This window comes from Acinetobacter sp. Ag2, assembly GCF_001005515.1.
Taxonomy (GTDB): Bacteria; Pseudomonadota; Gammaproteobacteria; order Pseudomonadales; family Moraxellaceae; genus Acinetobacter; species Acinetobacter bereziniae.
This window is the reverse complement of sequence record NZ_LBNA01000046.1, coordinates 1-115,143: the sequence shown is the minus strand read 5'-3', so window position 1 is coordinate 115,143 and position 115,143 is coordinate 1. Positions and strand designations below refer to the sequence as shown.

At 39.6% G+C, this 115,143-nt stretch carries 98 protein-coding genes, 4 tRNA genes and 1 riboswitch; of the genes, 49 read left to right on the top strand and 53 right to left on the bottom strand.

Annotation, left to right across the window (positions count from 1 at the left end):
- Positions 1–541 precede the first annotated feature (541 nt).
- On the bottom strand, positions 542–1,960 hold the full coding sequence (locus AAV97_RS09145) for a polyphosphate--AMP phosphotransferase (RefSeq protein ID WP_005034278.1): 1,419 nt from the start codon (positions 1,958–1,960) through the stop codon (positions 542–544).
- 201 nt (positions 1,961–2,161) lie between these two features.
- On the opposite strand from AAV97_RS09145, the gene AAV97_RS09140 reads away from it, so the two are divergent.
- The 6 genes from AAV97_RS09140 to AAV97_RS09115 all read left to right on the top strand — a co-directional run bounded on the left by AAV97_RS09140 (position 2,162) and on the right by AAV97_RS09115 (position 9,275).
- Positions 2,162–2,869, top strand: a complete 708-nt coding sequence (locus tag AAV97_RS09140; RefSeq protein ID WP_046760397.1) for an FFLEELY motif protein — start codon at positions 2,162–2,164, stop codon at positions 2,867–2,869.
- Between the two features lie 152 nt (positions 2,870–3,021).
- Positions 3,022–3,966, top strand: a complete 945-nt coding sequence (gene ubiE, locus AAV97_RS09135) for a bifunctional demethylmenaquinone methyltransferase/2-methoxy-6-polyprenyl-1,4-benzoquinol methylase UbiE (protein WP_005034279.1) — start codon at positions 3,022–3,024, stop codon at positions 3,964–3,966.
- 31 nt (positions 3,967–3,997) lie between these two features.
- Positions 3,998–4,669: a ubiquinone biosynthesis accessory factor UbiJ gene (locus AAV97_RS09130; protein ID WP_005034282.1), complete on the top strand. Its 672-nt coding sequence runs from the start codon at positions 3,998–4,000 to the stop codon at positions 4,667–4,669.
- A 3-nt stretch (positions 4,670–4,672) separates the two neighbouring features.
- Positions 4,673–6,292 carry an ABC1 kinase family protein gene (locus tag AAV97_RS09125; protein ID WP_005034285.1) on the top strand — a complete coding sequence of 540 codons (1,620 nt, stop codon included), beginning with the start codon at positions 4,673–4,675 and terminating at the stop codon, positions 6,290–6,292.
- A 131-nt stretch (positions 6,293–6,423) separates the two neighbouring features.
- Positions 6,424–7,506, top strand: coding sequence for a patatin-like phospholipase family protein (locus AAV97_RS09120; RefSeq protein ID WP_046760396.1), 1,083 nt, complete (start codon positions 6,424–6,426; stop codon positions 7,504–7,506).
- 479 nt (positions 7,507–7,985) lie between these two features.
- Positions 7,986–9,275 (top strand): FAD-dependent oxidoreductase, encoded by a 1,290-nt coding sequence (locus AAV97_RS09115; RefSeq protein ID WP_046760395.1) that lies wholly within the window; start codon positions 7,986–7,988, stop codon positions 9,273–9,275.
- Here AAV97_RS09115 and AAV97_RS09110 read toward each other — a convergent pair.
- Positions 9,236–9,622 carry a hypothetical protein gene (locus AAV97_RS09110; protein ID WP_227567158.1) on the bottom strand — a complete coding sequence of 129 codons (387 nt, stop codon included), beginning with the start codon at positions 9,620–9,622 and terminating at the stop codon, positions 9,236–9,238. The two genes, AAV97_RS09115 and AAV97_RS09110, sit on opposite strands and share 40 nt — an antisense overlap.
- 121 nt (positions 9,623–9,743) lie before the next feature.
- Between AAV97_RS09110 and hisIE the strand changes: the two genes are divergently transcribed.
- On the top strand, positions 9,744–10,529 hold the full coding sequence (hisIE, locus tag AAV97_RS09105) for a bifunctional phosphoribosyl-AMP cyclohydrolase/phosphoribosyl-ATP diphosphatase HisIE (protein WP_046760394.1): 786 nt from the start codon (positions 9,744–9,746) through the stop codon (positions 10,527–10,529).
- Between the two features lie 145 nt (positions 10,530–10,674).
- Here hisIE and AAV97_RS09100 read toward each other — a convergent pair whose 3' ends face one another.
- Complete coding sequence (locus tag AAV97_RS09100; RefSeq protein ID WP_046760393.1) at positions 10,675–12,663, bottom strand: PhoX family protein; 1,989 nt, start codon at positions 12,661–12,663, stop codon at positions 10,675–10,677.
- A gap of 282 nt (positions 12,664–12,945) precedes the next feature.
- Here AAV97_RS09100 and AAV97_RS09095 point away from each other — a divergent pair, with 282 nt between their 5' ends.
- The 9 genes from AAV97_RS09095 (at position 12,946) to AAV97_RS09055 (ending at position 23,430) form a co-directional block, all read left to right on the top strand.
- Positions 12,946–14,439: a UvrD-helicase domain-containing protein gene (locus AAV97_RS09095; RefSeq protein ID WP_004825357.1), complete on the top strand. Its 1,494-nt coding sequence runs from the start codon at positions 12,946–12,948 to the stop codon at positions 14,437–14,439.
- A 92-nt stretch (positions 14,440–14,531) separates the two neighbouring features.
- Positions 14,532–15,905, top strand: a complete 1,374-nt coding sequence (locus AAV97_RS09090) for an AAA family ATPase (protein WP_046760392.1) — start codon at positions 14,532–14,534, stop codon at positions 15,903–15,905.
- Positions 15,906–16,354: 449 nt separating this feature from the next.
- Entirely contained in the window at positions 16,355–19,192 is a 2,838-nt protein-coding gene (locus AAV97_RS09085; RefSeq protein ID WP_046760391.1) for a monovalent cation/H+ antiporter subunit A, read from the top strand.
- Positions 19,193–19,195: 3 nt separating this feature from the next.
- A complete protein-coding gene (locus AAV97_RS09080; protein WP_004825361.1) occupies positions 19,196–19,561 on the top strand; it encodes a Na+/H+ antiporter subunit C in 366 nt (121 codons plus the stop codon).
- Positions 19,561–21,360 (top strand): monovalent cation/H+ antiporter subunit D, encoded by a 1,800-nt coding sequence (locus AAV97_RS09075; protein ID WP_046760390.1) that lies wholly within the window; start codon positions 19,561–19,563, stop codon positions 21,358–21,360. The genes AAV97_RS09080 and AAV97_RS09075 overlap by 1 nt, the downstream gene beginning before the upstream one ends.
- Positions 21,361–21,882, top strand: a complete 522-nt coding sequence (locus tag AAV97_RS09070) for a Na+/H+ antiporter subunit E (RefSeq protein ID WP_005034327.1) — start codon at positions 21,361–21,363, stop codon at positions 21,880–21,882.
- On the top strand, positions 21,879–22,154 hold the full coding sequence (locus AAV97_RS09065) for a monovalent cation/H+ antiporter subunit F (RefSeq protein ID WP_004825367.1): 276 nt from the start codon (positions 21,879–21,881) through the stop codon (positions 22,152–22,154). The genes AAV97_RS09070 and AAV97_RS09065 overlap by 4 nt, the downstream gene beginning before the upstream one ends.
- 23 nt (positions 22,155–22,177) lie before the next feature.
- Positions 22,178–22,558 (top strand): Na+/H+ antiporter subunit G, encoded by a 381-nt coding sequence (locus AAV97_RS09060; protein WP_034707997.1) that lies wholly within the window; start codon positions 22,178–22,180, stop codon positions 22,556–22,558.
- Positions 22,559–22,803: 245 nt separating this feature from the next.
- Positions 22,804–23,430, top strand: a complete 627-nt coding sequence (locus AAV97_RS09055; protein WP_004825370.1) for a riboflavin synthase — start codon at positions 22,804–22,806, stop codon at positions 23,428–23,430.
- A gap of 45 nt (positions 23,431–23,475) precedes the next feature.
- Here AAV97_RS09055 and AAV97_RS09050 read toward each other — a convergent pair whose 3' ends face one another.
- From AAV97_RS09050 to AAV97_RS09000, 11 genes are all read right to left on the bottom strand, one after another.
- Complete coding sequence (locus tag AAV97_RS09050; RefSeq protein WP_004825372.1) at positions 23,476–24,366, bottom strand: metal-dependent hydrolase; 891 nt, start codon at positions 24,364–24,366, stop codon at positions 23,476–23,478.
- Positions 24,367–24,666: 300 nt separating this feature from the next.
- Positions 24,667–26,088 (bottom strand): FAD-dependent oxidoreductase, encoded by a 1,422-nt coding sequence (locus AAV97_RS09045; protein WP_004825375.1) that lies wholly within the window; start codon positions 26,086–26,088, stop codon positions 24,667–24,669.
- Positions 26,089–26,177: 89 nt separating this feature from the next.
- Positions 26,178–30,653 (bottom strand): glutamate synthase large subunit, encoded by a 4,476-nt coding sequence (gene gltB / locus AAV97_RS09040; protein WP_171249361.1) that lies wholly within the window; start codon positions 30,651–30,653, stop codon positions 26,178–26,180.
- A 423-nt stretch (positions 30,654–31,076) separates the two neighbouring features.
- The gene (locus AAV97_RS09035) at positions 31,077–31,946 is read right to left on the bottom strand and encodes a hypothetical protein (RefSeq protein WP_005034336.1); all 870 of its coding nucleotides are present in this window, start codon (positions 31,944–31,946) and stop codon (positions 31,077–31,079) included.
- 18 nt (positions 31,947–31,964) lie between these two features.
- A complete protein-coding gene (gene aroB, locus AAV97_RS09030) occupies positions 31,965–33,044 on the bottom strand; it encodes a 3-dehydroquinate synthase (RefSeq protein WP_005034338.1) in 1,080 nt (359 codons plus the stop codon).
- A gap of 36 nt (positions 33,045–33,080) precedes the next feature.
- A complete protein-coding gene (aroK, locus tag AAV97_RS09025; protein WP_046760388.1) occupies positions 33,081–33,623 on the bottom strand; it encodes a shikimate kinase AroK in 543 nt (180 codons plus the stop codon).
- A 36-nt stretch (positions 33,624–33,659) separates the two neighbouring features.
- On the bottom strand, positions 33,660–35,831 hold the full coding sequence (gene pilQ, locus AAV97_RS09020; protein ID WP_046760387.1) for a type IV pilus secretin PilQ: 2,172 nt from the start codon (positions 35,829–35,831) through the stop codon (positions 33,660–33,662).
- Positions 35,832–35,851: 20 nt separating this feature from the next.
- Positions 35,852–36,382 carry a pilus assembly protein PilP gene (locus AAV97_RS09015; RefSeq protein ID WP_005034344.1) on the bottom strand — a complete coding sequence of 177 codons (531 nt, stop codon included), beginning with the start codon at positions 36,380–36,382 and terminating at the stop codon, positions 35,852–35,854.
- Positions 36,379–37,131, bottom strand: coding sequence for a type 4a pilus biogenesis protein PilO (locus AAV97_RS09010; protein ID WP_004825387.1), 753 nt, complete (start codon positions 37,129–37,131; stop codon positions 36,379–36,381). Before AAV97_RS09010 ends, AAV97_RS09015 begins: the two co-directional genes overlap by 4 nt.
- Positions 37,128–37,769, bottom strand: coding sequence for a PilN domain-containing protein (locus tag AAV97_RS09005; RefSeq protein WP_004825390.1), 642 nt, complete (start codon positions 37,767–37,769; stop codon positions 37,128–37,130). The genes AAV97_RS09010 and AAV97_RS09005 overlap by 4 nt, the downstream gene beginning before the upstream one ends.
- Positions 37,769–38,827: a pilus assembly protein PilM gene (locus AAV97_RS09000; protein WP_009587163.1), complete on the bottom strand. Its 1,059-nt coding sequence runs from the start codon at positions 38,825–38,827 to the stop codon at positions 37,769–37,771. The genes AAV97_RS09005 and AAV97_RS09000 overlap by 1 nt, the downstream gene beginning before the upstream one ends.
- A gap of 163 nt (positions 38,828–38,990) precedes the next feature.
- Between AAV97_RS09000 and ponA the strand changes: the two genes are divergently transcribed.
- A complete protein-coding gene (ponA, locus tag AAV97_RS08995; protein WP_046760386.1) occupies positions 38,991–41,531 on the top strand; it encodes a penicillin-binding protein PBP1a in 2,541 nt (846 codons plus the stop codon).
- Between the two features lie 59 nt (positions 41,532–41,590).
- On the opposite strand, the gene AAV97_RS08990 is transcribed toward ponA, so the two are convergent.
- The 10 genes from AAV97_RS08990 to AAV97_RS08945 form a co-directional block, all read right to left on the bottom strand.
- On the bottom strand, positions 41,591–42,394 hold the full coding sequence (locus AAV97_RS08990; RefSeq protein ID WP_005034349.1) for a putative RNA methyltransferase: 804 nt from the start codon (positions 42,392–42,394) through the stop codon (positions 41,591–41,593).
- Between the two features lie 73 nt (positions 42,395–42,467).
- Complete coding sequence (gene mraY / locus AAV97_RS08985; RefSeq protein ID WP_046760385.1) at positions 42,468–43,586, bottom strand: phospho-N-acetylmuramoyl-pentapeptide-transferase; 1,119 nt, start codon at positions 43,584–43,586, stop codon at positions 42,468–42,470.
- Complete coding sequence (locus AAV97_RS08980) at positions 43,586–44,995, bottom strand: UDP-N-acetylmuramoyl-tripeptide--D-alanyl-D-alanine ligase (RefSeq protein ID WP_042089097.1); 1,410 nt, start codon at positions 44,993–44,995, stop codon at positions 43,586–43,588. Before AAV97_RS08980 ends, mraY begins: the two co-directional genes overlap by 1 nt.
- Before the next feature lie 9 nt (positions 44,996–45,004).
- Positions 45,005–46,513, bottom strand: a complete 1,509-nt coding sequence (locus AAV97_RS08975) for a UDP-N-acetylmuramoyl-L-alanyl-D-glutamate--2,6-diaminopimelate ligase (protein WP_046760384.1) — start codon at positions 46,511–46,513, stop codon at positions 45,005–45,007.
- A gap of 7 nt (positions 46,514–46,520) precedes the next feature.
- Positions 46,521–48,356, bottom strand: coding sequence for a penicillin-binding protein PBP3 (gene ftsI / locus AAV97_RS08970; protein ID WP_005034358.1), 1,836 nt, complete (start codon positions 48,354–48,356; stop codon positions 46,521–46,523).
- A gap of 9 nt (positions 48,357–48,365) precedes the next feature.
- Positions 48,366–48,698 (bottom strand): cell division protein FtsL, encoded by a 333-nt coding sequence (locus tag AAV97_RS08965; RefSeq protein ID WP_004825406.1) that lies wholly within the window; start codon positions 48,696–48,698, stop codon positions 48,366–48,368.
- Entirely contained in the window at positions 48,698–49,621 is a 924-nt protein-coding gene (gene rsmH, locus AAV97_RS08960; protein ID WP_009587168.1) for a 16S rRNA (cytosine(1402)-N(4))-methyltransferase RsmH, read from the bottom strand. The genes AAV97_RS08965 and rsmH overlap by 1 nt, the downstream gene beginning before the upstream one ends.
- Before the next feature lie 170 nt (positions 49,622–49,791).
- A complete protein-coding gene (locus AAV97_RS08955; protein ID WP_046760383.1) occupies positions 49,792–50,229 on the bottom strand; it encodes a GNAT family N-acetyltransferase in 438 nt (145 codons plus the stop codon).
- Positions 50,230–50,326: 97 nt separating this feature from the next.
- Positions 50,327–51,343, bottom strand: coding sequence for a sulfate ABC transporter substrate-binding protein (locus AAV97_RS08950; RefSeq protein ID WP_046760382.1), 1,017 nt, complete (start codon positions 51,341–51,343; stop codon positions 50,327–50,329).
- Positions 51,344–51,710: 367 nt separating this feature from the next.
- Positions 51,711–52,703, bottom strand: coding sequence for a sulfate ABC transporter substrate-binding protein (locus tag AAV97_RS08945; protein WP_046760381.1), 993 nt, complete (start codon positions 52,701–52,703; stop codon positions 51,711–51,713).
- A gap of 376 nt (positions 52,704–53,079) precedes the next feature.
- Between AAV97_RS08945 and AAV97_RS08940 the strand changes: the two genes are divergently transcribed.
- From AAV97_RS08940 to AAV97_RS08925, 4 genes are all read left to right on the top strand, one after another.
- On the top strand, positions 53,080–53,391 hold the full coding sequence (locus AAV97_RS08940; RefSeq protein ID WP_042089106.1) for a hypothetical protein: 312 nt from the start codon (positions 53,080–53,082) through the stop codon (positions 53,389–53,391).
- 138 nt (positions 53,392–53,529) lie between these two features.
- Entirely contained in the window at positions 53,530–55,038 is a 1,509-nt protein-coding gene (gene gltX / locus AAV97_RS08935) for a glutamate--tRNA ligase (protein WP_009587179.1), read from the top strand.
- 58 nt (positions 55,039–55,096) lie between these two features.
- Positions 55,097–55,172, top strand: a tRNA-Ala gene (locus AAV97_RS08930).
- A gap of 26 nt (positions 55,173–55,198) precedes the next feature.
- Positions 55,199–55,274: transfer RNA gene (locus AAV97_RS08925), tRNA-Glu, on the top strand.
- Positions 55,275–55,433: 159 nt separating this feature from the next.
- Here the strand turns inward: AAV97_RS08925 and AAV97_RS08920 are convergent.
- Genes AAV97_RS08920 through AAV97_RS08905 form a run of 4 tightly spaced genes read right to left on the bottom strand, consistent with a single transcriptional unit; the run spans position 55,434 to position 59,019 of the window.
- Positions 55,434–56,516 (bottom strand): type VI immunity family protein, encoded by a 1,083-nt coding sequence (locus AAV97_RS08920; protein WP_046760380.1) that lies wholly within the window; start codon positions 56,514–56,516, stop codon positions 55,434–55,436.
- A 27-nt stretch (positions 56,517–56,543) separates the two neighbouring features.
- Positions 56,544–57,626 carry a type VI immunity family protein gene (locus AAV97_RS08915; RefSeq protein WP_046760379.1) on the bottom strand — a complete coding sequence of 361 codons (1,083 nt, stop codon included), beginning with the start codon at positions 57,624–57,626 and terminating at the stop codon, positions 56,544–56,546.
- Positions 57,627–57,639: 13 nt separating this feature from the next.
- Positions 57,640–58,614 (bottom strand): hypothetical protein, encoded by a 975-nt coding sequence (locus tag AAV97_RS08910; RefSeq protein ID WP_046760378.1) that lies wholly within the window; start codon positions 58,612–58,614, stop codon positions 57,640–57,642.
- Positions 58,615–58,623: 9 nt separating this feature from the next.
- Positions 58,624–59,019, bottom strand: a complete 396-nt coding sequence (locus AAV97_RS08905) for a hypothetical protein (protein ID WP_046760377.1) — start codon at positions 59,017–59,019, stop codon at positions 58,624–58,626.
- Between the two features lie 76 nt (positions 59,020–59,095).
- Between AAV97_RS08905 and AAV97_RS08900 the strand changes: the two genes are divergently transcribed.
- The gene (locus tag AAV97_RS08900; protein ID WP_046760376.1) at positions 59,096–59,791 is read left to right on the top strand and encodes a hypothetical protein; all 696 of its coding nucleotides are present in this window, start codon (positions 59,096–59,098) and stop codon (positions 59,789–59,791) included.
- Between the two features lie 294 nt (positions 59,792–60,085).
- The gene (locus tag AAV97_RS08895) at positions 60,086–60,427 is read left to right on the top strand and encodes a hypothetical protein (RefSeq protein ID WP_004825419.1); all 342 of its coding nucleotides are present in this window, start codon (positions 60,086–60,088) and stop codon (positions 60,425–60,427) included.
- 39 nt (positions 60,428–60,466) lie between these two features.
- Here the strand turns inward: AAV97_RS08895 and AAV97_RS08890 are convergent, their stop codons facing one another.
- Entirely contained in the window at positions 60,467–61,420 is a 954-nt protein-coding gene (locus AAV97_RS08890) for a cation diffusion facilitator family transporter (protein ID WP_042089111.1), read from the bottom strand.
- 149 nt (positions 61,421–61,569) lie between these two features.
- Here AAV97_RS08890 and AAV97_RS08885 point away from each other — a divergent pair, with 149 nt between their 5' ends.
- A complete protein-coding gene (locus tag AAV97_RS08885; RefSeq protein WP_046760375.1) occupies positions 61,570–62,370 on the top strand; it encodes a DUF4198 domain-containing protein in 801 nt (266 codons plus the stop codon).
- A 73-nt stretch (positions 62,371–62,443) separates the two neighbouring features.
- Here AAV97_RS08885 and AAV97_RS08880 read toward each other — a convergent pair whose 3' ends face one another.
- From AAV97_RS08880 to AAV97_RS08865, 4 genes are read right to left on the bottom strand one after another with little or no spacing between them, the layout of a single operon-like run.
- Entirely contained in the window at positions 62,444–65,626 is a 3,183-nt protein-coding gene (locus AAV97_RS08880) for an efflux RND transporter permease subunit (RefSeq protein WP_046760374.1), read from the bottom strand.
- Complete coding sequence (locus tag AAV97_RS08875; protein WP_004825432.1) at positions 65,616–66,893, bottom strand: efflux RND transporter periplasmic adaptor subunit; 1,278 nt, start codon at positions 66,891–66,893, stop codon at positions 65,616–65,618. The genes AAV97_RS08880 and AAV97_RS08875 overlap by 11 nt, the downstream gene beginning before the upstream one ends.
- A 1-nt stretch (position 66,894) precedes the next feature.
- Entirely contained in the window at positions 66,895–68,259 is a 1,365-nt protein-coding gene (locus AAV97_RS08870; protein WP_046760373.1) for a TolC family protein, read from the bottom strand.
- A gap of 57 nt (positions 68,260–68,316) precedes the next feature.
- Positions 68,317–68,745 (bottom strand): cation transporter, encoded by a 429-nt coding sequence (locus AAV97_RS08865; protein ID WP_228136530.1) that lies wholly within the window; start codon positions 68,743–68,745, stop codon positions 68,317–68,319.
- Between the two features lie 307 nt (positions 68,746–69,052).
- On the opposite strand from AAV97_RS08865, the gene AAV97_RS08860 reads away from it, so the two are divergent.
- Together AAV97_RS08860 and AAV97_RS08855 are read left to right on the top strand one after the other, a co-directional pair.
- On the top strand, positions 69,053–69,406 hold the full coding sequence (locus AAV97_RS08860) for an SEL1-like repeat protein (protein WP_004825435.1): 354 nt from the start codon (positions 69,053–69,055) through the stop codon (positions 69,404–69,406).
- Between the two features lie 359 nt (positions 69,407–69,765).
- A complete protein-coding gene (locus AAV97_RS08855) occupies positions 69,766–70,653 on the top strand; it encodes an SDR family NAD(P)-dependent oxidoreductase (RefSeq protein ID WP_004825436.1) in 888 nt (295 codons plus the stop codon).
- Between the two features lie 2 nt (positions 70,654–70,655).
- On the opposite strand, the gene AAV97_RS08850 is transcribed toward AAV97_RS08855, so the two are convergent.
- Positions 70,656–71,552 (bottom strand): LysR family transcriptional regulator, encoded by an 897-nt coding sequence (locus tag AAV97_RS08850; protein ID WP_046760371.1) that lies wholly within the window; start codon positions 71,550–71,552, stop codon positions 70,656–70,658.
- Positions 71,553–71,657: 105 nt separating this feature from the next.
- Here AAV97_RS08850 and AAV97_RS08845 point away from each other — a divergent pair, with 105 nt between their 5' ends.
- Complete coding sequence (locus AAV97_RS08845) at positions 71,658–72,413, top strand: SDR family oxidoreductase (RefSeq protein WP_046760370.1); 756 nt, start codon at positions 71,658–71,660, stop codon at positions 72,411–72,413.
- Positions 72,414–72,459: 46 nt separating this feature from the next.
- On the opposite strand, the gene AAV97_RS08840 is transcribed toward AAV97_RS08845, so the two are convergent.
- Complete coding sequence (locus tag AAV97_RS08840) at positions 72,460–73,551, bottom strand: SDR family oxidoreductase (RefSeq protein ID WP_046760369.1); 1,092 nt, start codon at positions 73,549–73,551, stop codon at positions 72,460–72,462.
- Between the two features lie 98 nt (positions 73,552–73,649).
- Between AAV97_RS08840 and AAV97_RS08835 the strand changes: the two genes are divergently transcribed.
- The gene (locus AAV97_RS08835) at positions 73,650–74,027 is read left to right on the top strand and encodes a MerR family transcriptional regulator (protein ID WP_046760368.1); all 378 of its coding nucleotides are present in this window, start codon (positions 73,650–73,652) and stop codon (positions 74,025–74,027) included.
- A gap of 48 nt (positions 74,028–74,075) precedes the next feature.
- Here the strand turns inward: AAV97_RS08835 and AAV97_RS08830 are convergent, their stop codons facing one another.
- Together AAV97_RS08830 and AAV97_RS08825 are read right to left on the bottom strand one after the other, a co-directional pair.
- Positions 74,076–76,448, bottom strand: a complete 2,373-nt coding sequence (locus AAV97_RS08830) for a Tex family protein (protein WP_046760367.1) — start codon at positions 76,446–76,448, stop codon at positions 74,076–74,078.
- Between the two features lie 108 nt (positions 76,449–76,556).
- Positions 76,557–76,970, bottom strand: coding sequence for a carboxypeptidase-like regulatory domain-containing protein (locus tag AAV97_RS08825; RefSeq protein WP_227562050.1), 414 nt, complete (start codon positions 76,968–76,970; stop codon positions 76,557–76,559).
- A gap of 189 nt (positions 76,971–77,159) precedes the next feature.
- Here AAV97_RS08825 and ompR point away from each other — a divergent pair, with 189 nt between their 5' ends.
- From ompR to AAV97_RS08810, 3 genes are all read left to right on the top strand, one after another.
- Complete coding sequence (ompR, locus tag AAV97_RS08820; RefSeq protein WP_004825449.1) at positions 77,160–77,924, top strand: two-component system response regulator OmpR; 765 nt, start codon at positions 77,160–77,162, stop codon at positions 77,922–77,924.
- A gap of 702 nt (positions 77,925–78,626) precedes the next feature.
- The gene (locus AAV97_RS08815; RefSeq protein ID WP_046760365.1) at positions 78,627–80,087 is read left to right on the top strand and encodes an ATP-binding protein; all 1,461 of its coding nucleotides are present in this window, start codon (positions 78,627–78,629) and stop codon (positions 80,085–80,087) included.
- Positions 80,088–80,292: 205 nt separating this feature from the next.
- Entirely contained in the window at positions 80,293–81,813 is a 1,521-nt protein-coding gene (locus tag AAV97_RS08810) for an acetyl-CoA hydrolase/transferase family protein (RefSeq protein WP_004825459.1), read from the top strand.
- 177 nt (positions 81,814–81,990) lie between these two features.
- On the opposite strand, the gene AAV97_RS08805 is transcribed toward AAV97_RS08810, so the two are convergent.
- Positions 81,991–83,625: a GMC family oxidoreductase gene (locus AAV97_RS08805; RefSeq protein WP_005034394.1), complete on the bottom strand. Its 1,635-nt coding sequence runs from the start codon at positions 83,623–83,625 to the stop codon at positions 81,991–81,993.
- Positions 83,626–83,838: 213 nt separating this feature from the next.
- Here AAV97_RS08805 and AAV97_RS08800 point away from each other — a divergent pair, with 213 nt between their 5' ends.
- Positions 83,839–84,258 carry a GNAT family acetyltransferase gene (locus AAV97_RS08800; RefSeq protein ID WP_004825465.1) on the top strand — a complete coding sequence of 140 codons (420 nt, stop codon included), beginning with the start codon at positions 83,839–83,841 and terminating at the stop codon, positions 84,256–84,258.
- A 134-nt stretch (positions 84,259–84,392) separates the two neighbouring features.
- Here AAV97_RS08800 and AAV97_RS08795 read toward each other — a convergent pair whose 3' ends face one another.
- From AAV97_RS08795 to AAV97_RS08775, 5 genes are all read right to left on the bottom strand, one after another.
- Positions 84,393–85,652, bottom strand: a complete 1,260-nt coding sequence (locus AAV97_RS08795) for an OmpP1/FadL family transporter (protein ID WP_046760364.1) — start codon at positions 85,650–85,652, stop codon at positions 84,393–84,395.
- An 86-nt stretch (positions 85,653–85,738) separates the two neighbouring features.
- On the bottom strand, positions 85,739–86,500 hold the full coding sequence (locus tag AAV97_RS08790) for a class I SAM-dependent methyltransferase (protein ID WP_046760363.1): 762 nt from the start codon (positions 86,498–86,500) through the stop codon (positions 85,739–85,741).
- Between the two features lie 202 nt (positions 86,501–86,702).
- Positions 86,703–86,778: transfer RNA gene (locus AAV97_RS08785), tRNA-Phe, on the bottom strand.
- A gap of 133 nt (positions 86,779–86,911) precedes the next feature.
- Positions 86,912–86,987, bottom strand: a tRNA-Phe gene (locus tag AAV97_RS08780).
- A gap of 318 nt (positions 86,988–87,305) precedes the next feature.
- Positions 87,306–87,683 (bottom strand): GNAT family N-acetyltransferase, encoded by a 378-nt coding sequence (locus tag AAV97_RS08775; RefSeq protein WP_005034402.1) that lies wholly within the window; start codon positions 87,681–87,683, stop codon positions 87,306–87,308.
- Positions 87,684–87,785: 102 nt separating this feature from the next.
- Here AAV97_RS08775 and hisB point away from each other — a divergent pair, with 102 nt between their 5' ends.
- From hisB to AAV97_RS08755, 4 genes are all read left to right on the top strand, one after another.
- Entirely contained in the window at positions 87,786–88,379 is a 594-nt protein-coding gene (gene hisB / locus AAV97_RS08770; protein ID WP_004825477.1) for an imidazoleglycerol-phosphate dehydratase HisB, read from the top strand.
- On the top strand, positions 88,379–88,996 hold the full coding sequence (hisH, locus tag AAV97_RS08765) for an imidazole glycerol phosphate synthase subunit HisH (protein ID WP_046760362.1): 618 nt from the start codon (positions 88,379–88,381) through the stop codon (positions 88,994–88,996). The genes hisB and hisH overlap by 1 nt, the downstream gene beginning before the upstream one ends.
- 435 nt (positions 88,997–89,431) lie before the next feature.
- On the top strand, positions 89,432–89,983 hold the full coding sequence (locus AAV97_RS08760; protein WP_042089133.1) for a DUF805 domain-containing protein: 552 nt from the start codon (positions 89,432–89,434) through the stop codon (positions 89,981–89,983).
- A gap of 152 nt (positions 89,984–90,135) precedes the next feature.
- Complete coding sequence (locus AAV97_RS08755; RefSeq protein ID WP_046760361.1) at positions 90,136–90,669, top strand: DUF805 domain-containing protein; 534 nt, start codon at positions 90,136–90,138, stop codon at positions 90,667–90,669.
- On the opposite strand, the gene AAV97_RS08750 is transcribed toward AAV97_RS08755, so the two are convergent.
- Positions 90,666–91,067, bottom strand: coding sequence for a transcriptional regulator (locus AAV97_RS08750; protein ID WP_004825483.1), 402 nt, complete (start codon positions 91,065–91,067; stop codon positions 90,666–90,668). The genes AAV97_RS08755 and AAV97_RS08750 overlap by 4 nt on opposite strands.
- 167 nt (positions 91,068–91,234) lie before the next feature.
- Between AAV97_RS08750 and AAV97_RS08745 the strand changes: the two genes are divergently transcribed.
- The gene (locus AAV97_RS08745; RefSeq protein ID WP_042089136.1) at positions 91,235–91,897 is read left to right on the top strand and encodes a 3'-5' exonuclease; all 663 of its coding nucleotides are present in this window, start codon (positions 91,235–91,237) and stop codon (positions 91,895–91,897) included.
- Between the two features lie 75 nt (positions 91,898–91,972).
- Positions 91,973–92,704 carry a 1-(5-phosphoribosyl)-5-[(5-phosphoribosylamino)methylideneamino]imidazole-4-carboxamide isomerase gene (gene hisA, locus AAV97_RS08740; RefSeq protein ID WP_005034409.1) on the top strand — a complete coding sequence of 244 codons (732 nt, stop codon included), beginning with the start codon at positions 91,973–91,975 and terminating at the stop codon, positions 92,702–92,704.
- Positions 92,705–92,771: 67 nt separating this feature from the next.
- Here the strand turns inward: hisA and AAV97_RS08735 are convergent, their stop codons facing one another.
- On the bottom strand, positions 92,772–93,065 hold the full coding sequence (locus AAV97_RS08735) for an antibiotic biosynthesis monooxygenase family protein (RefSeq protein WP_004825489.1): 294 nt from the start codon (positions 93,063–93,065) through the stop codon (positions 92,772–92,774).
- A gap of 156 nt (positions 93,066–93,221) precedes the next feature.
- Between AAV97_RS08735 and AAV97_RS08730 the strand changes: the two genes are divergently transcribed.
- A complete protein-coding gene (locus tag AAV97_RS08730) occupies positions 93,222–94,142 on the top strand; it encodes a DMT family transporter (RefSeq protein WP_046760360.1) in 921 nt (306 codons plus the stop codon).
- Positions 94,143–94,207: 65 nt separating this feature from the next.
- On the opposite strand, the gene AAV97_RS08725 is transcribed toward AAV97_RS08730, so the two are convergent.
- The 3 genes from AAV97_RS08725 to AAV97_RS08715 are packed head-to-tail and all read right to left on the bottom strand — an operon-like array spanning position 94,208 to position 96,240.
- Positions 94,208–94,600, bottom strand: coding sequence for a DUF4870 family protein (locus AAV97_RS08725; protein ID WP_035299960.1), 393 nt, complete (start codon positions 94,598–94,600; stop codon positions 94,208–94,210).
- 34 nt (positions 94,601–94,634) lie between these two features.
- Positions 94,635–95,270 (bottom strand): DUF1294 domain-containing protein, encoded by a 636-nt coding sequence (locus AAV97_RS08720; RefSeq protein WP_042089138.1) that lies wholly within the window; start codon positions 95,268–95,270, stop codon positions 94,635–94,637.
- A 19-nt stretch (positions 95,271–95,289) separates the two neighbouring features.
- On the bottom strand, positions 95,290–96,240 hold the full coding sequence (locus AAV97_RS08715) for a homoserine kinase (protein WP_046760359.1): 951 nt from the start codon (positions 96,238–96,240) through the stop codon (positions 95,290–95,292).
- Positions 96,241–96,354: 114 nt separating this feature from the next.
- On the opposite strand from AAV97_RS08715, the gene hisF reads away from it, so the two are divergent.
- Both hisF and AAV97_RS08705 read left to right on the top strand, forming a co-directional pair.
- Positions 96,355–97,113 carry an imidazole glycerol phosphate synthase subunit HisF gene (gene hisF / locus AAV97_RS08710; protein ID WP_004825500.1) on the top strand — a complete coding sequence of 253 codons (759 nt, stop codon included), beginning with the start codon at positions 96,355–96,357 and terminating at the stop codon, positions 97,111–97,113.
- A gap of 567 nt (positions 97,114–97,680) precedes the next feature.
- Positions 97,681–98,040 (top strand): tetratricopeptide repeat protein, encoded by a 360-nt coding sequence (locus AAV97_RS08705; RefSeq protein WP_004825502.1) that lies wholly within the window; start codon positions 97,681–97,683, stop codon positions 98,038–98,040.
- 42 nt (positions 98,041–98,082) lie between these two features.
- Here the strand turns inward: AAV97_RS08705 and ettA are convergent, their stop codons facing one another.
- Together ettA and AAV97_RS08695 are read right to left on the bottom strand one after the other, a co-directional pair.
- Positions 98,083–99,744 carry an energy-dependent translational throttle protein EttA gene (ettA, locus tag AAV97_RS08700; protein WP_004825504.1) on the bottom strand — a complete coding sequence of 554 codons (1,662 nt, stop codon included), beginning with the start codon at positions 99,742–99,744 and terminating at the stop codon, positions 98,083–98,085.
- 589 nt (positions 99,745–100,333) lie between these two features.
- Positions 100,334–101,911 carry an esterase-like activity of phytase family protein gene (locus AAV97_RS08695; RefSeq protein ID WP_046760358.1) on the bottom strand — a complete coding sequence of 526 codons (1,578 nt, stop codon included), beginning with the start codon at positions 101,909–101,911 and terminating at the stop codon, positions 100,334–100,336.
- A gap of 236 nt (positions 101,912–102,147) precedes the next feature.
- Here AAV97_RS08695 and AAV97_RS08690 point away from each other — a divergent pair, with 236 nt between their 5' ends.
- Complete coding sequence (locus tag AAV97_RS08690; RefSeq protein WP_046760357.1) at positions 102,148–103,425, top strand: O-acetylhomoserine aminocarboxypropyltransferase/cysteine synthase family protein; 1,278 nt, start codon at positions 102,148–102,150, stop codon at positions 103,423–103,425.
- 93 nt (positions 103,426–103,518) lie between these two features.
- Here the strand turns inward: AAV97_RS08690 and phoU are convergent, their stop codons facing one another.
- Positions 103,519–104,241 carry a phosphate signaling complex protein PhoU gene (phoU, locus tag AAV97_RS08685; RefSeq protein WP_009584000.1) on the bottom strand — a complete coding sequence of 241 codons (723 nt, stop codon included), beginning with the start codon at positions 104,239–104,241 and terminating at the stop codon, positions 103,519–103,521.
- A gap of 456 nt (positions 104,242–104,697) precedes the next feature.
- Here phoU and AAV97_RS08680 point away from each other — a divergent pair, with 456 nt between their 5' ends.
- The 7 genes from AAV97_RS08680 (at position 104,698) to gluQRS (ending at position 112,222) form a co-directional block, all read left to right on the top strand.
- Positions 104,698–105,708: a hypothetical protein gene (locus AAV97_RS08680; RefSeq protein ID WP_228136529.1), complete on the top strand. Its 1,011-nt coding sequence runs from the start codon at positions 104,698–104,700 to the stop codon at positions 105,706–105,708.
- A gap of 66 nt (positions 105,709–105,774) precedes the next feature.
- Positions 105,775–106,830, top strand: a complete 1,056-nt coding sequence (locus AAV97_RS08675) for a hypothetical protein (protein WP_046760355.1) — start codon at positions 105,775–105,777, stop codon at positions 106,828–106,830.
- A gap of 53 nt (positions 106,831–106,883) precedes the next feature.
- Positions 106,884–107,017: riboswitch (TPP riboswitch) on the top strand.
- A 136-nt stretch (positions 107,018–107,153) separates the two neighbouring features.
- A complete protein-coding gene (thiC, locus tag AAV97_RS08670) occupies positions 107,154–109,049 on the top strand; it encodes a phosphomethylpyrimidine synthase ThiC (RefSeq protein ID WP_004825518.1) in 1,896 nt (631 codons plus the stop codon).
- 74 nt (positions 109,050–109,123) lie between these two features.
- Positions 109,124–109,744 (top strand): NUDIX domain-containing protein, encoded by a 621-nt coding sequence (locus AAV97_RS08665; protein WP_046760354.1) that lies wholly within the window; start codon positions 109,124–109,126, stop codon positions 109,742–109,744.
- A gap of 9 nt (positions 109,745–109,753) precedes the next feature.
- A complete protein-coding gene (gene cpdA, locus AAV97_RS08660) occupies positions 109,754–110,563 on the top strand; it encodes a 3',5'-cyclic-AMP phosphodiesterase (RefSeq protein WP_004825524.1) in 810 nt (269 codons plus the stop codon).
- Positions 110,564–110,771: 208 nt separating this feature from the next.
- The gene (gene dksA, locus AAV97_RS08655; RefSeq protein WP_004825526.1) at positions 110,772–111,299 is read left to right on the top strand and encodes an RNA polymerase-binding protein DksA; all 528 of its coding nucleotides are present in this window, start codon (positions 110,772–110,774) and stop codon (positions 111,297–111,299) included.
- Positions 111,300–111,304: 5 nt separating this feature from the next.
- Positions 111,305–112,222: a tRNA glutamyl-Q(34) synthetase GluQRS gene (gene gluQRS / locus AAV97_RS08650; RefSeq protein ID WP_046760353.1), complete on the top strand. Its 918-nt coding sequence runs from the start codon at positions 111,305–111,307 to the stop codon at positions 112,220–112,222.
- A gap of 107 nt (positions 112,223–112,329) precedes the next feature.
- Here the strand turns inward: gluQRS and ftsW are convergent, their stop codons facing one another.
- Both ftsW and murD read right to left on the bottom strand, forming a co-directional pair.
- Positions 112,330–113,526, bottom strand: a complete 1,197-nt coding sequence (gene ftsW, locus AAV97_RS08645) for a putative lipid II flippase FtsW (RefSeq protein ID WP_004825531.1) — start codon at positions 113,524–113,526, stop codon at positions 112,330–112,332.
- A gap of 23 nt (positions 113,527–113,549) precedes the next feature.
- The gene (gene murD, locus AAV97_RS08640) at positions 113,550–114,896 is read right to left on the bottom strand and encodes a UDP-N-acetylmuramoyl-L-alanine--D-glutamate ligase (protein WP_005034438.1); all 1,347 of its coding nucleotides are present in this window, start codon (positions 114,894–114,896) and stop codon (positions 113,550–113,552) included.
- Between the last annotated feature and the right edge of the window lie 247 nt (positions 114,897–115,143).

Below are 115,143 nucleotides of genomic sequence, written 5' to 3'. Positions count from 1 at the left end.
GATTTGGATGATTCATTTATTTTGTACTTTTCAATCATAGATGGTCTTGCTATCTTTAAGCGACATGGATGTCGCCATGTTGAGCGGGGGGTATGAGGATGTACCCCTCGCTCAACGAAAGATTTTTGTCACTTTTCATCTCTGAAAAGTGAATCATCGCCTACGCAAAACAATTTAAACTTTAGCACTAAAGCGTGGCAGTGCAAGCTTTAGATCATCAAAATATTGAATGACCTCAGGATTTTTCGAGAAACTCAATACAACCCAGACCGCTCTTAAACTGCCGATATCATGATTGCTTAAATCATAGAGCTCATTGCACAGTTGATATTTAGCCTAACAATTGAGCAAAAAATTATCGACCTCATTCGTAGAAAGCAGGTGCAATTTCTGAGCATTTTTACGATCAGGTAAGTATGAATCATTATCTAGTTTTCGAAGCAACTGCTGAATTAATTTTTCACTCGGCAGAGTTAAATGCTGTTTATGATCAAGCAAAATCTTTTGTAATGTTCTCATACCTACCAACGCCTAAGAATTTTCAATCTGCTTTTAGCTGTTTGAGAATGGCTTTCAACACTTGAATACGCGCTGAATATTTGTCGTTGGTTGCCACTATATGCCAAGGCGCGTATTCAGTATTGGTTCGTTCAAACATATCCGCCGCTGCATTTAAATACTCATCCCAATGTCCACGATTACGCCAATCTTCAGGTGTAATTTTAAAGCGTTTATGCGGTGTTTGTTCACGGGCTTTAAAACGGGCTTCTTGCTCTTCTTTACTGATCGCTAACCAGAATTTAACCAATACCGTTTGGTTGTCTACCAAGTCCTTTTCAAAACGATTGATTTCATCATAAGCACGTTGCCACTCAGCAGGTTTGGCAAAGCCTTCTATACGTTCAACCAAGACCCGTCCATACCAAGTTCGATCAAAAATACTGATTTTTTCCTCTGGTTGAATCTTGGTCCAAAAACGCCATAAATAAGGTCGACGCAACTCATATTGTTCAGGTGCTGCGATGGTATAAATTTCGTATTCGCGAGGGTCAAGATTTTTGACAATACGTTTGATTGCTCCACCTTTGCCTGCCGCATCCATACCTTCAAATGTCACCACAACATTTCGAGAATCGTTTCGCAACGCTTCTGAAACTTTTTTAGTGAGCTTTTTTAATTCATCCTTATACTGATCTTTATCTAATTCATCCGTTGCTGGTTGTAATAATGCTTCTGGAACAGCCGTTTGTTTCCATTTAGTTCTGACCGTGGTTTTATGCTTGGGTAACTTTTTCAATGCTTGTAAAATATACTGGGCAAATTGCTGATCTCTTGAAATACAATCATCACAGTCAATCACATACCAATCATCAGTAAAACGTTGTCGCAACTTTTGTACGGTGTCGTATTGTTTCTTATTGCGCCAATCCAGCCCCATGAGCTTATGCCAACGTTGTTCAGATGAATCCATTGAATCTAAACGTTTTTGCAAACTTTTCCATGGTAAGTCAAACCACACTTTAATTACATCGACATGGTTATTTTTAAGGTCTTGTTCAAAAGCACGCATGTTTTCGATATAAGCATCGAACATGGTTTCATCTAAGGGCTTAGAAACATGCATGGCGGTTGACAACAAATCACTGTACCAATTCCCAAAAAAAATCTGAATTTGACCTTCAGATGGGATATGCCGTGCATAAGGCTGCCAAAAACTTTGTTTGTTGCTAAATAAGCTCGGTGGATCTGCTTTAACACGTAAATAACGTGGATCAACCCATTCACGTAACTGTTTAACAGCTTCCCCTTTACCTGCCAGCTCAATTCCACTGACTAAAATGACTAAACTTTTGGCATTGTTTTTGTCTTTGGAATTCTTTAACGCATATTGCGCCTCAATCAAATCAACGGATAATTCTTCTTCATCACGCAACGCAAACGGTAATTGTTCTTCAATCATCTGCTTCTCTACTTATCTGAAGGTTTTATCGAGTATACCCATTCGCAAAAAACAGAGTTATATATTTTCTGTACAAAACATTGCATTTTTGCCGATTTAAAAATCCACTGACCATATTTCTCTATTGTTTTTTCACTTTTGTCATAGTGCTATCCCTAAACTAGCTTTATCCTGTAAATAAACGAAATTTAGAGTTTTTGTATGTCAAAACTTGCTGCGCTTGATCAGCTTTTAGAACAATACCAACAATTCAGCTATCACACTGACCCGGTTTTAAAACAACGTCTGCATGAAGCACAGGATTGGTTAAAAGCCCGTATCCAAAACACTCATCATGATTTGTTTAATCAAAAAGAGAATCAATTGATGGCGAAGTATTTCATCAATCGTTTATACGGTGGACCTGAATTTGATGATTTGGCGATACAGATTGAACGTTTGCTGAAATATGCTCATAAGGCTGAAAAAATCATTCCTGAAAATGCCATCAAAACCGGACTAAAATCTGTTGGTTTGGCTGTACTTGCCATGCAGCTGGATGAGCAAGTCGCAGCACAATTACTCAAAGAGTATCCTGCACATCAAATCATTGATGATGAAATGATGCGACTGACTTTGTTAAAACTCGATCAAGCTGAAGCTCGCCAACAACAGTTGAGCTTACTGGATGATTTAGGGAGTGCACTCGATAAGTATATGCGTTCATTTATTATGCATACCGCTTTTAAAATGTGTAAAGGTGCGGCAACAAAATATAAATTTGAATTGATGTATGACTTTATTGGTGAAGGCTTTGTTGCCATGAAGCCCATGAAATCTGCTGCTCAATTTATCCATGAATTTACGCTCAAAGAACGAGAGATTGTTGAAAAAGTCCATCGTGGCGATCCCAATCCTTTCCAAATCTAATCGGATTTGCGCCATTATCAAACCGATCTTTTAGATCGGTTTTTGTATATTATTCATAACAATTGCATCATGAGGACTGCAAAATTTTGCAGAATCTGTCATTATGCAGTGCAATATAAAATTTCCTATTTTTGTGTTCAGGAGTGACTCAAATGTCGAATGAAAACCAAAAGCCAACAGCATCAGCTGAAACGGCAACAAATACAGACAAAGTGAGTCCATTTCTAAGTGAACCATTACCGCAAGGTGCGCCTCAGGGGCAACAGCAATCATTACAACAGCAGATGACGGATACACCTGTGTCAGGTCAAGTGCCTAAATATAATCTGCCACGTGGTGCAAATACGGGCAATGTCGGTGCAACAACCCACTTCGGTTATTCCACTGTAAACAGTGAAGAAAAGGCACAAAAAGTTGCCGAAGTATTTCATTCTGTGGCAAGCAAATATGACATCATGAACGACCTGATGTCATTTGGTATTCATCGTTTATGGAAACGCTTTGCGATTAACATGTCTGGCGTGCGCCGTGGGCAACATGTACTTGATATTGCAGGTGGAACGGGTGACTTAGCCAAAGTTTTCAGTCGTGAGGTCGGTCCTACGGGTCATGTGGTCTTGTCAGATATTAATGAGTCAATGTTGAATGTTGGTCGTGATCGTTTGATCGATGCTGGCTGTACCAATGTTGACTTTGTTTTGGCAAATGCTGAAACATTGGAACCTTTTGCTGACAACAGTTTTGACTTGCTTACCATCAGCTTTGGCTTACGTAATGTCACCGATAAAGATGCTGCATTACAAGCTATGTATCGTGTTTTAAAACCAGGTGGTCGCTTACTGATCCTTGAGTTTTCTAAACCTGTGTTTGAACCATTTTCAAAACTATACGACCTCTATTCATTTACCGCATTGCCGATCATGGGTAAAATTGTGGCGAATGATTCTGAAAGCTATAAATATTTAGCAGAATCTATCCGTATGCATCCAGATCAACGTACATTAAAAGGTATGATGGAAAATGCAGGCTTCCAAAACTGTGATTATCACAATTTAACGGGTGGTATCGTTGCGGTACACCGTGGTTTCAAACTGTAATTTTCCAAGATAGCACAAGCAAGGTTGGGTTATGTGGTCAATTCTGGCACTCGGTGCAGTTGAACGGTTCATCAATCATGGGATTAATTTGGATGCGATTACTCGCATTCAATTCAATCAGTTACAAGGCAAACTGTTACGTGTCGTGATGGATGCGCCTCAGCTTTCTGTCGATGTTTTTTTTGATGAACATAAAGTTCGTCTTGAACCGACCGTAACGGGCAAAAGTGAAACGCCTTCTGTTTTTGAACAGCGTCCTTTTGATCAAAGCCGTACTATTTCAGAAGCGACGGCAACATTACACGTTAAAAATGTGGTTGAACTGGTCAAGTTATTTATTGCCGATGAGATTGGCAATATTCCTTTACAGGGCGATTATCATCTTTTGCAGGATATTCAAAAGATTATCCAACAGGCTGAACCTGATTTAGCATCACAATTAAGCCCATGGATTGGTCCTGCACTTGCCCATGAAATTGCAAAGATTCAATTTGCGCCTCAACATCTAAAGCGCTCTTTACAAAGCCATTTATTTTTTGCTGAAGATTTTTTAAAAGAAGACAGTGGCATTTTTGCTCCACGTTGGCAAATGGATGATCTGCAACACGATACGCGTCTGCTTAATCAAAATATTGATCGCATTGAAGCAAAAATCCAACAACTCCAAGCTTTACTTAATTCCCACCAAGATCAGGTAATTTAATTTATGATTCCGCACATTGCCCGTTTATTCGAACTTTGGCGTATCGCAGCGCACTATAGACTCGACACACTGGTTCCTGCGGAAGAGTTACCTGAAAAAGCCCGTCATGCATTGTCTTTAATTCGCTTACACCCTGCTGCATGGTCAAGTAAAGAACGTAAAAATCCGCTTAAACTCAAAGAAGCTTTAGAGGAAATGGGACCGCTTGCAATTAAATTGGGACAGTTGTTGTCAACTCGACGGGATTTAATTCCACCTGAAATATTGCAGCAATTGGTTTTATTACAAGACCGGGTAAAACCTTTTGGCTCGGATGTGGCTAAGACACGAATTGAGCAATCGTTGAAAGCCAATATTTCAAGCATTTTTGCACGTTTTGATGAACAGCCTTTAGCTGCGGCTTCAATTGCACAAGTCCATACGGCTGCTTTACATGATGGTCGTGAAGTCGTGGTAAAAGTGACTCGTCCAGATATTCGCAGTCAGATTTTACAAGACTTTGAGATTTTACAATGGCTCGGTGCAAGCTTGGAAAAACGCCTTGAAGCAGCACGGGCAGTACATTTATCTGAAATTATTCAAAATTATCGTCAAGTCATCTTAAACGAGCTCGATCTGACACTCGAAGCAGACAACACTCGCCGTATGCGCCATTACTTCACAGGCTCAAGCATGATGTACGTGCCTGAAGTCTATATGGACAGCAAAGATGTTATGGTGGCTGAACGCATCACTGGTGTTCCGATTTCAGATATAGAAACATTTGAGCGCTTGGGTATGGATCGTAAGGATCTTGCCGAAAAAGGTTTAACCATCTTTTTTACTCAGGTGTTTCGAGATAATTTTTTCCATGCAGATATGCACCCTGGAAATGTCTTTGTTGAGACTTTAAACCCAAGTCATCCTCGCTATATCGCGCTGGATTGTGCAATTATGGGCGAGTTGTCCAAGCAAGACCAAATGACTGTTGCCCGCATGCTATTGGCGGTCATGAACAGCGACTTTATGCAATTAATTCAAATTGTGCATCAAGCGGGTTGGATTCCACCAGGCACGGACCAAGATGCGCTGGCTCGTGAAATGCGTCGTACTGTTGGACCGATGGTGTCTAAACCGATGCATGAATTAGACTTTGCTGGGATTTTAATTCAAGTCATGGATATTGCTCGACGTTTCCATTTAGAAATCCCACCACAATTAATGTTATTGCTAAAGACATTGGTACATGTAGAAGGCTTAGGAACGGACTTATACCCTGAGTTAGATATTTGGAAGTTGGCGAAGCCTATTCTGACTGAATGGGTTAAAGCGCAAATGAATCCGCAGAAAAACTTAAAGGAGTTGGGACAAAAAATTCCTGATTTACTTTTAGGCGCTCAGGATTTTCCAACATTAATGGTTGATAGTTTAAATGGTTTAAAAAACCAATCTGCTTGGCACGCCAAACAACTACATGAATTGCAAATGATGCGCTTAGAAGTCGAGCATCAACAAAAACGAAGTTGGATTTTTGGCAGCCTCATGGCGATTTTGCTATCAATAGCCATCATTGCGCCTTGGTATATTTCGATTATTTTAATTATTTTGACCAGTATCTTAGCCATTTGGCGGATTGCCAAATAATATGAGTAAGCCTATTCAATGAATAGGCTTTTCTATTTGAATGACTGCAAAGTCATCTACTGACACCTCTCGCCATTGCTGAAAATGCCGCTCAACTTAAAATGAAAAAATTCGTTTGAGTGAGTGTCGCAATGATTCAGATTTTACAGAAACGCCCTTCTGCTTTAACCCTTCGTGCAGGCTCACTCGCCAAACAACTCATCGCAAAAGAAGGATTGCAGTCACAACACGTGGATATAATCCCCGGCGCAGCAGGAGGTCCAAAAGGCATTGGGCTGATGGGTCTTGATCAAGCGATTTTTGGTGATTTTCTACAACGTGCCAAGCAACGCCGCTTTCTCATCGGTTCATCCGTTGGTGCATGGCGTTTTGCAGGAATTTTGGCACAAGGAGAACAACTCGGACCTGAGCGCTTGGCTGAGTTATATATCCATTTACCTTTTCATAAAAAGATGAAGATCGCAGAGATTGAAAAAATATCTCGGGAGATGTTGTACAGTATTTTAGACCACCAAACCCAAAAACTGGTCGAGCATCCTGATTATCACCTCACCATTATTTCAGCCAAAGCAGAACATTTATTTCAAAGTGATCAGAAGCTTGCACTTTATGGTTCTTTATTGGGCATTATCGGCAGTAATGCTGTTTCTAGACAACATCTCAGTAAGTTTATGCAACGCGTAATTTGTCAGCCAGCACAATTTCCACAATTTAAAATTCAAGATGATGCTTTTAAAACACATTATCTAAATTTTGACCAAGACAATGTTGCCGATTGGCTCATGGCTTCAGGTTCAATTCCGGCAGTTACGCCAGCAGTCAAAAATATCACCAATGCACCTCAAGGTGCATATCGTGATGGTGGTTTGATTGACTATCACATCGACTTGCCTTTTGAAAGTAACGGCATTGTTTTATACCCACATTTTACCGACCGAATTATTCCAGGTTGGTTCGATAAAATGTTTAAATCTCGAACTGCAAATCCTCAAAACCAAGCGAGAACATTACTGATCTCGCCCTCTCAAGCCTATTTAGAATCATTAGCTCTAGGGCGTTTACCTGACCGTAAAGATTTTGTGATGAAAGGTTTAGATGATCAAAAACGGATCACACTATGGAAACAATCCGTCGCAGAAAGCCAGCGACTGGGAGATGAGTTTTTAGAATTGATCGAAAAGCAGAACTGGGCTGAACATATACAGGACTTATAGCCACTGATTTTTATTTAATGCTATTCAAGAGAACTCGCATAGTATAGCCAATTTGTTAAAAACGCATACAGTAAATAAAATCAAGGCGATAGATATATTATTGGATGATATAAAGCTTGCAATGCCACACTTTTCCTCTAAAGTTTAAATAGATTTGCGTAAGCGATACCTTACTTTTCAGAGATGAAAAAATAACAAAAATCTTGCGTTTAACAGGGATCTTGCGCTGCAAAAAAAAAAGCAGTGCTTTGTTTTTGCTCATATCGCCCTTGACCGACGGCGGCATCCATGCCGTCAACTGTGATAGCGACATTAGGTAAAATTCGCTGATGAAAAAAGCAAAGACTATTTCATTTTTATTCAGTTAATAATATTGATTGATATAAAGTCAAAACAACAAGGATGTTGCACAAAATAAAGTGTGTTGATCACTGATTTTTTTTGCTAAATTTAAACCATTCAAAATACTTATGCCAATAATGAATCAAAATAACACCCCAAAATTTGCCATCGTTGGGGCAGGAACAGCTGGGCTTGCCGCTGCAATTTTACTTGCACAACAACATATTCATGTCACCATTTTTGAAAAAGCGCATGCACTTGAACCTGTTGGTGCGGGTTTATTACTACAACCCTCTGGTTTGGCTGTTTTTGAGCATCTAGGAGTTTTAGAAGAGGCATTGAAACTGGGTGCATTGGTGACAGGTTTAGAAGGTCAACTCGCCAATGGATTTAAGTTGGTCGACAGTCATTACGTACAAGCCCACCCAGATTTTTATGGTCTAGGAATCCATCGAGCGACCTTATGCTATGTATTAGAAAAAAAATGTCATGAATATGCTGAATTGATCACATGGCACATGAATACTGATATTGAAAGACTTGATGAATCCTCACATGAAATCCGAGTCATCGGTACACAACATCATGAATATTTTGAAGACGTATTTGATCATGTGATTATTGCCAATGGTGCACGAAGTCAGCTGAGACCCCGTCAATGGGTTAAAGTTGATCAAGCATATCCTTGGGGAGCCAAATGGACCATAGTGCCTGAATGCTTAACACTGGATACGCAGATCCTGCATCAATTTTATGACCGCGCTAAAATAATGATGGGCATTCTACCCACAGGTGCTATCCCAAACCAACCACAGCAACGACTTTCTAGTATTTTTTGGAGCCTTCCCAGTAACCAACTAGAAAGTTTCTTGCCCGATCAGCACGCACGTTCCGAATGGCTCAAAGAAATTTCCCAACGCTGGAAGCCTGCAGCAGATTGGTTAGAGCAGGTCATCGCCAATCCAGAGGAAAAACAACAATGGCTTTCAGCCAATTATCGTGATGTGGTGCTCTCCAAATTTGGTGAAGGGCGTATTGGAATTATAGGTGATGCTGCACATGCAATGAGCCCGCAACTGGGTCAAGGCGCAAATATGGCGTTGTTAGATGCGTGGGCTTTAGGTCAAGCTATTCGGCATGCAAGAGACAATCAAACTATTGATCATGTAAAGCTTTGGCAAAATTACCATCAGCATCGGAAAAGCTCGACTGATTTTTATCAATTTTTAAGTCGCTTGCTTACCCCTCTTTATCAATCTGATCTATGGTGGGCAGGTACTTTGCGAGATTTTAGCTTTTCTTGGATGTATCGAATACCCTATTTTAGAAAGGAGATGGCAATCACCGTGACAGGTTTAAAATCAGGTATGTTCAGCCAAATGAAGTATCAGGACATTGCACACTCGTCACTGAACCGAAAAAAATGATGCTCACTGTAATACAAAACAGTGCGATAGTGCTGTAACTCATCTTGTTTGATAAAATTGTGCTCGATGAAATTATGCTCATTAAAACCACGCTCGTTAAAACTATGCCCTTTAAAATCGTGCATTATGGTCTGATAACTTTCTTCGACGCCCAATCGTTCTTCTGCTCGCCAAAAGCTAAAATTGAGAGTCTTTGTTTTTGCTTCGCTTAATGGCAATCGTTGATTCATCTGCACAAAATAAATGAGCCCCAATAAACCCACACCCTGCTGTTTTAATTTAAATACTTGCTGAATCAATGCCTTCATCTTCGGCTTTAAATGTGCGAGCAAGATTTTTGATCTCAACGAAATCCATGATCAATATTTTCCTAAAATGTTGGAAATAACGTACACTATACAAGCACTACGCTATCTATCACGTGCGTTTAAAGTAATTATCTTATATTGATTAATCTGGTGAAATCCTATGAACAATCTGCAATGGCTCGATGAAGTAAAATTTAACGAACAAGGACTTATTCCTGCTATTGCACAACATCATCAAACTGGGCGTATTTTGATGGTGGCATGGATGAACCGTGAAGCACTGCAACTGACCGCTGAAAAAATGCGTGGTGTGTACTTCTCACGCTCACGCAATAAATTGTGGTTCAAAGGCGAGGAATCAGGGCATTTCCAAACTGTTTATGAAATTCGTTTAGACTGTGATGCTGACGTCATTGTTTTACAAATCGAACAGCATGGTGGTATTGCCTGCCATACAGGTCGTGAGTCTTGTTTTTATCGCAAATTGACAGCACATGGCTGGGAAATTGTTGACGCACAACTCAAAGATCCACAAGCAATTTATGGTGAAAATACTTCAGCGAATGCACATACAATTGCGATGAATGCATCGAATGCCCAAGCTGAACAAGTTGAAGTCTTAGATTATCTAGGCAAAATGATGGCTGAGCGTAAAGCGACTGATCCTGAATCATCTTATGTTGCCAAGCTTTATCATAAAGGTTTAAATAAAATCTTAGAAAAAATCGGTGAAGAAAGCATTGAAACCATCATTGCGGCAAAAGACTTTAAAGCCGAAGCCAATGAAAATCATAAAAATGATTTAATCTATGAAGTTGCAGACCTATGGTTCCATACCATTGTGATGCTGGGTTATTTTGATTTGGATGTACAACTGGTCTTAAACGAGCTTGCACGTCGTCAAGGGCTTTCGGGTTTAGTTGAAAAAGCCAACCGTGAGCATTAATTGGCAGATGTAATATTGGCATTTTAACTCAGAAAAACGCGCAATTTTAAGCGCGTTTTTGATGTCTGTGTTTCAATCTTGCTGCAATAAAATTGAGTCATAAAAAAGCAGCGAGTATTCGCTGCTTTTTTATTCAAATCTTAAATTAAGAAGATTTCTTCTCAACAGAAGGCGCGATTGGATCAGCAGTCAAATAACCCACCGCAGCCGCGTAACGATCTTTATAGTTACTACGAATCAATGGATCTAAAGTTGCTTGAACTTTACTGTGCAAAGAGCCCCAGTCTCCAGCATGCTGGAAGTTGCTCATGATGTAGGTCCAGCCATTAATTGAGTCTACGGCATGCAAACCTGTGGACTCTGCGCCTGCTGGGCATGAAAGAATGCGGTCTAATTTCTTTGTATCCACATTATATGCCCATAAGTAGTTATTCACATGGTTACCACTGTCTTCACCGATGAATAATGTACGTAACGCTTCAGAGAATTTTAAGTTATCCGCACTTGCAATCGTATTTGGATCAGAAGTATTGCCGATATTTAACGGATCAGCAGAAGCATCAATATCTTTTCCAATTAAAAGCATGTGTGATTGGTAAGGTACCCAGTCACTTTGAATAGCTTTTCCAGATTTATCGCTCTTAGAGCCTGCCATATCATGTGCAACAATACCACCAGCAGAAATCTTTTTCGCAAATGCTACATTATGTGACTCTAACCAAGCAGCATTGCCTTTAATCATTGAATCTTGAATATTGGCAAGGGCTGAATAAGCGACTTTGTCTTTAGCATTGACTGTTGTTCCTTCCATTTTGGTAAACGCCATACTACCGCCCATCAACGCTGCGTAGCGATGCGTTTCCAAGAATGCAGCTGCTTTTTCCATACCTGGTTTAACTTTTACCCAAACTGTTTTCTTTTGCAGAATGATCTTGGTATAGCTTGCATCTTGTGGATCTTTATCTAAGCTTTCCATGATTTGACTTGGTTGAATATTTTGAACATTCACCAAATCTTCAATTTCTTGACTGGTTGCATGACCCAAGTTAATCCACTGGATTTGTGCAGTTGAGGTTTCATTCAACTCATTTAAATACTTCGCCACATATAATGTTCCAGCAGATAAATCTTTCTCTTTATCCGCAACGAACATAAACAAACCGCCATTGGTATAATCATCACCCATCAATGCAGTGCGATTATCAGGCATCACTTGAATCAACTCATGTGAGATACGACCCAAGCAATAGTGTTTTTTCACTGTGCCTGTACCATCTTTATTTACAGTGACTTCAGGTAAGTGACCGTAGTTATAAGGTTTTGCAGAGGTTTCATCACCATAGACATTTTTACTATAAGCTTTCATGGTGGTCATATCTGTACCTAAGCCTTGACCAAATGCATCTGGCTCATACTCTTCACTTGAAAGATGTGTTCCCCATGGTGACAAACTTGCACCACAAGTAATCCATAAGCCATGCGCTTTTGACATATCTACATTGTGATATTTCACAAAAGACAAATGACCCGTTTTCGGATCTTGGTCAAGTGAAATCACCCCAATTGGCGATGGCAACTTGCCATACATGTCATTACCCGCCAAATCACGTGTGGTATATTCAAATTGCACAACTGCAAATACAGGATTGCCTTTTACACCATCAATCTTGGCATCTTTAACAGTCAACAAAGATGTTCCATCTGGACAATCTGAGAAGAATTGACGTGGTGAACCAGTAGAGTTGTCCATGATTGGCTTATTGTTAATATCGTAATAGCCACCCGCCAAGATTTTGCCACCCTTTCCATCACTGACCAAATCACCTGTTTGGAAGAAGGTTTTATAAGCAAGTTTGTAGTCAGTTTTAGTATTGTCATCCCATGTTACGGCTAGGCTAGAAGCAACTGTTGTTGTCGCCATCGCTGCTGGGTTTGCCAACGTTGGTGCATCCATTGGTGTAAATGTTGCAGTTTTTAATTTAGCTGGGTTGATGGGTTGAACTGTATCTTTGTCATCATCATTACAACCTGCAAGAGTAGCAGAAGTTGCCATTGCCCCAAGTGGAAGAAACGGAATGCTGGCTAACCATGTAAGCACTTCACGACGTGTGTGTTGGTTGGCTGAATTTGTCATAACTTTATCCGAATATGTTATAGAATTTTCCCGAGCCCAGTTTAAGAATCAGTTATGACAATCTAGTTTCACTTTTAAGTCATTTTAAAGACAAACATATATAAAAATTCGTATGATGATAAAAATGATCAGGTTTGTTGTTTTGAGTTTTTTTATATCTATCTTCATTCTTCTGTTCATCCTCATTGAACAACAAGACAATAGATTTCACCCTAGCCCGGATTATTCTTTGCTATACTCAATGCATACTGAATTTCAACCCAATAAGATTTCATAACGACTGTGCCTTATTCTTTTAGCCCAACCTCCGAGCAAAGTTTTGCAATTGCAGAAGCAAGAAAAGGACAATCCTTTAAAGTGATTGCCTATGCTGGCACAGGTAAAACCACCACTTTACAGTTAATCAGCGATGCGATGACTGATCGACGCGGGATGTATTTGGCGTTTAATAAAGCCATCGCAACTGAAGCACAAAATAAATTTCATCAAAATGTAGACTGCCGAACCTTCCATTCACTTGCATTTCGTAGTGTACCTCGTGGAGTAACCGATAAATTACGTCTACCTCGCCTAAGTCCAAGTTTTATTGCAAAAGAATATCGACTTGAGCCGATTACATTGAGACGCTTGATGGGTGGTCGTTATGAAAAATATGTGTTGATGCCGAGCCGTTTAGCCAGTCTGGTTGCCAACGCAGTCAGTTATTTCTGCTCAACAAGTTCTCAATATCCTGCACCACGTCATATACAAGCACCCAGCTGGTTACATCCCGATGATGTTGAATCTTTACAAACCCACCTCTATAAAGCCGTAGAGCGTCGTTGGTTAGAGTCTATTGATCCAAACCATCAAGCAGGGATTGGTCATGATATTTATCTCAAACTCTGGGCACTGTCAGATCCATTTATTCCCGCAGATTATGTGCTATTTGATGAGGCACAAGATGCTGACCCCTTGATGCTGGGCATCCTGTTGCGCCAACGCAACACCCAAGTTATATATGTGGGTGATGCACATCAACAAATTTACGCTTGGCGTGGTGCCGTTAATGCCATGCAACAAATGCCACTTCCTGAATCACGTTTAACCACTTCGTTTCGTTTTGGTGATGCAATAGCAGATGTCGCAAATCATCTGCTTGGTGCCTTGGACGAAACGGTCCCTCTCTTGGGAAATTCAGAAATGAAATCCGCTGTGGTCAATAAGCCACATACCAAAATGCGTGATGCAATTTTATGCCGTACCAACGCGCGTGCAATGGAATTACTTCTTTCAGGCTTGGTTCAGGGAGATAAAGTCAGCTTACAAGCCGATCATGCCAAACTAAACCGTTTTGTCGATGCCGCAAGTCTATTAAAACAAGGCAAACGAGTGATCGATGTTCCTGAATTGGCATGGTTTAATTCTTGGCATGATGTACATGAATATTGTGAAACCAATGATGGCAGCGATATCAAGCCTTTAGTTAAATTGGTTGATGATCATGGTACAGACCCACTCAAAAAAGCACTTGCTAAAATTACCCCAATAGAGCAAGCTGATTATGTGATTTCTACCGCACATAAAGCCAAGGGGCTTGAGTGGAATCGCGTTCATATCGAAGATGATTACCAATTTAAAATAAACGGTTTGGAACATAAAATCAGTGATGAAGAACTGAGACTTTTATATGTCGCTTGTACCCGAGCAAAAGTCAGTTTAAATATTCATCACATTTATGATCTGGTTCAACAACTGAAAGTAAAAACTCCATTTAAAAATAAGGCGACAGCATAAGGTTTTGGTCCTTTCATCAAGATGTAAAATCATATAGTCAAAAGATGAATCGCCATAGATTTTCACGCTGCCCGTTAAATGTCAGGTATCTTATGAAACTAGAATCAATTCATTTTCGGCATACATACCATTTTGCTGATTTAAAAATAAATTTTAATGATAAAAATAATAAATCGACTACGCTCATTGTAGGCGATCAAGCCAGCGGTAAAACCGCCATTATTAAGAATATTTATCAAGCGCTGAGCTGGTTTCCCGCTCGCCTGAAAGATTTAAGAACACCTGGGATCGTGATGCTTGATCAGGATATTATGCAAGATCGTGTTCAATCTAAAATCGATGTGAATATCCACTTTCCAGCCGAAATGGGACAATTGGCAGAAAGTAGTGCAACGACTGAAAATGATCCTCAAAGCTGTCGTTGGCAACTTTATAAAACTATAAATAGCGCAGGGATAGGCATCAGCAAAGTTGATTTACAGCAACTCGAACAGTTGGTCGAACGTTATAACCAAGTCATTAAAAATGATCCCGTACAAGGATTACCCATGCTTGCGTATTACCCTGCTGAACGTTTTGTCAATGAAGTTAATATTCTCAATAAAAACAATCCAATCGTTTTACAGCCACATAACGCCTATGAACTGGTGCCAATTCCTTACACCACATTTGCACGTTTTTTCGAATGGTTCAGAGAAATGAGCGATATTGAAAATGCTCAACTCGCACAATTATTTCAAAATATTTTAGAAAAAAAACAGCCTGCTGATCACTCTGATCAAGACTTTCAACATCTTTTATTTCAAGCGCATTCACAGTTACACGCGCCTAGCTTACAGGCATTAAAAAAGAGCTTAAATACGATTATTCCGGAGATCACCGATATCTATCTTGAGTACCAACCAAAACTACAACTTATGGTCACCTATAAAGACCAGAATTTTAGTTATCAGCAATTATCCAATACCGTTAAAAATTGGCTGGCGTTGGTGGGTGATATTGTACGTCGACTGTGTTTACTTAACCCACTGAGCCTTTATCCATGTGAAGAAGGCGAAGGAATCTTGCTGATCGATCAAATTGATGTTGACTTAGATCAACTCGGATTACAGTTCATTCTGGATCGCTTAAATATGGCATTTCCACGCCTCCAAATTATTGCAACCGCAAGTCATGAAGCCTTGTTAGAGCAAGCGGATGAATATCAGTGCTTTAAGCTTGAAAACAAACAACTTCATGAAATTAAAAGCAATGATGTATGGGATGAATATCAACACATCTATGAAAATTTATTAAAAGAAATTCCCAAAGATACCGAACAACCTTTACTTGAACCCAGTATGCAGAGCCTAAATGCTCAACAATTGTTTCAACAATTTCAACAACTCAATGAACAACAACAAGCTGAATTGAAACGTTTAATCCAATCAGGTGATGATCAATCTTCACATAAATCATTGCTCTAAACTGGGTTTGATCTGAGCGTTAACTTACAGATATGAATGAATGTTGAGAAATTTTCAATCTCTATTTTTTTCATCATTCTCAAATCATGACGTTCTTTACTTTTAACTGATTTTTTAGCAAGGACGATAAAACCTATAGATTGTGACGCATGGCTTAAAGATTAGACAGCCAAATGCAATCATAAGCGTATAATTACAAATGTTTGCGCAAAAACTGACAAAATAAATTGATGTTATTCTGCGCATGTAATACTATGAAAAAATCAATTCAAATTAGATTTTTCAATCTTAATTGATTTTCTAATCGTTTTCTCATGTTGCGCAACACAACTGATTTTTACTCATTAATTTAACTCGGCTTTCAAGATTTAAGTTATTGGACTGTTCCTTGCATTCCTCAAATCCTTGAAAGATAAGATTCACATAGGTTTCACGACCTATTCACGATAATGGATACGCGTGTGCTTCCGATTATTATTCTATTACCGTTAATACTTGGCACGACCCTTGTCCTGTGGCTGAAGCAATTCTCTCGAGGGGTAACAGCTTTAGGGGCAATCGGGGTCAGTTTAAGCAGTTTCGTACTGCTACTGACTCAGGCAAAAACAGTATTGAGTGGCAATGCCATTTTAGAACAATGGCAATGGTTACCCCAAATTGGGATTGATTTTAGCTTTCGTTTAGATGCATTAAGTTTAATTTTTTCATTGCTGATCACGGGTATTGGCACCCTGATTTATATCTATGCTTACTATTATTTAAATCCTAAAAACTCTCTCAGCAAACTTTATTCATTATTGATGCTATTCATGGCAGCGATGCTGGGTATTTCTCTATCAAACAACCTCATCATATTATTGGTGTTCTGGGAGCTGACCAGTATTTCATCATTCTTGCTTGTGGGTTATTGGAGTAATTACGAAGCAGCGCAACGTGGCGCACGTATGGCAATGACCATCACGGGGATGGGTGGCTTAGCCATGCTGGGTGGTTTTATTTTAATTGGTCATATTACAGGAACCTATCAAATTGACCAACTCACCACAATGACAACAACAATTCAAAATAGTGGTTTATTTGTTCCTGCCTTATTATTGATTTTATTGGGTGCATTTACCAAAAGTGCACAATTTCCGTTTCACTTTTGGCTTCCAAATGCAATGGCAGCCCCAACGCCTGTATCGGCGTATTTACATTCAGCAACTATGGTCAAAGCAGGGATTTTCCTTGTTGCTCGCTTGCTTCCAATTTTTGTGGGTTCAGCGTTGTTTCATAATCTCGTGACCACTATTGGATTATTTACCTTATGTATGGCAGCATTTTTTGCCATTTTTAAAGAAGATTTAAAAGGGTTACTGGCCTACTCAACGATTAGTCATTTAGGTCTGATCATGTGCCTATTGGGCATTGGCTCACCATTAGCTGTTGCAGCTGCAATTTTCCATATTATTAACCATGCAACGTTTAAAGCTGCTTTGTTCATGATTGCAGGCATCATTGATCATGAATCAGGTACACGTGACTTAAGAAAGCTCAGTGGACTGTGGCAACTGCTTCCTTTTACTGCAACATTGACCATGATTACTGCTGCTAGTATGGCAGGTGTACCACTCACCAATGGTTTTATTTCTAAAGAAATGTTCTTTACAGAATTATTGGCGAACTTATCTGGTGGCTATGTTGTTTTAGCTGCAATCGTTGCAACATTGGCAGGTCTCTTTGCAGTAGCCTATTCGGTACGTCTTGTACATGGTGTATTTTTTGATGGTGATGTAGGACGTGATGTGCCCAACAAAAATGCGCATGAACCTCCGCTTGGCATGCGCTTACCGGCAATTATCTTGGCAACGTTATGTATTCTTGTCGGTATTCTTCCTGCACTTTTGGTGGAAAATATCGTCAATGCAGGAACACGTGCCTCTACACAGCTGTCAAACTTTGAAGGTGTTCATTTAGCCATTTGGCATGGTTTTAATCTGCCTTTACTGATGAGTGCGATCGCCCTCATCGGTGGTGTGATTTTCTACTTTGCTTTAGCCAAAGGTGGGCGAATTCGTGAAATTGACCTTGACCCAAGTTTAGGGCGTTTACAAGGGAAATTATTATTTGAAGACTTCCTGAAAAATCTGTTATCGCTATCCCGCAAAGTAAAGAAAAATACTGAAACAGGTTCATTACAAAATTATTTGTTGCTGATTCTAGCCTTAAGTATTGCTTTAGTTGCTGCCCCGCTACTCAACCAAAACCTCACTACAGGAACACGGGAACTGACGCATGCACCATTCACAGCAATCGTCCTTTGGTTGTTGCTGTTCTCTGCATGTTGGATGATGTTGTGGTTCCATCATGAACGGATCAAGGCAGTTTTAATTAGTGGTGCAATTGGTCTGGTCGTCACCATGATTTTTGTGACGCTCTCAGCACCTGATCTTGCACTGACACAAATTACTGTAGATGTGGTCACCACCGTACTGTTGTTGATGAGTTTGTCCCTTCTTCCTCAATTGACACCTTATGAATCAAGCCGTACACGACGTTGGCGTGATGCTGTGCTTGCCATTGGTGGAGGTATTGGAATCGGTTGGATCGCATGGTTGATCATGACACGTGATCACAATTCAATTTCATGGTTCTTTGTACAACAGTCGCTTCCATTGGGTGGTGGCTCAAATATCGTCAATGTCATTTTGGTCGATTTCCGTGGTTTCGATACCTTTGGAGAAATTGCCGTATTAGGTATCGCAGCGATTGGCGCACTCTGCATGATGGATGGGATGCGTACACACGGTACAACCATGACAAAAGGATTAAGCTATCGTTTTAATCCTTCGCCTTTAATGTTCCGTATGACCGCTTCATGGGTACTTCCTGTTGCATTGGTGGTCAGTTTGTATATTTTTCTACGTGGACATAATTATCCAGGGGGTGGCTTTATTGCGGGGTTAATTACCTCAATGGCACTGGTGATTCAATACATTGCACTCGGACAAGACCAAGCGGAGAAAATGCTGCGAGCAAAATCTGGTCGACTTTATGAAGTCTGGATTGGATTAGGATTATTGATTGCAGGGCTGTCAGGCATTGCTTCATGGTTATGGGCTCGTCCTTTCCTCACCAGCGCACATGTCTATGTTGAATCAAGCCTATTTGGTACATTCCACCTTGCTTCTGCAGCCGCATTCGATCTTGGTGTATATGGTACTGTGGTTGGTGCAACAATGTTACTCATTTCTGTTTTAGGCGACTCTAGACATTCCAGTATGTCTGGTCCAGTACCCAAGGAGTAATGCATGATCAGTTTAGAATTTTTAATTGCATCTGCGATTGGATTATTGGTTGCCTCTGGTATTTACCTTATTCTTCGAGCTCGTACCTTTCCTGTTGTACTTGGATTGGCAATGATTGGCTATGCCGTGAATATTTTTCTATTCGCAATGGGAAGAATACAAATCAGCTCACCTGCCATTCTCATTCAGGCAACAAAAGTCACTGATCCTTTACCACAAGCATTGGTACTCACAGCAATTGTGATTGGCTTTGCGACCACAGCTTTTATTGTGCAATTGGCATTGCGTAGCCGATATGAATCGGGTACTGACCATGTCGATGCAAAAGAGGAACCAAGTAGTTTTGACCCACGCGAGGATGAGCCGTAATGAGCAGCTTTTTAGATTTTTGGTATGCTCACTCTCCGATTATGAGTGTGTTGATTCCAGCATTTACTGGTTTCTTACTCATTTTACTGGGCAATCCTGGTTCTGGGGCTTTAAAACATGATTGGCGGCAGCCTTGGCGTCGTGGTCTGAGTTTAGTTTCTATTGTTCTCGGACTTGCGACTGCTATTGCTTATCTGCTTCAAGCCAATACTGGAAAAATATTTGTTTATCAATTGGCTGAATGGTCCGCACCATTTGGTATTGTCTTGGTGCTTGATCGTTTATCCGCATTAATGTTGGTGCTTACCTACGCGCTTGCAACCCCAATTTTATGGTTTGCCAGTAAGGAATGGGATGAGCGTGGTCGCTACTTCCATGCGATGTTCCATCTATTGCTGATGGGATTAAGTGGTGCATTTTTAACAGGCGATTTATTCAACCTCTTCGTGTTCTTTGAAATATTGTTAATGGCGTCTTATGTATTGCTATTACATGGTCAAGGCAAAGCACGTTTTCAACTTGGTATACATTACGTCACGATTAACTTACTTGCTTCTGCCCTGTTCTTGATTGGATTAGGGATGATTTATGGCAGTGTGGGCAGTTTAAATATGGCAGATGTAGGACGATTGTTACCGACTTTAGACAACGATCAACATCGACTTGCCGTAGCGGGTGGTTTACTGCTGTTCGTGGTCTTTGGAATTAAGGCAGCCATGTTACCTGTCGGTTTTTGGCTACCAAAAACTTATGCTGTCGCAACAACACCTGTTGCTGCCATTTTTACGATTATGACCAAAGTCGGTGTGTATGCGATTTTACGCGTTAATGGCACAGTATTTAATGATGCTTTAGCTGCGCATTTTCTTCAAACATGGTTACTGCCGATTGGTTTGTTGACTTCACTTTATGGGGTCATTGGAGCGCTGGCTGCAGAGCGTTTGCGTCGTTTCGTCGGCTTTATGATACTGTCTTCGATTGGCACAATCTTAGTTGCTATTGCAATGCTGAATACACAAGCATGGTCGGCAGGTTTATATTATCTTGTACATAGTACTGTGATTGCAGCATCGTTCTACTTAGTGTGTGGCTGGATTACTTCACAACGTGGTGCAATGAAAGATCATCTCAAAGTTGCGCCTAAAATGAAGCAAGACAAAGTATTGGCAATGACATTCTTTGTGATTGCATTGATGATGGCTGGCTTACCACCATTTAGTGGCTTTTTAGGCAAGGTTTTGATTTTGCAAGCCACTGCAAATATGGCAGCGCAAGGCTGGATTATTGCGGTGATTTTAATCGTTAGCCTATTGAGTATTATTGCTTTTACCCGCGTCGGATTCATTCTGTTTTGGCGTGCAACTGCACCTGAAAATAATCCTAAAGAAGAGGCTTATGCTGCTTATCAAGCTTTGCCAAATCAAGCACCGCCACGCAACGATAAAACGATTTATCTGCTATTGGCAGGTTTAATTGCCTATGTCGTCTGTGTCGCACCGATTTTAAATTATGTTGAAAAAACAGCAGCACAAATTACTGATGCCTCTTTGTATCAACATGGTATTTTAAAAACTGATGAACAAGGACAAACCATTAGTGTCCAACCGTTCGATCCAAACTATGTTCCTGAAACCAAATACAATGGTGAAATGGTCGATCCAAACGCGCATTATATTCCTTATATTATTAGCCCAGATACGCTACAAGGTGAACATATCTCCGAGTATAAGCAACGTCAAATCAAAGGACAGGAACAGCAGCATACGGAAAATAATCAACTGAAGCCAATGGAGCAATAAATGCAAAATCAATCATTATTGACCCGTATAGTGCCACATCCCTTTGTATCGGTGATTGTGGCAATGAGTTGGCTGATGCTGAATCATAGCGCTGAAAGTTTTGACATTGTGGTTGCAATCGCTCTAGGCTTGATTATTCCCAAATTGATCCAACCCTTTATTGTTTGCACCCCGAATATTCATTGGAAAAGTGCAATTCAATTATTCTTTGTAGTGCTATGGGACATTATCATCAGTAATATTAAAGTCGCAAAACAGGTTTTGGGACCCACAAAAAATCTCCAACCGAAGTGGTTTCGGATTCCTTTAGACACTGATCATGAACACGTCAATACCCTGTTGGCAATGATTATTACCACCACCCCCGGAACTGTCAGTGCGGGGATAGATCAAGAGCGTGGTGACATTTTGGTTCATGCCTTAAGTTGTGATGATGTGGATGCTGAAATCCAAGCGATTAAAGCACGCTATGAAGTCCCGTTAATCGAGATATTTGACCTTCAACAAGGAGAACGCTCATGAGTATCCTGCCTTATGCGTTAGGCATCTGCCTCGTTGCTGTCACGCTCTCTATGTTGCTGTGTTTAATCCGTTTGGTGATGGGACCTTCGATTGTAGATCGCTTATTGGCACTAGATACCTTGTTTTTAAATGCGACCTGCTTAATCGTTATTTTGGGGATTTACTGGGCCAGCACCTCGATGTTTGAAGGTGCACTTTTGGTCGCCATGCTTGGCTTTGTTTCAACTGCAGCGCTGGCTCGCTATTTTACAACGGGTCATGTTATTGATTAAAGAGGACGATCATGGAAAATAATATGCAACTCATCATGGAAATTATCGTTTCATTCTTCCTCATCATTGGTGCATTTTTTACTTTGGTGGGTGGTATCGGGATGGTCAAACTGCCTGACTTATTTATGCGACTTCATGCGCCCACAAAATCCAGTACTTTAGGTTTAGGTAGCTTTTTACTTGCAGGTATGATTTACGCTGCATTTAATAGTCGCTTAGGTTTTGCAGAACTGCTCATTACCTTGTTGGCTTTTATTACTGCACCTGTATCTGCAAACTTAATTGCGCAAGCCGCAATCCATTTACGACTCCGTTCTACCTCTGGCGATGTTCCTGAAGCAATCAATCGCCCTTTACCTTGGCAACGTCAGAAAATCATCAAACAATTTAAGGATGATATTTAATCCACCTTGAGCTTAAAAGCAGTGTTAAAGATTCAGTTTTAACACTGCCTCATACCGCGCCTTAACACAAGAACTCTCAGTAAATGAAGTCACATTTCAAGATAATTGACTTAATATTAATAAGGCAATACTAAGCCTTCTAAAATAAGAAATTAGAACACCATTCCACATAAATTTAAAATTCAACGCTATGCCAATGCAGTGAAACATGTACAATAAAATCAGCTTAATAAATGAGATTGAGTATGTATACTGGCATTGTTCAAGGCTTAGAAAAAGTGGTCAATATCCGACATAGCGATCACTTTACAACCCTTTATATTTCTAATGAAAATCACTTTTTCGACGATATATTTATTGGTGCAAGTGTTGCAATTGATGGAACATGCTTAACCGCAACAGGTTATGATACCGTGTTACATACGGTGTCATTTGATGTCTCAGCACTCACCACATCGCTGACCACACTACAATTTTTAAACATTGGCGATCAAGTCAATATCGAAAGGTCGATTAAAGCTGGAATGGAAAATGGTGGACACAATCTTTATGGACATATTGAAGGTATGGCAACCATTAAAGATGTTATCCATACAGGTGAGACTGTACATATTGATCTTGTCATCCCTGATGAAAATATCAAATACTTCTTTAAAAAAGGTTTTATTGGGCTGCAAGGTTGTAGCCTAACCGTCAATCGAGTTGATCGACAAAGCAATGAAATATCCGTGGATTTAATTCCAGAAACCTTAAGATTGACCACCTTTAAACATGTCCAAATCGGTGGAAAACTCAATTATGAAATCGACCAAATGACCCGTACTATGGTGGATACTTTAGAAAGTATCCATCAACGTCTCAATGAAAAATAAAAAAAGCCAATATAAATCATTGGCTTTTCAAGTGCGATTCAATCTTTAACTATACAATGGTGGATGAACTTCTTCTTGGAAACTTTCCATTCCATAATCATCCGCCAACTTTTCCTTCCAATAAGCAACAATCTTTGAATAATCAATTTCATCTGGATGAAAATCAGCTTTGTAATAAGACAAATATTCTGGAATCAATGAAATCAGCATCTTAGAAATCATATAAATTCCAAAAATATTTTGTGGTACTTTCGGCAAACTTTTTTTCCAGTCTTGCATAAACAAACGTGTTGCAGAATAGAACGTTAAACTTGCAAAACCCGTGGTTACATTGCGCATGACTGTGCGACGAGTACGGTCATCCTTATAAATCGCCTGATATACATCAAAAGCCACTGAACGATGCTCGATTTCCTCAATGGCATGCCATACCCAAAGTTTGACCGCATCATCATCCAATGTACTTAAAACTTCAGGATGCCGCAAAATATAGCCTCCCAACAAGGCAGTAAAGTGTTCAAAAGCAGCGGTGACTGCAAGCTGTAATTTTGGATGTACACTTTTTATAAATGCATCGCGGCGAGCTAACCATGCTTGAAAACTATCGAGGTTATAATCATCACGACGCCATGCATCATTGAATTCTGTATGTGCTTTGGAATGCATCGCTTCTTGCCCAATGAATGCAGCGATTTGTGCCTGTAATTTTTCATCTGTAATTTTGTCACGCACATTGCGGACACTATGCACAAAGAATTGCTCACCGATTGGAAAAGTCGAAGATAATGCCGTGAGTAAGTGAGACATCACGGGTGAATTCGCAAAAAAATGTCTACGAATGGCTTTAGGGTTAAAGCTTGGTTTACGGACTTTAATACCAATAGCTTTAGGACGATTTAAATATGATTTTTCTGCCGTCACTTGAACTGTTGACATCGGTCTAATCCTACATTTGTCTGAATTTAACCTATATTGGCACAATCTCAATATTTGTATATTGCAGAATCATTCATCAAGTAGCAAAAATGCTCACTATGTCAAAAAAGCCAGATAAACATTGATAAAAACCTTTTTAAAATATGGGATAAAAATTTAAAAATCAATAAATTAGGATAAAAATAAAGCTTTTATAATGATTTATATTTTGTCACTAAAACCTACAAAGTTCCGACAAAAACAAAGCCTGCGATGACGCAGGCTTTGGAAATGGGTCTTTGAATGTTAAGCGTTTAAACATCAAACATCAAGGTAATCCAAAATACCTTCCGCTGCTTCACGACCTTCCCAGATTGCGGTCACAACCAAGTCAGAACCACGAACCATATCACCGCCTGCAAAGATTTTTGGGTTAGAGGTTTGGAATTTAAATTCTTGCTTTTCAGCAGCAAGTACTCGACCAGAACCATCTAAATCTATGTTTGCGCCTGCAAACCAATCCGCTGGAGAAGTACGGAAACCAAAAGCAAGCAATACAGCATCTGCTGGTAAAACTTCTTCAGAACCCGGAATCGGTTCAGGGCTACGACGACCACGGCTATCTGGCTGGCTGAGTTGAGTCGTTACAAATTTAACACCTGTCACTTTACCATTTTCGCCTACGATTTCAATCGGTTGACGATTGAATTGGAATTCCACACCTTCCTCACGCGCATTCTTCACTTCACGGCGAGAACCTGGCATGTTTTCTTCATCACGACGGTAAGCACAAGTGACCGTTTCAGCACCTTGACGGATTGAAGTACGGTTACAGTCCATCGCAGTATCACCACCGCCAAGAACGATAACTTTTTTGCCCTGAACGCTGATGTATTCAGATGGATCTTTTTCCCAGCCTTGTGTACGATTTACATTGGCGATCAAGAAATCCAGCGCATCATAAACGCCATCAAAATCTTCACCTGCAAAGCCGCCTTTCATGTAGGTATATGTTCCCATACCCATGAATACAGCGTCATAGTCTGCAAGTAATTGGTCAATGGTGATGTCTGTACCAATTTCAGTATTCAAGCGGAATTCAACGCCCATACCGGTGAAGATCTCACGGCGGCGTTTCATTACATCCTTTTCCATTTTGAATTCTGGAATACCAAATGTAAGTAAACCACCGATTTCAGGACGTTTATCAAAAACAACAGGTTTTACCCCATTACGTACCAAAATATCTGCACAACCTAAACCGGCTGGACCTGCACCAATAATTGCAACTTTTTTGTCGGTCCATTTTACTGAGGACATATCTGGACGCCAGCCTAAAGCAAAGGCAGTATCGTTGATATATTTTTCCGCATTACCAATGGTTACAGCACCAAAACCATCGTTTAAGGTACAAGCACCCTCACATAAACGATCTTGTGGGCAAACACGACCACAGACTTCAGGCAATGTATTGGTTTGATGGCAAAGCTCTGCAGCTTGGAAAATACGCCCTTCTGCAATCAGCTTTAACCAGTTTGGAATATAGTTATGTACAGGACATTTCCATTCACAATACGGGTTACCACAGCCTAAACAACGGTGGGTTTGGTTTGCTGCCACTTCCGCTGTAAAAGGTTTATAAATTTCCACAAACTCTGCTTTGCGGACATTAATATCTTTTTTCTCTGGATCTTGGCGTGCTACATCCAGAAATTGAAAGTCATTATTTAGGCGCTCTGCCATGTCTCTCTCCGTGGGTGAGCGTGGATAACTTTTTCACTTGTGTATATCTGTAAAGTTATCCACACCTACCTAAAATATGAGTAGTGGAATTATTGTGGATCTGCTTGAGTTGTCTTCAAAAGCGTTTGCAAATTAGCAGCTTTTGGTTTCACTAGCCAGAATTTACGGCTATAGAAATCAAACTCGTTGCGGATCTTGTACGCCCAAGCACTACCTGTTTCAGCAATATGTTCATCTAAGATGCGAAGTAAGAATTCTTGATGTTCTTCCATCGCTTCTGTAGAAATACGGTTTAACTCAATTAATTCGTGGTTGTAGTAATCGACGAAGTCATTGTCCAAGTCAAGTACATAAGCAAAACCACCAGTCATACCAGCGCCAAAGTTGTGACCAACTTTGCCGAGCACAGTCACGATACCGCCAGTCATATATTCACAGCAATGGTCACCAGCGCCTTCGATAACAGCAAATGCGCCAGAGTTACGTACAGCAAAACGCTCACCTGCTGTACCTGCTGCAAATAATTTACCGCCTGTCGCACCATACAAACATGTATTACCAATAATCGCTGTTTCTTGGGTTTGGAATGGTGAACCTTTTGGTGGGAAGATCGAAACTCGACCACCTGCCATACCTTTACCAACATAATCGTTTGCATCACCTTCAAGGCTAATATGCAAACCACCCGCATTCCAAACACCCAGTGATTGTCCTGCTGTACCGGTTAAATTCACTTTAACTGGGTGTGCTTCCATACCCAAGTTGCCATAACGTTTTGCGATTTCACCAGACAAACGCGCACCAATCGAACGGTCACAGTTACCCACAGTGAAATGGAACGCACCACCAGTACTTGCTTCAATTGCAGGTAACATTTCAGCCACCATTTTCTCAGCAAGGATACCTTTATCAAACGGCTCGTTGCCTTGTACTTGGCAATATTGTGCTTTCCCTTCCGCAGATGGATGCGATTCTAACAATGCACTCAGGTCTAAGTGCGCATGTTTTTCTGTTTCACCTGGCAACATTTCCAACAGATCAGTACGACCAATCAAGTCTTTTAATGATGCTACACCGAGTGCTGCCAACCATTCACGAGTTTCTTCCGCAATAAAGTGGAAGAAATTAATCAGCATTTCTGGCTCGCCAATATAATGCTCTTGACGTAAATGATCTTGTTGCGTTGCAACACCTGTTGCACAGTTGTTCAAATGACAAATACGCAGGTATTTACAACCTAAAGCAATCATTGGTGTTGAACCGAAACCGAAGCTTTCCGCACCTAAAATTGCTGCTTTTACAACATCTAGACCCGTTTTCAAACCACCATCAGTTTGTACACGAACTTTGCCACGTAAATCATTGACACGAAGTGCTTGATGCGCTTCAGAAAGACCCAATTCCCATGGTGAACCTGCATGATGAATTGAAGATAATGGCGAAGCAGCTGTACCACCATCATAACCCGAAATAGTAATGAAGTCAGCGTATGCCTTAGCCACACCAGCAGCAATCGTACCTACGCCAGGCTCTGAAACCAGTTTCACTGAAACCATCGCTTGAGGATTGACTTGTTTTAAGTCAAAAATCAATTGTGATAAATCTTCGATTGAATAAATATCATGATGTGGTGGTGGAGAAATCAAGGTCACACCAGGCACTGAATAGCGTAAACGGGCAATTAGACCATTCACTTTACCGCCAGGTAACTGACCACCTTCGCCCGGTTTCGCACCTTGGGCTACTTTAATCTGCAAAACTTCAGCCGATGTTAAATATGCAGGTGTTACACCAAAACGACCAGAAGCAATCTGCTTAATTTTAGAGTTACGGATCGTGCCATAACGTGCAGGATCTTCACCGCCCTCACCAGAGTTTGAACGACCGCCAATAGTGTTCATTGCAATTGCAATCGCTTCATGCGCTTCAGGAGATAAAGCACCTAAAGACATACCTGCTGAGTCAAATCGCGGTAAAATTTCTTCAACCGATTCAACTGCTTCTAATGGAATAGAATGCTCAGTTTTCAGTTTTAATAAGTCGCGAATTGTAGCAATTGGACGTGTATTCACTAACTCAGCATATTCTTTAAAGTCAGCATAGTTTCCAGAACGTACTGCTTTATGCAAAGCATTGATTACGTCTGGATTGAATGCGTGATATTCTTTATCAAATACAAATTTGAGTAAGCCACCTTGGTCAATCGGTTTACGCGATTTCCAAGCTGTTTCCGCTAATTTTTTCTGATCATTTTCAAGATCAGTGAATGTTGCACCTTTAATACGGCTTGGTACACCTGTGAAACACTTATTCACGACTTCATCAGACAAACCAACGGCTTCAAACAACTGACCACCACGGTAAGATGCAACTGTAGAAATCCCCATCTTAGACAAAACTTTGAGTAAGCCTTTCTCAATGCCTTTACGGAAATTTGCCTGTGCATGGATTGGGTCGCCCAATAACTCACCTTTTGCAATCAAGTCATTGATTACATCATATGCAAGATATGGGTAGATCGCCGTAGCACCGAAACCTAAGATCACCGCAAATTGATGTGGATCGCGTGCTAAAGCAGTTTCAACAATAATGTTGGCATCGGTACGCAAACCTGCATTAATCAGGAAATGATGGATTGCACCTGTTACCATAGCAGAATTGGCAGGCAGATAACCCTGACGGATTTTCTTGTCTGAAATTACCAATAAAGTTTTGCCATCACGAATCGCCTGTGCAGATTCTTCACAGATTCTGCTGATCGCAGCTTCAAGACCTTCCGTTTCAGGATAGTTCAAATCAATATCTGCAATTTCATAACCTTTACGACCCAAGGTACGAATCTGATGCATTTTAGAGTTTGACAAGACAGGGCTTGAAATAATCAAGCGATCTGCATGTTCAGGACCTTGTTCAAATACATTTTGCTCACGCCCCATACATGTTTCTAACGACATCACGATAGATTCACGCAGTGGGTCAATAGGTGGATTGGTGACTTGGGCAAATTGCTGACGGAAGTAATCCGTGACATGGCGAACCTGACGTGACAACACAGCCATAGGAGTGTCATCTCCCATAGAACCCACAGCTTCCTGACCGCTTTCCGCAATTGGACGTAATAGTTGGTCACGCTCTTCAAAGGTCACCATAAACATTTTTTGCGCTGCTTTTAGGTCATCGCCTTTTAAGCCTTGATCGCATAAATATTCTTCAAGTTCTGGGCTACCTTGCACACGAACTGAGTTTTCACGCAACCATTCACGATATGGACGCATTTTTTTCAGATGATTACTGACGTCTTTAGTATCCAGCATTTTGCCTGTGAATGTATCAATCACAAGAATTTGCCCTGGACCTACACGACCTTTCGATACCACATCTTCAGGTTCATAACCCCATACACCAATTTCTGATGCCAATGTAATATAGCCATTTTTAGTGATCACCCAACGCGCAGGACGTAAGCCATTACGGTCAAGCATACAAATCGCATGGCGACCATCTTGAATCACCAGACCTGCAGGACCATCCCATGCTTCCATATGCTTTGAGTTGAACTCATAAAATGCACGTAAATCCGCATCTAAAGTTTCAACGTTTTGCCAAGCAGGTGGTACCAACATGCGCAATGCACGGAATAAGTCCATACCACCGCCAACAAGAAGCTCAAGCATGTTGTCCATACTTGACGAATCTGAGCCTGTCCGATTTACAATCGGATTAAGCTCTGTGATCCCTGGCAATAAAGGGTTTTCGAACTTTGGTGTACGTGCTACCGCCCAGTTACGGTTTGCTGTAATGGTATTGATTTCACCATTATGTGCCAAATAACGGAAAGGCTGTGCCAATGGCCAACGAGGCAAAGTATTGGTAGAGAAACGTTGATGGAAAACAACGATATGTGAATCCAAACGTTCATCAGCAAGATCTTTGTAGAATTCTGCAATATATGCAGGCATCATCAAACCTTTATAGCTGATTACAGTAGAGCACAATGTAGTGACATAGAAATACGGGTCAGCAGTCAGCTGTTGTTCAGCACGACGACGTGCCATAAGTAACTTACGGTTAAACTCAACCTCAGTTACGCCCATTGGGCAGTTGACAAAAATTTGTTCGAACGCAGGCAAAGACTGCATTGCAATTGAACCCAATGCATCATTATTGGTGGGAATAACACGCCAGCCAATCACACGACAACCTTCATCCTCAATTTCTTTAGTGAGAATCTTTTTCGCATGCGCTGCAAGAGCAGGATCTAAGTTTAAGAATACTGTACCGACTGCAAATACTTCACTCAGTGTAATGTCACTAATTTTCTTTGCTTCTTCACGAAAAAATGCTTTCGGCATAGCCAAGAGTAAACCACAACCATCACCGGTCTTACCATCTGCGGCAATACCACCTCGGTGTGTCATACAACTTAGACTATGAATCGCGGTCTTGACTAAATCATGACTCGCATCACCCTGCATATGGGCAATCAAGCCGAAACCACAGTTATCTTTAAACTCATCCGGTTGGTATAAACCTTGAGCGGGAGCTACAGTATTAGGCGATGGCATGTGCATAGCGTACCCTTCTTTCTACATAGGCCCATGAGGGCGAAAAACATTCAAACACTCAATTACGATTTTTAAGTATTTTCGTATACCAAGTAAACACTTAGTCTAAATCGAATACCAGTCCGTTTTTTACTTTAATTGCAAAATTGTTTTACAGCTTTCGCACTGAAATAAAGCACCAATCATGACTTAAAATCGCACACCAACTAAATCATTTCGCTCCAAAATAGGGACAATCAACTCAATTAGCGCAACAATAAAGCAAAAAATATGCCAGTTTTTATTTTTGTTCACCAAATCGCTAAAATACAGTGAAATAAAGATATTGATTAAAATTAGCTGTTTCTTATAAATACATTTTTAGCACCATTTTTGTGCAAATCATAAATCTCACGATCTATTTTGCTTCATTTTAGCGCTCATTTAATTAAATGGATCACTCACTTCATGCTCTACAGGTTTCTTTTCAGTTGCAACGCCACTCGATTCTTTTGTCCCAGAGGATGTTTGAGTGGTTGAATTTGATTTTTGCACATCAACAACCTTGCCCGAGGCATCACGACGAGTAATTGTCGTCTTGGTGGTTTCATTGTTTGCACCAGAAGAATTGGTCAATGATGATAAAGCTGATTTGGCTTGAGCCAATACAGTTTCATCGACCACTGGCAACGGGGCTGACTTCAATTTAACTTCATAAAGTTTATTGGCGCTTGCCATTTCATCTGCGCCTAAATCATTCACCAAAGCGCTATACTTCTCAAATTGAATTGATTGAGGATGTATCGATGCAGGCAATTTGAGGTTTAACTGTTGTAATTGCGCTTTCGCCTGATCATCCGTTTTAAATAATCCATAAGCTAAAACATACTGTTCTGTTTGATTTTCGCCACTTAAACGGAAATAGATAAAATTTTTACGATCGGCTTGTTTTTGTAAAAAACTTTGAATGACATCTTCATTTGAAGCTTTGAACAATTCGATTGTCCATGCCTTTTTATTCTCTTGAAAAAACTTTGTTCCACGAAATTCAGCATCGTGATTACCTGCAGTCACCACACGAGTGGTCATTTCAAGTGGACGCACCTCATCCATTAAAGCGCCCAAATGTGCAGTAGCCGCCACTTTTTCTGGTTGAATCTGGACTTGGGTCTCTTCAATCGGATTTTCTACAGTGACCAATTCTTTAGTATCTGTGACTGCCCAAAAAATCACGGCAATCACCAGACACAGCAATCCACCAACCAACCAAATATATTGTCGAATATTTTGCCAATTTGTACGAATTGCTGCCATTTGAACACGAACCTTTTTCTATATTTGATTTGCTAAAATCGCTTGTTTCATCAACTCAACGTCAAAATCATTGGTAATGACAGCTTGCCCGAGTTGTTTCATCAATATTAAACGAAGTTGACCATTTAATACTTTCTTATCATGCGACATATAAGCCAAAAATTCATCTAATGGAATTTGTGGACATGCTACAGGTAATTGCGCACGTTGTATGATTTTTTTTGTACGCACTAAATCATTAAATGAAATCCAGCCCATACGATGAGATAAATCAGCAGCCATCACCATGCCCGTTGCAACCGCTTCTCCATGCAACCACACCCCATAACCGAGATAAGACTCAATGGCATGACCAAAAGTATGCCCTAAATTTAACAGCGCACGCTCACCTTGTTCTTTTTCATCATTGGCCACAATGCGAGCTTTATGTGCACAAGAACGATAGACGGCTTCTGCCAATAACTCGGGATCTTGAGCAACTAAACCATCCATATGTGCTTCTAGCCAAGTGAGAAATTCCACATCTCCCAACAGCGCATACTTAATGACTTCAGCCAAACCTGCTGAAAGTTCCCGTGCAGGTAGGGTTTTCAATTGTGCCATATCAGCCAGAACCACTTGAGGCTGCTGAAATGCACCAATCATATTTTTACCGAGTGGGTGGTTAATTCCTGTTTTTCCACCGACACTTGAATCCACTTGGGACAACAGTGTGGTTGGCACTTGAATAAAATAAACACCGCGTTGAAAACAGGCTGAGGCAAAACCAGCCATATCCCCAATCACACCGCCACCCAAAGCCAAAACCGTACAATCACGGTTAAAACCAGCCTCAAGTAAAGCATCAAAAATCAAGTTGAGATGTTCAATATTCTTGTATTTTTCACCATCTGGTAGGACACATGTTGCAACTTGCTTACCCAATTGTTGAATCGCTTCAACATAATGCGATAAATATAAAGGCTGAACAGTACTATTGGTCACTACCATCACTTGACGACCTTTAATATAAGGTTCAAGTAACTCTTGAGGATTTAAATGACTTCCAATAAAAATTGGATAGCGACGTTCACCCAGTTCAACATGTAAAGTTTGCATGATCCTGCCAAATAACAATGAATAAGAATTTACCGATTAAACAATTTCTTTTGAAACAATCAACTGCAATATTTTCATTGCCAAGTCTCGTGCAGCCCCCTGATTGGTTTCAATAATATAATGTGCAACATCTCGATACAATGGATCACGAATTTTAAGCAGATCTCTTAATTTTTTTTCTGGATTTTCCACTTGCAACAAGGGACGATTTTTATCTCGATGTGTACGCAATAATTGAATTTCTACAGGTGTATATAAATAAATCACAATACCCCGATGCTTGAGATATTCACGATTCATGGCTTGCGTTACAGCCCCACCGCCTGTCGCAACAACTAAATTCTTTTTGGAGGTTAAATCATCAATGACGATGGTTTCTCTAGTACGGAAACCTTGTTCACCCTCTTTTTCAAAAATCCAAGGAATGGATGCACCTGTTTTTCTTTCTATTTCATGATCGCTATCTAAAAAATCACGACCTAACAGTTCCGCAAGATGCCGACCGACTGTTGTTTTTCCCGCTCCCATGGGCCCTACCAAATAAATATTTGGCAGGGTTTCAAACTCTTTGCTTGGCAAGGAGTCACCTATCGAATTGCTTTCATTGAAACTATATTAATGATTTCTCGTACGACTGTCATTAACAATTCTTGGTGTCACAAAGATTAGCAGTTCACGTTTGTTCTCTGTTTTGGCATCTTTTCGGAATAAACGCCCTAAATAAGGAATATCTCCCAAGAATGGCACTTTAGTTTGGCTCGTGGTATTTTCTTGCTCAAAAATCCCACCCAAAACTACAGTTTCACCATTATCCACCAAGACATTGGTATTGATTTCATTCTTATTCAGAATGACCTCACCATTCGGGGCAATACCACCTCGAGAATCACTGGTAATATTAAGCTGCATTTGTACTTTACCATCAGGGGTAATACTTGGCGTCACGTCCAGACTTAATAACGCATCTTTAAATGATGTGGTTGCTGTTGCTGTACCACCAGCTGTTGATACTGTTTGATAAGGAATTTGTTGACCAGATGCGACTTTAGCCTTCTGTTTATCCGCCGTCATGACTTTTGGTGTTGAAATCACCTCACCATACCCATCAGATTGCAAAGCAGATAACTCCAAGTCCAACATAAAATCAGACAAACTGATTAAACCAAAAGCAATTTTACTTGCTCCAGCTGTTGTAACCCCAAGGTCTACATTCAGGTTATCAGGTCGTGTAATGGTATATTTTCCTTCATCATCAGGTGTTTTTAAATCCCAAAGCGTTTGGTCGCTCCCCCCCACCAAAAGGTCATTATTTTTGGTGATGCCTTGAGATAAAATACCCCATTTCACCCCCATCTCTTTGGTGAAATCCGTTGTAGCACGTACAATTCGTGCTTCAACCATTACTTGTTTTACTGAAACATCAAGGAGATCAACCATTTTACGAACTTTATCAATATTATTCGCAGTATCATTAATAATAAGTGTATTTGTTCGTATATCAGCTACTGCACTGCCTCTTGAACTCAATAAACTTTCCAAGGCCAAAGAATCTGTATTGCTTGTCCCATTCGCTTGAGCACCTTTAGGATTTCGAGAGTCCTCTAATAATTTCAAGACATCAGCAACTTTTGCATAATTTAGATTTATATATTCTGTTTGAATAGGTGCTAATTTTACACTTTGCGCTAATGCTTTTGCTTCATCCTCTTCGGCTTTAATTAACTCAGTTACAGGCGCAATCCAAATCACACTCCCATTACGGCGTTTATCCAAATTCTTTGTTTTAAGGATAATATCTAAAGCCTGATCCCAAGGCACATCTTTCAGACGCAAGGTAATATTGCCTTGTACCGAATCAGCAGCCACCATATTGATTCCCGTAAAGTCTGCCAATAACTGCAACACTCGACGGACTTCAATATCTTGGAAATCTAGCGATATTTTCTTGCCTGTATAAGATTGGCTTGAACTTGGGCGAGCCACCTTATTTTCTGCAGGTCGTTTCAAGCTGACGGTTAATTTATTTTCAGCTTGGAAAGCCATATATTCATAGCTACCCGATGATTGAATGGTGATGACACCATTGGAACCCTCGTTATAAGCGTCTACGCTAGAGACAGGTGTTGCAAAATCATTGACATTTAAACGACGCAATAAATGTGTAGGTATTTTATTTCCCAATGTTCGAATAACGACCTTACTACCTTGCTGCTGAACATCCACTGGGGTATTTGCACCCGAAAGACTCACAATTACTTGTCCTTCGCCAGTATTTCCACGTTGGAAGCCAATATCAGCAATCCCTTGATTTTGCTTATTGACCGTCGGAGATACATAACTCGGTAAGCTCGGTGCTTGATTGGCATTATTAATTTTTAAAATAAAAGTATTGCCTTCAACACGTGTTGTAAAAGCACCACTATTTTTTAAATTTACCGTTAACCGAGAACGTTGATCATCTGCAGCGACATCGACTGTTGAAGCCTCCTCACTCGCTACGGGAATAGATGCTTGGCTAATATTTTGTTTAGCATTGTCAAAATCCAACACTAAACGAGATGGATTATCCAATTGATAGGCTTGTGGCTGCGGAGGAAGACCATTAAACATGACACGAATTTCTGTACCTTGCCCCGGTATTTTCATCGGAACAATGTTAGTCATCGTGGTTTGTGCTGCTACAACTTGTGTAATTGCAATTGCGACCGTCGCCATAGTAAATTGACGAAGTTGACTATTCATAAACTTACCATCCCCAATCAAGATATTTTTCAAACTCTTTTTCATTTTTATTCCTTTATTCCGTTTTAATCCACTGGACCAATTAGAACTAGACTGCGTGGTCTTTCGATATAACCGTCTCGACCATCTGGAACAATTTCCAATAAATCAATACGGGTCGGTGTAATTTCAATAATTCGACCCTGATTCATCCCCATGTAATTGCCCAGTTGAACACGTTCAATTTCACCATCTGGTGTTTGGATTAATCCTACCGTTTGTCCTGCATTGCCCTTCATGCTTCCTTTCAGTGTCAACGACTCTAAAGGATAACTTTCAAGTGGCTGCGGTTGTCTAGAGAAATTCGGATACACTCGTTTTCCTGACATCACCTTTAATTCATTTGCCAACGAACTTGGTAAGAATGGACTACGCAATTGTTGTGCAGAATAATTAAAACTTGGCACAGGATTAAATACAGGTGCTGGTTCAATCGGCAAAGGTGTTTGACTACGAATATTTGCCATTTCCTGATTGACGGCATCAATCCTAGAGTCACAACCAACCAACAACAAAGTGAATGAGATTCCACAGATTATTTTATTGTGTTTTTTCATTGTGGTGTCCCTCCTTGCTGTGGTGTCGATGGTGCAGCTGGATTTGTCTGATTCACAGTTTTTTGAGCTTTCTGTTCATCAGCACCAATATAGCGATAGGTTTTTGCCTTAATGGTATAGTCAATCACAGGGACATCAGATTTTTTATCCTGACTGGCAGTTCCTGTAATGGTAAAATCATGCAAAGTAACAATACGTGGTAAAGCAGCGACACTACTGACGAAAGTACCAAATGAGTGATAGTCTCCTGTCGCATCAATGGAAATAGGTTGTTCAATAAAAAACTCTTGCTTCACTTCAGGTTCAAGTCTGATATTTTTAAATTTTAGCCCTGAACTCACCCCAGTCACGTTAATATCTTCAACCAAACTTGGAATTTCAGTTTCTTTTGGCAACTGTTCCAGTTGTTGATTGAAATTAGCTTCCATTTGCTGTAACTGAGCTTGATATTGTTGCAAATTTCGTAACTTAGAGTCTTTTTCTTTAAATTCATTCAGTAGATTCTGTTCAACTGTGCGTGCCTGATCAATTGCATCCAGCTTCGGTCTCACCGCAAGAAAATAGCCAATTGCACAAACCACAAAGAACAAAAATATCCAACAAGTAATTTTTACCGATAGCGGCCAACTACCATAGTTGTTCATATCCAAAGTATTGAACTGTTGAAAAAATTTCTCAACTGTCATTTTATTCTTTTTTGGAGCATCGTTTACTGATGAATCTAATTGCTCAAAATCTTCACGACTCATTTCGCACCCCCAGCAGCTGGAACTTGTTCAGCCTTTGTTGCACTATCATCTGCTACAGAAGCGATTTCCCCTAAATCTACAGTGACCACAAAGCTTCCATAAGACTCTTCTACTCGAGGAATCACGGATGTTTGTGCTTGATTTTTATTTTCTTCTGCAGCCAGGAACGAATTCATAAAGGCATTTCTATACCATTCAGAAGCTTCCAAACCACGCAATAATTCAGCAACGGTATTCGGACTTTCAGCTTTACCTTCGATGGTAAATTTATCCCCAACACGACTGAATTTCGTGATGTACATTTGTGCTGGAACGACACGAACCAATTCATCAACCAAGCGAACAATCACAGGACGTTGTCCTTGTAAACCTTGAATCAACTTCATTCGCTCAATAATGGCATTACGACGCTCTTGCAATCCATCTAAAGTTTTTAATTGCATATCTAAGTTTTGATTGGTACTGGTTACCAACTGATTGGCTTGTTCTTGATCCTCAAGTTTATGATCAAAATAAAACCATGCTAATAACACAGTTGCTAATCCAATCAATGCGACACCCACACAGATTGCCACAAATTGCTTCTTTTTCTGTTCTCTTAGCTCATCACGCCAAGGGAGTAAGTTAATCTTTGCCATTAATCAAAACTCCTCAACGCTAAGCCACATGCAACCATAAGTGATGGTGCATCATTTTCTATTTTTCTTAAGTCAATTTGTGGTGAAAAACCCATTTGTAAAAATGGATTTGCAATGGTGACGCGATAACCAAGTTTTTGTTGTAATAATTTTGCCAGCCCAGGGATATTTGCATTTCCGCCTGCCAGCAAAATATGATCAATCTCATTAAATTGTGAGGAGGAGAAGAAGAATTGTAATGAACGTGCTGCTTGCTGGACCACAGCTTCTAAAAACGGCATTAACACTTCAGTTTCAAAATCATCGGGTAAGGTGCGGTCTTTCTTGGCACGACCTGCTTCCTCATAAGATAAACCATAACGATTTTGCACATCTTGTGTCAGTTGTTTGCCCCCAAACACCTGCTCACGCGTGTAAATAATCTTACCTTTTTGCATCACAGACAATGTGGTCATGGTATGACCAATATCTAAGATCCCAACAAGATTAACCCCGATAGGTAAAGTATCTGAAAAGACATCGAATGCACGTTCTATGGCATAGCTTTCTACATCTGCAATTTTAGGAGATAAGCCTGCAATTTCCAGAACTTCAACACGAGACTCAATATTTTCAGCACGTGTCGCCACCAAAAGTACATTCACTCGATTCGGATTGGCTAACTTATCATTCAATACTTCAAAATCTAAGCTCACTTCATCCAAAGGAAAAGGAATATATTGTTCAGCATCCATTCGAATCTGAACTTCTCTTTCCTCATCGGACATATCTGCATCCATTTCTATGATTTTATGAATCACCATAGAAGTAGGTACAGCAACAGCTACATTTTGCGATTGAGGGTTAGCAAGATTGACTGCTCGCTCTAATGCATCTGCAACTGCTTCTGGATTGAGAATGTTTTTTTCAACCACACTCCCATCAATCAGCGGACTTAATCCATAACTTTCAACCCAGTAACGACCGTTCTTAACAGAGAGCTCTAAAATTTTTACAGTAGTAGAACTAATATCTACTCCTACCAACCCCTTATTTTGCTTACGATATAGTCTAAGCACGATACATTTCCTATTATTTTTTTATCCCCAACAAATAACACAAACTAGCTGTATTTGGTCTTAATTTTTTACAGATACAATATCCCATCTAACAATCCATCACATGAGAAGCTATACTGACCACAATTAGTTTGCCATTAGCTATTATTAAAACTTACTTGTTATGAAAAAGCTATCTTGTTCAGGTCATATTCATCCCTTTTTTTTGCTGATTATTATTATCTTAGTCGCAATTCCGATGGGCTTTTATGGAATGTACCTATATATTGCCCCATCTCTGCCAGAAATGAGCTCTTTAAAAAAAGCGCCATTATTAAAACCTTTACAAGTTTACTCGGCAGATAATCAATTAATTGCTGAATATGGTGGCAAGCTTTCTGTGCCTGTGGAATACGATCAGATTCCGCCGCATTTCATTCATGCTTTCCTTGCTGCCGAAGATTCATCTTTCTTTGAACATAGCGGAATCAGCTTTAAGGGCTTAGGTCGTGCATTGAGTGAAAGTGTGACTGGATCAAATGTACAGACAGGTGGTTCGACCATCACCATGCAGGTTGCCAAGAACTATTATCTATCACCTGAACGTACTTTGAAGCGTAAATTGACTGAAGTATTTTTAGCCCGAAAAATAGAACAAAACTTATCCAAAGAAGAAATCTTATCTTTATATGTCAATAAAATTTTCTTAGGTAAAAATGCCTATGGTATTGCTGCTGCAGCAAAAATTTACTATGACAGAAGCTTAGATCAGCTCAGTATTGCACAAATGGCGATGATTGCTGGTTTGCCTAAAGCGCCTTCTAAATATAACCCTGTTGTAAACCCTGAACGTGCATTAGAGCGTCGTAACTGGATTTTGGGACGAATGCTTCAGCTAGGCTATTTGAAACAGGCTGAATATGAAAAAGCGGTTGCTGAACCGATTAACTTAAGCATGCCAGATCGCGGTTTAAGCAATAAATTTCCTTATGTCGGTGAAATGGTTCGCGCTGAATTGGTTGAAAAGTTTGGTGAACAAGCGATTGATTCGGGTTATAAAGTCTATACAACTGTTAATAGCCAGCGTCAGCAATATGCTGAAGATGCTGTACAAAAAGGTTTAGAAGATTACGACCGTCGTCATGGTTGGCGTGGTGCTGAGGCACATGACAAGCCACTCAAAGATTTTATTCCTTATGCCAATACATACCCTGCCGAAGTAATTAAAGTGGGTAGCAATACCTTTGAAGCCAAAATGCAAGATGGTTCAACGGTAACCGTCCCTTGGTCAGGAATGTCTTGGGCAAGAAAATACATCAATGCCAACGCTGTGGGTGGTGCACCCAGTCGTGCCTCGCAAATTGTTTCAGTGAAAGATATCATCCGTTTACGTCCCAATGACAATAAAACGGCTTGGTCTTTGGTGCAAACCCCGAAAGTCCAAGGTCAACTTATTGCTATCAATCCAAATGATGGTTCGATTGAAGCTGTGGTCGGGGGGTACAACTTCTATCAATCGAAATTTAACCGTGCATTACAAGGTTGGCGCCAACCAGGCTCCACCATTAAACCCTTTGTTTACGCACTTGCCCTTGAACGTGGTATGACACCTTATACTATGGTCAATGACAGCCCAATTACGATTGGTCGTTGGTCACCAAGAAACTCCGATGGTCGTTATTTGGGCATGATCCCATTACGTCGTGCCTTATATTTGTCTCGTAATACAGTATCTGTACGCTTACTACAAAGTGTTGGTGTCGAACGTGCACGACAATTACTAATGGACTTTGGGTTACAAGAAGATCAGATTCCGCGGAACTTCACCATTGCCTTAGGTACACCACAAGTACTTCCTGTACAAATGGCAACAGGCTATGCAGCTATTGCCAATGGGGGATATCGCATTCAACCGCATTTTATCAGTCGTATTGAAGATGCTTTTGGTAAAACCATCTATGAAGCAAGTCCTGAATATGCGTGTATTCCATGTATTAACCAAAAAAATCAGACAGTTGATGCCGAAGTCACCCCAGATGATGAAGTGATTGAAGGTGCCAATCTCAGTGTTGATGATGCAGCAACATCTTTAAGTAAAGAAGAGCAAAGTAAATATCGTCAAGCCCAACGTATTTTAAAATCACAGTCGGCCTTCGACATGGCAAATATTCTTCGTGATGTAATTGTACATGGTACAGGTCGTGCTGCACTTAAGATTGGTCGTGATGATATCGGTGGTAAAACAGGAACAACAAATGATGCTAAAGATGCTTGGTTTGCAGGGTTCAATGGTAAATTGGTTGCCATTGCCTGGGTAGGCTTTGACCAACCATCTACATTAGGTCGACGCGAATTTGGTGGTATTGCTGCACTTCCAGTTTGGACCAGCTTTATGGATAAAGCTTTAAAAGGCACGCCATCGGCTTGGGTACACTTTGATAAAGATGCTAAAGCACCAATTTCACGTGAACAACGTCATCAAACTCAAATTGATGACCAAACTCAAAACGAAAGCTATGGTTCATCTCCACCTTTAGCCCGTCCAATCTTTAGACCAGCTCCAGTTGCTCCAACACGTAACGCGTCCAATGATTTTGATGATTTACCTGATGAGGGTAATGATCTGCCGTTAAAGCCGAATAAAGCAACACCGCCTGCGATGAATCAAGGTGCTGCAAAACGGGAACAAGACTCGCTTGAAAATTTGATTAACGAAGTTCAATAGTCAAATTTCATCATAAAAAATGCCATCAATAGATGGCATTTTTTATGTCGATTAATTGGCTATTTTTTCTGGAAAATATACATCTGAAATGCAGCTTTTAATTCAGTTTGCGCTTGTTGTTCTAAAACCATACGCTTTTCAGGTTTTGCTTTATATGCATAAGGTGTCATAGCAATCAGATTTTTTAATTGTGCTTGATTTAACTCAAAAGTCGTTTCCACAATCGGTTGCTCAATCAAATCAAAATGCGCTTGTAATTGCTCAACAAACTTATGCGGATCATGCATTTTTACTTCATCAAATAAACCTTCACGCATTGCATACAAATGCTCAGGCGCAGGCGTAACCACGATGAGATAAGCCTGAGGCTTAAGGACTCGCAGGATTTCCTCAATAGGGATTGGGCTAAACAAACTGGTACATAGATCTATGGATTGATCTAAAACTGGTAATGTCGCTCCTGTTCCCACAATCCAAGTCACTTTTTTATTGAGCTTTGCAGCCACCTGTACTGCATTTTTCGCAATATCTACCCCAACACATTGCATCACCTCATGTTGCATTGCATCAGTATAGTAGCCTTCACCGCAACCGATATCCAACAGATTTTCAATACGTAAATCTCGAATTTTTTTTACGATTGCTTGTTGTAAAGGTGCATAAAATCCATCACTGAGAAAAGCCCGTCGCGCTTGTACAGATTCAACAGTATCCCCTGGATTTTTACTGTGTTTGTGTTGTACCACATGTAAATTGACATAACCTTGCTTTGCGACATCATAACTATGATGATTTACACAGCGCCAAGTTCGACCTGATAGGCTTAACCCCTCACGGCATACAGGGCACATCAATAAATTCATCGTATTCTCCACAAAATATAGTAAAAGCCAATAAAAAAGCCGGCAAATGCCGACTTCTTCAACTGACTTTGGCTTATCGTAATTTTAATGTCATTAGACCTAAAACTACCAGCATAATTGTAATAATCCAGAAACGGATCACCACTTGAGTCTCACGCCAGCCTTTCTTTTCATAATGATGATGTAAGGGTGCCATCAGGAAAACACGTTTATTACGCATACGTAGCGATCCGATTTGCAAGAATACTGAAATCGCTTCAACAACAAATACCCCACCCATGATCGCGAATACTATTTCTTGACGAACCATCACTGCGATTGTACCCAACATCGCACCTAGGGATAATGCCCCTACATCGCCCATAAAGACTTGTGCAGGGTGTGCGTTATACCATAAGAATGCTAAACCAGCACCAATCATCGCAGCACAGATAATCACCAATTCAGATGTATATTTCACATAAGGAATATGTAAATAATTGGCAAAGCGGACATCACCTGCCAAATAAGCAAAAACACCTAAACCAGCCGCAACCAAGACAATTGGCATGATCGCCAAACCATCCAAGCCATCAGTTAAGTTCACCGCATTTGAACCACCATTAATGACCAAATAGGTGAAAATAATAAACCCAATCCCCAATGGAATTGCAGACAATGGAATACTCAAATTCTTAAAGAATGGAATCAACAAATCCAACATATTGGCTGTATGTATAGGGTTATCCTGCTGAGTTGCAATTACATACAATGCAATACCTGCTCCCAGTGAACCGACAGATGTCCAAAAGAATTTTTTCTTAGCAGGCAAACCAGCATTGTCTTTATAACGAACTTTAATCCAGTCATCTGCCCAGCCAACTGCACCAAAGATCACCATAACCATTAAAACAATCCACACATAAGGATTGGATAAGTCTGCCCAAAGCAAAGTACTAATCCCAATGGAGAGTAGGATTAAAATCCCGCCCATGGTTGGTGTACCCATTTTCTTGGCATGATTTTCAGGTGCAAACGAACTGACTGCTTGACCATATTTGAGTGCTTGTAGTTTACGAATCATCACTGGACCCAAAGCCCAACCAATCGCAAGTGCAGTCAATACACTGAGCAATGCGCGTAACGATAAGTATCGAACAACTTGGAACGCATTTTCATAACCCGCCAAGTGTTGAAATAACCAAAACAGCATTAAACTTTCTCCATCAAATCAGCCATCAACGTTTCCATATGGGTATAACGAGAACCTTTAAATAAGAAACTCATGGACTGGGGTTGATGTGTTTTTATTAAACTTAATAATAAAGGCAAAGCTTGTTCTTGATTCAGAAAAGCTTGTAATTTTTTACCATATTGAGTGCTTCGAGCACCTTCTTGTGTTGCAGGAGCAAACTCGCCTACAGCGACAACAAAATCAATACCACTCACTGAAACGAGATCACGACCTAGCATGTAATGCTGTTGAGCCGCAGTATCTCCCAGCTCTCCAATATCCCCGATGACCATGACTTTAATTCCTTGCTGTTGTGCAAGCACCTCAGCTGCGGCACGCATGGACGTTGGATTGGCGTTGTAGGTATCATCAATCAATAAATGATTATTTTTTTGAATAAAGTTTAGACGCCCTTTAGCCCCTTGTGCAGACTCTAAACCAGCAACAATATCCTCTAAAGCGATACCGATTGCTAAGGCGAATGCTGTTGCAGCCTCTGCATTATGTACATTGTGTACACCTGCAAAAGGCAAATTAACCAATTTGGAGCCTTGTGGTGTATTGATGGTAAATATTGCTGATTGTGCAAGCAACTGAATATCTGTTGCAAAAACCTCACCACCATCCCCAAAACTCAAACAATGTTCTGTCTGTGTAGCTTGACGAATCGTATCAGTGAAATCATCAGCCGCAGGAATAATAGATGTTCCTGTTTGATCAATATGGCGATAAATTTCAGATTTAGCACGACAAATTCCATCGCGACCGCCAAACTCACCTAAATGTGCAGTGCCGATATTGAGAATACCCGCCACCTGAGGTTGTACCAAGTTTGAAGTATAGTCAATTTCACCTTGATGGCTTGCACCCAGCTCCATGACTGCATATTGATGTTCTGAACGCAGTTCCAAGAGCATCATTGGCACACCAAGATCATTATTTAAATTACCACGAGTAATCAAAGTCGGAGCTAAACGTGTAAGGATACTACCCAACATTTCTTTGGTGGTGGTTTTACCACTACTGCCAGTCAGTGCAATCACTTTTAATTGAGGATGCTGAGCGCGACGATACGCACCTAAATGTCCCAATGCCAAACGGGTATCTTCAACAACCAACTGACAAATATTGGCTTCAACAGGATGGCTGACAATCGCAATTTGGCAGCCATTTTCAGCCACTTGCACAACAAAATCGTGTGCATCAAAACGTTCACCTTTAAGCGCTAAAAACACATCACCCAATTCAGCATGGCGTGAATCAGTTAAAATACGTTTAATTTCACCTTGTGGTACTTGATCTAAATACCAATATCCTTGAGTTGCTTCAGCAAGTTCTGTTGCTGACCATGGCTCTAAAGGTACAGTACTCGTCGTCGAGGTATGCATCGTTTATTCCTACTGAGCTGGATAGGCTGAATTGGTTTTATGGTGTTGCGCATCTATAGCAGATTGCACTTCAACAACATCATCAAACCAATGACGCACCCCATCTATTTCTTGATAGTTTTCATGTCCTTTGCCAGCAATCACCACAATATCGCCTGCTTGGGCATGCTTGACTGCATATTTAATCGCTTCACGACGATCACGAATCTCATGCACCTCGTGCTGGCTAAAATCGATATCTTGTTTCATGTCGGCAAAAATTTGTTCAGGATTTTCAGTGCGTGGATTATCTGATGTCATCACCACAGGGGTGGCTTGTTCCAATGCTGCTTTGGTCATCAAAGGACGTTTACCACGATCACGATCACCTCCACAACCAAATACTGCCCAAAGTTGATTTTCAACATGGCGCTTTAAAGTTTTTAATACTTGGGTTAATGCATCTGGCGTGTGGGCATAGTCGACAACAAATAATCGATCCTGATCACGAATGACTTGCATTCGTCCTGGTGCGCCTTTTAACTTTGGTACTTGTTCAATCAACTGTTTTAAATCAAAGCCTGCTTGCTCAGCGACAATTAAACTTGCCACAAGGTTTTCAATATTAAAATGCCCAAGCAATGGGCTATGTACAGTAAATTCGCCTTTGGCTGTTTTTAAGTGAAAAACTGCACCATCCAAGCTGTATTTAATTCCAAAGACCTGATAATCAGCAGCTTTAGAAGTCGAATAAGTCAATACTTTAGGGTGCGACAGATTACTGCTCGCAGCATTCATCATCAAATCAGCATGCGCATCATCAATATTAATAACTGCGACTTTTAACGAAGACCATTTAAACAATAAAGATTTTGCTTCAGCATAGGCTTCAAGTGTCCCATGATAATCCAAATGATCACGGCTTAAATTGCTATAGGCAGCAATTTCGATATCACAACCATTCAAGCGCCCTTGCTCCAAGCCATGAGAACTCGCTTCGATTGAAGCAAATTCAGCACCTTGTAAGGCAAAATCATGCATTAGATTTTGTAAATGCAAAGCATCTAAAGTGGTATGCGAGGACGCTTCCAAGTGCGGTAAAATACCATTACCTGTTGTCCCCATAACCGCACATTTTTTATTTTGCAATGTCAACAACTCAGCAACCAAACGCGAAATCGTTGTTTTACCATTGGTTCCAGTGACAGCCAAAACGCGTACCGCTTGTACAGGTGTTGTTGCTTGTAAATATTGTTTTTGCCATTGTCCCATCAATCTGCGAACTTGAGGACAAACCAATGCTGGTGCAATCCCTAAGTCCGTTTCACTAATCACTGCCAATGCACCTTTATCCAAAGCCGCCTGAGCAAACTGTCGTGTTTTTTCAGGTTGAGAATAACTGGTTAATGCAATAAAAATCTGTCCGTGCTGAACATAGCGACTATCTAGAGAGAAACCCTTAAATGGCTCAGACATCCAACTTTGTATATGGTCTTGATCACGACCATTGTGATAAATGTCTTGAAAATTAATCATCATGATTTACCTATCGCGTCGCCTTTGCCGTTTCAAGCGGCTTGTCCAAAGGCACATTCATTAAACGTAAAGACTCTTGCATAATTCGAGCAAAAACTGGTGCTGCAACCAGACCACCATAATATTGACCACGAGGATTTTCCACCACCACAATAATCGCTAATCGAGGATCACTAATCGGCGCGACACCTGCAAATAATGCACGATATTCTGTATTTGAATAACCTCGATGATCAGGACGCAGCTTATGTGCCGTTCCTGTTTTACCACCAACACGATAACCTGGAATATTGGCTTGTTTTGCGGTTCCGCCTGGCATAGTCACTTGCTCTAACATCAATAAAACTGAATCAGCAATTTTAGGATCTAAGACCTGCTTCCCTTTGGGCTGGTCATTGAGTTTATAGAGACTTAATGGATATTCCACACCATGATTGGCTAACATGGCATAGCCTTGTGCCAACTGCAAAATCGTCGCATTTAGACCATAACCATAAGCCATTGTGCCGATTTGCGATGAATTCAATTTCTCAGGAGGAAGCACCAAACCACTACTTTCACCTGGGAATTTCACCGCTGAACGCTGACCAAAACCGACCTTTCTAAAGAAGCTAGGTAACGTTTCTTTCGGCAAAGACAAGGCAATTTTTGCAGAGCCCACGTTAGATGACTTGATAATCACACCAGTAACAGTCAGTGAACCATAGTTATGCGTATCACGAATGGTATGAGAACCTAAACGCATTGAACCCGGGCTGGTATTAACTACAGTATTTGGCGTATATTGACCACTTTCCAACCCAGCAGCAATCGTAAAAGGCTTCATGGTCGAACCGGGTTCAAACATGTCGATTGCCCCTCGGTTACGCATAGCATCTTTATTATTTAAACCATTCTTATCGTTGGGGTTATAAGATGGCCAACTTGCCATTGCCAAAATTTCGCCCGTTTTAACATCTACAGCGATTGAAGATGCAGAGCGCGCATTGTTTGCCACACCTACAGCAGTCAACTCACGATACATAATATATTGCAAACGTGAATCTATACTTAAAGTGATATTTTCGCCTGCTTTAACCTCTTTGACCACTTCTGGCGTGCTAATACGGTTACCGTGCTTATCCCGTGAGATTTTTTGCTCACCATCCTCACCTGCAAGACGTGAGTTTAATTGCATCTCCAAGCCTTCAATCCCGGTTCCCTCACTATTGGTTAAACCAATAATCTGAGCATTGGGTTGAGGTTGTGGATAATAACGTTTATAGGTTTTCTCAGCATACACCCCTGCAAATTTATGCTGGGTAATGAAATCTGCCTGAGGCGGTGGAACTTCTTTTTTTAACACCAAATAGCGTGAGCGAGGACGTTCATTCAAACGTTTCTTTAAATCTGCACGATCAATGCCTACCGCATCAGCCAATTCATCTAAATTTAAATTTTCATCCGGTAACTGACGTTTCAATTTTCGACTATTTGGCGTTTTTTGTAATTCAGCTGTGATGGTGTCAAATTGCTTTTTGGTCTCAAAATACTCTCGTGGATCGATCACCACTTTCATGATCGGAGAGCTAATCGCCAAAGGCACACCATGGCGATCACTAATCACACCACGCATGGCTTTCAACGTTTCTGTACGCAAAATATTGGCATTGGCTTTATTTTGCAAAAAGTCTTTATTAATTACTTGCACATAAAATGCACGACCAACCAGACCTACAAAGCATAGTAGAACCACGCCCCACATAAGATAAAAACGCCACATATCGATAGATGCGGTACTTTTCTGGGTAATGGACGGCTGCTTTTTACGCGGTTGCCGAGTCTGTTTAGTTTGCTTATCTACCATACAGATGCCTTACTTCTTCTGCTCTGATTCACTTGGTAATGAAATGACAACTGTTTGTGCAGCTGGCGGTGAATACATTCGGAGTTGCGTTACTGCACGCGTACCAATTTGTGCTGTCGCACCAAATGTCTGTTGTTCAATGAGCAAACGCCCCCACTCTGCATTGATATCTTCGCGCTCACGCATATAACTATTTAAATCACGAAAATCATGACGATAAGCAAAAACTTGTAACACCACCATAAAAGCGCTGATCAGTACTGCGGCAACCATAAGACCATAAACAATTGCTTTTTTGACAGCTAGTTTACGACTTGATTCTTCTATAATTTCTTGTTTCATTATGCGCCTTTTTGTTCTAATCGCTCTGCAACCCGGAGCCAAGCACTACGTGAGCGAGGATTCATCTTGACTTCTTCCTCACTGGCACGAATTCTGTCTATTTTTTTCAGTCGACGAGTATCTTGTACTTTTTGCGGTAATCCCCAACCATTATCTTCTGCTAAAGTTGATTCTTTTTGAATAAATTGCTTAATAATTCGGTCTTCAAGTGAATGAAAACTTATCACGGCTAAACGTGCATTTGATTTTAACAAATCTACGGCTTGAGGTAAAAAGGTATGTACATCATCCAGCTCTTTGTTAATTTCTATACGAATGGCTTGGAAAGTTCGTGTTGCCGCATGCTTATTCTTTTCCCACTTTGGATGCGCAACTTTAACAATTTCTGCTAATTTTCCTGTGGTTTCAATATAACCGGCTTGTTTAATCGCTTTGGCAATACGACGGCTGTAACGTTCTTCACCATATTGAAAGATGATATTCGCCAAATGTTCTTCTTCAACATCCAGCAACCACTCAGCAGCGGTTTGCCCTTGAGAATTATCCATACGCATATCAAGTGGTCCATCATGCATAAAACTAAAACCACGTTCAGCTTGATCTAACTGAGGTGATGACACCCCTAAATCTGCCATAATTCCATCAACTTGATAAATATCCAATTGATTCAATTCTTGTTGTAAATCTGCAAAACTTGCATGAATAATTTTAAATCGAGGATCTTCTTTTTCAAGCTGATATGCCACTTCGAGTGCTTGAGGATCTTTATCAAAAGCATATACTTTGGAGTTTTCATCCAACTTAGAGAGCAATAAACGGGTGTGACCGCCACGCCCAAACGTCCCATCCACGTAAATTCCTGTATTGCGCCCTGCAAGTAAAGCATCGACAGTTTCATGTAGTAATACAGAAATATGAGACATAATTAGAGTTTCAGTTTAAGCAAAAAAAGTAACTGCACATTATTACCTTGTTTTGTTAAAGCTCCAAACGACTTTTTGTAGGGAAATATTACTTTTTATAGAGAAAACCGTTTTTCCTGTGTTTGAAACAAAAAATAGGGCGAAAAAACAACAAAAGCAATGCTACAAAGTTACCGTGCTTGCTTCATCATTTTCACGTCATGATTTTCAAAATGTTCAACGACTCGCCAACCATGTTGAGCATAAAACGTACAAGCACGGCTTCTTGCATCAGTTTCCAAGCAAATTTCTTGAAAATATTGAAATAAAAAATCTTCCGCTTTTTTAAGTAATGCTGTGCCAATGCCCTTTGCTTCAAAATCGGGATAAACAAACATTGCAAAAATACTTCCCTCATCTTGATCTGCTATTGCAAATCCACATACCTGATCATTCAATTCAGCAACCCAAACACAAGAACAACTGTGAATTAACTCAGATATGGTTGCTGTCGTAATACCTAACTCAGTCAATTCTGTTCGTGATAAATGATTCTCTTTGACTGAGGTTCGAATATCAAAAATTGTTTCAATGTCATTGGCTACCGCCAGTCTGATTTGGATGCACATAATTTCAAGTTATTGTTCAATTTGAACTGAGTCTAACCTATTCATTGATGAATAAAAAAACCTCCTTAAGGAGGTTCTTCATCAAATCAATTACCGCTTAACGTTTGGTATTATAAATCTGATCGAAAACACCGCCATTTGCAAAATGTGTTTGCTGCGCTTTCGCCCAACCACCAAATACTTCATCAATGGTGAAAGTTTTTAATTCAGGAAATTGTTTCGCATATTTTGCTAAAACTTTTGCATTACGTGGACGATAAAAATGACGTGCTGCCATATCCTGACCAATCGGGGAATATAAATAATTGATATAGCCTGTTGCCAACCACTTATTGCCATTCTTCTCAACCGTCTTATCTACAATCGCAACAGAAGGCTCAGTCAGAATCGACATAGACGGATAGACGATATCAAACTTATTGCCTGTGGCTTTTTTACTGACCATGGCTTCATTTTCCCAAGTCAATAAAACATCACCAATGCCACGTTCAGCAAAGGTGGTCATGGATGCACGTGCAGCAGGATCCATTACTTTCACGTTATGATACATCTTGGAAACAAACTCACGCGCTTTCGCATCACCACCACCTGGTTGTTTCAATGCATAACCCCAAGCTGAAAGATAAATCCATCTTGGCAATCCACCCGTTTTCGGATTCGGTGTAATGATTTGCACACCCGGCTTGGTTAAATCTGTCCAGTCTTTGATACCTTTAGGATTACCCTTACGCACTAAAAATACAACCGTTGAAGTATAAGGTGCTGAGTTGTTTGGAAACTCTTTTTCCCAACCCGGGTTAATTTGACCCGACTTTACAATTTCATTGATGTCGTTGGCTAGAGCCAGAGTCACTACATCACCTTTTAAACCATCCACCACGGCACGTGCTTGCTTTCCAGAACCGCCATGTGATTGTTTAAAATCCACAGTTTTTCCTGTACGCGCTTTCCAATATGCACCAAATGATTTATTAAACTCATCATAAAACTCACGAGTTGCATCATAAGACACATTTAAAAACTCACGATCAGCCGCATGAGTGACTTGAGTTGTGCCTGTAAATCCAGTTGCAATAATCACAGCACTTAAAAGTGCTTTAAAATTCTTTTTCATATGAGCGCCGCAGCAAATTTAAAATTATTCTAAATATATGAAATAAGCCAATAAACATCAATCAAAAGCATAAAGATACAAGATCGAATGAGGAGCAAAAATAAATGATGATTGATATTGATGATTTTTTTCAATTCATTGAGGTTTGAAATTGCCAGTTTAATTTTATTTTGATCATCTTAGATAAAAGATAGAAAACCAAAAAACAGTCATGCTCAAACAGGACCACCTTTCATAAAAATATTAATCAATAAGGTACACATCAAGGCTATCGCAATAATATAAGGATAAGTGATTTAAAGTAAAAACTGAAAAAAGTACAAAAAAGCAAAGCCTGATCAGATCAAAAGGCTTTGCTTTCAAAGCATTACTTTTCAGCTGTAAATTGATCGTATACCCCACCATTGGTAAAATGCACCTTCTGTGCTTTCGCCCAACCACCAAAAACTTGATCAATTGTGAACAATTTGATTTTAGGGAATTTAGCAGCATATTTAGCAGCCGCTTTTGTATCACGAGGACGGAAATTATATTTTGCTGCAAGATCTTGCCCTACAGGAGAATACAGATAATTTAGATAACCTTTGGCTAGGTTTCGATTACCATCTTTATCGACAACTTTGTCGACAATGGCAACTGAAGGTTCAGCAAGAATGGAAATCGACGGATAAACAATCTGATATTTGTCTTTATCTGGACCAGAGGTTGCTAAAATTGCTTCATTTTCCCAAGACAGCAATACATCACCAATACCACGATCAGCAAAAGTAGTGAGAGAGCCTCGAGCACCAGAGTCTAAAACTTTGACATTTTTATAAATCTTTTTCACCAATTCACGGGCTTTAGCATCATTACCACCTGGCTGTTTTAAGGCATAACCCCAAGCGGATAAATAAATCCAACGCGGTGCACCACCTGTTTTAGGGTTCGGTGTAATAATTTCAACACCGGGTTTTACCAGATCATTCCAATCTTTGATTCCTTTTGGGTTGCCCTTTCGGACCAGAAACACCACTGTTGAGGTATATGGTGCCGAGTTATTAGGAAACTCCTTTTGCCAAGCTTTTTCAATCAGTCCCGCATTGACAATTTCATCAATATCATTCGCCAATGCCAACGTTACCACATCCGCTTGTAAACCATCGACCACGGATCTTGCTTGTTTTCCTGAACCACCATGAGATTGTTTAAACTCAACATCTTGTCCTGTTTTCGATTTCCAAAACTGTCCAAAACTTTTGTTATATTCTTGATAAAATTCTCGTGTGGGATCATACGATACATTTAAAAATTCTTTTGCAGCATATGTATTCCCTATCGCAATCAGACTGATTGCACTTAAAAGCAGTCGTTTTTTCATTTGTTTCTCAGTTTTTAGTACTTAGCATGCACTATATTTTCATTGTTTTAATTTAACAATCAATTACTTATAAAAATAAACTCTATTCTTTTCATATTTTAAGATATTCAAATATATGCAATAAACAGCTTCATAATTTCGAATATTTTCTAAACAACTTAATGTAGACTTGAATTCTTCACGATTCATCCATATTTATATGATATTAATTTAATTATTACATTTCGTTTCAATGGTTGTTTTTTAGACATTTTTTGTGTAGTATTATTAAAAAATGTGACGTAGTTAAGCTTTTTGTAACTTATTTTGCTACAATAACCATGTTAAACACACCTTGTTAAAGAAAAAAAATCGACCATCCGGGGGAGTAGATGGAATGAAGTATCCACATTTAAAATTGTTAGGTATCAGTATAGGACTAACAATCATGGCGCAAACAGGTCATAGTGCTGTCATTAAAGATACTACTCGACCAATACAATCTATGATTGTGGTATCCGACAAACAATCACCGATTGAAAAAGCGCTGAATCAGCAAAAACGTGGTGAAAGTAAATTGATTTCAGACAAAGATCAAATCAAAGTTTTAACTTCACTTAAAACTACACCATCGCAAAATTTTTTAGCTGAACAACATCAAAAGTTTTCGCGTTTTGTACAAGCAATTTTCCAACCACATACCTCATAGTTGCTTGATTTGAGAAAATAAATTCTTTACCCCTCAAAAGAATTTAGAAGCCCAGTCCTTTATTGGTGAATTAACCCTTAAGCGATTGGGCTTTTTCGTTATAATAGTTTCAATTTACATTCTGAATAATATTTGGTTATGAAAGTCCGTACTCGTATTGCACCCTCTCCAACAGGTTTCCCACATGTAGGGACTGCCTATATCGCTTTGTTTAACTTATGTTTTGCCAAACAACATGGTGGTGAATTTATTCTTCGTATTGAAGATACAGACCAACTTCGCTCTACACCTGAATCTGAACAAATGATTTTAGACTCATTGCGTTGGTTAGGATTAAATTGGTCAGAAGGTCCAGATGTCGGTGGTCCACACGCACCTTATCGCCAATCTGAACGTATGGGAATTTATAAACAATATGCTTTAGAACTGGTTGAAAAAGGGCATGCCTTCTATTGTTTTGCGACGGCTGAAGAGCTTGATCAAATGCGTGCCGAGCAACAGGCTCGTGGTGAAACACCGCGTTATGATGGGCGTGGTTTAAAACTTTCTCAAGAAGAAGTACAACAACGTCTTGCTGCTGGTGAAGCGCATGTGATTCGTATGAAAGTACCAGAACAAGGGATTTGCCAATTCAACGACTTATTGCGTGGTGAAGTTGAGATTCCATGGGCACAGGTAGACATGCAAATTTTGCTGAAAACCGATGGCTTACCAACTTATCATCTGGCCAATGTGGTCGATGATCATTTAATGGATATTACCCACGTAATCCGTGGTGAAGAATGGATACCATCTGCGCCAAAACACCAGTTACTCTACCAATATTTTGGTTGGGAAATGCCAACATTATGTCACATGCCATTGTTGCGTAATCCTGATAAATCAAAATTGTCGAAGCGTAAAAACCCAACCTCGATCAATTATTACAAAGATATCGGCGTACTTCCTGAAGCATTACTCAATTATTTAGGTCGTATGGGATGGTCAATGCCAGATGAAAGCGAAAAGTTTACTTTAGCTGAAATGATTGAGCATTTTGACATTCAACGTGTCTCTTTAGGCGGTCCAATTTTCGATGTTGAAAAACTCAATTGGTTAAATGGTCAGTGGATTAAAGCGCTTACACCTGCCGAGTTGCTCAATACTTTGCTTGCTTGGAAAGCAGACCGTAAAACCCTTGAAGACATTGCTGCAGCCATTCAGCCACGTATTAATTTACTTTCTGAAGCTGTTAACTGGGCAGGTTTCTATTTCAATCAATTCCCTACCTTGTCAAAAGAACAGTTCGAAAGTAAAAAACTCAGTGAAGAACAAGTTCGTCAAAGTTTGCAGTTTGCCATCTGGCGTTTAGAAAGCTTATTTACTTGGAACAACGATACCGTGAGCCAAACGCTCATGGATTTGGCGAATCAAATGGAAATCAAACTCCGTGATTTCATGCCTGCATTCTTTATCGCGATTGCGGGTTCAACTTCATCGACCCCTGTTATGCAATCAATGGTGACGATTGGTCCAGACTTAACGTTTGCACGTTTACGCCATGCACTTGAAATTGTGGGTGGTCCGAGTAAAAAAGAAGCAAAAGTTTGGGAAAAACTAAACGAAAGCATCAAATTGCCGAAAAATGATGCAATCGACGAAGCTTAATTCATTTTTCTGTTGACGTGAAGGCGCAATATCCCTAATATTGCGCTCACACAGACTGGGGGTCATAGCTCAGTTGGTAGAGCGCTACAATGGCATTGTAGAGGTCAGGAGTTCGATCCTCCTTGACTCCACCAAAAGTTTTACCTGTGTTGCCTCATCTGTCCCTATCGTCTAGAGGCCTAGGACATCGCCCTTTCACGGCGGTAACCGGGGTTCGAATCCCCGTAGGGACGCCATATTCAAGATGGCGACATCTTTGTAAAAAACCCAAGCATAATGACTTGGGTTTTTTATTATCTAAATTTTGATTCACTCAATGTGACTTCAACCTAGTGATATAGACAAGCTGTTGAAAAACTCATAGAGTAAAATATCACTTCATTTGATCAATAAATCTAATCCTGTGGCTTTAAGTTTTCAGGAACAGGATATTTTTTCAATAACTCAGCATCATCTTCTCGATCCCAACGTTCAAGCCACCAATTACATTGTTCTGGCTGAAAAAATACAGGTTCCCACTCTGCCAATGAATCGGCATATTGCGTTAACGGAAGCATTTTTTCTCGAATTGGCTTAAGAATATTGTTTAACGCTTGATAACCTTGCGGGCGTGGTAAACCTATTCTTGCCAATTGTGGTGATTCATCTGCTCTAAAAAATACTCCACCATTGATCGGCTCTAAACGTAACGGCGTATTCGGCTCTTGTTGTTGAATGGCTTGTACTTTATCGAGTTTTTCAAGCCACGGCTGACCGAGATATACCAACCAAGCTGTTGAACGTACACCTTTTTCTAAAGAGGGTTCATCATTGGTCACATGGCTACGTTGAACCATATTCTTATCAATATCCAAGCCTAAAAAACGATAATTGGCTGCGGTTTCAAAAGCCTGCCACGGTACAGCTTGGGTAAAATCTAAGGGTTGTCCGACGCGATAACTACAATAGGCTTGTTCTATTCTAATTTCACGAATGATGGATTTAAAAAATTCAATACACTTTAATCGTTGATCAATATGATTGGTAAAATCAAATGGAAAAATAAAATTGACTGTTGAGTAGCGTTCATTATTTGCCATCTCTGAGCTAAAGGCTACATCAACACCATATTTAGGTGCAAAATTCATTGTAGATTGATCTGAAAAATAATAATTAAGTGGATCATCTAATTTTTTATTTTTAATATCACTAACCCAGTTTTCGGGAAAACCCTCTTTACGAAATTTACGTTCTCTTTGTTTATTGACCGATGCTTCTCGAACAAATTCAATTCCAGTTAATTTGATATATTCGAGAATTTTATGAAAGAAATACTCTCGAACATATAATTGATCACCATCATAAAACCAAAAAGACATCATTAGATTTAAGCGCACTGGTTCCGTTTTGGATTCAACATCCACATAAGGCAAAGTATAATTTTGTGTTTGTTCAATCTGATCTAACCAAGCTTCCGCTTGTTGAAATAACTCATTCACTATTTATCAACATCCCATAAATCAAATCTAATCCTGTGGCTTTAAGTTTTCAGGAACAGGATATTTTTTCAATAACTCAGCATCATCTTCTCGATCCCAACGTTCAAGCCACCAATCACATTGTTCTGGCTGAAAAAATACAGGTTCCCACTCTGCCAATGAATCGGCATATTGCGTTAACGGAAGCATTTTTTCTCGAATTGGTTTAAGAATATTATTTAACGCTTGATAACCTTGTGGGCGTGGCAAACCTATTCTTGCCAATTGTGGTGATTCATCTGCTCTAAAAAACATTCCACCATTGATCGGTTCTAAACGTAATGGCGTATTCGAATCTTGCTGTTGAATCGCTTGTACTTCATCGAGTTTTTCTAGCCACGGTTGACCGAGATACACCAACCAAGCTGTTGAACGTACACCTTTTTCTAAAGAGGGTTCATCATTGGTTACAGCACTACTTTGCGTCATATTCTTTTCAATATCTAGACCTAAGAAGCGATAATTGGCTGCGGTTTCAAAAGCTTGCCACGGTACAGCTTGGGTAAAATCTAGGGGCTGTCCGACGCGATAACCACAATAAGCTTGTTCTACTTTGATTTCTTTAATAAATGTTTTAAAAAATTCAATACACTGTAATTGTCGATCACTATGATTGGTAAAATCAAATGGAAAAATAAAATTCACAGTTGAATACCATTCTCCATCCCCTAATTCAGAACTACAACTTACATCCAATCCAAACTTAGGCGCAAAGTCCATCCTGGGTTGATCTGAAAAGTAATAAATCAAAGAACTCCAAACATCAGCTTTTCTAATGTCATTTAACCAATTTTGAGGAAATTCTTCTTTTCGAAAGTTCCGTTCACGTTGATTTTTAATCGAAGCTTCACGTTGAAATTCAATACCAGTAAGTTTGATATAATCTAAAACTTTATTGAAAACCTGTTCTCGGATTTCTAAAGTTTCACCTTTATAAAACCAAAAAGACATCATTAGATTTAAACGGACGGGTTCTGTTTTGGATTCAACATCCACATAAGGCAATGTATAATCTTGTGTCTGTTCAATCTGATCTAACCATGCTTCCGCTTGTTGAAATAACTCACCCATCATCTATTCCTTCTTATTTCCAAAGATTTTCTGCATTGCTGACCACAATGTCCCACACTTCACGCATTTGATTGACTTTACTGGTCTTTTTGCCTTGCGGGGTACTATTTGGCTTGTGTGTGTTTTGCGGTACTGCCTTTGCCTTACAACCACAATCACTATCTTGGGGATTTGCCGATACCCGAATCATTGCCAATTTACTATTACCCTTCAAAAATTTTGAATAATCATCCATTTGCTTTCTATTCGGTGGATCTTTACTGTCTAAAAATTTTATTTCCACCCAATGTAAAATATTATCTAATGTCGGCGCTTTCATCATATTTTTCACTATAAGAATATCTGCACCTATTCGATGATCTCCCCCAGGGGTTTCCATAAACTTATGTCGAGGTGGGTTTGTCCCAGCAACCATCAACGGTTGTTTGGTTTTTTTGTCATAAATCACTTCGGCTTTAATCGGACATTTGTGTTCCATCACAATATCTACGAGTGCAAAAATGACTTGCACGGCTTTTTGTCTAAGGTGGCGTAATCCGCCCCATAAATTAATCACTTTATCAGCAATCGTTTCTTTTTTAGACGCTTTCCCTGTTGCACCACCAATTTGATTACTAAAACAGCAAACTTTACAAATCACCGATTTAAATAAAATTGGTTTCTTGGTGTAAACCTCATACCAAGCGCCAACTCTTGAAGCTTGCGAGGGTGCGGTTGGTTTTGTTGAACCGCTTGGTTTGGGTGTCGTAGAAGCTCTTTGTTCTCGCTTAATATCAGTCGCAACTTCAGTTGCAAAAGAAAATATAAACTCAATCAACTCTTGAGCAATCGTTGCGCCAATATCTTTTAAAAAAGGTGCAAGATACTTTTTGACCAATTCAGTGGTCACTTTTGCTGCCTGATTGAGGAGTTTTTTGAGTACGTGGAGTAATACTCTCAACAAAAATGCAATGACCACATATGCAGCTGCAACAATTGGAGCACCCATAATTTCCTCTTATTCTTCTAAATGATCAATATCATCTAATTCATCTTCTGGATCTTCCACATAAAACAAGGCTTCATATGTTTTTTTGAGAAGCGGAGATTCGCCTGAATTTTGTTGGTGATTATTTGGTAAATCTGCAATATACAAATCGACTTTTTCCCGCTGATCAGTTTGATTCGGTTGAGTTTTTCCAAACTCATCCGTGATTCCCGAAACTTCAAGCCCATTTTCAGCAATCAGTCGATAGTTATAATTCGCCATCGGTTGTTTGGCATCATCAAGAAAAGTCACAGCGGCTGAATAAGGTTGATCAATCATCACGGGAAGTGCTGGAAAGACTGTTTGTATTTTTGCCCCACTCTCAAACTTATGCTGACCAGCTCTAACAACAAATTCCCTACCCATTTTCACCTCATTGTTTATCATAATTTAATTATTTGTTAAATTATACATCACAATCTTTTAATAGTCCTGATTTTTTATGTCATTAGTCATCGCCTTCAACTTAGATCGTTATGCAATACTTGCTACAGATAGACGTGGAGTCATAAAATACAGCGATACAAAAAAACATATCACTCTGAATATCAATGATCATTATCAAAAAATTAGAAAAGTACCCTTTGGTTTTTTTGCGGCAGCTGGTGATTATTTTATAACAACGTGTTTTTATGCTGAATGTATGCGAAAAATGCCAAAAAAAAGAAATTTAGAAGAACTCCTTCAAGATACTTATCATAGATATTGCAATATGAAAGGAATTCTGCACTTTTCAGGAATCACAACAATATTGCTGATTGCGAATCACCGTACAGCAGGTAAAAATTTTGAGAAAGATGCTATTTTAGAAATCAACATCAGTTATGAAAATATTGAAATTCAAGAAATTGAGACGATGAATTTAGTCGCATTGATGGCAAACATGAACCCAGATATTCATTTCTGGGATAGTGTCAGTGAGTTATTACGTCCATCCAATCATTTTTTAGGAATAGATCAATTTTTGAGTTATCACCTAAATCTAATTCACTACATTTGGCAAGAACAGCTCAAATTTGACCACTTAATTTCCCATCATATTGATTTTTATTTTCACGATCGGATGACAAGCAAAGGAATATTTATTCCCTATGAAAAGTTTACAAATATCTCCGAGGATTTGGTTAAAAAACTATAGAATGGGACTTCGACTTAAACATATCTTTAACTTTTAAAAAACATCGTGAAGAGTTGATACGCACGTGCATAGCTCACTTTTAGTAATTTCACAGTTGACCGTAAAACTTATTAGAGAACTGTAAAAACACTCAATCACTAGTAAAACAACGATTACAAATAGAATTCTGCCTAAAACAATTGCGGACAATATCTTCGAGTATCATCTTAGATCATGAGTTTAGTCATCCAGTCTTTTTTGCATTCTGAATGAGAACGATTAGAATAATAGCAAGATGATTAATATGGAGTCACCATGCAATACCAATGTCCAAAGTGTCAAAGCCGGAAAATTCTCCCAGTTGCAAATGGCAACACACCTGCAGCTCGCCCAGTTGTACCTAAAAGCTTGGTATTCTTGATTCCACTACTCTTTATTTTATTGCTTTTGGTTGTCATCAGTATTGTGATGTGGATTTTCAGTAACGGTGCAGGTCAGACATTGCAGATTGCAACAGTGGTGGTTTTTATTGCAACAGTGATTGCTGGCGTGCTTTTTTGGCGCGATCTTCCTGATTTTAAAATTTCCATGCAATCTTTTATGCAAGCCAATAAAAATTGGAAGTGTCGCGACTGTAATCATGAATGGCAAATCTAAAGCCATTACTTAACAGATTTAAAAATCAAACCATTCACATTAATGTGAATGGTTTTTTTCTTGAGCTATAGGTGAATCTTGAGCATGGTTCTGTGTTGTATGTGAATCTACCATATCTGCATCATCCTCGATTTGTAGAGTCATTTCGGTGATCCCATGCTGATGACTCAGCATTTCCATGGCTTGTTGATATAGCTGGTTGCGATCTGCTTCAGGTGCATACAAATGGACAGTTAAATGAACATTTTTGGAAGTAATTGCCCAGACTTTGAGTTGGTGAATACTTTTCACGCCTTTGATTGATAACAGGTCATTCCGTAACTTCTCAATATCAATTTCCTCAGGTACACCCTCTAAGAGAATATTGATACTTTGTTTGAGTAGAATCCATGTTCTTGGCAAGACCCAAAACCCGATAAGCACAGCAATGACTGTATCAACCCACATCCAACCCGTGAAATAAATAATTGCTCCACCGACGATAACACCAACTGAACCAAGCGCATCACTCAAGACTTCCAAATAAGCTCCCTTGATATTTAAACTTTCTTGGGAACTTGAAAATAAAATCTTCATCGAAATCAGATTAATCACCAAACCAATAACGGCGACAATCATCATGCCTACACTTTGAATTTCAGGAGGTTGGCTAAAGCGTTGATAAGCTTCATAAAGAATATAAATCGCCACCACAAACAACATCAGCGCATTAAACAATGCCGCCAAAATTTCAAAACGCTGATAACCAAAGGTACGCTTATTGTCCGCGGGTAATTTTCCAATTTTTATCGCGACCAATGCAATTGCGAGTGCAGCTGCATCGGTAAACATATGCGCAGCATCAGACAATAACGCTAAACTCTGTGTAATGAACCCAGCCACCACTTCAACAATCAAAAAAGTACCAGTCAATAGCAATGCAAAGCTTAGTTTTTTAACATTGCCCTCGGTGACCATGGCGTGACTATGATCATGCCCTTGTTGTTCACTCATTTCGCACCTCTCTTTATTTGATGTATTCGCAATTCATTTCTTTTTCAATTATTGATAATAATAATTATTATCAATAATACTTTTTCTCTATATAATGCCTACACAACATTTTTAGATTTGACAATACCCCTTCTAACAGGATGTCTACAATGAAAAAATATCTTGCGCTCGCCCTACTGTTTTGTTCTTATAGCCATGCACATGAACCCTATGTTGCTCCTTTGAGTTACCTCACTGCAAATACACAAATTCCTGTCATTGCTGGTTATGCAGAAGAAGCGCTCAATGCTGAACATGCACTTAAACAAACAACTTTAACGGTCATTCAACCTGATCAAAGCCAATTACAACTTCAACCTGCCAGCACTTTAAAATCTGCGACTGTTTTTGACTTAGCTCTACCACAATCAGGCACTTATCAATTGGGTACTAAAGTTTCTTTTCCTCTCAAATATGTACAACATAATAAAGAATGGAAAATGCTTTTTGATGTTGCCGCAGATAAAGCAGGAAATATTTCTGAACGTGACTATGTCGTCCCGTCTGATTTCAAAAAAGCCCCTGTATCCGTCAGTATTCAGCGTGAATGGTCAATCCAAAGCTATATTTCAAAAGACAAATCATCTGCTTTTCAAAACAAAACTGATGCAGTCATACAGGTTGAGTTTAAAACCCATCCCAATGACATCACTGCACAACAACCTGTACAGATTATGATTAAAAAATCAGGGCAAGCACTCAAAAATGCGGAGTTACTGGTTCGAGCTCAAGGTCAAACCGATAAGCAAGCGTTAAAAGTTCCTGTCGCTACGGATGGCTCTGCCACACTTACTTTCCCATATTCTGGACAATATCTTGTTGAAGTCAGTGAACCTTTCAATTCAACCGCAAAACCAGTCAATCAAAACTACACCATTATTAGCTTAGGCGTATTACCTGCTGGCAAATAATACAACCTTAAAAATATAGAGACCCTCTTCTTGTTTTACTCAAGAAAGAGGGCTTTGTTTTTTAGACAAGCAATTAGTTACTTCGCTCTTTACGCTCATTCATCCAACGATAAATCACCGGCAATATCACTAAGGTCAATAAGGTTGATGACATAATTCCACCAATGACCACCGTTGCCAGCGGACGCTGTACTTCTGCACCCGTCCCTGTCGCCAAAGCCATCGGAACAAAGCCTAAAGAGGCAACACAGGCTGTCATCAGAACAGGTCTTAAACGTAAAATTGCACCTTGCCAAGTCGCATGATAAACATCGAGTTGCTGACGCAATTCTTTAATGAATGTCAACATGACCAGACCATTCAGCACTGCAACACCAGAGAGCGCGATAAAACCAACACCAGCAGACATAGATAATGGTATTCCTCGCAACCACAATGCAATCAAACCGCCACATAGGGCAAATGGAACACCAGTGAAGACCAGTAGGCTTTCTTTAAAGTTATGGAAAACAGCCATCAACAAGATAAAGATCGTAATCAATGCCAATGGAACCACCAATTGCATTCTAGCTTTGGCTGAAGTGAGGTTTTCAAACTGCCCCCCATAACTCAACCAATACCCTGCAGGCATTTCCTGTTTAGCCAAAGTAGATTGCAGTTCTGCAACAAAAGAACCCAAATCACGCCCTTCTACATTTGTAGTGACAACAACCCGACGCTTACCATTTTCACGGCTGACCTGATTGATACCTAAAATATTTTCTACTTTAGCGACATCTTGTAACTGAATTAAGCCACCATTTGGTGTTTGAATCGGCAGCACAGCCAAGTGTTCTGGGGTACGTTGCGCATCATCCAGACGGATCACAAAGTCAAAACGACGATCTCCTTGTAAAATCTGCCCAACATTTTGTCCACCTACACTTGTTGCAACCAAATCCTGAATAGCTCTTACAGATAATCCGTATTGCGCTGCGGCAGCTTTATTCACTTCAACATTGAGCAAAGGTAAACCGGATGTCTGTTCGATCTTAACTGCGGATGCGCCTGAAATACTTTGAACTTGTTGGGCAATTTTACTCGCCTGTTGGTTCAATACATCCATGTCATCGCCAAATATTTTGATCCCAACATCACTACGCACACCTGAAATCAATTCATTAAAGCGTAGTTCAATCGGTTGTGAAAACTCACTGTTATTACCGGGTAGTGTTGCCAGAAATGCAATCATGCGTTGACGTAATTCATCTATGCTTTCTTTCGGGTTTCTCCATTCCTTCTGCGGTTTTAACAAGATCACTGCATCTGAAATATTCGGTGGCATTACATCTGTTGCCACTTCTGCAGTACCTGTACGGGCAAATATGGCTTTAATTTCTGGAAACTCTTTCAGCAACAATTTTTCCGTATTTTCTTGCATTCTTAAAGATTGTTCCAAGCTGGTACTTGGGGAACGCATTTGCTGTACTGCAAAATCTCCTTCACTCAATGTTGGTGCAAACTCACTTCCAATCTGTGTTGCAAGTAGACCTGTCAAAAATAAAATACACAGCGCAAGCGTGATGACCAATACTTTAAAATGATAGGCTAAGTTGAGCACTGCTTCATATTTACGCTTTAACCAAAGCATCCAGCGACTTTCTGTCTCCTTCACCTCACCATTTACAAACAGCGCCACCGCTGCTGGAATAAATGTCACAGAAAGGATAATCGCGCCGAGAAGAGCCAATACAACCGTCATTGCCATTGGATGGAAGAGTTTAGCTTCAACTCCTGACAAAGCAAAAATAGGTAAGTAAACTACTAGAATAATTAATTGACCAAAAATCAATGGGCGACGTGCCTGTTTTGCTGCAAGGAATACTTCTTTAAAGCGCTCTGATCGTGACAATAAACGCCCTTTAGCATGTTGAGCTTCTGCTAAGCGACGAATACAGTTTTCCACAATCACCACTGCACCATCGACAATAATCCCGAAATCTAATGCACCAAGACTCATCAAGTTAGCACTGATTTTTTGTTCCACCATACCTGCTAAAGTGAATAACATGGATAATGGAATTACACAGGCAGTAATTAAAGCCGCTCGGAAATTACCTAGGAATAAGAACAAAATAACAATGACCAGAATCGCCCCTTCAACAAGGTTTTTCTGTACAGTTTTAATCGCTCGTTCAACCAGATCAGTACGGTCATAAACTGTTTCAATGACAATGCCTTTCGGTAAAGACTGCTGGACTTCTTTGACTTTGGCATCCACAGCACGTGCAACTGTACGGCTATTTTCTCCCATCATCATCATGGCAATACCCAGTACAGTTTCTTGACTGTTATAAGTCGCACCACCAGTTCGAAGATCATGCCCTATCGCTACGGTCGCAACATCAGCAACACGGATCGGAAAACCATTTTTATTGCCAATGCTGACATTTTGAATATCTTCAATACTGCTGAGTATTCCCGGAACACGTACAGTCAATTGCTGACCATTGGTTTCAATAAAACCAGCACCACGGTTTTCATTATTTAAAGTCAAAGCATTTTGCAAATCACTGAGAGGGATTTGCAATTGTTGTAAACGATTGAGATCTGGAGTGACCACATAAGTTTTATTAAAGCCACCAATCGAGTTTACCTCAGCAACACCAGGTACTCGTTGTAATTGCGGTCTTACAATCCAATCCTGAATTTCACGCAAGTCCATGGCGGTATAAGGTGTACCATCAGGTTTCTTGGCATTGGGTTCAGCTTTAACCACCCACTGATAAATTTCTCCCAGCCCTGTCGATACGGGTGACATTGTAGGTGAAATATCATCAGGTAGTGCTGCTTGGGCTTCTTGGATACGCTGATTAATTTGTTGACGCGCCCAATAAATGTCTGTGCCATCTTTAAAAATAATGGTGACTTGTGATAAGCCATAACGAGAAATTGAGCGGGTCATCTCAAGTTTAGGTAGACCTGCCATTGCAGTTTCAATGGGATAGGTGATTCGTTGCTCGACTTCCAACGCAGTAAACCCAGCTGCCTGTGTGTTCACTTGTACTTGGACATTGGTAATATCTGGTACCGCATCAATCGGTAATTTTTGATAGCTATAAACACCTACACCAATCCAAGCCACGATAAACAGTATCACCCATATCGCATTTTTGATTGAGAATTGAATGAGTCGATCAAACAAACCCTCTGCCTGAGGCAATTCCTGATCTTTGTCTAAATCTAATTGAGAATCTGGAGAATCCTTAATGGTCATGGCTCGCTTCTCCCTTTTCTAGTTCAGATTTGAGTAAGAAACTGCCTTGCCCCGCGTATTGCTGCCCTTGCTTCAGACCTGACTGAATTTCAATCCACTGTCCATCGCTGGAAACCTGCCCCAAGACGACAGGCTGTGCTTTAAATTCAAGCTTTTTGTCATGTTCATTGGCAACAAATACAACATCTTTATCCTCTATTTTTTGTACTGCACTTTTCAATACACGTAACGCTTGAGCAGAACCCGGCTGTTGAAGCTGAACATTGACCATTAAGTTTGGACGTAATTCCGCAGCATTGGACAATACTTTGGCACGCACTTGTAAACGTCCAGTCTGAGCATCAGCTTCAGTATTTAAACTTTGAATCTGAGCCTTGAAAGTATTACCTGTTTGTAACGACTTAAACTCAATCTGTTGATTCGGTGCAATAGATGAAAACTCGGAACTTGGGACAATAAATTCAAGCCACAATTGATCCAACTGATCAATCACGAACAATTGACTGGCAAGCTGAACATTTTCCCCCATGACTAAATCTTTTTTGCTAATAATTCCGGCAATTGGTGCCGTCATGACATAACGTCCCTGACTTCCAGAAGAAGCCCCTAAAGCAGACAGACGAGACTTTGTTGCTTGTACCTGTATTTGAGCCTGTTTATAGGCATTGTATGCACGCTGATAATCCTGCTTGGCAGAGATGCCTTGTGACCATAATTGACGCTCACGTTCATAATCTTGATGCGCCAACTCCATTGCAGCTTGCGCAATCTGTAAATTCGCTTGTTGGTCAACCAAATCTGGAACAACGAGCGTTGCCAATGCCTGACCTTTTTGCACACGTTGCCCTAGCTCCACATTTACCGCTATCACTTGTCCACTAAAAGCAGGAGATACATGCGCCTGTCGATCGGTATTGACCATGATTTTTGCAGGATAAGACGCTGACTTTAAAACAGCTCCCATTTCCGCTTTGGCGAGTTGTATGCCTTGCTCAGTAATTTGCTGTGCAGTCAGGCTAATGGTTTCTTTTTCCTCCTCTTCACTATGCCCACCTTCATTTGCACCTCCCTCAGCTGATTCTGCTGCACCTTCTTCACCATGCGCATGTCCTTCCTCACCATGCCCTTCTTCTTTTGATGTGCTTTTTTTCGATGAAAAAAGTAAAGCTGTTGCAATAAGTGCTGTCACGACAATAGCAACAATGATCAGTAGGCGTTGAGAAATTTTGCCCTGCTGATGCTGAAACGATTTAAATTGATTTAGCATATTAATTTCTCCCACCAATCACTGGTAGTGCTTGAGTCTCTTGCCATAAGTTTTGATTAATTTGTGCGATTGCATCTTTCGCCATGATTTGACTTGGTTCAACGCCTAGACTCAAACTTTCTGCTTCAATGGCACGTTGCCATCCATCTTTGAGTAATTGCACCTTGCGTAAACGTACATCCTGCAATTGTAAAGTCGCTTGCTGTACATCCGTTACAGCAAACTTACCTACTGTAAAACCCATTAAAGTTTTACGTTGTACTTGCGCGGCAAGTGGAATTTGCGACTGATCCACAGCATTAAATTGCACTTCTAGTCCTTGCAGTTCAGTCAATAATGTACCGACCTGCAAAGCATTTTGACGAAGATAGAATTCTTGCTGTTTGTTTAATAAATCTTCTTTCGCACGCGCAATTTGCACACCATATTGTTGGCGGTTAAAAATATTCAATGGAATCGACACCCCCACCACAAGTGCATTATCCGTTTGTGCTTGAGGTGATCGTGTGCGGTTTACGCCAAAATTCACAGTAGGATTTGGGCGTGCTGAGGCTTTGAGTTGATCTACGGTCGCTTTTGCCTGCAACACTTGTAAACGGCGTGATTTTTCAAACAAATTATCCGATAAATATTCTTGTACTTGTTGATGAGAAGAAGATGGCCACAATGATTGTGGACTCAGATTGATACTGATCGATTTATCTGAATCTCCCCATAAATTTGATAATTGCTGTCTAGCAACCTGAACTTGTAGATCCGCTTGGCGATACAGACGCGCATTTTCGGCATGACTTAATCGCACCCGATCCACATCGACTTGGGCAACACCACCTGCTTGATAACGCTTCTGGATCGCATTCAAATTTTCTTCACTGACTTTAAGCTGCTCTTGAACCACACTACGTTCGAGTTCAAAAATTGCCAGTTGTGACCATAGATATTTAACAGCAAGCTCAAGTTGAGCTTGATAAATTCGCTGATTTAAATCGCTTTGATCTTTAGAAAGTTGCGCCAATTTTTGAACAGATTTTCGCTCACCAAAAAGATCCAAGCGCTGAGAAACACCTATCGCAAGCTCTTTATCATCATTTGAACCAAAGCCTGTTTGCTGTATGGATATCTCTGGATTTGTCCACAGTTTTGCTTGTTTTATATTCGCATCCGCAATCTGCTGCTGAGTCTGCCACACATTTTGTGTTTGTTGGTACTGCTCTGCTTTCGCGATTGCCTGTTGCAAGGTTAATGACTGTTTTGAATCATTCGCCCAAGCGCTAGATGTAATGATACTCACCATGAGCGCGCCAAGAAGAGACGATCTAAAGCTCAATCTAGACTTTTGTAAGGTTTTACATGTTTTTTTAGGCATAGAAATGCTCCACTAAATTCAAATATTAGCGGTGAGTGATTTTTCGGCTACCCCACCTTATAGCGGGGATAAGAGGGGCGGTGGGTTAGGAAAATATAGATCAGGCGACTGGTATAAGTTGTTCCAGCCAACAAATGGCGCTTCTCGGTAACCTATAAATTTAGGCTGTTCAGCATGTTGCTGATCATCCACGACAATAAAATGGACTAAAGAAGGCAAATGATCACTATGATCATCATTGAAATGATTTAGAAAATCGTTAGCGCGTACATCATGCTGATGGGTTGCTTTCTGTGAAGAAGCCCCTTGATCTGTTTGAGCCTCGGATACATAGCTCCCCAATAATTGAGGATGTAATAACTGATCTTGCGTACAATCAGGTGCGCTATGATGACCAAAATGCTGAATGACTGATTTCTGAGCTGCTCCAGCGCTTTTTTCATGATCACAAAAAGCCGCTGCCACATTCCAAAGGCTCTGGAACATGAACAAACTTAGCAAGACTGTGATGAAAACAGCTGAACGTTTCACAAATTGAGACTCGAAATCAAAATACATGATGAATATAGCAACTTTATTGAGCTATTCAAATTACAGAAAGGTAATTTTTAAAAATTCTAAATCTTTTATTAACTAGGACTAACATAAACAAAAGTATATAAAAAGCAATTGACAAATTACATAAAATTATTTGCAAAGTTTACAAAATCAGCTAGATTTACTGATATCTAATCAATTTTTTATGATTAGCAATCTCTTTTACTTTGTTAATGGATTAGCAAGGAGGTTTTATATGTTGGTGCATATTTTTAACCGTTTTTTAGGAGATTCCACATCTCGCCAAGCATTTGAACAAAATGCATCTGAAGCCACGCTCGAAAAAGCGCAAGCACATGATTTTGAAGATCAACATTTAAGTTCAGATGAAATCGCAAATCGCAATGCAATGTGGTGTTATCTCAGAGCCGCTTTACGCGGAGATCAGGAAGCCCAATATAAAATGGGGCTGAGTTATCTCAATGGGCAACTGGGTTTAGACCGTAGTTATAGTCATGCTGAAAAATGGCTTGAACAAGCGGCGCATCAAGGTCATCTTCATGCAAAAGAACAGTTAAAGAAAGCCTATGACGAACTTGCATTTTCATAAATTACGTTAATTGTATTGTATATATCGCGCGATAAACAGAGCTAAAACTGGCTCTGTTTATTGATCAATTATACTGGGTTATCCACCTGAATTCATTTGTTTATTTTTCACGCAAACATTGATTGTTTTTACTTTAAAAATTGATTTCAATATGGTAAAAATCACCAAATAAATAAAAAAACTATAGAGTATTTACTCTAAAATATTTTTTAAATTCAGAGGCTTACTACTAGTAATTTTATTTTTTTTGTATATTATTGCCCCCAATAAAACTGACTATCTTTTATACAAGGATAGCTTCACCCAGAAACTAAAAATACAGCTCATATATTCATTTTAGCAAAATCAGGAAAATAGCTATGAATCAGAAATTGGAGCAACTTTTTCAAGAAAAGGTTCAAGGTAAAATTGCATTAATCACTGGTGCATCTAGTGGTATTGGTTTAACGGTTGCAAAAAAACTTGCTGCGGCAGGAGCACATGTACTTTTGGTGTCTCGTACAGAAGAAACACTCAAAGAAGTTCAAGCGGAAATCCAGGCAGAAGGTGGTCAAGCGGACATTTTTCCGTGCGACTTAAATGATATGGATGCAATTGATAGGGTCTCTAAGCAAATCATTGCTTCGGTTGATCATATTGATATATTAATAAATAACGCAGGACGTTCGATTCGCCGTGCTGTACATGAGTCTGTCGACCGTTTCCATGACTTTGAACGTACCATGCAGCTGAATTATTTTGGTGCTGTACGCTTAGTATTGAACATCTTACCGCAAATGATGACACGCAAAGATGGCCATATCATCAATATCAGCTCGATTGGTGTATTGGCAAACGCAACCCGTTTCTCTGCTTATGTTGCTTCAAAAGCTGCTTTAGATGCCTTTAGCCGTTGCTTATCTGCCGAAGTCCACTCACATAAAATTGCGATCACATCGGTGTATATGCCTTTAGTGCGTACGCCCATGATTGCACCAACCAAAATCTATAAGTACGTTCCAACGCTCTCTCCAGAACAAGCAGCAGATTTGGTGGCTTATGCGATTGTTAAACGTCCGAAAAAAGTTGCAACCAACTTAGGACGTTTAGCTTCAATTACCTATTCAATCGCACCAGGAATCAACAATAAATTAATGTCGATTGGTTTTAATTTATTCCCAAGCTCAACTGCTTCTGTGGGTGAACCACAGAAACTTAATCTAGTACAACGTGCCTATGCGCGTTTATTCCCTGGTGAACATTGGTAAGTTTAAAACATCTTAGAAAGCTTATTTTTAAGTAAGCTTTCTAACCACTCAATAAAAAATTGAAAATAGACAGGTCTATATTTTCTTTCTAAAAATAAAAAATTAACAGGAATCTTGAGACATGGTTCATCTTCAAAAATTCGAATTAATTTATTTTGTGCAATAAAAGGCACTGCATCGAACGCAGGAATCTGAATGATCCCTAATCCTTGTAAAGCAGCATGTAAATAGCTTTGTGTGTCCTCTACACACAGTTTGTAGGGAAGATTGACCTGAATATTTTTAAAATACAGGCGCTCAAAATCAGTATCTAAATTTTTGATTTGATACCCGATCAGAAAATGCTCTTGCAAATGCGTCAAGTGCAATGGTTGTTGCAACCTATTTAGATAATCAGGAGAAGCCAAAGTATATAAATCAACATTGGCAATTGGTCTTACTATTAAATTTTCATCCTCCACCCTACCCACACGAACGACACAATCTAAACGCTGTTCGATTAAATCTGAATAATGATCATGACTATAAATTGAAATTTTAACATTTGGATATTTTTCATAAAACTCATTGAGATAAGGAATAAGGTATTGTGTTGCTATACGCAACGGCAAACCAATTTTAATTTTTCCTATATGCTCACGATTTTTTAATTTGAAATGATCTAATGTTTCAGACTGTAGAATTAAGTGTTTAACCTCTAGAAAAAATTGCATTCCGTCATTGGTTAAATTGACTTTTCGAGTAGTTCGATTAAACAGCAAAATTTCATATTCTTTTTCTAAAGCTTGTATGGCATAGGTAATGGTGGAACGTGGTAAGTCTAACTCTTTTGCTACTTGTGCAAATGAGTGTTTTTCTGCAACAAGACAAAAAATTTTAAACCGCTCTATTTTATCCATCTATTATTCAAATTTTTCAAACAATCCATTCGATTCTATCCACTATGTAGAATAAAAAATAGCACCTAGAATTTCAACATCACTGGTTAACATTGGAAAATAAAAATGAGCTCACATGACTTAAAAGATAAAACCGTTATTATTACGGGTGGCGCAAAAAATTTAGGTGGTTTGATCTCTCGTAAATTTGCAGAACAAGGCGCAAATTTGGTCATTCACTATAACAACCCAGAAACCCGAAAGGATGCTGAAGAAACACTTAAAGCTGTTGAACAATTGGGTGCTCATGCAACACTGATACAAGCAGATCTTTCTAATATTGAGAATATTGAAACCTTGTTCATCAAAGCCAAAGAAACTTTTGGTGGTATCGATATTGCAATTAATACAGTCGGTCGAGTATTAAAAAAACCATTGATTGAAACCACAGAACAAGAGTTTGATTCAATGAATGACATTAATAATAAAATTGCTTATTTCTTCATTCAATCTGCGGGAAAACATCTCAACAATGGTGGAAAAATTTGCTCAATCGTGACCAGTCTTTTGGCAGCCTATACCGGTTTGTATTCCACCTATGAAGGCTTAAAAGCACCGGTTGAGCACTATACTCGCGCGGCATCAAAGGAATACGGAGCGCGTGGTATTTCCGTTACAGCCGTTGCACCAGGTCCAATGGATACCCCATTTTTCTATGGTCAAGAAGCACCTGAAGCTGTGGCGTACCATAAATCTGCCTCAGCACTGGGGGGCTTAACCAAAATTGAAGATATTGAACCTTTGGTACGTTTCTTAGTCACAGAAGGCTGGTGGATTACAGGACAGACTATTTTTGCCAATGGTGGTTATACAACACGATAATGCTGCTCGAGAAAAGTGCCCATTTTATTCAATGGGCACTTTTTCCTTAGTCGTCATAATTTTGCTTGACCCATTCAGCCGTCCGTTCAATGGTTTGCTTGAGATTGGTTTCGGGTATTTTCCAGTTTTGATTCAATTTTAAAAATGCATCAATATTCAATTGCTCTGTACGAATGAAATTTAACATTTCCGCAGATAACTCCAACTTTTGAGCAAGCCATTTCCATTTTAAAATTAATTTTAATATTTTGAGAGAAACAAAATAGTGTGGTGCCTTAAGATTTAAACGATCTGCCGCATGTTGAATCAGTACCTGTAAAGAAATCTGGGTGGGATTAGCAATCAGTATCTCTTGATTTACTGCCAATTGGTCCTGTGAGGCTTTACATATCGCATGAACTAGCATATTCACCGAAACTAAAGGCAAATAATGCTGAGGGGTTGCAGGAATTGCAGTCAACTTGCGTTGTATCAATTGGGTAATGAGATGTTCAATCGGCTGATATTTTGCGATTTCTCCAGAGTATTCATCTCCTATGACTGTTGCAGGGTGTATTACCGTCCAATCAATTTTCAACGCTTGTGCAGATTTGATCCAAGCAAAATGCGCTTCAATTTTGGAAGCTTCATAAGCACCTAGTTTTTGATAGACACACTGCCAATCTGTTTTTTCTATATTTTTCAGATCAACTCCAGCATCTTCCAAATGCTGAGTAAGTGTCAACATATAGCCAGAAAGATGGATTGCCCGTTTCAAGTGACAGTGAGCATTCACAGTTTGAAGTAAATTGATGACTCCTCGAACATTCACTTCATGTGCCTGTTGCATCGACAGATTCCATGCAAATAACGCACTGGTGTTGAACAAATGTGTCACCGTTGCAAGCCGTTTCCAGTCCCCAGTTGAAATACCCAAGTCTGGTAAGGTGATATCACCTTGTATACATTGCAATTTTTGATGATTTATTCCTTGCTTTTCTAGCCAAGCTTTCAATCTAGGTTCTTGTTGCTCACGATTTCGACACAGCGCAAAAACCTGATCATTGTCTTGAAGTAATTGTGCCACCAGAAATTTACCAATAAATCCTGTTGCACCTGCGACCAAGGTAATTTTTTCTGTGCTTTGATAATTTTGCATCACTTGCTACGCTCCTTATGTTCACACTTAATCTAAAGGATGGAGTACACTCCACAGTCAAGTGTTTCTTGCAAGTGCATTCAAATTTGGAGCCAGTGATGTTAATCAGTGAGTTATCAAAACATCTCAATCTCAGTCGGGATACGATTCGTTTTTATGAAAAGCTAGCGCTTATTCATCCTTTGATACGCAATAATGGATACAAAGATTATTCAGAACAGGATGTACAACAATTACAGTTGATCCAAGTTGCTAAAAATTTAGGTTTTACTTTGGCTGAAATTAAACAAATTTTGGATTTGGTCAATGTGAATGAAATTCCAGCGGAACAATTTCATGAGATTTTAACCGACAAGCTTAATCTCATTCGTGAGAAAATCGTTCAACTACAAAACATTCAGCATCTGCTTGAAAATCTTGTGATTGGCGAAGCATGCCCATTTAAAAAAGATTGTGATATTTCTGCGATTGTCTAGTCCATAAAAAAACCGCCTTACGGCGGTTTCATTTTGAGAAATTAAAGCTTATTTAGATCCTTTAATCCCTGCTTGTAATAACAATGCGCCTAAACCACCAATTTTATTTTCTTGAGGTTTTGCTGCCTGAGGCTTTTTGTCATGACGAGGTGCTTTGTCCTTATTGTCATGATTTGGACGACCTTGCTGTGGACGCTTACCTTGTGGCTTACGTTCAGTACGTTGCTCATTGTTATTAAACTCACGCTTTTGACGAGGTGCTTTAGCAGGTGCTTCAGAACCTTCAGGGCGCATCGACAAATTCACACGATTACGTTCAGCATCTACTGTCAACACGCGCACTTGTACAATTTGTCCTGGTTTAACAACTTTATGTGGATCTGCAACAAATTCATTGGCAAGTTCAGAAATATGAACTAAACCATCTTGATGTACACCAACATCAACAAATGCACCGAAGTTGGTCACATTGGTAATTACACCTTCGAGCTGCATGCCCTCGGTTAACTGACTCACTTCAGTAATATCTTCACGGAATTTAGCCGTACGGAATTCTGGACGTGGATCACGACCTGGTTTTTCAAGTTCACTTAACACATCTTGAATCGTCGGTAAACCAAATTGATCATCCACAAAATCTTCCGCTTTGATCTGACGGATAATTTCAGTATTACCAATAATATCTTTCACTGTAGTCGCTTTGGCTTCAACAATCTTATTGACCAAGCCATAAGACTCAGGATGAACAGATGATGCATCCAAAGGCTCAGAACCGTCTTGAATACGCAAGAAACCTGCAGCTTGTTCAAAGGTACGTTCACCCAAACGAGGGACATTCTTTAATGCTTGACGATTATCAAAACGACCATTTTCTTTACGGTAATCGACAATTTGCTGCGCAATCGCCTTATTCAATCCAGCGATGTAACCCAAGATTGCAGGAGAAGCAGTATTGACATCCACACCTACAGCATTCACACAATCTTCTACCACTGCATCCAGTGTTTTTGCCAAGTTGGTTTGATTCACGTCGTGCTGATATTGACCTACGCCAATTGATTTAGGATCAATTTTAACCAACTCAGCTAAAGGATCTTGTAAACGACGCGCAATAGACACCGCACCACGAATCGCTACATCAAGTTCAGGAAGTTCAGCAGAAGCCAACTCTGAAGCAGAATATACTGATGCACCTGCTTCACTGACTGAAACACGGGTTAAGTTAAGATCAGTGTTCTCAGCCATCATTTCAGCGACAACTGCTTCAGTTTCACGGCTTGCTGTTCCATTACCAATAGCGATTAAATCTACATTGAATTCACGGCACAGTCTTGCCAGTTCTGCAATTGAACCCGCCTTATCTTCTTTAGGTGCAAAAGGATAAATGGTGCTGTGTGCCAAAACATCGCCTGAATTTGAAACTACAGCAAGTTTCACACCTGTACGGATACCAGGGTCAACACCCAGTGTGGTACGAGAACCAGCAGGTGCAGAAAGTAACAAATGACGTAAGTTTTCAGCAAACACATTCATTGCTTCTGATTCAGCAGCAAGGCGTTTTTCAGTCAATAATGAATGCTCGATGGTCGGACGAACTTTGCCTAACCAAAACAGTTTTACTGTTTGTTTTAAAAAGTCTTGACGAGATTGTGGTTGAACTGTCTCAAGATTATATTCAGTTTCAATACGTGAAAGTGGTGCATGATCTTCACCATCAACTTTAAGACCAAGCACATTTTCTTGACGACCGCGCAGCATCGCCAATAAACGATGTGAAGGTACTTTATTGAGGTTTTCAGAGAAATCAAAGTAATCACGGAATTTCTTACCGACTTCTTTTTTCTCTTCAGATGCAACTAAACTCTTCAACACAGCGGTTTTTGCAAAAGTCGTTTTCAACTCTGTTGTCAAAGGAATATTTTGTGCCCAATCATCAATAATGATGTGTTGAATCGCATCTAATTGACTTTCAACATCTGGATATTCTTCATGGCTAAAACCAGCCAAAGCTTCTGTAGGATCAACTTGCTCTGCAATAATTTTTTCTGCGATAACACCAAGACCCGCTTCTTTTGCTTTAAAAGATTTACTGGTACGTTTTGGACGATACGGTGCGTAAAGCTCTTCTAAGGCATTTTTTGTTTCAGCGGCATTTACACGAGCGAGCAAATCATCTGAAAGTTTATTTTGTTCTTTTAAAGATTCGATTACTTTTTCACGGCGTTCAAATAAATCACGTAAATAAACAAGGCGCGTATCGAGTTGGCGTAATTGTATATCGTCTAAACCCTGTGTTACTTCTTTACGGTAACGTGCAATAAATGGAACACTAGAGCCTTCATCAATCAGTTTAATGGCAGCTTCTACTTGGTTTGGACGTACGGCAAGTTCACTTGCCAACTGCTGAACTAAGTCAGTCATCGTGTTTAATTCCACAAGGATAAGGACTAAAAGTTAGTGATTATAAAGACCGAGACCATAAAATCCACAATTGTTTTGCAAATTAGTAATGAAAAAAGTGATAAAAGTTCATTTTTCTTGAGTTTTTATCATGCAATCGGGTATTTCACTCTGACCTTGTGCGTTCAAATTGCTTTGTAAAATAATTTTTCCAAGCTGCCATTTCGCCCCTTTTCTCTGACCGCCACCAAAACGGTTGAAATATTGTAAAGAACACGATTGATAACCCGGTTTAGTGACTGTCTCTTGAACAAACACTGGTGGTGCTTCCATATACATGATTTCTTTCAACAAAAAAGCAGAATAGCGCTGCTCTTTTAACTGAAAATCGCCATTTTGATTGGTTTGAGTTTCTCCCACTTGAACATATGCAATCGGTTGTCCACGACCATCAATCACTTGTCCAGAGATCTCTGGTCGAGATAATCGGCTAATACATGCAGTTAAACAAAAGCTTATTGCTAAAATACATAAAAGTTTCATTTGCAAATGGTATGTTTTTTTATTTATAAACATAGAACGATCTCAAATATTTGTAGATGTTGTCTTTTGGTTTCAAAACAGCCGGAAAATTGTATTTTTGAGCAATTTGATACATAGTCTTAACAAGCGCTTAGGCATTATACTGAGATTGATGAATATTTATAATTTACAACATTAAGGGAGTACATCATGAGTTTGGTTGTACCTGCTGAAAATACAGATGTCGTACAAAACGAAACTGACCGTGTCGAACGCATCTTAGTGGTCGATGATGATGTGCGTTTACGTACCCTTTTACAGCGTTTCCTTGAAGATAAAGGCTTTGTTGTTAAGACAGCCCACGATGCAACACAAATGGACCGTCTATTACAACGTGAGTTATTTTCACTCATCGTTTTAGACTTCATGCTTCCTGTAGAAGATGGTTTAAGCATTTGCAGACGATTACGCGCATCCAATATTGATACACCTGTCATCATGCTCACAGCACGTGGCAGTGACTCTGACCGTATTGCTGGTTTAGAGGCTGGTGCGGATGACTATTTGCCAAAACCATTTAATCCAAATGAATTATTGGCACGTATCCGTGCTGTTTTACGTCGCCAAGTTCGTGAGGTTCCAGGTGCACCAAGCCAAAATGTAGAAGTGGTTTCGTTTGGTCCATGGTCTTTAGATCTTTCAACGCGCACTTTGACACGTGAAGGGCAAGTAGTCACCTTGACCACAGGTGAGTTTGCCGTGTTGAAAGCGCTGGTACAACATCCACGCGAACCATTGACCCGTGATAAATTGATGAATTTGGCACGTGGTCGTGAATGGGGCGCAATGGAACGTTCAATTGATGTTCAAGTTTCACGTTTGCGTCGATTAATCGAAGAGAATCCAGCACGCGCACGTTATATCCAAACTGTATGGGGCGTAGGTTATGTCTTTGTTCCAGATGGTGCGGAATAATAAAGCGATATATGGTATCTCTATTTGCTGAACGCATGAGATATTGACTTATGGGTGACATTTTTGAATAAGGAATGTCACCCATATTTTATTGCACAGAATAATGCTTTTATGAATTAAGCTTTTAGATGATTTCTAAATGGGGGTTAATCTTATCAACCATGAAACCTCTGCCATTACATAGAAATAATTGTATGAAGATCAAGTTTGCAATGCACCGCTTTACATTTAAAGTTTAAATCGCTTTGCGTAGGCGCTATCTCACTTTTCAGAGATGAAAAGATGACAAAAAACTTCTGTTTAACAGGGGTCTTGCACTGTAAACAAAGCAATACTTTGTTTTTTGCTCATACCTCCCCAAGATGGCGACATCCATGTCGCCTCACGATAGAAAGACCATCTATGTTTCAGAAGCATTTAAAATGTATGTAAACATTCAATGCGCATTTTTCGACCATCTCAAAAAGTCGAATTGGTTACTAAAAATAATAAAAGAAGCAAATCATCATAAAAATTAGGCTTTCTTATTCAATCAAACAATCTATTTTGACTAGATTAAATTTTATGAGTTTATTTTTATTCAAATCACAAGTGTTAGATCAAGCATAGATAAAATCACAGTTTTATTATTGCTATAAATTCATCATTGATTAAACTAAAATCATTGCATCACACGATATTATCGAGTAACAGGATCAATCTGTGAAATTAGAACCCATAGACCCACAAGAATTTACTGACTTTGTCGCTTACAAAGAACGCAAACGCACACCTTGGGAACGCTTTCTCGATAAAATTAAACCACGTTCAGCTGCAATGCGAACTACGGTTCTGGTCATATTTGTGGTTTTTTTTAGCCTATTTATGTCTCTTTGGTTTTTCTGGAAAACACTCTATCTCCCAGAAATTCAACAACATGCACGTTTTCTGGCAGTTGAGCTTGAGATGGTCAACAATCCTCGCTTGCAGATCTACCACGACGATATTCAGTTAGATATTGATGAGTGGTTAAAACAGCGTGTTGGTGTGGAATATGTTACAGATCCTAAAGACTATCCAAATGTTAAAGATAAAATTATTGCTGATTTCTTTACCAATCGCATTGAAAAGCAATTGGCAGAAGAATTAAAAATTAAGGACGTAACGGTTTACTTCCAGTTTAAACCTAGTCCACGTATCTGGGTACAAACGCCTGAAATGAATGGGAATTGGGTTCGTGAACCGTTAAATACCTATGCGAATTATAGTCCAGAACTTATTTTAGCTTGGTTATTGGGGATTCCTTTAATTGCTGCAGCCATTATTTTGACATTGGTTAGACAGTTGAATCGCCCATTACGTCGCTTACAACATGCTGCAAATAATTACAGTAAAACAGGTAAAGCGCCTTATCTTGAAACCAACCATGGACCACAAGAAATTCGTGAAGTTAACCAAGCTTTTAACCATATGATCTATACGCTTGAACAAACTGAACGAGATCGTCAAATCATGTTGGCTGGAATTTCACATGATTTAAGAACACCGCTGACTCGGATTCGTTTAAGTGCAGAAATGATGTCTGATGATGACTTCTTAAAAGAAGGACTGATTTATGATGTCGATGATATGGATGCCATTTTGAGCCAATTTATCTCTTATATGCGTGATGGTTCAGATGAAGAGCTACAAGACACCAATATCAACAGCTTACTACAAGAACTAGTGATTCAGTTTAAGCCTTTGGATATTCGCTTTACACCTCAAGAGTTGCCAATCATCACCGCACGTTCGCTCTCACTCAAACGCTTGATTGGTAATTTGATCAACAATTCTAAGCGCTATGGTGCAGAACCAATTGAATTAAGTGCACTGGTTGAAAATGAACATATCAAAATCTGTGTTGCGGACAATGGTGAAGGTATCCCTGAAGATCAGATTGAAGACTTAATGCAACCCTTTGTACGCGGAAATGCTGCACGTACAGTTCAAGGCAGTGGTTTAGGGCTGGCAATTGTGAAGCGAATTGTCGATATTCATCAAGGTGAACTGTCTATTTCCAACCGCCCTGAAGGTGGTTTACAAGCCATCGTCTCCCTACCACTTTCGATAAAAGTTGAGGAAGAACCGACACCTACAAACCCGATTCAAAAAATTAAGCAAAGTTTGAGTGATCATTTTTAATGATCGCTCAATAATCAAACAAACAGTTTTGTTTATTTATCAAACAGACAACATTATTTCATTAATAAATAATAACTTAAAAACCATCACTAAAATTTATACCCGCATTTATTGAAAAAATTAGACCTTAGCATTAGAGGCATGCACAATTTAGTTTGAGGGCGGTACAATCCGTCTAGTTTTGAACAAGAATTGAGCGTAAACCATGTCTTTAGATCGTATCCGTTTAGCATCTCTCCATGACAAAGTCATGAGCGCAGAACAAGCTGCAACTTTTATCCAAGATGGTATGACTGTGGGGATGAGCGGCTTTACTCGTGCAGGCGAAGCAAAAGCTGTACCTTTAGCACTTGTAAAACAAGCCAAAGTAAATCCTCTCAAGATTACATTGATCACTGGTGCGAGTTTAGGTAATGATCTAGACAAACAATTGACTGAAGCAGGTGTACTTGCTCGTCGTTTACCGTTCCAAGTCGATAACACATTACGTAAAGCCATCAACAAAGGCGAAGTGATGTTTATCGATCAGCATTTGTCAGAAACTGTTGAGCAAATGCGTAATCTTCAATTGAAAAAACCTGATGTTGCTGTGATTGAAGCCATTGCAATTACTGAAGATGGCGGCATCATTCCAACCACTTCTGTAGGTAACTCTGCAAGCTTTGCAATTTTTGCTGAAAAGGTGATTGTTGAAATCAACACCAATTTAAGCCCTGCTTTTGAAGGCTTACACGATATTTATATCCCAACGTATCGTCCTACTCGTCAACCCATCCCATTAACACATGTTGATCAACGTATTGGTACACCTGCAATCAATATCGATCCTGCAAAAATTGTCGGTATCGTGATTAACAGCGAATTCCATGACTCTCCATCAACAGTGACTTTACCGGATGATGAAACGCAATCGATTGCAAACCATTTGATCGCATTCTTTGAGAAAGAAGTTGAAGAAGGTCGTTTGCCTGCGAACCTTGGTCCATTACAAGCAGGAATTGGATCTATTGCCAATGCAGTATTAACAGGTCTGAAAGAATCAAACTTTGAAGACTTAGTGATGTACTCAGAAGTACTTCAAGACTGTACTTTTGAATTGATTGATGCGGGTAAAATGAAATTTGCTTCAGGTTCATCAATTACGCTTTCTGCTAAATATGGCGAAAAAGTATTTAACAATCTTGAACAATACAAAGATAAATTGGTTTTACGTCCACAAGAAATTTCAAACCATCCTGAGTTAGTTCGTCGTTTAGGTATCATTGGTATCAACACTGCACTTGAATTCGATATTTACGGCAACGTCAACTCAACTCACGTTTGTGGTACCAAGATGATGAATGGTATCGGTGGTTCAGGCGACTTCGCGCGTAATGCACATTTGGCTATTTTCGTAACCAAATCAATTGCAAAAGGCGGTGACATTTCTTCTGTTGTACCATTTGCCTCACATATTGATCATGCTGAACATGATGTTGATATTCTGGTTACTGAACAAGGTCTTGCAGACTTACGTGGTTTAGCACCACGTGAACGTGCACGCGCTGTAATCGATCACTGTGCTCACCCAATGTATCGTGATGCCTTAAATGATTACTTTGATCGTGCATGTGAAAAAGGCGGTCAAACACCTCATATTCTTCGTGAAGCGCTTTCTTGGCACTGCAACTTTGAAGAAACAGGTCATATGTTAACCACACAAGATCAAGCTAAAAAATCTGCATAATCTTTCTGCACGATCTTTCTGCATAATCTTTTAGCTCAATAAAAAACGCCCAAAGGGCGTTTTTTATTGTCTGTTGCTTTAACAGGTTGATATGTTCGTTGCAAAAAATGGCAATCAAATAAAATAGCTCTGCGAGCTATACATATCCACTTGCTCACAAAGCTTAAATGATCTTGCCTAGACGACCATCTTTTCCTCGATAAATGCTACACCTGACTGATCCTGATTAATCATATCTACGGCTTTTTCAGCAATCATAATGGCAGGTGCATTGGTGTTTCCATTGACCACTTTAGGCATGATGGACGCATCCACCACACGTAAGTTCTGAATACCATAAACACGCAATCGTGGATCAACCACAGCCATTTCATCCACGCCCATTTTACAACTTCCTACAGGGTGATAAACCGTGTCTGAGCGATCTCGTAAAACCTGTCGAATCTCCTCATCCGTGTGGACATTTGCAGTAAACAAATCTTCTTTGATCATGCTTTTAAACGCTTCAGACTGCATTAAAGTTTGCGTGAGCTTAAAACCTTTGACCATTTCTTCTAAATCAGACTCTTCTCCATAAAAATTTGGATCAATCAATATTGGATCGTCGATACTTGGACCACTGATCTTGATCGTGCCACGACTTTTTGGGTTCAGTAAGCATACATGACAAGAAATGCCATGACCTGTATGTAAAGTCCGAGCATGGTTATCAACCAATGCAATCACAAAGTGTAATTGTAAATTCGGTACTTTTTGCTCTGCTGAGCTTTTAATAAAACCGCCACATTCAGCAAAATTAGTCGTAAGCAAACCACGCCGCTCTTTTCGATAACGTCCTATTTGCTTGATTAAATCAATAGACCCGGGGATGGATAGCCCAAAAGTTCCCTGTATTTCACGTACTTTATAGCCAAAGATAAAATCAGGATGATCATGAAAATTCTTGCCCACGCCGGGTAAGTGTTTTTTCACCTCAATCCCATGTTCCATTAACTCATGCTGGTCACCGATGCCAGATAACATCAAGATTTGAGGTGACTGCATTGCACCAGCACTGAGTAGCACTTCACGTCGCGCGTGGATCTGTTTCAATTGACCATTCTGCTTATACTCCACACCCACAGCCACACCGTTTTCGATTAAAATTCGCTGGGTTTGCGCCGAGGTCTCAACTGTTAAATTTTTTCGTTTAAGATGTGGAAAGAGATAAGCCCGAGCTGAACTACAGCGCTCACCATTAATATGAGTGACTTGATAAATGCCTAAGCCTTCCTGCTCTTCGCCATTAAAGTCATCCAAAATTCGATAGCCCTGTTGTTTCGCAGCTGCAAGATATTTTTGTTGAAGCGGATTGTCACTGTGTAAATCAATCACAGACAATGGACCATCATTACCATGATATTGATTTTTAATTCTTTGATTATTCTCTGATTTAATGAAATAAGGTAAAACCTCATCATATGACCAGCCTGTATTCCCTAAAGCCGACCAATCATCATAATCTTGTCGATGTCCTCGGATATAGACCATTGCATTGATTGCAGATGATCCACCCAGACACTTACCACGTGGTTGGTAGCCTTTGCGACCGTTCAAACCTTTCTGAGGAACAGTTTCAAATGCCCAGTTATTAATTTTTGTAGGAATGCTAATGACCGCTGCGCAGGGAACCTCGACTTTCCAGCCATCTCCAGTACCACCTGCTTCAAGCAAACAAACAGAAACCTGTGGATTTTCAGATAAACGACCAGCCAAAACACAACCTGAGCTTCCACCACCAACAATAATATAATCAAATTCCTGTTTATTCATATGAAATTCCATTTTTGTTTTAAATTATTCCTCAATCATTATGCATATTTTCAAGCAATAAAAAATAATCATTCGTAACCGCACCATTCCACTCCAAATTTAGAATGTCTATCAAACATTTACGCATTGTCTAAAAAATCAACTTATCAAGATGCACTTTTTATATTAATCTGATGCAAACATTCTTTTAAAAACAAGAGATAAAAGAAAGCTATGTTTATCATTAGGCAGTTTCAGGAAACCGACTTAGATGATGTCATTGCACTTTGGGAAACATGTGATTTAACACGTCCATGGAATAGCCCAGAGATTGATATCTTCCGAAAAGTCGCTCAAAAAGATGGATTATTTTTATTGGCGGTCAAAGATGAACAGCTCATTGCTACCGTGATGGGCGGTTATGACGGACATCGTGGCTGGGTAAATTATCTTGCCGTGCATCCACATGATCAACGTAATGGCGTGGCAACAGCCCTCTTACAACAGCTTGAAAAGCGCTTGGTTGCATTGGGCTGTCCAAAGTTGCAACTGTTGATCCGTAAAGACAATATCGATGTACAAAGTTTTTATGAGCAATTGGGCTATGAAGAGATTGAGGTGGTTTGCTTAGGTAAGCGGCTGATTCAGGATTAAGAACAGCCTCATCAAATTAAACTCATCATGGGTCTAATGCTATCGGTTAAAAGTGAGACATCATCTACACCGCGTTAAAAGTATTTATTGCAATGCTGTCGAAGTTTCAGAGCTGTACGTATAGCTAAATACACTTAAAACCTATAACCATAAGCAATTCCCAAAATATCCTGACTCATTTTAATTTTAGCCTCACCACCACCAAATGCAGGAGAAATTGGTCCTTTCACCTCATTTTCCAAGGCATGTGTATAGGCAATACTGAGTTCTTGATGAGGATCAATATTCCATGTTGCACCAACACTGAGATGGTCTTGAATGACACCAGGTGCAAGAATATTTAAAAAGACCTCTTGCGCTGGAATGGGCTGATCATTATGACTATAGCCTGCCCTTAAAAGCAGTCGAGGGTGTGCTTGATAAGATACCCCCAATTTATAGACATTGATGTCTTTCCAACCAAATCCAGGACCCTGTGGAGAACCAAAAAGCTGCCCCTGCTGTAGCTGCCCGACATCAAATGAATGTCCAACAGATTTCACATCTGAATAGTTAATCCGTTGTACATCTGCTGCAATGGTGAATTGAGGGCTTACTTTTAATGCTGCACCCACTGCATAGTTTTCAGGAACATCAAAATCTCCATGTTCAGCAAATAATCCTCGATATTGATCAAAACGATCAGCATTGATTTTTGAAGCATAACTCGCACCTAAAGTTAAGCGATCATTGAAGAATATGCCTGACCAGCCCACTCGTGCTCCTAGACCTGTAGCACTCTGCTTTCCTCGATTACTGAGGTTTGAAGCATCTGAAGAAAATCCAGCAAAACCCTGAATTCCCCTTGCCTCAAAACGTTGATATAAAATATTCGTTGCAGCACCCACAGATTGATTTGCGGCATATTTCCAAGATACCGCAGGAGAGACAAAAACTTGCGTTAAATCGACCCCAGCCGTGCCCCTATTGCCAAATGCAGCAAACGGATTATCCTGATAGCCTGTATTCATACCACCATTGCCATACACTGCTAAACCTAATGCCACTTGGTCATTGATTTGATGATTTAAAGCAATTTCTGGCAATACAAAATACGCTCGTCCATTGCCATCATATGAGCCATTCGCATTCGGCAGTTGATTTGCAGTGATGTTTGCAGAACGATCAGGTGAAAAAATACTCGCCCCAATGTCAATACGGTTTCCAACCCAACTTAAACCTGCTGGGTTATTAGCGATGCTGAGTGCATCCTGAAATTGAGCGATCGATACACCTGCATTACCTTGGGCTTTTACACCATAGGCATGCATAAAATAGCCTGTTGTCGCAGAAGAATTCGAGCTAAATAAAACCCCAGCAATTGCCAGCCCCGTAACTTGAGATATAAATTTCATTGAATCATCTTATCTTTAAATAATATATAACTAAGTATATTGTTAGCCATATATCTTGTAATCCAAGATAAAATGAGATCATTATTCTATTTTTTCATAAAACACTTTTTCTTGACTTGTTTCACTCGACCTAGGCGCAAGAATACAGGAAATTCTATTTTTAAATCTTCATGTTCACTGCTTAGTTGTTCAGCCAATTCAAGTAAGGGAGGATCTTGATTTTTTTCACAATAATGTTTAATTGCCGACCATGTCGATAAATATTTTAACAGTTGTGCTGCTGACCATTGATACTGCATTTTAAAACTGGCAACGGTTATTTCTTCAAATGGGAATGGAATCGTCTGATATTCTTCGTCAATATAACGGCGCTCAGCATCCCAATAACCGTTTAATTTTTTAAAATATACATCTTGAATCATGGAATGAATGACTTTATTCTCAACTTGAATTAAACCATATCCGATGACAGCAAGGATTCCCTGCGGTTTAAGTGTTCTTTGAACCTCTTTATAAAACCCGTCAAAATCAAACCAATGAATTGCCTGCGCTACCGAAATTAAATCAAAACTGTGAGCTGCAAATGAGGTGTGTTCAGCCGATTGAACCTGATAGCTAACATTATCAAAATAAGGTGCAAGCTGTAGTTGTTTTTCGCTCAAATCGGTGGCAACAATATGATCAAAGTAAGGAGTCAGTAGTTGAGTGAATTGTCCTGAACCTGCACCACAATCCCATGCAAAGCTACGCTCAGGAACATGATTTAATATTTCCTGAACCACATCCTGTGGATAACTGGGTCGTGCTTGTTGATAAAGCGCACTGCCTGATGAAAATAAATCTTTCATTGTTTTTTATAACAATCTATTCGTTTTATAAAAATTTATTCTACGTCATTTCCACATCAGCTCAAGGCATTTTGTAAGACAATTAAAATCATTCCTCTGCACCGTATTTTAATCGGTTTATTTTCTAGAACGCTCACAATGACATTGAACGCTAAAAATAGGCAATAAAAAACCCCAAACAATGTTTGGGGTTTTTCAAATATGGTGGCGAGACCCAGGATCGAACTGGGGACACACGGATTTTCAATCCGTTGCTCTACCTACTGAGCTATCACGCCGATGCGGTGTATTAAGCCGTATCTGCATTCAATAGTCAATAAAAATCATGACTTTTTTATTCAAGCGAATATTTTTTACCCAAAAAAAATCCCTGATGGGATCAGGGATTGAAATCTTAAAGATTTTTAAATATGGTGGCGAGACCCAGGATCGAACTGGGGACACACGGATTTTCAATCCGTTGCTCTACCTACTGAGCTATCACGCCGATGGGGCGTATTAAACAATTTAATCCATAAGCCGTCAAGTATAGAAAGCATTAAAATCATTCAACAGTCTATTTTTACAACAAAATCAGCCTATTTACGCGCTAATGGATGCTTTTTCACACATATTTGAGTCATACATTGTTTGAATGATCTCGATTAGCATAACCAATTTGCGCATATTCCGTTTTTGAATCTGTTCAAAATGCACTTAAAACTAACCATTTCACCATCCCTTGTTCTTGAGCAACTTGTTTTTGAGCAAAGCAAGCAAAAGCAATGACTCAAGCTGCTTTAGGCATTCAGAAAACTCAAATCGCTTAGATTTTACCGAGATGCGCTAAACAACGATGTATTGCACCGCAACCTGGCTCAAAGTTCTTTACACCCTTTTCTTCTTCAATTCGGCAAACTTCTTCAACCAAACGTTCAGCAACCCCTCGCCCTCGATTGGCTGGATGTACCACAATATTTTCTAAAGTTCTGCTTTCACCTTGTCCAGTACACCATAATGCCCCAATAATCTTTGTATTAAATTCTGCGACATAAAGTAGGGTATAATGAGCCAAGTTTTGCTCAAGTTGTTCTATGGCGTCATGACCATCCCCAAATTCGGGACTGGTGTCATATAATCGCTCAAGCTGATCGCGAACTTCTTCATTTTCTAGTGAAGTTTTAGCATGTACGGTAATAGGCATTGATTAACCCTCCTGAGCAATCTAATATGCTGTCACTTTCGTCACAGCGAAACATCTTTACATCAAACTTTTAATTTTTGACGTTTTTTGAGGAACGTGTCTATGGCGCAACGTATCAGTGAAGTGGTAAGAAACACCAACGAAACTAAAATTCGAGTTCGTGTGAATCTTGACGGTACTGGTCAAGGCACGCTCAATACAGGTGTTCCCTTTTTAGACCATATGATTGATCAAATCAAGCGTCATGGTTTATTTGATATTGATATTCATTGTGATGGCGACTTGGAAATCGATGATCACCACACCGTAGAAGATTGTGGGATTACGCTAGGACAAGCTTTTGCACAAGCGCTTGGCGATAAAAAAGGCTTAAAACGTTATGGTCATTTTTATGCACCACTTGATGAGTCTTTAAGCCGTGTCGTTGTTGATCTATCAGGTCGCCCAGGATTGTGGATGGATATTCCATTTACTCGTGCGCGAATTGGTAGCTTCGATGTCGATTTATTCTCAGAATTTTTCCAAGGCTTTGTTAATCATGCCTTAATGACCCTGCATATCGACAACTTAAAAGGTAAAAATAGCCATCACCAGATCGAAAGTGTGTTCAAAGCGTTTGCTCGCGCACTACGTATGGCATGCGAAGTTGATCCTCGCGCTGAAAATACTGTTGCTTCTACCAAAGGAACCTTGTAATGACCCGTATTGCCCTTCTTGATTATGGCATGGGAAACCTTCATTCAGCAGCTAAAGCACTTGAACATGTCGGTGCAACTGTAGATGTGACCAATGATCCAAAGCTGATTGCTCAAGCAGATAAAATTGTATTTCCAGGTGTGGGAGCAATGCGTGACTGCATTCAAGGCATGCATGAAGCAGGAATCGATGAAGTTGTACATCAAGCTGCCTTCAATAAACCTGTGCTGGCAATATGTGTCGGTATGCAGGCTTTACTTGAGTCATCTGAAGAAAATGGTGGCACTCAAGCGCTGGGTATTTTTGATGGCATGGTCAAACATTTTCCAGATATGGAGGGATTAAAAGTTCCTCACATGGGCTGGAACCAAGTCCACCAAGCTGATCCTAGCCATCCAATGTGGAAAAATATCGAACAAGATGCACGCTTCTATTTCGTGCATAGCTATTATGTTGAACCTAAAGATTCAACACTGATTGCAGCAACATGTGATTATGGTTTGCAGTTCTGTACCGCAATTCATAAAGAAAATCTATTTGCTACACAATTCCATCCAGAAAAGAGCCATACAGCAGGTTTGCAATTGCTGAAAAACTTTGTGGAATGGAATATTTAATTTATTTAAATTAACGTGAGTTCGATGCAATCATACATTTAACTTACTGAAAAAAATAAAACTCTGCGGAGTCTTGCTGAGTTTTCACCCAATTACAGAATCAGCCTGCGGCTAGCCCTACTTTTCTTTCGGGAAAAGTAGGCAAAACCATTGTCACCCGCAAAACTCGTCAGCTACCAGCAACATATTTAAGCAGTCGCAGAAACAATACATTATAGAAGTAATCCTGCCTCAAACAGTTGCGGATGACGTTTCCGAGTATCATGTTTTATCAAGATTTTTATATCGATCTCAGCTTAAATTACACTGTTTTTTTACTCATACTTTATTTTTTCTTATCAATTCATTATGCTTCATCAAAATTGAATAAAAAATCATCAATTCTTTTTTTTAAACAGTTTTTTAAAAATATCATAATTTATATAGGAATATAAAATGTCTTCTAATTTCCAAAGCCATGATTCAGGTTTAAATGCAAATGGTCGCTTCGGACGATTATCATATTTAGGTTGGAATATGTTAACCTTTCTAATCACTATAATTGCTGCTGTTTTATTTAGTATTATATGTGCTATTGTAGCGCCAAATTTCTTATCAACAGCAACTATTAATGGAAATTTATCCATTTCATTATTATTTATTGTTGGAATTTTTTATATTGTATTAATTTACTTTTCATTTATATTTTCGATACGCCGCTTACATGATCGTAATCATAGTGGTTGGCTATCTTTACTTATTCTCGTACCCTTTCTAAATCTCTTTTTTATACTTTATTTAATTTTCGCCCCAGGTACTCCAGGCTCAAACAATTATGGTGCTCCACACATCACTAAAACTTGGGAAAAAGTATTGGGTTGGATGTATTTCCTTATTTTTCCACTAGGAATTTTAGCAGCAATTGCTATTCCCGCTTATCAAAACTATGTTGATCGTGCTCAACATCAACAAATTGAACTACATAGTCAGCACACTCAATCTGAATAAAAGATTTCTGTAATAGTTATCATCTTGGATTCACCATATTAAACTATGATGATTCCAAGACTTGTTGTGAGCAATAAACTTTACGTTTCTTTTTTTAAATCACTCAAATTTAAAAATAAAACTTTAACACTTATTGATTCAATGGCTTATAGATGAAAAACATCACGCTCATCAATGATGCACTACTTCATCCCAATGGACGTTTTGGGCGTTTATCACTCATTGCATGGTTAACCATTCTCACCCTTATTTTATGCTCCCTAAATCTTTATATCTCATTACAGATGTTGAATACCGACGAAGATTTTAAGCAAATTGAACCTTTGGCTTTGTTTTTATGGGCGACCTTACACATCTCATGTATCTATACATTTTTTATACTCATCATTCGTAGACTGCATGATCTTAATCGTTCTGGTTGGTGGAGTGTGTTGATTTTGATCCCGATTGTACAGGTGCTTTTTTTGTTTTTAATCTTTGTCACACCTGGCTCTTTTCATGATAATCAATACGGTAGCAGTAGATTAACACCTATTTGGGAAAAAACCGTTGCAATGATCTCAATCATTTGCACCCCCATCTTAACCATCGTGCTCATCTATATTTTGGCGATTTCTCCCCCACCGAAAACTGATCCGCAAATCGAATTTGAAGGATCTCATCACGTGATGCAACCATCACGTTAATCTTTGGTAACAAAGCCACCTTCTAACGGTTCAACATTGATTTTAATCTCTGCTTTTAAGTTTAAAGCGGCATAACGATCTTTAATCTCATTGATTAACTGCTCCATGGTGGCATGGCTTAAATCCAGTTCAGATTCAGCATATGCCTTACTCACAAGTTCCGTTTTGTCTTGCTGTTTAGCTTCCATATTCCAACGTTCAGTCATACCCACTAAACGTGCCAATTCAATTAAACTTTGTGCGCTTGAAGGTGTAGAATTATGTAGCCATTTACTCATTGTACCTTTTGAAGTTTCCAGCACATTGACAATATCACTGGCCTTTATATTTTTATCTTGAATCAATTGCTTTAAACGTTTTGCACCTTCGATAAAAAGATCATCCTCTTTTTCTACCATCTGCTTGATTCCTGTAATTTCATCTCACAAAACTATCATCTTTTATTCAAAGTTTGTTATAACACAATATCGTTAAATTTTTTTATGCCTTACCTGCTCAATTTTAGTCGACAAAGCAAGTAATTTATGAAATTTCAGCTACCCCTGAAAACTGAGAGCTAAAATTTGTGAATGATCAAAGCCAACAACTCCCAAGCAAGGAACAAATTCTAAGCTTTCCACGTTTTGAAAATTTGCCTTTAAATAAAATTGTGGTGATTAATACGCTGGAACAGTGTCATGAAATTTCAGAAGAATTAGCAAAAGCGACTTTACTCGGCTTTGATACAGAGTCAAAGCCAACTTTTACAAAAGGTGAAGTTCAGACAGGACCTCATTTGATTCAACTTGCCACTGCGGAGAAAGCTTATTTATTTCAGGTTTCGCCTGAAATTCTAAACTTTTTAAAACCCTTTTTAGAAAACACAAATCAACTCAAAGTGGGCTTTGGTCTAAAAAATGACTTACATTTATTTCGTAAAAAAGGGGTAGAACTACATCGTGTGATTGAGCTTTCCAAACTTTTCTCAAGCTTCGGAATGACCAGTCCATTAGGCATTAAAAATGCGATGGCGCTCCTATTTCAGGTTCATTTTCCTAAAAGTAAATCAATAAGCACCTCGAACTGGGCGAAAAAGAATCTGACCATTCCTCAAATTCAGTACGCCGCAGCAGACGCTTATGCGCCAGTTCTTATTTTTAAGGCACTTCTCGATTTAAATTTAATCCCAGTTGATATCATCAAAATCACGACTGAATTGGGGATCAATGAAAATAAAAGCCCCAACTGACACTTAGAAATTGATCAAGTTTTTGCTAAGATGAACGCCAATGAATTTCTATGAGAATAGGCAAGGAGCGAAAGCATGCTGATCATCCCTGCAATAGACCTGAAAGATGGTAAATGTGTACGTTTAAAACAAGGTCGTATGGAAGACGATACTGTATTTTCTGATGATCCAGTTGCAACGGCACAACATTGGGTAAATGAAGGTGCACGCCGTTTACATCTGGTTGATTTAAATGGTGCTTTCGCTGGTACACCAATCCATAAACCTGTGGTTGAAGCAATTGCCAAAGCGCAACCTGAACTACCGATTCAAATTGGTGGTGGTATCCGCTCTTTAGAGACGATTGAGCATTACCTAGATGCTGGTGTGTCTTTTGTGATCATTGGAACCAAAGCCGTTCAAAACCCTGAGTTTGTCGAAGAAGCATGTCAAAAATTTGCAGGTCATATCATCGTCGGTATTGATGCAATGAACGGTATGGTTGCTACAGATGGCTGGGCAAATGTGACTGATGTAAAAGCGACTGATCTTGCAAAACGTTTTGCTGATGCAGGTGTATCAAGCATTGTTTATACAGACATCGCACGTGATGGCATGATGCAAGGTGTCAATGTTGAGCAGACTGTTAATCTTGCACAATATTCAGGTCTTCCTGTCATCGCATCAGGTGGTGTTACTAACTTAGATGATGTACGCAACTTAAAAGGTCAACCAGGTATTTTAGGTGCAATTACTGGACGAGCAATCTATGAAGGCACGCTCAATCTACGTGAAGCTCAATTATTGTTGGATGACCAAGCATTCTAACTTCAGTTAATTTGTAGAAAGAGAACCGTAAGGTTCTCTTTTTTATTCTTTCAATCACAACAAAAATCTAGACTAATGTATTCTCAAAATGCTGCATTTCTATTTTTTGTGCCAGAAAGGGTTTTAAAGCCTTAAACCAATGTTTAAATTCTTCTGTTTTCATAAAAACATCTGTGTGTGCTTTTAAATCAGTCCAGTGAATTTGTAGAATATATTGTTGATTATTCTCTATTCCACGAATCAATTTAAATTTTTCACACCCTTGTGCATTTCTAAAAATGTCGGATAATTCATAAAATTTCTTTTCGAAAGCCGATTGCTGACCCTCAATAATATGAAATAAAGCTTGTTCAATGACCATGGCTTATTTCTCTTTATGCATATTTTAATAGTTAAAGTATAACGCTTTCAGGTGACAATTTAATGATCGCCTCTCATTTATTACCAAACTTAACATCAGCATAATTCTGTGCTTTCGCGTAAAATAGCGATGCTTTCTTTTGCCCTCTTGTTCTTTATGTCATCCTCTCCCTTTGCTTTATTTTTAAAATCGAAAATACCTCAGATTGCCCTGATCATCATGACTATGATTTGGGGAGGTACTTTTGTCGTTGTGCATCATGCCTTGAATTATAGTTCTCCAATGTTCTTCGTAGGTTGCCGATTTGCAGCGGCAACCATCGCTGTCGGATTATTGTCATATAAATATCTCAGAGGCATTCATCTAAAAGAAATTATTGCTGGGGCACTGATTGGCAGCATGATTGCTGGAGGTTATGGCTCACAAACCGTAGGAATGCAAACCATCAGTAGTAGTGAGTCTGCATTTTTAACGGCGTTATATGTCCCTTTGGTACCCATCTTAATTTGGCTGATTTTTCGTAAAAGACCTCACGTGATGACATGGTTAGGTGTTTTGCTAGCATTTATCGGGTTAATTTTCTTAACAGGCAATGGCTTCAACCAAATCAATCTCAATACAGGGCAAATTGTAACCCTACTCGGTTCTTTTGCGATTGCAATGGAAATTATTTTGATTGGTTACTTTGCCGGGAAAGTGAACATTCAGCGAGTGACTGTAATTCAGTTGGCTTTCGCCTCAGTGTTATCTTTTGCATCAATGCCCTTTGTTGGAGAACATCATATCCCCGCCTTTTCGTGGGAACTGCTTATACTGGCTGTAGGATTAGGATTGACCAGTTCTATATTGCAACTGACCATGAACTGGGCACAACGTTCAGTTGATCCATCTCAAGCAGCAGTGATCTATGCTGGCGAACCTGTATGGGCAGCATTATTTGGCAGAATTGCAGGTGAACGCCTTCCCCTAGTTGCACTTTTTGGTGGATTACTTGTGGTTTTGGGCATTATCCTCAGCGAATGGAGACCTCGATTTTTAAACAGAAAACAACATCAAAAAAGTACTCACACCATATAAAAAAACAGCGTTTCAAGGTAAACGCTGTTTTTTACTTCAGTCATTCTTTCAATTTTTAGTCAGGTTTATAGCGGTAAAGCTTGATCATCATTCAAAACGATAATCCCTCGAATCGCTCGATAAACAATCCATATCCAAGAAAGAAATAAAGTCACACCACAAAACACTGTAGCGCTGAGTGCTACACCTGCAAATGCGTTGACATTATCCATAGTGAAAAAGAGAAAAAGAAATGGAATAAATGCAACGATGGTCCAGATCAAGTACCACCAAAATGTTCTGATTTGCCACTTAAAATGGCTTTCAAAAATCGTACCTCGAACAGAATCTAATTTTACGTAATTAATAATCAATGCAACAATTGCTAGAATTCCAGCGGAGAAAATCGCAATAATGTAAAGAATGTATAAGATTAAGGTGAGAGATTTACTATTGTTTGAATCGACATAATTACTCATCGCAAGCCCTTTTTTAAAACTTGGCGAATTCACACTAAATGTGGAATACATTTAAAGGTGAAATTAACCATAAAATCAATAAAATATTAAAGACTATGGTACAGAAATAGATCTTTCGAAAAGGTTGTTTTTGTGTTTTATGTCGTAAGCGTTGTTGTGCCAACCATGCAGCAGGCCAGCCGCCTAAAAAGGCTAAAATATGTAAGGTATTTTCAGGCACCCGACGCTGATTGATTTGTGCAGCTTCTTTGTCCTGCGCATAGAACCAATAAGTCATGACATTGATAATACTGACAAAAAGCAGAATCATACCATTTAATAAACCACTTATACTTAAGATTGCCAAAGCCACTATATAAACGATACATATGATTTGCATCGGCTGTAATGAGGAGGCTTTTTGGGCATTCAGTGTATTCTGACTGGTTCGATTTGTTTTGGCATGAACAGTTTGAGTTGCTTTCAAATAAGTCACTTGCTTGGCTTTATAACGTCCTTGTCCATCTAACTGCACCACATATTCAAGTGCACAGCCCACTATCGGACGTGGACCTTTTTGTGCAAAGTCTTTGATATGCAGGAATACACGCTCTTTTAGTCCATCATTGGGTTGAATAAAGCCATAGCCTTTGTCATCAAACCACTCAACTAACCGACCTTGATCACGCATTTTTTATCCCACACATTTATTAAGCTGTTACAAATTTCAATCTTTCAATCAACATATTACGCATTTCTTGTGGATTTTTCTGCAAGATATCATCCCCTGTTCGAGCTGATTCAGCATTGATTTGTGCAATCTGCAAACGCATCATCCAAAAGCGTCCTGCCGCCATTGCCAAATATAATTCTAGACATGCCTTTTCATCTTCGGTCAGTGGACGAACTGAACTATAAGCATTTAAAAATGCTATTGCCTTGGCTTCATTTAAAATAACTTCAGGATATTCGGTACAAAAATCATTTAATGTAATGGCAATATCAAATAACAATTCATCTTGATTCATTTCATAAAAATCAAGGATTCCTTTGAGGTTGTCTCCTTCAAACAGCGTATTGTCGCGAAACAAGTCAGAATGAATCCAACCTTTAGGTCTATTTGGATACATCTGTGTTAATGCTTGATACAATCCCAAGAGATTATCAAGTAGCGCTTTATCGGCTGGACTTAAAGTCGGTTTGATTTGTTTCGCCACATTGTACCAATAGTCATGATCGCGGGCGATTTTGCGCTGTAGTGGAAAATCTTTTAATGCGATATGCATCTTTGCCTGAGCCATCGCAATCTGTTCAACTTGAGCAATGCTTGATGGCATAGGATGTTTGCCGATCATACGTGGTGCAATCTGCGCAGGTTTATCCTTCAACGTATGAATAGATTGACCTTCATATTTGAGAGGTACAGGGACAGCCAGCCCATATTCGCCTAAATGCTCTAACACAGGAATTAACTCACCTGCCGCTTGCGCATCCATATTTTCAAATAAGGTTAAAACAAACTGTGTTCCATCACGACAAATGATAAAATAGTTGGTATTTTGAATACCGCCTTGAATTGGGTTCAGCTCAACCACCTCTAATCCATAAGGTGCTGCAAAGACCTGAACTTCTTGTAAACTCAAAGTGGTATAAACCGACATAGAAAACCTGCGAAAAAACTTACATAAGTTTGATAGAATAACCGCTTCGGCTATTGTGGTGCTATAGCTAAGTCACGAAGTTTCATCATCGACTGTTATTTTTTGGAAAAAATTATGCTCGCTAAACGTATTATTCCTTGCCTAGACGTAGATAATGGTCGTGTGGTGAAAGGTGTTCAATTTCTTGATATTCGTGACGCAGGTGATCCTGTAGAAGTAGCTCGACGATATAATGAACAAGGTGCCGATGAAATTACTTTTTTAGACATCACTGCAACCTCCAATGGTCGTGATACGACTTATCGCACTGTAGAACGTATGGCGGAAAGTGTATTTGTCCCTTTAACTGTCGGTGGCGGTGTACGTAAAGTTGAAGATATTCGCCTATTGTTAAATGCAGGCGCTGATAAAGTCAGTATTAACTCCGCTGCCGTGTTTAACCCTGAGTTTGTACAAGAAGCGTCTCAGCGCTTTGGCGCACAATGCATTGTCGTTGCGATTGATGCCAAAAAAACTGCAGAAAATAAGTGGGAAATTTTCACTCATGGTGGACGTAAACCTACAGGGATTGATGCCATTGAATGGGCAGTAAAAATGGCGGAATACGGTGCAGGTGAACTATTGGTTACGTCTATGGATGCTGATGGAACCAAAGCCGGTTATGACATTGGTCTCATGCGCCAAATCAATGATCGTGTCACCATTCCAACGATTGCTTCTGGTGGCGTAGGTAATTTACAACACCTAGCAGATGGTATTTTAAAAGGTGGAGCAGATGCGGTATTGGCAGCTTCAATCTTCCATTTTGGTCAATATACGATTCCTGAAGCAAAACAATATCTCGCAGAACAAGGGATTGAAATGCGTCTTTGATGAATAACGTTTTATCTAGATTAAAAACTATATAAATAATCTCATACTTCAATCAACATACTGCATCATGCTGAAAACGCCTTCTTCCACTGGGAGAAGGTTGTATTGAGCGCTTATTTTATTTCGAATGCTCTATTGAATAAGAAAATGAAAGCATTCTAAAGTGATGAATTATTCATGGTTTTATATCACCTTTATTAAGTCTAAATTAAAACAACATAAAGAAATCAATTAATAATATTTATTTTCAAATAAAATTTTACAATTTATTTGTCATGATTTTTAAATACAGAATTCACACAGTAATGATAAAATAAATGAAAACAGTCACATTTCCATTTTTAATATCAGCGTCTTAAAATAAGCCCATCCTTCAATATAAATCAGGGAATTAACCCTATTTACTGAAACTCCTATATTTTTCCAGTATTTTTACTATGAAAAAAAATCATGAACCTAAGGTATTTCATATTCTTTTTATTTCATTTAATCTTGATTGAAATAAGCCTTAAATTTTGTAGTTGATGATGGAGTTAATAAAAATAAATAAGGAGGATTAATCAGCTCATGACTTATTCATACGATTATACACATCGGCATGTCTTATTTGGGATGTCTGAGTCCATGCATATTTATCATCGTGCAACCAGTTATGAACATCTCGCCCTGAATAATCACTATAGTGTGCATTATGATTTACATCGTCATGAGCGTGTTTATACCTATCAGCGTAATGCGATTTGGTATTTTTTACATGCCGCATTGAAAGGTTATAGTAAAGCACAATATAAACTCGGAATGATTTATCTACAGGGTCAACTGGGACTGTCTCCTGATCAATATAAAGCCAGAAAATGGTTGTTACTTGCAGCCAATCAAGGGCATATCGAAGCGCAAAATCAACTTCACCATGCTTACCTGCAATAAAAAACCAGCTCGAAAGCTGGTTTTTTACAGTAAAATCAGTGTTTAGCCACCAATTTTTTTGTATTTAGTACGCTTCTGCACAGCTGCATCACCTAAGCGAGCCAAGCGATACGCTTCGTATTCAGCATAGTTACCTTCGTAGAACTCCGGCTGTTCATTTTCAAATGACAAGATATGCGTTGCAATACGGTCGAGGAACCAACGGTCATGCGATACCACCATCACTGTACCTGGGAAGACTAAAATCGCATCTTCTAGCGCACGTAAAGTCTCGATATCCAAATCGTTTGATGGCTCATCCAGTAAGATCACGTTTGCGCCCATTTGAAGAATCTTAGCAAGTTGTAAACGGTTACGTTCACCACCAGATAACTCTCCAACACGTTTTTGCTGATCTTGACCTTTAAAGTTAAAGCGACCGATATAGGCACGAGAAGCAATCTCGTATTCACCGATTCTTAAGATATCTAAACCGCCAGAAACTTCTTCCCAAACTGTTTTATTGTTGTCTAAGGTGTCACGAATCTGACCAACATAGGCGACTTTAACAGACTCACCCAGTGTCACAGTACCTGTATCAGGTTGCTGCTCACCTGTCATCATACGGAATAAGGTGGTTTTACCTGCCCCGTTTGGACCCACAATACCCACAATCGCTGTAGGTGGCACAGTAAAGGTTAGATTTTCGTACAATAAACGACCATCAAAAGATTTACTGATGCCTTCAACTTCAACCACTTTATTCCCTAGACGTGGACCAGGTGGAATATAAATCTCTGAAGTTTCATTACGTTGTTGGAACTCACGCGAGTTAAGCTCTTCAAAACGCTCCATACGTGCTTTATTTTTCTTTTGTTGACCTTTGGCATTTGAACGAACCCATTCAAGTTCTTTTTTCAATGCTTTAGCAAAAGATTCTTCTTGCTTTTGTTCTTGCTCTAAACGGGCATTTTTTTGCTCTAACCAAGACGAATAGTTACCTTGGTATGGAATACCATGCCCACGGTCAAGCTCAAGAATCCACTCTGCCACGTTATCCAAGAAATAACGGTCATGGGTAATCGCCACGATTGTACCTGCAAAGTCTTTCAAGAAACGCTCTAACCAAGATACAGACTCTGCATCCAAGTGGTTCGTCGGTTCGTCCAGCAATAACATATCTGGCTTAGACAGCAATAAACGGCATAGTGCAACACGACGACGCTCACCACCTGAAAGCAAAGTTACATCTGCATCCCAAGCAGGAAGATTTAATGCAGCGGCTGCCTGATCCATTTGATTGGTCAGGTTATGAGCATCCCAAGAATGAATGATTGCTTCTAATTTCTCTTGCTCTTTTGCAAGTGCGTCAAAATCAGCATCTTCTGCTGCGTATTCAGCAAAAACTTCATCTAAGCGTGCCAAGGCATCCAATGGCTCACGTAAACCATCTTCAACATTACCACGGACATCTTTATTTGGATCTAATGGTGGTTCTTGCTCTAGATAACCGATTTTAATACCTGGTTGTGCACGAGCTTCACCTGAGAAATCTTTATCTACGCCAGCCATAATACGGAGCAAAGTAGATTTACCAGCACCGTTTAAACCAAGCACACCAATTTTGGCACCTGGGAAAAATGATAAAGAGATGTCTTTTAAGATTTCGCGTTTAGGCGGAACCATCTTCGACACACGGTTCATCGTGTAAATATATTGGGCCACGTAGGACTCCTCTATAATGAATAAAAATTCGCAAAATGCGAATAGGCTTTACTCGAATGTCATCTGTAGCGACTTGATAAACAAAAACATGGTTTTGTTTATATCCACTTGCAACTCAAATTCACTCAGTCTGCGCGATAAAACTCAAAAACATGTTTACGGTTTTCTTCGTTTCACAGCATTCATTGTTTGTTTTAACTTACAAGGCAACCCACAGATGAAATACGGACAAATCCTTAAATAAATGCTGTTAATTATACGCTGAATTTATCTATTTTTGTTCAGATTTGTCCAATTAGATGGAGATATTTTCAAACACGCTTTTTCAGATTCGTTCTTCAAAAGAGTTCGACCTAGAGTTTTATTCAATCGAGATATGAAATCAAAGTTCGCTTGATATTGCGATATAAACTGTAGATGCAGTCTGGATGTGTTGGTTGGATGACAACCAAATTAAGGCTTGCACAGGACTAAAACTGGTGGCTATACATTGCACCAAGGTATGAGTATCGTTTTTTATTTTAATGCTTGCTGTTATTCAACACATAAGATTGAAAGAGCCGCCAATTTGACGGCTCTTTCAAAGTACTTATTGCCCTTTCAAATTCAATTTATCCATGATGTATAAGGTATTGATATCGACTCTTGTTCGCGCTGTATCCAGATATTTTTGCTCCATTCCTTTTGCATTACTCCACAATCCTAAATCATCATCGTTTAATACACCTAAGGTGGTGTTATTAATCAACCATATGCCTTCTATTTTGTCATGTGGATATTTCACCGCTTTGCCCATATCGAGTACCAATGTTTTGGGTGCTGGAACAATATTCAATGCTTTTAAACCATCCCAGCCTTTTTCCAACTGGAATTCTTCCAGTGTTTTACCCGCGATCGTTAAACCGATCTTGTCATCCTGTTTGAAATCCTTTTGATCTTTAATATCTTCTAAATTGGTGGCTTGAGTTAAATCAATACGATAAACATTTTTAATTACCTTTGTGGTGTCTTTATAAAAAAGACCGTCCCGTTCCAGCACTAAAAATTGTGTTGCACTTAATGCAATAATCCCGGAGTTGGAGTTCTCAGGAAGTTCTTGCTGATAGAGATATTGTGCAACCTTACCTGTCTCAAGGTTAATGGTCACTATACGAGTCAATGTTGATTTATTGACACTTTTATTCGGCAAACTCATGGTCGACTGCATAATGCCCACCAAAGTTTTTTGATCTGGTGTAATGGTGAGCCCTTCCATTCCTCGATTGGCACGGCGATAACTAAATTCATTAGGTAGCGTCCATTGATTACGTTGATCTGCCTTGAATGGATTAATTCGCCCGATTTCCTTGCCATTGGCATCAAAATGTACAATATGTGGACCATATTCATCACTGACCCAAAACGTGCCATCTTGAAGTGCAACTAGCCCTTCACTATCTAAGCCATAATCATCCAATTTGATGGGATTATTCACTGCATCAAACGGTTTGGTTGGATCTACAGTAATCACTTTACCATTCACATCATAAGGGGTTTCTCCCGTCCCCCCAAAAGCTGAGGTATTGGGTAAACCTGAAATATCTTTACCATTACGGTCTTTCAAATTAATGGTTTTGATTAGTTTGACGGTGCCATTGTCCTGAATTTCAAACAAACCAATTTTGGGAACATAATTGGGAATCGCAAACACTTTACCTGCACCATACAGCTTGTCAGTAAAGTCAGCATTCGGTCCTCGATCTGTCAAAGCATAGAATTGCTTTTTATTTGTCGGGTGAGCAGTGGCATCAGAACCAAAACCACCTTGACGAATATCAAAGCTACTATCAATGGTCGTGCCATTTGCATCATGTCGTGCGAGTACAGTAAATGGTAATGCGACGCCTTGAGCAAATAAATTCGGTTTACAACTGTCCTCATTTTTTGTGACTTCACTGGCTTCCAGTTTACTATTTCCATTCCTATCTACCCCGCTTTGAACACGTGTTCCTCCCATCACACAAGCCTCATCGCCAAAGGCTAAACTTATACTTTGAGTAAGTGTTTTGCTGTTGGTTGAGTCTTTATTATCATCATCTGAACATGCTGTTAAGCCGAATAAACTACATAAAACTAAAGTTAAAGTGGTTTTACGAATTGTCAGTTTACTTATCTGTGCTTTATTCATTGTACTTAGTGCCTGATTTAATGGAAATTCCAATACTAATTTCGGCAAGTGACATCAACATGACAGTGACTCAACTAAGCGATATTCGGTATTTACATATTCAATTCTGTGTAAACGGCACATCGCTAAGACTTTGTCTTTATCTTTTTTTATGATTTTAAAATATAGAAACCCTTGTTTACTTCATATATTTATTTGTTACACTCTATTGAATTTTAATAAAAAGTTGACGGAATATGACTTATAAAGACGAAACACTTGCCATTCACGCAGGCTATGAACCAGAAGCAACAACTAAAGCCGTTGCTGTTCCAATTTATCAAACGACATCCTATGCCTTTGATAATACCCAGCATGGTGCAGATCTATTTGATCTCAAAGTTCAAGGCAATATTTATACCCGTATCATGAATCCAACCACAGCTGTGCTTGAACAACGTCTGGCTGCACTTGAAGGTGGAATCGGTGCTTTAGCATTGGCTTCGGGCATGTCAGCAATCACCTATTCGATTCAAACCATTGCCGAAGCTAGCGATAATATTGCATCTGTATCGACGCTATATGGTGGAACATACAATTTATTTGCGCATACTTTGCCGAAACAAGGCATTGAAGTACGTTTTTTTGATTACCAAAATCCTGAAGCACTGCGCAACCTGATTGATGAAAAAACCAAACTGGTCTTTGTTGAATCAATCGGCAACCCATTGGGCAATATTATCGATCTTGAGGCGATTGCCAAAATCGCGCACGAATACGGCGTTCCTGTCATTGTTGATAATACTGTTGCTACCCCTGCCTTGCTCAAGCCTTTTGAACATGGTGCTGATATTGTCGTACATTCTTTGACGAAATACATTGGTGGTCATGGCAACTCCATTGGCGGCGCCATTGTAGACAGTGGGAAATTCCCTTGGGGTAAATATCCTGAACGTTTTAAAGTCTTAAATACACCTGATCCAAGTTATCATGGTGTGAATTATGTAGAAGCCTTAGGTGAAGCCGCATATATAGCGCGAGCGCGTGTTGTGCCTTTACGTAACACTGGTGCTGCGATTAGCCCACTCAGTGTATTCCTTATTTTACAGGGCTTAGAAACGCTCAGTTTACGTATGGAACGTCATACCGAGAATGCACAAAAAGTTGCAGAATACTTGCAAGCACATCCTAAAGTGCAATGGGTCAACTATGCCGGTTTAAAAGACCATCCACAACATGCCTTAGCTCAAAAATATGTCAAAGGTAAACCATCTGCCATCTTATCTTTTGGAGTACAAGATGGTCGTGAAGGTGGAACTCGTTTTATTGATGCCCTACAACTCTTTACTCGTTTAGTCAACATTGGTGATGCCAAAAGCTTGGCATGTCATCCAGCAACCACGACTCATCGCCAACTCAATGAAGAAGAATTAAAAGCGGCTGGGGTCAGTATTGATATGGTTCGCTTATCTGTAGGCATTGAACATATTGATGATTTGATTGCAGATTTAGAGCAAGCCTTGGCACAAGTTTAATTCGTTGAGTTGATGTTTTTTCAAAACCGATGCCCCAACAAAAAGACCTGAATAATTCAGGTCTTTTTGTTTAAGTCTTTAGGCTACGTTAAATTATTTTCCTTGAACTTTTTGTTCAATTTCTTCAATGTTGGTATGACGCACATCAAAACCTTTCGCCATATAAATGACTTGTTCTGAAATATTACGTGCATGATCACCAATACGTTCCAATGAGCGCAATACCCACATCACATTAATAACACGACTAATATGTCGAGGATCTTCAATCATATACGTCATGAGTGTACGTGTTGCCGACTGATACTCACGGTCAATATCTGCATCTGCCAACAAAACTTTTAATGCTTGTTCAGCATCGACACGGGCAAAAGCATCCAAAGCATCATGAATCATGACACGAACTTGATTGCCAATATGGCGTGTTTCCATATAGCCACGAGGTGACTCACCTTCTTCGCACAATGTCTGTGCAATACGGGCGATTTTTGCGGCTTCATCACCAATCCGTTCTAAATCCGTGTTTGCCTTACTCATCGCAATCACCATGCGCAAATCAATTGCCGCGGGATGACGACGTGCCAAAATCAAAGTCAGTGCTTCATCGATTTCACGTTCATAACGGTTGACGGTATTGTCTTGAAACTGCACATCTATTGCCATATTGGCATTGGTATCTAACAAAGCATGCACCGCATTTGCCACTTGTTGCTCTACTAAACCCCCCATGGTCATAAATTTGGTATTTACATCCTGTAGATCTTCATTGAATTGTGAAGAAATGTGATGGTTTAATACAGGATTACTTGGGCTCAAAGTTTGATACTCCACAGGCAACAAATGCGACTTTTTAGACTTAATATTAAACCATAGCAATGATGAACATTTTATGACAAGTATTTTTCTTTTAGATGAACTTTCATTGAAGCAATGTTGATTTTTCATCTTCAAGATTTAGCTCAAATCATAGCACTCACTTTATATAATTTATATATACTGACATTTAATTTAAGATAAACCGCAGGCTTATTTTTAGGCAAATTATTCAATAAATGAACGCTGCATAGCCATGAAAAAATTTGCCATTTCCGTTAAAATCGTAACGTTTCATTATCACAAAACTACAAAATATTTCATTTATTTAGCTTTGATTCAGCGACAATAGCAAAGTACCACATTGAGCTTCCTTGTTATATCGGTCTAATGAAATTTCCTCGCAACCCTATTCATTATCTCATTTCGAGCATACTCGTAGTTTTGAGTGGCTTGGTAGTGGTCGCGTGTCAAAAACCAACAACGGATATCGTACAAGAGTCAAAGGAAGCACCAAAAACAGAAAATCCTGTTCCTGATCTGACGCAAATTTGTCAAAATCTAAAAAATGAAATGTTGGCAATTAATCCGCAAAGAACAACTTTAGCGATTGAACAGGTGAATCAAGACATTCGCATGTGCTTACCTTTGTTAAAATCTACAGAACAAATGGAACTCATGCATCAATCCAAAAAGATGTACCAACAATTTCTACAAATAGATCGAACATCAGAACAACAGCAAGCATTTGAAAACTATGTGTTAGATCAGGCAGCATATCCCACCATTCAGCAGAATAAATTTGAACAACTCAATTTGCGCGATCAATATTTATTGCGCCATAAAGGACAGGCTTATATTGAGTTAACAAACCAGACTGAGGATGCAATCAACTATCGCCGAAGCCCTCAGTATTTGGCAAAAGTTTTTGCACCTTATCTGCAAGCACCTGAACAAGTATTTATCGAAAATCTGGCAGAGCAAAATGCGCAACCGCTTTTCAAAAATAATAAATTGAACCTTGAGCCTGATGAAATTGCCAAGCGCGCTAAATTTTGGCAAGAATATCTTGTGACGTATCCAAATACCATTTTTCTACATGACGCGCGCTTTTTAAAAAATGCTTACAGCAGCTTGTTATTTTTAGGTACAGAAGGCTCGCCCATTTCGATGAATTTTGAAAATCAAAATGATATAGATGTCTCAAGTTGGTTGGTCATCGAACATTTGTCTAAAACAAATGAAGGGGAGCTTTCAGTCCAAGCCAAGAAATTTATACAATTCGTACAAATGACGCCTGAACAACGCCAACAAAAAATTCAAATCAGTGAAAAAGAACGCTTAAAATTAGAAAATCGCCCTCAATTATTGGCACTTTCTCAACTCAATCAATATTTAAATTTAAGTCCAATTGATTTTAAACATGTCAAAAAAGACTGCTTTAGTGATGCAATTTGTTCTAATACATAGATTTCTTTTCAGCTCAATTTTTATTATCCTTTCACTATTCAAAAAACTCACAACAATTGTCATACCATGAACTTTCTACAAAAAAGTGTTCCATTTGCTGCTATTTTTATTTTTACCTTGCTCAGTGCTTGTCAAAAACATGAAAATAATCAAAAAACTGAAGCCGTTAAAACATCTACATCTGAGATTGATGCCACTGAAGCCTCTCGTCCTAAAGGACCTGCTCAAGATTGTAGCCAAATCGATTCAAGTATTCAAAAGTTAGAAAAAACAGTGGTTGCTGAGGATTTGCATGATCTCAATCAATGGTTTAGAAACTGTTTATCAACTGTACCCTTAAAAACTCGTTATCAATGGCAAGCAAAATCTGAAGACATTTATCAGAAACTTGTGATGGATGCTTCACCTCAAGTATTCCAATATTTGACTGATTCTCTTGCAGAAGGTCAGTCTATGACAGCAAAGCAAAAACAAGAACTATATAAAAAGTTAAAACCGAGTGAGAAATACTTGGTAGATCATGCAAAAGACTTATATTTAGAAAAATTTTATGTGGGTGAAGGTGAATATACGTTTACCCGAAATCCACAATATGATCTCGATATTTTTGCACCCTCTTTAGAAAAATCAGATCAAGTTTATTTTAAAAAAATCCGTAAAGAGTATACAGGAGCAAACTATATACTGGATGCTGGATTGGCAATTAGTTTTGATGAAGTCGCCAACCGCTTATTATTTTGGGAAAAATTCAATAAAGACTACCCTAAAAACCATTATAAACCTCAAGTTTCAGAAAACATTGAACAATATCGTCGTGCTCTTTTTCAAGGCGATGACAATACCCGTACCCTATGGTTTGATGATGACAAAATTGCAGATGAAGAAGCCATGAAAGCCATTGAGAAAGTTGCCAAAAGCCAAACGGCAAGCCGTCAGACTGCACAAAGCTTCCTAAATTTGATCAATAAGAGTGAAACGCTTTGGCAACAAATGCCAAAGCCATCTAGAGAAAATACTCAAGATGAAACCCCTGAACAACAAAACATTCAAGAGCAACGTACAGCATTTGAACAAAAAATAAGGAAGCAGGTTGAAGAAATTCTTGCTCAAAAAAATAATTAAATTTGATAGGAGTATGTCATCACATTCCCGATGAGAACATGCTAATATTTAAACATCGCTTGACGGAGCGCGAGTAATTCCTCGCTGAGATTTAGTCAGTATTGCATCTCCTTGCCAAAACTTAAACTAAAGTACCGTTGAACCTGATCAGGTTAAGACCTGCGTAGGAATCAAGCATCTAAAAACTGACAGCCCAAAGTTTATCTATTTTTTTAGAAATACAGCATCATGCTCTTGGTCATTGTGTTGCATCAAATAGACTAAATTTGCCACCGTTTTTGGTCGTGCTTGATTCGTTGATGTCATTCATAAGGATCATTGTAATGAACCAATTAACGAATCTATCCCCTGCTGATCAATTGGCTCAACATGAGCAAGAAGCCAAAGATCTCACTCGAATTTTACCCGCATCTAAAAAAGTCTATATTCAAGGTTCACGCCCTGACATTCAGGTTCCGATGCGTGAAATTGAACTCACCGATACCCCTACAGGTTTAGGTGGGGAAAAAAATCCACCAGTGATGGTTTATGACACATCAGGGGTTTATACCGACCCGAATGTCAAGATCGACCTCAATCAAGGTTTGCCCAATGTTCGTGAAACATGGATTGCTGAACGTAACGACACTGAACGCTTAAATACCCTAACGTCTAAGTTCGGACAAGAGCGCCTCAAAGATATTCGTACAGCTGAAATCCGTTTTGCACATATTCAAAAGCCTCGTCGCGCCAAAGCAGGACATAATGTCAGCCAAATGCATTATGCCAAGCAAGGAATCATCACCCCTGAAATGGAATATATTGCGATTCGTGAAAATCAACGTCAACGTGAAGGCGTCGATATGCGTCAACATGCAGGACAAAATTTTGGTGCACATAATCTGATGGAAATCACACCCGAATTTGTGCGCAAAGAAGTCGCTGAAGGTCGCGCCATCATTCCTGCAAATATTAACCATCCAGAATGTGAACCGATGATTATCGGACGTAATTTCTTGGTTAAGATCAATGCCAATATTGGTAACTCTGCACTGGGTTCATCGATTGATGAAGAAGTTGCAAAAATGACATGGGCAACGCGTTGGGGCGCAGATACCATTATGGATCTGTCGACGGGTAAAAATATTCATGAAACACGTGAATGGATTATTCGCAACTCTCCTGTGCCAATCGGTACTGTTCCGATTTATCAAGCACTTGAGAAAGTCGATGGGGTTGCAGAAGACCTGACATGGGAAATCTTTAAAGACACCTTGATCGAACAAGCTGAACAAGGCGTGGACTACTTTACTATTCATGCAGGTGTGTTATTGCGCTATGTTCCATTAACCGCAAATCGTTTGACGGGGATTGTGTCACGTGGTGGCTCAATTATGGCGCAATGGTGTTTGGCGCATCATGAAGAAAATTTCCTTTATACGCATTTCGATGAAATCTGTGAAATCATGAAAGCTTATGATGTCTCGTTCAGTCTAGGTGATGGTTTACGTCCAGGCTGTATCCAAGATGCCAATGATGAAGCACAATTTTCAGAATTACGCACCTTGGGTGAACTCACCCATCGTGCATGGCAACATGATGTTCAAGTGATGATTGAAGGTCCAGGGCATGTTCCAATGCATATGGTCAAAGAAAATATGGACTTGCAACTTGAAGTTTGTCAGGAAGCACCTTTCTATACACTTGGACCACTGACAACGGATATTGCACCTGGTTATGACCACATTACCTCTGCGATAGGCGCGGCAATGATTGGTTGGTATGGTACAGCAATGCTGTGTTATGTCACACCAAAAGAGCATTTGGGATTACCCAACAAAAAAGATGTCAAAGACGGCATCATCACGTACAAAATCGCCGCACATGCAGCAGATTTAGCTAAAGGTCATCCAGGCGCACAGGTACGCGACAATGCGCTCTCTAAAGCACGTTTTGAATTCCGCTGGGAGGATCAATTCAATCTGAGTTTGGACCCTGATACCGCTCGCTCTATGCATGATGAAACCATGCCGAAAGAAGCACATAAATCAGCGCATTTCTGCTCCATGTGCGGACCGAAGTTTTGTTCGATGAAAATCACCCAAAATGTTCGTGACTACGCACAAAATCAGCAACATGCTGAGCAAGCGACTTCAAGCCAAACGGTGATAGAGGATGGTCTAAAAACCATGAAATCTGTCTATCATGAGCAAGGACAAAAGTTGTACCACAAAGTGTAAAGTTAAAAAAAACTTTTGTCTTTGCCTATTTCTCAGTTAGGATGAAGTGAATATGTTTCATCCTAACTACACACATGAACATCATTCAGCAAGCAACTTACACCCATAACGATGTAAAAATTCAATCTCGAGAATATGCTTTTCAGGGCTTTGTTCAAGTCGAAAAAGTCAGCTTGCAGCACCGATTATTTAACCAAACCGAATATACATCAAACATCCAACGTGAGTTAGTTCGTCGCAAAGAAGCCGCGGGTGTTTTGATTTATAATGATCAACAACAAAAATTCGCACTGATTGAACAATTTCGCGTTGGTGCAATTGATGACCCGATTTCACCTTGGCAATTAGAAATTATTGCAGGGGTATTGGATGGTGATGAATCTCCAGAAACCTGTATTCGAAGAGAAAGTCTTGAAGAATCTGGCTGTGAGCTTGAACATATTGAAGCTCTTTTTAGTTTCTATCCATCGGCTGGCGCATGTGATGAAATTTTTCATCTTTATACTGCTCAAGCGGAGTTGCCTGCCGAAGGCGGTATTTTTGGAATGCCCGATGAAGGTGAAAATATTCAACTTCATATCATCGACTATGCAGATCTTAGTATATTATTACAAAGTAATCGTTTAAAAAATGCACCAGTGATAATGGCTTTACAATGGCTACAACAGCACTTGCGTACACTTGAAAATGTCTAGGGGAAAGACATGCAATCAAAGATATTGCAGCAAACCGATAAAGATAAAGTGATCATACAGATCACAGATACACACTTAATGGATAAGCCTGATGCAAAGTTTGTCGGGATCAACCCTGAGGAAAGCTTTCATGCCGTTATGGAAGATGTTCAGCAGCGCTTTCCAAATGCTGATTTGATTCTACATACTGGTGATTTGGCCCAAGCAGCTTATCCAGAAACCTATGCACGCTATTTAAATTATATGCGGGGCTTTGGCATTGATTTTTATCATATCCCAGGAAATCATGACAATCTGAGCTTTTTCCCCTTTCATGTACCTGAACCAGAACCCACAGTGATTGAGCTTGATCAATGGTGCATTATTCTGCTTAACAGTACAGTGAGTGGGCGTACAGATGGAAAGATTCAACCTGAACAATTGGTTCGCCTAAAACAACGCTTAGAGCAACTTCGAGACAAGTTTGTGATTGTTGCCTGTCATCACAATCCTTTTGAAATGCACTCAAAATGGCTAGATCAACACAAATTAAAAAATGCCGATGAATTAAAAGCAGTGCTCGAACCATTTAACAATATCAAGCTATTATTACATGGGCATGTACATCAAGAGTCTTATAACGAGTGGAATGGCATACAGTTTATTTCTACACCAGCCACCTGTGTCCAATTTAAACCGCTTAGCCAAGAGTTTTCATTTGACCCAATTGCACCTGGTTACCGTTGCTTACATTTAAAAGCCAATGGTGAGTTTGAGACCTTTGTACATCGACTTGACCACTTCAATGTTACAATTAATGAAGAAATTTCAGGTTACTAGCTTTTCATTTTGTTTTTTTTCCATTAAGTTATTCGTCCAACAAGATATGCAGAAAGTCGAAGTCAGGGCGAGATGACTTTCATCTTTGTAAAAAAATCTATATGATGACGCCCCCGATAGATTCATTCTGTTGGTAGTGATAAAAATACTTGCATATCACCATATTTTTTGCGTATAGATAGTACGTATATGATGAGGAATGCCCTTTATGGCGAATGACAACCAAAATCAAGTCTTGGATGAGCAAACAGCATTGACGGATGACAAGTCTGCAAAACGTGTACGCAAAGCCAAGCCAAAGACCAATGAAAACGGTACTACAGCAAGTCTATTCGGTATCGAGCCTTATCAGCCAAAGAAAAATGAAGAATATATGTCTGAGGGGCAGCTCGAACATTTCCGTCAAATTTTGCTGGCTTGGAAGGCAGAGTTAATGTCGGAAGTGGATCGCACTTTAAACACGATGCAAGACGAATCTTCTTCTTTACCTGATGTAAACGATCGTGCAACACAGGAAGAAGAGTTTGCAATTGAATTACGTACTCGTGATCGTGAACGTAAATTGATTCGCAAAATCGAACAGTCTATCGAAGCCATTAAAAATGATGACTATGGTTTCTGTGAAACTTGTGGTATCGAAATCGGTTTACGTCGTTTAGAAGCACGTCCTACTGCAACTTTATGTATCGACTGTAAAACACTTGCAGAGATCAAAGAGAAGCAAAACAACGGTTAAACACTGTGTCTGCACATTCCTCCCCGACCCTTCCTGATGTTAAGGAAGGGGGGAAGCATGACCAATATAAAGGACGATTTGCACCTTCGCCCACAGGTCCTCTACACTTCGGTTCATTAATTACTGCTGTTGCCAGTTATTGCGATGCAAAAGCACATGCAGGGCAATGGATCGTCCGTATAGAAGATACGGATATTCCTCGCATCTATCCCGATAGCGAACAACACATCTTACAATGTTTAGATGCTTTTGGATTTGAATCTGATGTTGAAATCATTTATCAAAGACAACGCATTGCAATTTATGAATCTGTTATCGACCAGCTCAAACAACACAATTGGGTATATGCTTGTGCGTGTACTCGAAAGATTCTAGGTTCAAACCATATCTATACAGGCACATGTCGAGATAAACAGCTTGAGTTTAAAGATCAAGCCATTCGTGTAAAAGTCACAGATCAAAACATTTGCTTCCATGATCGTTTGCAAGGGCTACATTGCTCTAACTTACAACATGATCTTGGTGACTTTGTCCTTAAGCGCCGTGACGGCATCATCAACTATCAATTGGCAGTCGTTGTAGATGACTATTTACAAGGAATTAACCATATCGTACGTGGTTCAGACTTATTGGATAATACTGAACGTCAAATATGGCTAGGGCAACTTCTTGGCTATCCAGCAATTGAGTATATGCACCTTCCGCTCGCCATGAATGAACAAGGTCAAAAGCTCTCAAAGCAAAATCTTGCTCATGCACTAAATATTGAAAATGCAGCGCCCCTACTTTCACAGGCAATTCTCGCATTGGGTCAGGCACCTGTAGACTTAGATCAGCCTGCACATATGTTGGCTCAAGCTGTGCAACAATGGGATATTTCACGTATCCCCCAAGGTATCCATTTAATCGGCATTTATCAATAATTACAGTGCTTATATCAACAATAAAAATGCTATAAGTTCACAGCACATCTCACAAAAAAGCCATTTGATCACAAATGGCTTTTGAAGTATTCAAGCTAAGGAAAATTCTAGAAACTCGATTCTTCCCTTGCTGGGTTGGCTTCTTTGGTTGTTGCATCAATTTTTAAAATCAAACTGATCATGACTGCGCACATAATCAAAGATGAACCACCATAACTAATAAATGGAAGGGTCAAACCTTTGGTCGGCAACATGCCCATATTCATGCCTGCATTGACCAGAATTTGCAGTAAGAAAATAATACTAATTCCGTAAGCCAAATAGCCGGCACGTAAATACTGATGATTTAAAGCGCGCTGACCAATCCGAATACAACAAATCAGCATCACAAATGAAAGTAACAACACCGTCGCAATCCCAAAGAAACCAAACTCTTCACCCAAGATCGCCAACATAAAGTCTGTATGCGCCTCAGGTAAATAAGACATCTTTTGAATACTGTGTCCTAAACCGACTCCAAACCACTCACCTCGCCCAAATGCCATCAAGGCATTGGACAATTGATAACCCGAACCTAAAGGGTCAGCCCATGGGTTAGAGAATGACATCAAACGCTCATAACGGTAAGGTTCGAATACAATCAAGGAAACAAACGCAACCAGAATGGCACCAAAAGCGAAACCAAACTGAATCATCGGCGCGCCAGCAAGGAAAAACACCCCTAACATCGATACAGCAATCACCACTGTTGCCCCGAGATCAGGCTCTGCAATAATTAACCCTACCGTCAGTAACATTACGACACCGAGTCGAACCAAGCCTTTAATATTGTTTCGAACCTCTTCAGCACGACGAACCACATAATCAGCAGTAAAAATTGCCATCATCACCTTGGCAACTTCTGTCGCCTGTAAGGTGAAGCCGCCAACACGAATCCAACGTGTAGAACCGTTTACCTCTGTTCCCACCACTAAAACTGCAAGTAACAGTAGAATAGTGATCAACCACAAAGGAAAGGTATTTTTAAACCACAGATTCAGCGAAATCCGATAGGTCACTACAGCGGCTAGAAAAGCCACCACAATTGAAATCGCATGACGAATGACATAATGGAATTCGTTTTCATGCATCCGCTCCGCATACGGCATTGACGCTGAAGCAACCATCACGGTACCGATACACAATAGTGAGATGACACAAAACAGCAATACATTACGGGGGGTAATTTCTGCGGGCAATTTTGGCATCCAACGTTCATACGCTTGATGAAGTTTACTTATTGTCGTCTGAGCTAACCCAGCCATACTTTATTTTCCTTATGATTCTTTTAGTTTAGCGCATTTACATATTCAACAAAGCGATGACCGCGTTGCGGATAACCTGTAAACATATCAAAACTTGCACATGCTGGTGATAATAACACCACATCCTGTGCTTGCGTATGTTGCTGACACAGCGCCACAGCTTCCTGTAGCGTTTCAGCATGCAATAGCTCAGTTGTGCCTTGAATTGCTTTTTCGATCACAGGTCGATCTTCACCGATCAGTACCGCCAGTTTGGCATATTTTTCTAAGGACTGGCGTAAAGCAGTAAAATCTTGCCCTTTGCCTTGACCACCTAGAATAATTGCCACTTTGCCACCTTGCGCTTCAATTGCAGCACCTAAACCATCTAAAGCAGCCAAAGTTGCTCCAATATTGGTCCCTTTAGAATCATTATAATAGCGAACACCCGCCACTTCTTTAACGAATTCACAACGATGCTCTAAACCTTTGAAGGTCTTTAGTGTTTCCAACATCTTGTCTATCGGTAGACCAATCGCTTCACCTAAAGCCAAACATGCCAAAGCATTCGCAACATTATGCGTACCTTGGATGTACATCTCCGAACTTTTCAGCAATCGTTCACGACCACGCGCTAACCAGATCGTACCATTGTCTTCTCTGAGAATACCGTATTGTTTTAAATCAGGTGCATTGAGACCAAAGCTTTGCATTGGGGTTACATCTGGAACCAACGGACGAGTGAGTGAGTCATCACGGTTAAACACCACTTTTTTCACACCTTGGAAAATACGATGTTTCGCCGCATGATAACCCGCCATATCACCATGACGATCCAAATGGTCTTCACTCATATTTAACACCACAGCAACTTCAGCATTTAAATTTGAAGTGGTTTCAAGCTGGAAGCTCGACAGTTCAAGAATATAGACATCAGGATCATCACGCGTTAGATCCAAGGCTGGGCGTCCAAGATTGCCTCCAACAGCAACTTTAACACCTGCATCCTGCGCCATTAAACCGATCAAGGTCGTTACTGTACTCTTGGCATTTGAGCCAGTAATCGCAACAATTGGTTTATCTGTTGCACGACGCAAAATCTGAATCTCGCTAACGACTGGAATCCCTTTAGCGATCGCCGCTTGAATCTCTGGCAGTTTAATATCCAATCCCGGGCTAATGACAATTTCTTCCGCTTGCAACAGCAAATCTTGGTCCAATTTACCAAAACTGGTTTGCACTGTTGCTGGAATTTGATCGTGTCCTGGTGGGAGTTGACGTGAATCAGTGACTGCAACACGGTAGCCATTTTCATGCAGAAAATTTACAGCTGAAACGCCTGAAATTCCAAGCCCAGCCACAACTTTTAAACCACCACGTTGTATCAACATTTTTTCCCACCAGCATTAAGATTTTAAAACTTGCAAAATGTTAGCACTTTGGCGATTTGAAAGCTTTTTATGTTTGCAGTTTCTGAAGTTTTTTTTGTGTCAGTGCGTAAAAATATCGTCATATTATTCTGATTTATTGCGATGGCTTTTTTAAATTTCTTCGATGATAACCTGCGATCATATGATAGATACCACGCAGCCGAATGTTGAGTACAACAGTCGGCTGATTGGTATCTATTCTCAATGT

Coding starts and splice junctions, on each gene's coding strand:
- AAV97_RS08755 (WP_046760361.1), top strand. CDS start 90,136: ATGAAAAACATCACGCTCATCAATGATGCACTACTTCATCCCAATGGA.
- AAV97_RS08775 (WP_005034402.1), bottom strand. CDS start 87,683: ATGCCTATTACCGTACATGCTAAAACTTCACTAGAAAATGAAGAAGTT.
- hisA (WP_005034409.1), top strand. CDS start 91,973: ATGCTGATCATCCCTGCAATAGACCTGAAAGATGGTAAATGTGTACGT.
- AAV97_RS08990 (WP_005034349.1), bottom strand. CDS start 42,394: ATGAATTTATTGATGTGCCCTGTATGCCGTGAGGGGTTAAGCCTATCA.
- mraY (WP_046760385.1), bottom strand. CDS start 43,586: ATGCTGTTTTGGTTATTTCAACACTTGGCGGGTTATGAAAATGCGTTC.
- aroB (WP_005034338.1), bottom strand. CDS start 33,044: ATGCAAACTTTACATGTTGAACTGGGTGAACGTCGCTATCCAATTTTT.
- AAV97_RS08945 (WP_046760381.1), bottom strand. CDS start 52,703: ATGAAAAAACGACTGCTTTTAAGTGCAATCAGTCTGATTGCGATAGGG.
- hisB (WP_004825477.1), top strand. CDS start 87,786: ATGGCGCAACGTATCAGTGAAGTGGTAAGAAACACCAACGAAACTAAA.
- dksA (WP_004825526.1), top strand. CDS start 110,772: ATGGCGAATGACAACCAAAATCAAGTCTTGGATGAGCAAACAGCATTG.
- rsmH (WP_009587168.1), bottom strand. CDS start 49,621: ATGTCTCATATTTCTGTATTACTACATGAAACTGTCGATGCTTTACTT.
- AAV97_RS08715 (WP_046760359.1), bottom strand. CDS start 96,240: ATGTCGGTTTATACCACTTTGAGTTTACAAGAAGTTCAGGTCTTTGCA.
- gltB (WP_171249361.1), bottom strand. CDS start 30,653: ATGCCATCGCCTAATACTGTAGCTCCCGCTCAAGGTTTATACCAACCG.
- AAV97_RS08825 (WP_227562050.1), bottom strand. CDS start 76,970: ATGAAACTTTTATGTATTTTAGCAATAAGCTTTTGTTTAACTGCATGT.
- ftsI (WP_005034358.1), bottom strand. CDS start 48,356: ATGGTAGATAAGCAAACTAAACAGACTCGGCAACCGCGTAAAAAGCAG.
- hisF (WP_004825500.1), top strand. CDS start 96,355: ATGCTCGCTAAACGTATTATTCCTTGCCTAGACGTAGATAATGGTCGT.
- AAV97_RS09145 (WP_005034278.1), bottom strand. CDS start 1,960: ATGATTGAAGAACAATTACCGTTTGCGTTGCGTGATGAAGAAGAATTA.
- ompR (WP_004825449.1), top strand. CDS start 77,160: ATGAGTTTGGTTGTACCTGCTGAAAATACAGATGTCGTACAAAACGAA.
- AAV97_RS09140 (WP_046760397.1), top strand. CDS start 2,162: ATGTCAAAACTTGCTGCGCTTGATCAGCTTTTAGAACAATACCAACAA.
- AAV97_RS09120 (WP_046760396.1), top strand. CDS start 6,424: ATGATTCAGATTTTACAGAAACGCCCTTCTGCTTTAACCCTTCGTGCA.
- AAV97_RS08940 (WP_042089106.1), top strand. CDS start 53,080: ATGAAGTATCCACATTTAAAATTGTTAGGTATCAGTATAGGACTAACA.
- AAV97_RS08735 (WP_004825489.1), bottom strand. CDS start 93,065: ATGGTCATTGAACAAGCTTTATTTCATATTATTGAGGGTCAGCAATCG.
- AAV97_RS08975 (WP_046760384.1), bottom strand. CDS start 46,513: ATGATGATTAATTTTCAAGACATTTATCACAATGGTCGTGATCAAGAC.
- AAV97_RS09070 (WP_005034327.1), top strand. CDS start 21,361: ATGCAAAATCAATCATTATTGACCCGTATAGTGCCACATCCCTTTGTA.
- AAV97_RS08750 (WP_004825483.1), bottom strand. CDS start 91,067: ATGGTAGAAAAAGAGGATGATCTTTTTATCGAAGGTGCAAAACGTTTA.
- AAV97_RS08895 (WP_004825419.1), top strand. CDS start 60,086: ATGCAATACCAATGTCCAAAGTGTCAAAGCCGGAAAATTCTCCCAGTT.
- AAV97_RS09050 (WP_004825372.1), bottom strand. CDS start 24,366: ATGTCAACAGTTCAAGTGACGGCAGAAAAATCATATTTAAATCGTCCT.
- AAV97_RS08725 (WP_035299960.1), bottom strand. CDS start 94,600: ATGAGTAATTATGTCGATTCAAACAATAGTAAATCTCTCACCTTAATC.
- AAV97_RS08760 (WP_042089133.1), top strand. CDS start 89,432: ATGTCTTCTAATTTCCAAAGCCATGATTCAGGTTTAAATGCAAATGGT.
- AAV97_RS08800 (WP_004825465.1), top strand. CDS start 83,839: ATGTTTATCATTAGGCAGTTTCAGGAAACCGACTTAGATGATGTCATT.
- AAV97_RS08880 (WP_046760374.1), bottom strand. CDS start 65,626: ATGACCATTAAGGATTCTCCAGATTCTCAATTAGATTTAGACAAAGAT.
- AAV97_RS08675 (WP_046760355.1), top strand. CDS start 105,775: ATGAACTTTCTACAAAAAAGTGTTCCATTTGCTGCTATTTTTATTTTT.
- murD (WP_005034438.1), bottom strand. CDS start 114,896: ATGTTGATACAACGTGGTGGTTTAAAAGTTGTGGCTGGGCTTGGAATT.
- ftsW (WP_004825531.1), bottom strand. CDS start 113,526: ATGGCTGGGTTAGCTCAGACGACAATAAGTAAACTTCATCAAGCGTAT.
- AAV97_RS09075 (WP_046760390.1), top strand. CDS start 19,561: ATGAGCAGCTTTTTAGATTTTTGGTATGCTCACTCTCCGATTATGAGT.
- AAV97_RS08850 (WP_046760371.1), bottom strand. CDS start 71,552: ATGGATAAAATAGAGCGGTTTAAAATTTTTTGTCTTGTTGCAGAAAAA.
- AAV97_RS08865 (WP_228136530.1), bottom strand. CDS start 68,745: ATGTTCCAGAGCCTTTGGAATGTGGCAGCGGCTTTTTGTGATCATGAA.
- AAV97_RS08795 (WP_046760364.1), bottom strand. CDS start 85,652: ATGAAATTTATATCTCAAGTTACGGGGCTGGCAATTGCTGGGGTTTTA.
- AAV97_RS09060 (WP_034707997.1), top strand. CDS start 22,178: ATGCAACTCATCATGGAAATTATCGTTTCATTCTTCCTCATCATTGGT.
- AAV97_RS08855 (WP_004825436.1), top strand. CDS start 69,766: ATGAATCAGAAATTGGAGCAACTTTTTCAAGAAAAGGTTCAAGGTAAA.
- AAV97_RS08810 (WP_004825459.1), top strand. CDS start 80,293: ATGTCTTTAGATCGTATCCGTTTAGCATCTCTCCATGACAAAGTCATG.
- AAV97_RS09045 (WP_004825375.1), bottom strand. CDS start 26,088: ATGGCAGAGCGCCTAAATAATGACTTTCAATTTCTGGATGTAGCACGC.
- AAV97_RS09085 (WP_046760391.1), top strand. CDS start 16,355: ATGGATACGCGTGTGCTTCCGATTATTATTCTATTACCGTTAATACTT.
- AAV97_RS08665 (WP_046760354.1), top strand. CDS start 109,124: ATGAACATCATTCAGCAAGCAACTTACACCCATAACGATGTAAAAATT.
- hisIE (WP_046760394.1), top strand. CDS start 9,744: ATGAACAATCTGCAATGGCTCGATGAAGTAAAATTTAACGAACAAGGA.
- AAV97_RS08965 (WP_004825406.1), bottom strand. CDS start 48,698: ATGAAACAAGAAATTATAGAAGAATCAAGTCGTAAACTAGCTGTCAAA.
- AAV97_RS08705 (WP_004825502.1), top strand. CDS start 97,681: ATGACTTATTCATACGATTATACACATCGGCATGTCTTATTTGGGATG.
- gltX (WP_009587179.1), top strand. CDS start 53,530: ATGAAAGTCCGTACTCGTATTGCACCCTCTCCAACAGGTTTCCCACAT.
- AAV97_RS08860 (WP_004825435.1), top strand. CDS start 69,053: ATGTTGGTGCATATTTTTAACCGTTTTTTAGGAGATTCCACATCTCGC.
- AAV97_RS09065 (WP_004825367.1), top strand. CDS start 21,879: ATGAGTATCCTGCCTTATGCGTTAGGCATCTGCCTCGTTGCTGTCACG.
- AAV97_RS08690 (WP_046760357.1), top strand. CDS start 102,148: ATGACTTATAAAGACGAAACACTTGCCATTCACGCAGGCTATGAACCA.
- AAV97_RS08805 (WP_005034394.1), bottom strand. CDS start 83,625: ATGAATAAACAGGAATTTGATTATATTATTGTTGGTGGTGGAAGCTCA.
- AAV97_RS09005 (WP_004825390.1), bottom strand. CDS start 37,769: ATGGCAAAGATTAACTTACTCCCTTGGCGTGATGAGCTAAGAGAACAG.
- AAV97_RS08910 (WP_046760378.1), bottom strand. CDS start 58,614: ATGGGTGCTCCAATTGTTGCAGCTGCATATGTGGTCATTGCATTTTTG.
- AAV97_RS09115 (WP_046760395.1), top strand. CDS start 7,986: ATGAATCAAAATAACACCCCAAAATTTGCCATCGTTGGGGCAGGAACA.
- AAV97_RS09130 (WP_005034282.1), top strand. CDS start 3,998: ATGTGGTCAATTCTGGCACTCGGTGCAGTTGAACGGTTCATCAATCAT.
- AAV97_RS08950 (WP_046760382.1), bottom strand. CDS start 51,343: ATGAAAAAGAATTTTAAAGCACTTTTAAGTGCTGTGATTATTGCAACT.
- hisH (WP_046760362.1), top strand. CDS start 88,379: ATGACCCGTATTGCCCTTCTTGATTATGGCATGGGAAACCTTCATTCA.
- AAV97_RS08980 (WP_042089097.1), bottom strand. CDS start 44,995: ATGCATACCTCGACGACGAGTACTGTACCTTTAGAGCCATGGTCAGCA.
- AAV97_RS08890 (WP_042089111.1), bottom strand. CDS start 61,420: ATGAGTGAACAACAAGGGCATGATCATAGTCACGCCATGGTCACCGAG.
- AAV97_RS09125 (WP_005034285.1), top strand. CDS start 4,673: ATGATTCCGCACATTGCCCGTTTATTCGAACTTTGGCGTATCGCAGCG.
- AAV97_RS09015 (WP_005034344.1), bottom strand. CDS start 36,382: ATGAAAAAACACAATAAAATAATCTGTGGAATCTCATTCACTTTGTTG.
- AAV97_RS09055 (WP_004825370.1), top strand. CDS start 22,804: ATGTATACTGGCATTGTTCAAGGCTTAGAAAAAGTGGTCAATATCCGA.
- AAV97_RS09080 (WP_004825361.1), top strand. CDS start 19,196: ATGATCAGTTTAGAATTTTTAATTGCATCTGCGATTGGATTATTGGTT.
- AAV97_RS09010 (WP_004825387.1), bottom strand. CDS start 37,131: ATGAGTCGTGAAGATTTTGAGCAATTAGATTCATCAGTAAACGATGCT.
- cpdA (WP_004825524.1), top strand. CDS start 109,754: ATGCAATCAAAGATATTGCAGCAAACCGATAAAGATAAAGTGATCATA.
- ponA (WP_046760386.1), top strand. CDS start 38,991: ATGAAAAAGCTATCTTGTTCAGGTCATATTCATCCCTTTTTTTTGCTG.
- AAV97_RS08835 (WP_046760368.1), top strand. CDS start 73,650: ATGTTAATCAGTGAGTTATCAAAACATCTCAATCTCAGTCGGGATACG.
- AAV97_RS08720 (WP_042089138.1), bottom strand. CDS start 95,270: ATGCGTGATCAAGGTCGGTTAGTTGAGTGGTTTGATGACAAAGGCTAT.
- AAV97_RS08840 (WP_046760369.1), bottom strand. CDS start 73,551: ATGCAAAATTATCAAAGCACAGAAAAAATTACCTTGGTCGCAGGTGCA.
- AAV97_RS08830 (WP_046760367.1), bottom strand. CDS start 76,448: ATGACTGACTTAGTTCAGCAGTTGGCAAGTGAACTTGCCGTACGTCCA.
- AAV97_RS08955 (WP_046760383.1), bottom strand. CDS start 50,229: ATGTGCATCCAAATCAGACTGGCGGTAGCCAATGACATTGAAACAATT.
- AAV97_RS08875 (WP_004825432.1), bottom strand. CDS start 66,893: ATGCTAAATCAATTTAAATCGTTTCAGCATCAGCAGGGCAAAATTTCT.
- AAV97_RS08905 (WP_046760377.1), bottom strand. CDS start 59,019: ATGGGTAGGGAATTTGTTGTTAGAGCTGGTCAGCATAAGTTTGAGAGT.
- AAV97_RS08900 (WP_046760376.1), top strand. CDS start 59,096: ATGTCATTAGTCATCGCCTTCAACTTAGATCGTTATGCAATACTTGCT.
- AAV97_RS09035 (WP_005034336.1), bottom strand. CDS start 31,946: ATGGCAGCAATTCGTACAAATTGGCAAAATATTCGACAATATATTTGG.
- AAV97_RS08730 (WP_046760360.1), top strand. CDS start 93,222: ATGTCATCCTCTCCCTTTGCTTTATTTTTAAAATCGAAAATACCTCAG.
- AAV97_RS08915 (WP_046760379.1), bottom strand. CDS start 57,626: ATGGGTGAGTTATTTCAACAAGCGGAAGCATGGTTAGATCAGATTGAA.
- AAV97_RS08885 (WP_046760375.1), top strand. CDS start 61,570: ATGAAAAAATATCTTGCGCTCGCCCTACTGTTTTGTTCTTATAGCCAT.
- AAV97_RS08790 (WP_046760363.1), bottom strand. CDS start 86,500: ATGAAAGATTTATTTTCATCAGGCAGTGCGCTTTATCAACAAGCACGA.
- AAV97_RS09100 (WP_046760393.1), bottom strand. CDS start 12,663: ATGACAAATTCAGCCAACCAACACACACGTCGTGAAGTGCTTACATGG.
- AAV97_RS09090 (WP_046760392.1), top strand. CDS start 14,532: ATGAAACTAGAATCAATTCATTTTCGGCATACATACCATTTTGCTGAT.
- AAV97_RS08695 (WP_046760358.1), bottom strand. CDS start 101,911: ATGAATAAAGCACAGATAAGTAAACTGACAATTCGTAAAACCACTTTA.
- AAV97_RS08870 (WP_046760373.1), bottom strand. CDS start 68,259: ATGCCTAAAAAAACATGTAAAACCTTACAAAAGTCTAGATTGAGCTTT.
- thiC (WP_004825518.1), top strand. CDS start 107,154: ATGAACCAATTAACGAATCTATCCCCTGCTGATCAATTGGCTCAACAT.
- ubiE (WP_005034279.1), top strand. CDS start 3,022: ATGTCGAATGAAAACCAAAAGCCAACAGCATCAGCTGAAACGGCAACA.
- pilQ (WP_046760387.1), bottom strand. CDS start 35,831: ATGAAAAAGAGTTTGAAAAATATCTTGATTGGGGATGGTAAGTTTATG.
- AAV97_RS08845 (WP_046760370.1), top strand. CDS start 71,658: ATGAGCTCACATGACTTAAAAGATAAAACCGTTATTATTACGGGTGGC.